This window comes from Myroides odoratimimus (assembly GCF_038039805.1).
Classification (GTDB): Bacteria; Bacteroidota; Bacteroidia; order Flavobacteriales; family Flavobacteriaceae; genus Flavobacterium; species Flavobacterium odoratimimum_B.
Genome location: NZ_JBBPHK010000017.1, coordinates 1 through 91,802, shown reverse-complemented (window position 1 = coordinate 91,802; position 91,802 = coordinate 1). Strand labels below are relative to the sequence as shown.

The window sequence follows — 91,802 nt, the reverse complement described above, 5'->3', positions numbered from 1 at the left end:
ACGGACTGTAAATCCGTTGGGAAACCTTCGCAGGTTCGAATCCTGCTCTCCCCACTAGTTAAAAAAGCGATCAATAGATCGCTTTTTTTGTTTCTATACCTTTTATATTTATTCTCTGTCTTATCTATTCCTTTTCTCTATACCTTGCTGATTCTTGCAGATTGCTTGCACTTTCCTTGGAGTTTACTAGCCTAGAAAGGTGTTTTGTCGAAGAAATGCTCTAGGATACCCCTAGCACTCCGCTAGCATCTCGCTTGTACACGCTTTAGTTAAACAAAAGATCCCTACTTCTCTTTAAATACTCACTAACCTATAGCCACAAAAAAAAAGATAATAGATCATATCCCTAATATCGCTTTTTTATACACTTTAATTCTCTACAAAGTAATCTTCTTTCCTTCTCTTACTACTTCTAACTTAGGTTGTCCCTTGTGCTGTTGAAGATACTTTCTATAATGACATAACTTCTCCATAGGAATACCATCTATAGAAAGTACTATATCTCCTAAGCGCACTGTTTTCTCTCGCTCATGAATAGCTGCCACCATATATTGTCCATCTATATACGCAATACCATACCCTATCTTCTCTAAATTAGAAACTACATTACTTTCCTTAACCTTTTTAAAATAAACTAGATTTAAAGAAGGCAAGTAATATAAGTGGAACTGCTTTATAAACTCCACTCCCATCTGATAGGTATTGTCATTCATATTAAATGTCACCTCTTCATTATGTAACATTATTTTCCCCATTTTGATCTTAGCTTCTTGCGTGATCACTGTGCGATTCACCATTTCATTCATACCGAAGGCTCCTATACTCCCTACACTTATGTACGAATTAAACTTTAGCGTTCTCAAGTAAGCAATCATTCCTCTATCTGCCGTCATTGTTAGATAACCATTATCTCCCGTATCTAATAAGAACAATCTTTTCACACTCCCTCCCACCTCTACTGGAACCATGATTCTACTTTTTTGCTCCGTAGGATAGGTATCAACAGGGGTAAAATTATTAGTCAATATAGTATTCACTAACTCTGGTGACAGATCGTGTAAGACAATTTCCTTCTTAATAGGATCTATTTCTAATATCTTATCCTTATAAATAACATTCCCAAGAATACCATCTATTTTATAACAACTAAAAATAGGATCATTAATCATCGGAAAGCTCTCAAAGTCTGTAAATGGCAAATGTCGAAAAGTATGATTTCCTACCTTTAGACTATCTACATATATAGTCTGAACTGCTTGTACAACATTATTAGCATCTACTGCAGCTATATGTTCTCCATGATAAAATTCTGAAAGCAAACTACTTCTAATAGACAATCCATCCCACCCTGTGTCAAATAAGAACTTCATCGGCTTATTATTAACCTGTAAGTCTACGAGCATCCAACCAGACTCATCGTCATAAGGCAAACGAATAGTCTGTGCATACCCCACTATAGACACAAAAAAGAAGAAGAAAATCAGTTTTAAAGCTTTCATATAATATAAATTGATTAATATCCTAAGTTAGATAATTTATCAATCGCTTTTCGATAATTATGACTAATATTCATGTTTTTTAACAAACAGAATTAAACAGAGATAACTATAAAACAAAAAAGTTTACTATGTATTAAAATCACAAGACACTCACTGATATTGACTTCTATAGTATCACAATTAGACCACCACTTTTAACTAACTACTATTAAACCACTTACAGCCAAAAAACAGCTTATATAAACTCATTATGAATAAGCATCCACTATACCTATCAAATGAAATTAAACTTATTTTTGCGGCATGAGTAGAAAAAGAACAGAAAGAATCGTATTCGAAAACGTAGAAGTCCTTGATGCAGGTGCAAAAGGCGTTTCGGTAGCTAAAGCTCCAGATGGGAAAGTTATCTTTATTCCTAACGTAGTTCCGGGAGATGTGGTAGATGTGCAGACTTTCAAAAAACGCAAAGCGTATTATGAAGGGAAAGCTGTGAAATTCCACAAATTTTCTGAACATAGAATAGAGCCAGTATGTGAACACTTCGGAGCTTGTGGTGGATGTAAATGGCAAAATATGAACTATGCACAACAGTTATTCTATAAGAACCAAGAGGTTTTTAATAACTTGAAGCGTATAGGTAAAATAGAATTACCTGAATTCGAACCAATCTTAGGATCTGAAGAAACATTATTTTACAGAAACAAGATGGAGTTCTCTTTCTCTAATGCTCGTTGGTTAACACCAGAAGAGGTAGCAAGTGGAGAAGAAATGGGTAAAGAAAATGCATTAGGATTCCACATCCCTAAAATGTGGGACAAGATCCTGGACATCAAAAAATGTCACTTACAACAAGATCCATCTAATGAAATCAGAAATGAAATTAGAAGGTTTGCCAATGAGAATAACCTATCTTTTTTCAATCCTCGTGAACAAGAAGGCCTATTGCGCACATTGATGATCAGAACAGCCTCTACAGGTGAAGTTATGGTAATGATCCAATTCTTCTATGACAACAAAGAAGAAAGAGAATTATTATTAGACTTCTTAGCAGAGCGTTTCCCTATGATTACATCATTGCAGTATGTAGTCAATGGTAAGGCTAATGATACTATCTATGATCAAGATGTAGTGCTTTATAAAGGACGTGATTATATCTTAGAAGAAATGGAAGGACTTAAATTTAGCATTAATGCTAAGTCGTTCTACCAAACTAATTCTGAGCAAGCATATGAACTATACAAAATCACAAGAGACTATGCAGGTCTTACAGGTAACGAATTAGTATATGACTTATACACAGGTACAGGTACTATCGCTCAGTTCGTTTCTAAAAAGGCAGGTAAAGTAGTTGGTGTTGAAGCTGTACCAGAGGCAATAGAAGATGCTAAACTTAATGCTGAACGCAATAATATTACGAACTGTGACTTCTTCGTAGGAGACATGAAGAATGTATTTAACGATGAGTTCATAGCTACACATGGACATCCAGACGTTATCATTACTGACCCTCCTCGTGATGGAATGCATAAAGATGTGGTAGAAATGCTATTAAAAGTAGGTGCAAAACGCATCGTGTATGTAAGCTGCAACTCTGCTACACAAGCACGTGACTTAGCTCTTATGGATCACAAATACAAAGTGATCAAAGTACGTCCAGTGGACATGTTCCCTCAGACGCATCACGTAGAAAACGTAGTTCTATTAGAACTGAGATAACAAATAATAAACTAACAACAAAAGGCAATCATCTTGGTTGCCTTTTATCTTATAAAACGATAACAATGAACCAAGATAATACTATTCCTGCTGAAGCTTTAAAAAATCTTGTAGGAGATATCGGCTTCTGTCTAGTGTCTGCTAAAATTATGATCGAAGGAGAGAAAGTAGATTATATGTACAGAGAAGAACCAAACTCTGATACAGATAGTGGATGGAGATTCTTAAGCAATACAGAAGATGAAGAATACTTAGATAATCCTGACAATACAGATATCTATAGTGTCAATGCTGTAGCTCATAATGACAAGGCTATTATCCCTTATCTAAACGCTCCTGTAGGAAGTGAACTGGGGCGCATAGAAGGAACAGATGAGTTCGAAGTGTTAGATTAATTAATTCGACAAATGATATATGAAGCTCTCTTTTGAAGAGCTTTTTATATTTTAATCAAAGATTATATCTTAATTCAATATTAGTCAATATTAAGAATAAAGATAAATTAATTAGATCGTATTAATCTTACAAGATTACTAATATACAATACTTACTACACCTTAAACACTAAACAAATACTCACTAAATTAAAAAACAGCAAGGCCAAAAGTTAACATCGTCAGAATTTGTCTTAATTTTATATTAATTATAAGTTACTTTTACTTCAATATAAAAACAATCAAAAGATGAAAAAAATTCTAACCCTACTTTTATTACCTATGCTAACCTTAATTTCTTGTAATAGTGATGATAATAAGCATCAACCTGGAAATGTTCTAACACTACACCTAGAAGCGCAAGAAACAGAAGGATTTGTAAACAAACCTATTCATTTTTCACTAAAAGATAATAGAGATAGGTATGGTATTACAGATGCAAACATATTTAACCTTACAAATAAAGAAACACTAGTTCGCAATACATTTGTACCAACTGTAGCAGGAACATATCAGTTTCAAGCAAAGGGTAATAATTCAGGTTTTTTATATCAAGAAAGTGAAATAGTCACTGTGACTGTAACTGAATCTACTAAAAAAGAAATCACTGTAAAGAACATTTCTTATCAAGCAGATAATGCAACATTAAAAATTAATAGAGTTAATGGTAATGATGTAAATGACAATACTATTACAACTGACAAATTAGTAAGAATTAATAATACATATTACAATGAATATACCTTACATGTAAATAACATGGGTCAATATTTTATAGATAATAGTATTGAGATAACGTTCTTAGTTGCTAATAAATCCGTTAAACATAATAATGGAGTGATTACAAGTTATGGGCAACGTGCTTATCCAACAGTACTTAGTCAAGTTATCCTTACAGAAGTTATTTCATATAGTAGCCCAAGTTTTCGTATAACAAATTTTGACCAGGTTAGAGAATCTGATTTATTAAGGTTTTACAGAATAGACACTCCTAAAGAAAATTCAACTTCACAAGTATTACCTAACAGTTACTTTGAATTCAACCTCAATGATATGGGTATAGACTATTCAGGAGATTTAGAATTTATAGAGCAATAAGACAAAAAAAAGAGAAGCTTTGCTTCTCTTTTTTTGTCTTTATCTTTTAACTTCCTAAATACACGATTACTCCTGCAATAAGGATATACAACAAGGCAAAACCAACTGCTTTTTTAAGGATAATCCCTTCTTTGCCTTGTTCTCCACAAGCTGTCGTAGCAACAGCAATACTTTGTGGAGAAATAATCTTTCCTCCTGTTGCACCCGTTGTATTAGCCGCTGCTAACCAACCTTTATCAGCCCCAACCTTATCAGCTACTGTAGCCTGCAACTTACCAAACAGAATGTTAGATGAAGTATCACTACCTGTAAGAAAGGTACCTAATGCTCCTATCGCTGGAGCAAAGAAAGGATAGAATGCTCCTGTCGCTGTAGCTAAAGCCAATCCTAAAACGGTAATCATACCAGAGAAATCCATTAACGTGGATAAAGCAATTAAACAACATACAGTAATAACAGTCTTTTTTAATTGTACCGCTGTTTTGCTTAGTAAAGCAAACAGACCTCCTAGTGATATTCCCTGAATCAGTCCTCCTATTAATGAACTTATAAAAATTAACACACCTGTATCTGTCAACCAATATATTCCTACTGTACGAATATCTCCTGCTATAGAGAAAGTAAAGTTCGTTTGGAATATTGTCCAATTAGACTTCATCATAGAAGCAAAAGGAAATAAAGGACTCGTTAATAACACCAGCAATAGTATCAATCCATATACACTCCAGGCTTGAAAGATTTGCTGAACACTAAATTTCAGTTGTTCTTGTTTATCTTGTTTTCGCGAAGTTAGCTTTCCAAATAAAATAATAGTCGTTATAGATGCTATACTGCCTAGTATAGCAGGTGTCTCTGCTCCAATATATACTGCTGCATAATACTGAACAGCCAAGGTCACACTTCCGACTAATAAACTCAACACAATATTCTTAGGTAGTGCTTTTACAGATCGATCCGTTAGCATGACTATTAGAAATGGAACTAAGTACATCAGCAGCGCTAGTTGCCATACTGTATAAGCACTAATAGTGGTAATCTGCTCGGCCATATCTACTTCTCTTGCTAAAACAATCACAGGGATACCCACAGCTCCAAAAGCAGTAGGAACACTATTAGCAATCAAACTCACTACAGCCGAAAACATAGGTTTAAAACCTAAGCTTATCAAAATAGCTGCCGGTATGGCTACTGCTGTTCCAAAACCAGCCATCCCTTCTAATAATCCTCCGAATCCCCACGTAAGAAGTAATACTTGTACTGGCTTATCCTTAGAAATAGCAGAGAATTGCTGTTTGATAATTTCTATTTTTTGAGATTCCACTTGTACATTATAACTATAGATAGCCATAAGAATGATTATCAAAATAGGAAATACAGCCTTAAGTATACCAAAAACTAGAGATAAACCCACATCTTCTGCACTTAAAGAAAACCCTAAATAAGCAATCATTATTGTAATTACAAGAGTGATTAAAGCACTTTTTTCTCCTGCTATCTTTAGAAAACCCAATAAGACAATTAATAACACTACTGGTGTTGCAGCTAATAGAATCTGCAAAATAGAAATTGATTCTAACATTTTATTCTTTTTTCTTTAATTTCTTTCCTAAAGATAAGAGGTATATTCTTTTTATCATACTTATTTTGGATATAATTCTTCTTTTATTCAACTATCTTATAAAAGTAAATATTCTATATTATACTCTTCTAGTAGATAACTTTTTTAAAGAGTTCTGAATTAGTTTTAGTATTTTTGACAACTTATATACAGAGATAAAAAATCTATATGAAAAAACTAATATTGGCAGCAGTATTTCTAAGCTTAGGGAGTTTTGTTTTCAGCGCTTGCGAGAAAGACGATATCTGTGGTGCAGACGAGCCTACTACACCTAACTTTCTAATTGAATTCTACAATTTTGAGGATCAAGGAATCGCTAAGAATGACTTAGTTGAAGCTTTTGTAGCAGGTAGAGAAAAAGATGTTATTAAAAGTAAAGCAAACAAATTATTGATTCCACTTCGACTAGATAATCAGGAGTCTGAATGGATCCTAAAATCAATAAGACGAACTCAGAATCAGACGGACACCCTTTATGATACATTGACATTTAAATATAAGATCAATACGAAGTATCTGAATAAAGCTTGTGGATATGTATCTACATTCTCCTTAAATCAAGATGGTACTTCTCCTATGCTAAATGGAGAATCTCAACAAACGAGTGGTAACTGGATTAAACATTATACAACAGAAACAAATGAAATTCAAGATAGCGAACAAGCACACTTCAAGATTTATTATTAATTGTGGTTTACTACTATTAGCTTTCTCTTCATTTGCACAAGAGAATGATTCTAAAGAAATAAAGAAACCCGCTCCGCTTACTGATGTTGTGGAAGAATCACCTCATTACTATCCACAGAGATACGGACTACGAGTAGGTGTTGATTTGTTTAGAATCACACGTTCATTCTATGACAATACATATCAAGGTTTTGAAGTAGTTGGGGATTATCGCCTTACCAAAAATTGGTATGCAGCAGCAGAAATAGGTCATGATAAAATGGATAGAAACGAAAGTAGTTATGGCTTTACAACCAATGGTAACTACATTCGTATAGGAGGTAATTATAACCTATACGAAAACTGGCTAGATAGAGAAGATATGATCTATGTCGGTTTTAGATATGGTTTTGCGACATTTTCTCAAACTCTTAATTGGTACCAATCTTATACTACAGATCCTTATTTTCCTAAAGAAAGAATAGAAGTAGATCGAAAACAGAGTGGCCTAAGCGCTCATTGGGTAGAGTTTGTAGCAGGTATTAAGACCCGTGTATTTAGTAACGTTTTTATGGGATTCACCATGAGACTAAACGGACTTGTATCACAGACACAACCTGACGATTTTGAAAACCTATATATTCCAGGATATAACAAAAAACACAGTGGTAGTATCGGTGTAGGATTTAATTATACCATCTCTTACTTATTTCCACTGTATAAATCTAAAAAGGATAAGTTTGTGATCCCTACTGAAGAAGAAGCTAAGTTTGACTTAGAGGGGAATGCAATAGAACAAGCTGAAGACTTAAAAATGATTGAAAATAATAAAAAGAAGAAGAAATAAGCTTCTTTTAAAAGGTATATAATAAAGCCCCGATCTTCGTCGGGGCTTTATTTTTTATAGTCTGTTAAATAATTTCGGATAATTAGTCACTAAGCCGTCCACATCTACTTCAATGGTAGATTCAAAATCACTCCACAAGTTTTTATAATGGTATGTGGTCTCAGACAATCTTTCGTAACGCTGCACTACTCTAGTAAAACGCTCCTCTATAGGATTGATATACAGCACTGCAATCTCCTTAGACTCTCCTATCGCTAAGTTAAGTCTATTAATAGGCAATGCATTAGTAAAAGGTGTCACAGAAATATCTATATCTAAACAATCGTGTAGCTCTGGATGCTCTTGTTCATCTATAATCCACTGATTATTTAACTTATACCCATGTATAGTATAGTGCTTATGCCCTACCTTACAAGTGATATCAAAGAATCTAGTCTCCCATCTCTGATCTACTACTACTTGATATTCGGCACCATATACCTGATTATTTTTGTTTCCTACTAATTCACCTTTACTGTGAATCGTTTCCCCTTTATCAATCAGGACACATTTTTCAATCGATAAATTATCGACACCTGTCCAGACTATATTTTTCTCCATACTATTGAAGTTTAATTGCTACTGTACCTATAAAAGTTGGTAAATAATGATCTACTACAAAGCGAGGATGTGGCTGAAATGCCTCTTCATATTCTTTAATTAAAAAACCCGCCTGTAGCTGTCCTCCTATTAAATCTTGAAGGCTATGTCCGAAGACGAAAGCCTCCTCTTTATTTCTTTTTCCTTCTATCTGAACTGGAGTCATATCTGTCAAGTCCGCATAAGGAATCTTATACATCGGCTTCACAATTCCTTCTGTTGCGTACTTAGGATCTCTATCGTGTATAAATATAACTGGATTATAAAAGCTACTGATTAGTCGTCCTCCATTGTCCAACACGCGATAACACTCTCTCCAAATCTTCGTCACATCACTTACATAATGATTAGAAATAGGATGAACAATAATATCAAAACTATTGTCTGCGAACATCTCTAGGTTTGTCATATCCCCTTCTACAGTAGTAAGGTCAAGACCGTCTCTCAGCGCCACTTGCTTATCTTTATTAAGTTGCTCAGTAGATAGGTCTAACACAGTCACTTTACCTCCTATAGCCGCTAAAATAGGTGCTTGCTGTCCTCCAGCTGATGCTAGACATAATACACGCTTCCCTTTTACCTCTCCTAACCATTGTTTATCTATTGGAGTAGGTAATACATATAGTTTCCACTCTCCCTCTTTAGCTTTTGCTACTGTCTCTGCACTTACAGGCATAGACCATTGCTGATTAGCTAAAGCCTGTTTATCCCAAGACTTCTTATTGTGTTCTAAATACTCTTTACTCTTCGTCATAATTTGCTATTATTAAATTAGACCTCCTTGCTTTAAATATTGATCAAACAATATTCCGCATACTTTAGCATCACTAAGAGCATCGTGGTGATTCAATGCAAGATTATACTTCTCAGCCAAAGAAGCTAACCCTTTTTTATACAATCGATAAGTACAATGCTTCTCGTACTCAGGCACAGCTAAGTTATAATACTCTAATGTCTTCTCTAAGACTGGAAAGTCAAAGCCAAAGCCATTATGCGCAACTACATCTTGGAATTGTATAAAGGGTAATATCTTATGCCAAACTTCTTCGAATGTGGGCGCATACTGTGTATCTTCTGGTGTGATACCGTGTACGTCAATAAATTTACTCCAATAAACATTCTGAGGAGGTTGTACAAGAATGTTTAAGGAATCTACTATTAGTCCGTTCTCAAATACAACTAAACCTACTTGGCAAATACTATTGCGCTGTGGTTGAGCAGTTTCGAAATCTATAGCTGTAAATTTATTCATCGAAGTATTGTAATCATAATAGCTAAGGTAGCATATTTTGATGATAAACCATTAATATACTTGCAAAAAACATCACTTTGCTAAGTTTTTTAGCTAACTTTTTAGGTTTGATCTATTAAATTATAATCCACATATAGACATAAAAAAACGACTATAGTGTATATAGTCGTTCTTTATCAAAATATTTATCGTATCTTACTATTATTAAACCATTTACTATGATGAATAAGCACCTTATTACCTATACAATTATATTTAGTATCATTGGTCTAAGTATTTTTTCTATTTACAAAAAGACTCAGAATCAAGCATTTATTAATCAATTTATTTCCACACATAGTGCATCTATAAAAGAGATTAATTATTTTGACTTAGGGCTATATACCTCTCTTAAACTAAGAGATCATCATGGCAACCAAGTAGACTTCTCTTGCTGTTTTGCTGATTTTGAAAAGCTTACACATGCAGCAACAGCACATTTACTTAAAGAATAACTTGAATTACTTTATCTTTTTCTGAATAACTTCTAACCACGTTTTTCTATCATTGACCACAAATACACATCGGTCTGTGGCAGTCTGTACTTCTATTCCATTATTAAGCAACCACATCACTCTACAAGGCTTAATCGTCTTAATATCTTCAAAAGGAATACGCACCGTACTCTTCTGTATATTAAACTTATGAGAGTGAAACACTAAGGTATCTTCTGTCAAACCTAACTTACCTCCTAAGGCCTCTTTCCCTAAGAACATATTAGCTACTCCGTATACTTCTAGCTCTTCTCCTTCTGCTAATGGTATCTGTAGCTTTAGCTCTACTCTCTTTGTCAAGGTCTTAATAGCGTAATACATCAATACAGAAAGTACAATACTATACACCAACCCTTTTAAAAGATAATTCTCCCAACTTTTAATAGCTCCATCGAATAACCAATCAAAAAGAAGCATTATCAACACATATACTGTAAAGAAGAAAGCTAGTATTGTTATCTTATCACTATTACTTATACCTATTGTATCACTTCCTATTTTCATAACTTACTTTTTTTCGAATACTAAAGGTAATGAATATATTAAAGCTTTAACATTAATACCTCAACTAATATCTATAGTAAATATACAATATAAACAAAATTTGTATCCCTACTAAGGCATAAAACATCCATAGACCAGGAAGTAACGCTAAAGGGTTAAAACGAAGTGTTGTCAATTGTTGTAACAAGGTAGAAGGCCCATTACCTAATTTAGCATTTGAAAGGACGTAGTTTGTCGTTTTTCGTTGTACCATACCCGCTACATGATTATCTTCATTAAGTGCTATTAGCTCTCTCTGTATTGCTTCTTTATCAGGTTGGCTTCCAAACAGTGTAGGCTTTTTCTGATGTAGATATTCCATCAACTGAGCCACGTAATTGGTAATAAATACACTTCCTTGCTTCTCCCATAATAAAGAGATTGCCTTCTGAATAGCATATTTATTAGCTACATAGAAATAGGCGATAATCATCACGACTTGTAGAAGAAAAATGATAATCACAGAATAGTTTATATCACTAAAAAAAGCTGTGAAGTTATCCCAAAAGCCTTGTGCTTCACTCCCTTTTCTCAACTGATAGATTTTACTCATCGAATAGAAGAATATCCACAGAGACAAAAATACGCCTACTGCCATCATGCCTATCCATCGAATCAAACATATAAACACGATTCTAAATGACTTAAGGCCTTGTTTTCCTACTGCTACTCCTTTATCTAATACCTTCTTCATTTTTTTATTTAAAAGTACTGAGTATTCCCTAAAAGACAAAAAATAATTAGTGTTGAAACTAAAAAAGGCTACCTGATTACTCAGATAGCCTTTATATGTGGTTATGTGTTCACTCTTAAGTAAGCATTCCACCATCTACATTAATCACTTGACCAGTGATATATGCAGACATATCAGAACCTAAGAATACACAAGTATTTGCGATATCTTCTGGAGTACCTCCACGTTTTAATGGAATAGCATCTCTCCATCCTTTTACTACATCTTCAGGAAGTTTACCAGTCATCTCTGTTTCGATAAATCCAGGAGCAACAACGTTACAACGGATATTACGAGAACCTAACTCTAATGCAATAGATTTAGAGAATCCGATAACTCCTGCTTTAGAAGCAGCATAGTTCGCTTGTCCAGCGTTTCCTTTTACTCCTACTACAGAACTCATATTGATAATAGATCCTTTTCTGTTTTTAAGCATTGTACGTTGTACAGCTTTCGTCATATTAAATACAGACTTCAAGTTCACTTCGATTACTGCATCAAAATCAGCTTCAGACATTCTCATTAATAAGTTGTCTTTAGTAATACCTGCGTTATTAACTAAAATATCAATGTTTCCGAATTCTTTTAAAATCTCTTCTACCAATTGTTCTGCTGCTGTATATTCAGCTGCATTTGATTGATATCCTTTTGCCTTAACACCTAAAGCTGTTAATTCTTGTTCTAATTCTACAGCTGCTTGAGCAGAAGAACTATATGTGAATGCAACACTTGCTCCTTGCTGAGCATATGCTAAAGCTACTCCTCTACCGATACCTCTTGTAGCACCAGTAATGATAGCGATTTTACCTTCTAATAATTTCATGTGTAAATCCAATTTTTGTATTTGAACCGAGGGCAAATATAAACATTTTGTATTTCCTTAAACCTCTTTTAATTGCGTTTGTGTGTTTTTTCTTCCAAAAACCATGTAAATCAGGGTAATAATTAACAAAGCAAAGAAATAATATGAATACTGCATAAGATCTAAGTAGTCTATCTTACCATTAGTGAAACTCAACAAGATTAATATCTGAGCTCCATAAGGTAAAATCCCCTGTACAATACAGGCAAAAATATCCAAGATAGAAGCTACACGTGGTTTGTCTAAGTTATACTCTGTCGTAATGTCTTTAGCTAAATTACCTGCTACTAATATAGACACTGTATTATTGGCTAGACAGACTGCTATAGCAGAGACTAATCCAGCTATACCATACTCAGCACTCTTAGGTGACTTCATGAACTTTTTCATCTTCGTTAATAACCACTGAATACCCCCTTGGTCTTCTACCATTCTCGCTAACCCACCTGTCAACATAGACAACAAGAAGATCTCATTCATTGACAAGAAACCTTCATACGTCAGATTAGCTAACCCTAAGATATCAAAATTGCTCTGAACCAGACCAATAATACCTGCCATTAGAATACTGATAAACAGGGCAACAAATACTTGTACCCCCACTAAAGCTAATACGATAATTAAAATATAAGGTAATACAACCCAGAAGTTACTCGTATCTCCTAATTCTAATGCTACATCAGCACTTGCACTCTTAGAAAAAAACAATATTAGTATCGTCAATAATGCTGCTGGTAGGGCTAGTTTAAAGTTAGCTCTAAACTTGTCTTTCATTTCACAACCTATAGTCTGTGTCGCTGTAATGGTAGTATCTGAGATAATAGATAAATTATCACCAAACATCGCCCCCCCTAATAGAGCTCCACATAACAGTCCCATAGATGTACCTGACTTCTCTGCCAGCCCCACTACGATAGGCCCTAAGGCTACCACTGTACCTACAGAGGTACCGATAGATAAAGATAAGAAACAAGCAATTATAAATATACCTATAGCGAGATAATCAATGGGTACAAGGCTAAGACCGATATTAACCATTGTATCTACTCCTCCTATTACCTTAGTGATGACTGCAAAGGCTCCTGCTAACAGATAAATAATACACATCGTGATGATTTTACTGTCTCCACATCCTTGAATAAGCGAAATCACCTTATCATTCATCGGTGTTTTATAGAATATAAGAAATGCGGATACAATACCCACGAATATAGCGATAGGTGACGGTATTTTATAGAAATCTCCTAATAGGATTCCAGCTCCTAAAAAGATGCCTATAAAAATAAAAAAGGGAATAAAAGTGTAAAACTTGTTCTCTGACATACTGTAAATTAAATAATTGAATGATTACAAATTACTTGCCAGACGTGGTAGAAATAAAACTTACTTGTGAAGTAAACAACATTTTTTCCATTTCTGGCTTATCGATTGCAGCACCTTGCTTGTTGTTGCAGGTTGCTATCCTTCAGAGTTTCTCTCTAAGGAATTCTTGATAATTGAAAAGCAAAGATAGTTTTTTTTAATTCTAAATACAAAAAACACCTTCTTTTTTATATGCTAATAGATTATTTCCTATCGTTTTTATTTCAACAGTAGTTTCTATCTGTTTGTATTTATTTGATTTTTTATAGTCTTTAAACTTCTAAATCTTTAACCTATTTTATTTCAAAATAGAAGATTACTATTTTTTCTTGTTTTTTTATACAAACTACATTATTTCAACCTATTATACAATAAACATTCAGTAAAAGTTATTTATACCCATTCTAAATAAACCTCTATATATTAACTTTACTATCTCAGAACACAATATCAAAAAGAAATATGAAAATTGTAAAAACTCCATTGCTATTACTATTAGCAGTATCTTATTCCTCTATTGCACAGGAAGTCAATATGATGCCAAAAGAACAAAAGAATGAACTGGATGAAATAGTAGTATCAACCACACGATTACCTGAGATCAAAAAAAATACGTCAAGCTCAGTGATCGTTATCACCCAAAAAGAAATAGAGAGCTATGCTCAACTCAACCCTGATATGTCTATTATACTAGGATTAGCAGTTCCATCAATTGGACTGAGCTCTAATACGACCAGTAATAGAAGTCAGACCCTAAGAGGTCGTCAGATATTAGTACTAATAGATGGTGTACCTCAGAGTACTCCTCTGCGTAATACTGATAGAGATTTACGTACCATTAGCCCTTATGGTATCGAACGCATTGAGGTGATAGAAGGTGCGACTTCTCTATATGGAAGTGATGGTGCTGGTGGAATCGTAAACTTCATCACAAAGAAAAGCACCCAAAACAAGATTTTTAGCGGTAGTACTTCTGTAGCCCTTACAGATGCCTTTATCTCTAAAGGTAAAAATACGAATGGTTATAAACTTAATCAACAGTTTAGTGGAAAGTATAAAAGTTTTGATTACTTAATCAATGGAGGACTCATTAAGTCGGGGCGCTCTGTTGATGGTGAAGGAGAGTTTATCTCGCCTCGTTACGGTTTAGGAGAAGTGACAACACAGAACTTATTAGCGAAAGTAGGTTTTGATCTTAATGAGAACAACCGTATTGAGGCAATGTACAACTTCTATAGCGCACTACAAGATACAGACTTAATTGCTAAAGGTGGTAAGTATTTAGATAGTCCTCAAATAGGTGTCATCGGTACAAAAGACCCTGCTGCTGAAAATGAAGGTACAAAGTACAATCACAATGCTTATCTGAAATTCACAAGTAAAGAGATATTGCCTAACACAGATTTAGAAGCTTCTGCTTTTGGTCAAAAGATATATACCTTATTTGATTACAGAACTCATAATCCGAAATCTCCTCGCTGGGAAGAAACAGGAGGTCAAGCAACAATCAAAGCTGAGAAATTAGGTGCCAGAGTGAGTATTCTTTCTAAAATAGACTTCTCTGATAATATCAGAACCAATTATATCGTAGGTGGTGATTTCTTATTTGACAAGACAAGTCAACCTTTAGTAGATGGAAGATTATGGGTTCCTGAGTTAAAAGCGTATAATAGCGCTGCCTATTTACAGACTCGTACAGTATTCTATAACAACTTAACTTTAAAGGCAGGGGTTAGATATGATGATATTAATGTAAAAGTACCTGATTATAAAACCATTCCTTTAAAGAAAGACCAAGAGTGGTTAGCCATCAAAGGGGGGAACTTAGACTATAATAAAGTTTCCTTTAACGCTGCTTTGTCTTATAACATTGTGAATGAATTTAATCCTTATGTATCTTTTTCACAAGGACTTTCTATCTATGACTTAGGCCGTATCCTAAGAGATGCAAAGAGTGATGTAGTTTCTAAGATAGCCACTGACCCAGTGGTGACGAATAACTACGAGGTAGGTTTTAGTAGTAAAATAGCGAACAATTGGAACTTCAGAGCTGCCTACTTCTGGTCTATCGCCAAATTAGGAAGTGATTTACAGGCTGGTGAAGGTGGTTTCTGGCAAGTAGTCCGAAGTCCACAGCGAATTAATGGTATAGAGCTTGCCTTTGATGGTAAACCTATTGACTGGGTTACTGTAGGTGGTAGTTATTCAAGCTATGAAGGAAAGATGAAATCTGATGGAAGTAATAGTTATGATACGTATATGAGCGGTCTTAATATAGCTGCTCCTAAGTTAAGTCTATTTACTACCGTTACTCCTATTAAGAACTTATGGATAAATCTATACTACACGCATACATCTAAACGCAATCGTTTTGAACCTCAACCCAACAAGGCTGGTGTCTTAGCATATAAAGAAGGCGAAGGTAAAGTCTCTCCTATTGATTTGTTTAATTTCCATACAAATTATCAGTATAACAAGAATATACAGTTATCACTTGGTATAGAGAATTTATTTAACAAGACATACTATACTAGTTCATCTATGCTTGTAGCGAGAGACGCAGAATATGCAAGAGGTAATGGAAGATACTACACTTTATCACTGACGTTTAACTATTAAATCTAAAAGATATAAAGTATTATTTCAAACTTTATACCTTTTAATAATTTCTTTTCCTATAACTTGTAAGGATAATGGTACCACTATCCTAATTGAGAATTCTTAGATCAATCATTAATCAATACTAACAAAAAACACTACGATAAATTGATCTTTAAAACTAAAGAAGATGAAATTAAAAGCTTATACTTTGATATCACTTCCTTCTTTGGAAAAGGTTTCTAATAAATCAAATATTACTAATAAAAGCTCCTAAAAGGAGCTTTTATTAGTAAATAACTATACCAACAGAAACAACAGAAATACTTAAAATTCTAAATATCGATTAATTATCATTACTTTTATATCAAAATTACTTATGAAATCATCTAAAAAGAAGCTTGTTTTTATTGTACTGATTGTTCTAATTCCCGTCATCACTTTTGGAATATGGGTAAATTATAGACTAAACTTGTATCAGAAAGACAATAATATGTCCGAAACGCTTTCACCTTTAATTAAAAGCACCTTAGACAGTGATAAAACTTTAAATGATTATCCCTATGAACAAGGAGCTCCTGATTGGCAAAACAACTATTTAGTATTGATGTGTAATAAAAATCTCTACAATATTGAATACAATAGCGTTCTGAATGAGCAACTCAATACTGATAATAATTATCCTGGTGATCAAGTCAAGGGAGTCATTATTCTTGAACCTTTTGAAATAGAACACGGAGAATATGTTCGTAAAAGCAATGTCAAAACTAAAAGAGCAATACAGCGAAACTACGTATTACACTACTTTGATTTTGAAACACAACAGACGATTGTGAGAGATACTTTATATGGTGATGAGCCGAGCTCTTCGATTAGCCAAACAGCTAGTGGAATGTTTGACTATCCTACTGATAAAGAAATCACCTCATCTATAAAAAACATAATTAATCAATAACAAAAACAGCACCTTGAAGGTGCTGTTTTATGTTTTACTTATATTAATACTTCAAGTTCCTCTGAATATCAGCATTCTTATTCAATGCATTTTTATACTCTGTCTTTAATTGACTAACAAGATCTTTAACGCTAAGTACTTTATCAATACCAGCCGTTCCATGCCCCGCAGACCAGATGTCTTTCCATGCTTTTGCATGTTCCCCTGTTAGTTTAGAAAAGTCCTCCTCTTTCTTCTCAGACAAATCAATACCCGCCTTTTCTATACTCGGCTTTAAGAAATTAGCATTCACTCCAGATACTCCATCTGTATACATAATGTCATCAATACCTGAATCCACGATCATCTGTTTATATTCGTCTACTGCTAAGCATTCATTAGTTGCTATAAAACGAGTTCCCATATAAGCCAAGTCTGCTCCCATAGTTTGAGCTGCTAATACATCACTTCCTGTATCTATACTTCCTGCTAACAGCACTGCTCCTTTAAAAAAGCTTTTTACCTCAGCTAATAAAGCAAAAGGACTTGCAGTACCTGCATGACCTCCAGCTCCTGCAGCTACACAGATTAATCCATCTACACCCGCTTCTGCTGCTTTCTCAGCATGTCTTTTCTTCACAATATCATGGAATACTAACCCTCCATAACTATGTACTGCATCTACAAGATCCTTCACCGCTCCAAGTGAAGTAATCACTAAAGGTACTTTATACTTCACACACAATTGTAAATCAGGCATCACACGTGGGTTGGTCTTATTCACGATTAAGTTCACCCCAAATGGAGCAGGCTTAATACCTGTCTCTTTCTCAAAGGCTGCTAATTCTGTTGTTACCTCAACTAACATCTTCTCAAAATCCTCTGAACTTCTTCCATTCAAAGCAGGGAATGTACCTACAATTCCATTTTTACAACACTCGATTACTAGTCTTGTTCCAGAAACGATAAACATCGGGGATACTACAATCGGTAATGTTAGGCTATTTTTAAATTCTTGTATAGTCATATAATAATATATTTAGTTAGATAATAGACACTATAAAGTACTAACGTAAGATAAGTCAAATAATTGATTGTAGAAAAGTAATTTTGCTCTCTCTCCGTAGAATAATATCAATTGTAAGACTTATCACATTTTTTTTAATATTTTACAAATTAGGGCTTAATCCTCTCATAATTCCACTACAATCTGTTAAGTCTACATTTTTTTATTTCTTTTTTAAAAACAACTAACTTATTCTTATTAAACATTTAAGCCTTCTGAGTAGCCGTATTTAATGCTATAACAAGGCACTCCTGCTTATTTAGTTTGAATTCACACACATTTTGTACTACTTTTGAAATGCAAAAAAACAAAACATTACAATGAAAAAATTATTGCTTTCAGCTGCTCTTGTTGTAGCGGTAGCTTTTACTGCTCAAGCACAAAAAGGACCAAAAAACGCATTAGGTTTGCGTTTTGGAGGAAACCACGGTTTAGGTACAGAGATCTCTTACCAAAGAGACTTATCTAAAAACAACCGTTTAGAATTAGATCTTGGTTGGAGAAACAACAACGACTTTGATGCTGTAAAACTTACAGGTATTTATCAATGGGTTTGGAATATTGAAGGAAACTTCGATTGGTATGCTGGTGTAGGAGCTGCAGTAGGTACATGGAACTCTAGCTACTACGAAGGAAAAAGAAAACACTCTGATAGTGGAGCATTCGGACTAATCACAGGTACTGTAGGGGTAGAATACACTTTCCCTGAGTTTCCAATACAAGTAGCCTTAGACTTACGTCCAGAGATCTACTTAAATGACAGTTACCGCGATGGTATCTATGCAGACTTCGGTATTGCAGTACGTTACAAATTCTAATTACTTTTTTTGCACCTGAAAACGATTTAAAATACAAAGCCACCCATGAGGTGGCTTTACTTTTTTTATTGAATAGCTTGGAGAGCTTTAATCATTTGCTCTAGCTTCACTATCTTTTTTGAATTCATCTTTTTATTCCAATACATATTCACTCCGGCCCAAATCCCTAATACAGCATAATATCCTGCTAATACAATATAATACCCTACCGATATTGCAGTATCTACCATGTCTATAAATGGATAAGAGTATATAGCTATCCCAACTATAAAAAGCAAAATATATACATTCATCCATACTTTAGACAATTGTAATTGTTGTTTCTTTTCTTTTGTCAACAATACAATATAATCACTTGTAGTCTGTGTTAATATAGAGCCTGGTATTAAACCATTTAAGCGATAATAACTCGTCATAAACATTGTCATTGCTAAAACACAAATTATACTCCCTAATACTACCCAAATAGATCCATAGAACACTGTTCCTTTTAATAGTACATTAATCCCGATAATCCATCCTATAGAAAACACACCTATTATAGCTAGAGCCCAATTCATCTTTACTTTCTTTAAACGATAGGTATCTATAGACTGATAAACTTCCTTAATATCGCTGTGTTCTACTCTCGGAATAGCCCAAAGCTGTTCTAAATTTACTTGATTACTTTCCATAGTTATTGAGTTTTTGATATAGTTCTTCTTTAATACGATGTACTCTAGTACGCACATTAGCATGTGTAAGTCCTGTCACATCAGCAATCTGTTTTTGATCCACCCCCTCCAGCGTTAAGGAAATAATGATTCTATTCATCTCACTTAATTCACTAATAGCTTGATAGAGTTTTTGAGTATTGGTTTCTTTGTACTCCTCCTCTACACTCTTACTCTGCCTTATCTTGTTTTCATCAGGCATGACTTTTTTACTTCGTTCTATCTGTCTTAAACAGATATTTACAGCGATCCGGTATATCCACGTACCATAGCCTGAATCAGCTCTAAACTTGGGCAACTGATTCCACACATTGACAAAGGTCTCTTGTGCTATATCTTTAGCCCAATCCGCATCATTAACATATCCTAATGCCAATCGATAAATTCGCTGCCAATATTGTTCATAGAGCGACTCAAATAATTCTTTATACTTACTCATGTGTTTTGATTGGCTTTGTAATTTAGATACACAGTATGGAGATATGTTACAAGAGAATGAAATATTAATCTTTCTATAATTGATTCTTTATCAAAAAACCTTCCCTAGTGTAAATTTAGTTCAGATATACAACGATAACAAAAAAAGTGTAAATTTATAATACGATATTAATTAACAACAAGTTAACCAACTATAAACTGGTAATATGGACAATAATAACAAATCAGAAAGGTTAAAGAGAGTTAACTATAAACTTGAGAATTTACTTAGAGAAGTTGACTTGTTTATTGATTATCTAACAGAAGAAGAATCATCTAACATTCCTCAATGGCAACAAAACATTGTACTTGATCGCATAGAGAACTCAACAGAATTCGTAGATGCCTTCGAAATGTTAGCTCAGTTAAAAAATGAATAAAAAAAGCATAGATTACTTATAACCTATGCTTAAAATATTTTAAATCTGATTTCTTCACTTCTAATGAATATACTTTCTCTCTAAGTATATTTAATTGTCTTAAATACTCTGATTCACTCGTTTGTTCTATATATCGAATCAAGTGATCAATTAGGGTTAACGCTTTACCTCTGTACTTTACCACTTCTCCTACAGGATGATATACCTGGCTCTTTAAATAAAGCTCTAGATTAAACTTGACCATTTCCTCCTTCGTGATATTAGGAAAGTCTTCTTCTGCTCTTACTAGTGTACTTAATATATCCTCTACTCTAAAGCGAATACCCCGCTCACATAATACCTTAAGCGCTAAAAACTCTTCTTGCTGTACAAAATATAAAGCTAGAGGTTCATTAAACTCCTCATAGCTATACCAGCCTCCATGAGCACAAGAGATAAGCTCCTTATATCGCTTAGCCTCTTTCCACTGCGCGATTATAATATCTCTTATTTCATCGTGTTTTCTTATTTTCTCCTCTTGTTCTTCTGGCGTAATCTCTAAAGCATTATAATGATATTGGAGACCAAGTTGTTTATAATGCTTCTCTATCTCTTTAGTTAATTTTGTGTAACTCATTATTTAATCAAATAGAATATCCTGTAATTCTATACACAAAAATAAGTTTTAGAATTTATAATTCTAATTTATAGTATATTTTATCTCTATAAAAACTACTCCTCACTTCTTAACTCTCCTATCTCTGTCACTAACTTCGGATAGTGTAACTGTAATTCTCTACCACTATAAGGTTCTCTACTCCAACTAACATCTGCCATGTCATAGTGAACTACATCAGGGTATAACTCGTCTACCGTATCTGTTACGAAACTAGAATCTTCCATTCCATACTTAGCATCATAAGCAGAGTCAGTCACATAGATCAACCCCTCTCCCCAAGTATCCCCAATATCAAATGTGTATTTACCACTTACAAATGCATTAATATCTGATAGTATATCATAGTAGAACTCTTTTCCTCTTAATATTAACCAACAGCGAAAATAGATAAACCCATCAGTAGAAATAGAATCGTCAAAATCGTATTCTCCATCTTCTACTTCAAAACTGTTTTCTAATATAATACTCAACTCTGCTATTTCTACTTTATTCAGTTCATTGATCTTTTTGCGCATAGTCAATTCAAAGAGAATCATCTCCTCTGGTTCTAACTCTGTCAATAAATCTATTAATTCATCGATATGTTCATCGATATCATAATCCTCCCAACTAGTGCTTGTGTCCGCTTTCGTTATCAATTCCCAAAAGAATTGTTCGTTTAAATCTATATTCATATCTACTTGTCCTTACTTCTACTAAGATACAAGTTTATTTGTCTTGTTTTTCTTGATATATCCTAAAAAAATCCCCCTTGACATCACACACTGTCAAGGGGGAAAAATAAATAATCCGACTTATTTAGATTTTATTCTACTCAGAGTTTCTTGAGATATATTTAAGTAAGAAGCAACTATCTTATTGGGTAGTCGCTGTACGATAAGGGGATTTAACTTGAGTAGTTCATTATATCGCTCTGCTGCATCCATGGTAACCATAGCGTGTAATCTATTGGTATTATTGATATAAGCGAATTCTAAATATTGCCTGTAGAACTTCTCCCATTTTGGTACTAATTCTAACAAATTGTAAAAATCAGCGTGGGTAATAGAATACACTTCACTTATCTCTAAAGCTTGTAAATATTCGGATGATGCAGAACTATTAATAAAACTCACTAAGGCTGTAGCAAATTGATTTTCAAAAGCAAAGAATCTCGTAGCATCTTGCCCTGCCTCATTAATATAAAATATACGCAAACACCCTTTACACACAAAGTAAAGCTTCTGAATACTCGCTCCAGCAGATGTAAGCTGCTCTCCCTTTTTAAATTTCTCATAGTGAAAAAAAGAGAGTATCACATCTAGCTCCTGATTATTTAATTCAACTCTATCTTGTATATAATCTATTAGTTGCTTCATTACTCATTATTTTTCTGTAACAAAAGTACGGTAATATACTAAGTCTGCTATACTTAACACCATCATTTTGTGTTCTTTTGCAAACTCTACTACCTCAGGTAATCTAGCCATTGTACCATCGTCATTCATTAATTCGCATAATACCGCTTGAGGAGGTAAACCTGCTAATTTCATTAAATCAATCGCTCCTTCTGTATGTCCATTGCGCTCTAGTACTCCTCCATTTTTTGCTCTTAAAGGAAAGATATGTCCTGGACGTGCTAGATCAGCTGGTTTAGCATTCTTATCACTTGCTGCTCTTACAGTAGTTAATCGGTCTGCAGCAGATAGTCCTGTAGTTACCCCTTCTGCAGCTTCTATAGTTACTGTAAAAGGTGTTTGGAATCTAGAGCTATTTTCTGTCACCATATAAGGAAGCTCTAATTCGTCTGCCTTATCATTAGTCAGACATAGACAGATAACTCCACTACAGTAGCGAATCATCATCGCCATATCCTGTTCTGACATCAGATGTGCTGAGAAGATGATATCTCCTTCATTCTCTCTATCTTGATCGTCTAATAGTAGAACACCTTTACCGCTCTTTAAAAAACTCAATGCTTGATTTACTCTTTCTTGACTGTCCCAACCAAATTGATTTAGGGCATTTTCTAATGTATTCATATATTATTCTTTTATTAATCGCTCTGCGTATTTACGTGCTCGAGGAATAATTAGAAAGGCTGACGCATATGCCACTGGCAACATTACACTCCATGCTTTTAAAAACATAAAAAACCATCCGTCTCCAAAACCATAATTTCTAATTAACCCTACAAAGGCCATTATAAGGGTCATCGGAATAACCACAAATAATGTGTTCACATACTTATAATACTTAGTTTTTATTCTTTTATTTTTTATTTATTGATGAGACAAAGTTCTTCTTCCTACCCTTAAAAAACATTGACGTAAGTCAAAAAATAAAACCAATTAAAAAATCCCAGTACACACTCAAAAAATAAAACCACTGCCTAAACAGTGGTTTTATTACACAACCTATACTTGTGAGAGTCTAAATCACATAATATGTATAATCTTATATCAGGTTGGCGGTATCTTTTTTGAACTATAATTATTAGCTTTTCCGACTTTATCTCTTGAGAGACACTAATAATATGATCTTTTGGTTCAGCAAATATCAACTGTCTACAATCCTAAAACATTGACATAAGTCAATAAAACGACTTTCAAAAAAATAAAGCCACCGCGTACGCAGTGGCTCTATTACACAACCTAATTTTATAAATGTTTTACGTTTAATCTTGATGCAAAGTCTGAGATATTTTTTCTAAATTTAAGCTATTAGCCATAGCAGAAAAGATATCGTAATACGTACTTTTATTCTCATACAAGTCCTCGTGTTTACCATTCTCTACCACTCTTCCCTTTTCCATAACCACGATATCATGCGCATCGATAATCTGAGAGATACTGTGTGAGACGATAATCACTGTTCTGTTTTCCTTAATCGCATCCAGACTTTTCTTGATTTGTTCTGTAGCAATCGCATCTAAACTGGCAGTAGGCTCGTCTAAAAATATAATAGCGGGATCTTTTAAAAACAAACGAGCGATAGCGATACGCTGTTGCTGTCCACCTGAGAGTAAGCGAGCATCAGACTCATACCCCTGAGGCAACTCAGTAATCTGCTCGTGGATATACGCTTTCTGAGCAGCTAATTCCACCTCTTCCATCGTAGCATGCGGATTTCCATAGCGGATATTCTCAGCAATACTCCCTTGAAAGATATGATTCTTTTGCAGTACCAGCCCTATGTGTTTACGCAATTCCTTAGTATCGTATTCTCTTAGATCTACACCATCTAAGAAGATTTGCCCTGATGTAGGTGCATAAAACTTATCCAGTAAGTTAATCACCGTACTCTTACCAGCCCCACTAAGCCCTACTAATGCAGTAGTCTTATTGGGTTCTATTACCATAGACACCTCTTTCAAAGCATTTGTCCCGTTTGGATAGTCAAAAGAGACATTCTTTATCTCTATCTTACCTTTTATTTCTGTAGGCACATAAGTACCTGTGGTTTCTACCTCGTGCTCAGCCTCAATGATTTCAAAGAAACTCTCTGAGTAAATCATGGCATCATTTACATCGTCATAAATACGGTGAAGTTGTCTGATAGGCGCTGTCACGTTATTGAATAACAGAACGTGAAACATAATCGCCCCCACAGTCATATCACCTTTTAATACGAAATAGGCTGTCATCAGAATAATCACCACAAGCCCAAACTGTTCAATGAACCCCTTTACAGCATCAAATACAAAACTCATACGTCTTGTTTGCAATTGATTCTCTGTCATATCATATTGAATTGCTTCATGCTTTTCGGCTTCTAAAGGTTCTCTGACGAACGACTTAATTACCGTAATAGAATTGATTAAAGAGATAATCCCATTGTTTTTATTTTCTCTAAAGCTACGCATTTTTCGTCTAAACCCTTTTAGCTTACTCGCCTGTAACTGACTGACATAAAAGTACAAAGGAATCATAGCAGTACTAACCAGTCCCACATAGACATTAGCAGTATAAATAAACACTAATGCCACAATAGCATTGGCAAAAAGTGGTAATATATCGATAAAGAAATTCTGTATCAGACGAGTAATACTCCCTATCCCTTGGTCAATACGAGTTTGCAATTTTCCACTGTCATTCTCATCAGAGGTATAAAACGCCATGCGATACGTCAATATCTTGGTCACAATCAATTGAGAAATATCTCTTGAGACATAAATACGCAATTTCTCTCCGAAAAACTTCTGCCCAAACTGTATAAAAGCATTGATTATTTCTTTTGCGATTAACACCACACTACTAAACAAAAGCATCTTATATCCCCAAGCCAAGTCTTGTACCCCAGTAACTACCTCATTTAAAGTATCCACCATATGGCGAATAATCAAAGCGTTTACCTGAACGGCAAAAGAGCCCACTGCCGTCAATACTAAAGTTCCTATTATTAACCTTTTATAAGGCATTACAAAAGGTTTTATCTGTTTAAGTATTTTTATCAAATTCATGCTGCAAAGATAGAATTGTTCTAAATAGAAAGTATTGATTTAGGTCAATAAATTCTTAAATTTCCTTAGTGAGATAAAATAGCAGTTCCGTAATTTAATATTTTCTCTATTAAGTTATACCGTAATATTCTAAAATATTTACTAATAAATAGTGATTTTATTTAAAATAATTAAACTAATTTTACCATAAATTTAAATATAATTTTATGAAAAAAATTACTTTATCACTTATTGCTGTATTAGCAATTAGTTTAACTGCAAACGCACAAAAACCAGATGTGAAAATCGGGGCTAAAACTGGTTTAAACGTTTCTAACCTTACTAACTCTGATGGACTATCATCACGTACAAGTATGCATGTAGGTGCAGTAGCAGAGATCTTCATCACAGAAAAATTTTCTGTTCAACCTGAGTTGTTATACTCTGCACAAGGAGCTAAGTCTGATTTCGCAATTGACGGAAATGGCAATTTTGACTTCGGAAAAACGACTTTAAAACTAGACTATATTACAATCCCTGTAATGGCAAAGTATTACATAGTTAAAGGGCTAAACATACAAGCTGGACCACAATTTGCATTTAACGTAAACGCAAAAGTTGATAGTGAGGATGTCAAAGACGAAATAAAAGGATTCGAATTTGGTGTAAACTTTGGTGCTGGTTATGAATTGCCAATGGGTATATTCTTTGATGCTCGCTATAATGTAGGAGTAACTGATTTTGCTAAAAAAATTGATGGTGTACAGCTTAAATCTAAAAATGGTGTATTCCAATTATCTGTAGGGTATAAATTCTAATCCTATTAAAACATAACGATAAAGGTTCTTATCACGTGATAAGAACCTTTATTTTTGTATCTTGTCGATATGTAATGTTCTTCAATATATATTTCTAGCTTTTCTACGTAATGTATTATCAATATTTGATTTATATCATTTTCACTTCCTTTACTTATTACAACTAGTCTTTTTTACTGTTCGCATAATGAACCTAAGTTTAAGACAAAAAACAAGTAAGAATACGCTCAACCCTAATAAAATCAAGGCTCCGAATGGTGTTGCTTTACTCCTCTTGAGGTATTGTTGCTGTATTCTTCCCAAAACAAGGCTTTTTGGAAACAAAACAGCACCAATTATGCTCTAACACTGCATGGACAAAGAGATAGGAAGAAAGTAACTTAAAGAAACGACTGGTATAAGTACGCGAATAGCGATTTTTAAAACACCTGAAGAAATGGTGTTTTTTATTATTAAAAACAAATTACATTTACTTTGTTTTATATCATTTTGACTGAGACAGACACCTCTTAGAGTGCTGATATAAAGAAGAATCTTATACGAAGATACAAAAAAATTAATAATAGTAATAAAGCACTTGCTTTACGCCTTATTTTTCTTTCCCTTTATGATCTGATTAGTAATAGTTGTCAACTGTAGTTAGAAGCTTTACTTTTGTAATACTGAATTAAGTAGATAAAAAATGTTGAATGTTGAACAAGTAAACCTCGCTGCTGATACCTCTTTCCGTATCGTCGATTTAGAAGAAGTGAATTTGACTTCTATCTTTCACTTACATCGACATGATTATTTTGAGGTTATTTGGTTTGAAAATATAGATAATAACACCTTTCACACAGTTGATTTTATCGATCTTAAGATCAATAAGAATGATATCCTTATTCTTACGCCTAACCAGATACACGCATTTAAAAATACAAAATTAAAAGGGTATGTCTTACAATTCTCTAAAGACTATTTTATTGACCTATTAGGAGCTTCACACCCCTACAGTTTCTCGATTCATCACTTTCACTTTAATGCCCAACAAGAAGTGATACTCCCCATTCGTTTATTAATCAAGCTTCTATTAACAGAGTATAACACTACTAATCGAAATGAGTTAATAACCTTATACCTTAAGGCACTGTTAAGGCACCTTAGCGAATTACAAAACAGAAAAACAGTATATGTAGATGAAGCAGAAAAAGAAATTGTAAATAAGGTGTTTAAACTAGTAGATACTAACTATAGACAAAAAAAAGAAATTACTATTCTACACAGATCAACTCAATATCAATCAGCGCTCGCTTAATGCCTTAGTAATGAAACACACAGGAGTGAGTCTGAAACAGTTTATCTATAATCGCACAGCCTTAGAGGCTAAACGAATGCTTTATACCAATAATTTATTAGTTAAAGAAATTGCTTATGAATTAGGGTTTAAAGACATCTCACATTTCAACAAGTTCTTTAGTAAGCAAGTAGGTCAAACACCTCTAGATTTTAGAAAATCTCACCAAAGCCAATTTAGACAATAACTAAGCCCTTTTTGACAATTTTATTGACTGTGCAATTCCTAGTTTTGGGCTCAAAATATTTGGATATAATGAGTTTAAAAAATTTACTTGCCTTATTGCTATTGTCTATTTGCGCCTTTATTACAGTCAGTACAGAGTTTACCCCATTAGGGATTATGTCTACTATGTCTAGCGATCTTCAAGCCCAAGAAAGTCAAATCGGATTCAGTGTTACGATATACGCCTGGGTCGGAACAGCTGTAGCACTTATCACCCCTCTCTTATTTGGTCGTATCAACAGAAAGATATTTCTCACTTTAATACTAATGCTCATCGGTTTTGCCAACTTCATTACAGCTATGAGTGAATCGATTATGACGTTATACATTGCGCGATTTATAGGGGGTTTTGCTAATGGCGCCTTCTTATCATTACTTGCAGTGACAGCATGCCTATTGGTTCAAAACAACATTAGAGCTAAAGCTACTGCCATTGTATTTTTAGGAGTTTCTTTTGCCAGTTCATTCTGTGTACCTATCGTTAATATCCTAAATAATTACTTCCATTGGAGAGAAATCTATACAGGATTAAGCATTGTGGCTATCTGTAGTGCAGCTGGGCTTCTCCTACTAATCCCTGCGATAAAAGAGCCTGTTTCTACAAAAAGCAAGCAACACCTTTTTCATTCCTTTCGCCAGCCTAATATACTGGCTTTGTTAATCATCGCTAGCTGTACTATCACAGCACACTTTACTATCTATTCATTTATACAACCTTGGCTAAGCAATACACTTCACTTAGGCGAAGCGAGTATTTCTATGCTTTTACTCTGTTTTGGACTAGCAGGATTTATTAGTAATATGTTACTTACGAAATATATCGATACATACTTGAGAAACATTATTATGTACGCCATACAGACTATAGCGACAGTCCTACTCCTGTTTATATTATACAACTTCATCTCTTTAGAACTAATACTTTATATTCTCTTTTTTGTTTGGGGAGCTAGTATCTCTAGTCTGATTGTTTGTTTTCAAGCATTCGTAATTCAGTTAGCAACTGATCACGTAGAGAATGCAGTGGCTATATATGTCTCTATTTTTAACACCTCGATAGGTCTAGGCGCGCTATTAGGCAGCTTTTTGATTCAGCACATCGGCATTTATCTTACGATGGGAATCTGCTGTGGTATATTATTTATTGCTTTTATAGCATTCAGAAAAAGATTTATAATGCTCTCTAAAATTTGATTAAAACAAAAAATAAGTACTAATAAATCATCCTTGTACTACCATAAAAAAAGCTAAAACAAGGTGTTTTAGCTTTTTTTATATCATTCCCAATACCTCATATACCATCAGTACCCCTGGTACCTGTATTGGTTCTTTCTTATATTCTTCTAAGCTGAAATACTTCACAGCCCCTATCTCATTGGTCGCTTCTATCCGCTCACCATTCAGCTCATACGCATAACAGTCTTGTTGCATCATGATATTAAGCTTCTCTCCATAAGCAGGAGCAGTGATATGATGAAAAAAAGTCAGTCTATCTACATCTAATATTAGATTTAACTCCTCTTCTATCTCTCGGATAAGAGCAGTCCTGCTTCCCTCTCCTTCATCAATTTTGCCTCCTGGTAGATACCAAGCCTTTTTATTGTTGCTATATGCCAGTAATAGCTTATTGTTGTCTACCACTACAAGCCCTGCTGTATCAAGGTTTACCCAACTTTCTTCTACGACAGGTAGGTGATACACTTTCATCATACGACCAGGTACACTGGTTAAAACCTGCTTTACACATACCCCTCCCATTTTCTCATAAAAGATATTTGCATTAGGCTCTGCATATACCTCTATATACTTATATCCCCTAGACTTAGCTATCGCTTTAATATGAGAGATGATCACTCGTCCATACCCTTTATTGATATGTACAGGCAATAACCAAAAATGGTCTATACGCAAGTAAGGTCCTTTATCTTCTAATTCGAAAAAGCCAATATATTCATCTGCACAAAAACATTTAAAAAGCTCTCCTTTTCTAAAATTAATATCTGTGATTGTTAGATCATCTGTCCACATCGACATATATTCTTCTCTATATCCCCAATATCTCTTTGAAGTTAATGCTGTCTCTGTTAGTAATTCACAATCTGCTACTGTAGCATTTTGGTATGAAATAGTCATTTTATAGTAATTGTTACAAGATAGTCAAATGTAATATTTATGACTTTAAAATCCCGTTTATTCTTTTTTATTTACAACAAAGCCCCCTATTAATCCAATGATATAACTTAACAGTCAAACTCTTATAAAAATATATAAAACAATTTTTCCTTTTAAAATGCAATATAAGGATAATCTTGTTTATCAAATCCTTACTTAAGATATTCAATGACAATACATTTGTAAAAAACAGTAAATCAATAGGTACAGTAAATATAGCATCAAATACATTTTCATAATATCAGCTATAAACTGAAAATTCTATTTCTATACAAAAACAACGCAACCGTTTATCATAAAAAAACAGCCCTTTGTGTATATATTATGTAAATCTGTCAATATCAATAAAGAAAATATTTCAAATAATTAACTTTTTATTTAATTTTGTCTTTCAATATAAAAAAAATGACAATGAAAAAAATCATGCAATTAATTACTTGTGCTCTTATGTTTGTAGGAGTTACTTCTTTTGCTCAAGGGATTTCTCCAATTCACGTAGGGATTAAAGCTGGAGCTAACTTCACTAACATTTCTACTGATCTAAAAGATTACAGTAGTAAAACAGCTACAGGTTATGGATTAGGTGCTATGGCTAGATTTGATATCAAAAAAACGTATATCCAAACTGAACTTTTCTTCTCTGAGAAAAACTCTAAGTTCGAAGGTGATCATGGTTCTTTTGACGTAAAAGCAAAACAAATTGAGATTCCAGTAGTAATTGGACATAAGTTTATAAACTTACCATTAGTTAGCGTAAGAGGGTTTGCAGGTGGAGTTTATACAAATACTTTTGACGATAAATTCTCAGGAAGCAAAATTAATGAGACTGTAAAATTTGACAACTTTGACAAAAACAATATCGGTTACCGCTTAGGTGTTGGTGTTGATGTATTTAAGTTCACTCTTGACGTTTCTTATGACGGAAGCTTCAGCAAAACAAATAAAGAAATTGGTTCTAAACCAAACACTTGGATGGTATCTTTAGGATTCTTCTTCATTTAATAGAACTCTATTTTATACAATATAAGGAGTTGTACTAGTGTACAACTCTTTTTTTGTGCAATAATATTAGATACACTTTAAAAAATTGTTATTTTTGTCCTATGCAAAAGACAATAAACATTTTAAACAAAAGGGCTAAGTTCGAATACGAAATACTAGATAAATATACTGCTGGTATTGTATTAACTGGAACTGAAATTAAGTCTATACGTTTAGGTAAAGCAAATATCGCTGAAAGCTTTTGTGAGTTTCAAGGACACGAATTATTCGTTATCAATAGTCAGATAGAAGAATACGCATATAGTAAACACTTTAATCACAAAGCTAAAACAGAGAGAAAACTTCTTTTAAACAAAAAAGAATTAAAATCTCTACTAAAAGATGTTCAGAATAAAGGTCTGACCATCATCCCGCTTAGACTATTCATAAACGATAAAGGTAGAGCAAAACTGGATATCGCTCTAGCTCGTGGTAAGAAGAACTATGACAAGAGAGAAACAATCAAAGACCGCGACAATAAACGCGACCTAGATAGACTTAAAAAATCGTATTAAATTAATTACTAATTACGATATACTGTATATAAACACCCATTTCGGGTGTTTTTTTGTTTTTTTAGTTTGGGAGTAAAGTATTACGCTCGTAGCATTACGGATATTGTTTGTGGACCAGGATTATGACCAGGAAATTCTAACTGATCAACCAGGAGTAAGAAGGGCTATTACGCCCGTACCACTGTCTATATAGATTATAGATGTAGTTTGTATATGCTCAACAAAATCACAAAAAAACAAACTAATTCTTATTCTCCAGCATGGGTACGAACTTAAAGTCTCCATGTTCGTATTTTTCAAACTGTTTTTCGTTGATTCTAATTAATTCTGTCATGATTTGCTTCTCCTCACCAATAGGAATAATCAGTCTTCCCCCTATTTTGATTTGCCCTAATAAAGCCTGTGGAATGAAAGGAGCACCGGCAGTTACAATAATAGCATCAAAAGGAGCATAATTAGGCAGTCCTTTATACCCATCTCCAAAAGTAGTTAATCTAGGTCTTATCCCTAACTTTGGCAATAATGCTGCCGTCTTCTTATACAGTTCATTCTGTCTCTCGATACTGTATACTCTAGCCCCCATGGCTACTAGTACAGCGGTCTGATACCCACTACCTGTACCGATCTCTAAGATCTTATCCTCTTTCTTTACTTGTAATAGTTGAGACTGAAAAGCTACAGTATAGGGGTGCGAAATAGTCTGACCAGCTCCTATAGGGAAAGCCTTATCTTGATATGCAAAATCCTCGAAACTAGAATCTAAAAATAGGTGACGCGGTACTCTCTTGATAGCATCTAAAACATTAGTATCAATAATTCCTTTTTGCTTAAGCACTTCAACCAACTGGTTTCTAAGACCTTGATGTTTTGCAGAATCTCTCACGTTTAAATTATTATTTCCCACAAAATAACTAATATTTTCTAACAAAAGCAATCCGTATAAGCCCTGAGAATACAATTGAACAAAACTTTAAGGAGGTTTATTGAAAGTTTAAACAAATAAATTATATTTTTGTTTTCAAAATATAGTTTTATGCTTAAAGTTGGAGTATTGGGAGCAGGCCACCTAGGTAAAATTCACCTACGCTTACTTAACCAATCTGAAAAATATGAACTAGTAGGATTTTACGATCCTTTTAAAGAGAATGCTGAAAAAGTAGCAGCAGAATTTGGCTATAGAAAATTTGATACTATAGAAGAATTAATTCAGGCAGTAGATGTAGTAGATATCGTTACTCCTACCCTTTCTCACTTTGACTGTGCTAAACAAGCTATTGAAGCTGGTAAGCATGTATTCTTAGAAAAACCGATCACGACAACTATCGAAGAAGCTGAGGCGATTATCGCATTAGCTACTAAATATAATGTGCTAGGACAAGTAGGTCACGTAGAGCGTTTTAATCCAGCATTTATCGCCGTGCGTCCAAAGATAGAAAATCCTATGTTTATCGAAACTCACCGTCTAGCTGAGTTTAACCCTAGAGGAACAGATGTACCTGTGGTACTAGATTTGATGATTCACGATTTAGATGCTATCTTAAGTGTAGTTAAATCTCCGGTGAAACACGTAAGTGCTAGTGGAGTGGCTGTACTGAGTGAATCACCAGATATCTCTAATGCTCGTGTAGAGTTTGAAAACGGATGTGTAGCAAATATCACTGCTAGTCGTATCTCAATGAAGAATATGCGTAAATCGCGCTTCTTCCAACGCGATGCTTATATCTCAGTAGATTACTTAGAGAAGACGTGTGAAGTAGTAAAAATGAAAGAAGCTCCCGAAGTACCAGGTGACTTTGATCTGATTCTTCAAAACGCAGAAGGAGTTAAAAAACAAATTTACTACGACAATCCAGAAGTATTAGCTAATAATGCTATCTTAGACGAGTTAGAGACATTCCATGACGCGATAGTAAATAAAACGACTCCTATCGTAACACTAGATGATGGTACTAAAGCCCTGCGCTTAGCTTATCAAATCATCGAAGCAATGGAGAAAAAATAAAATTAACATCAAAAAATATAAATTAACCATTATGAAAAAAATTGCTGTTATCGGAGCTGGAACAATGGGAAATGGTATTGCACATACATTTGCTCAAAAAGGTTTCACAGTTCTTTTAATTGATATATCAGAGGCTGCTATCGAAAGAGGAATGAATACGATTATTAAAAATCTAGATCGTATGATTGCAAAAGGAAGCATCACTGAAGCTGACAAAAAAGCAACTATCGAAAACATCATTACTTATACAGATATTAAAGATGGCGTAGCTAATGCTGACTTAGTAGTAGAAGCTGCTACTGAGAATGTAGAGTTAAAACTAAATATTTTTAGACAACTAAGTGAAGTATGTGACGAGAATGTAATATTAGCATCTAATACTTCTTCTATCTCTATTACAAAAATCGCTTCTGTGGTGAAGAATCCTGAACGCGTAATCGGTATGCACTTTATGAATCCTGTGCCTATCATGAAGTTAGTAGAAATCATCAGAGGATACAACACGAGTGATGAGGTGACTAAAGCAATTATGGATATGTCTAAAACATTAGACAAAGTTCCTACTGAGGTAAATGATTACCCTGGATTCGTAGCGAACCGTATCTTAATGCCGATGATCAATGAGGCTATCGAAACACTTTATAACGGTGTAGCTGGTGTAGAAGAAATCGATACTGTGATGAAGTTAGGTATGGCTCACCCTATGGGACCATTACAACTAGCTGACTTTATCGGATTAGATGTATGTCTTTCTATTCTTAACGTTATGTATGACGGATTTAAAAATCCTAAGTATGCTCCATGTCCACTATTAGTAAATATGGTAATGGCTGGTAAATTAGGAGTTAAATCAGGAGAAGGATTCTACGACTATAGCGAAAGCAAAAAGGCAGAAAAAGTAGCAAAGATGTTCGCTTAATCCTCCAGTGTTATTGTAAACTAGTAAATACTAATAAAAGACAACCAAACTAAACTTTGGTTGTCTTTGATATTTTTGAAACCATACTATAATGGCTAAAATAATTCCTTTTAAAGGCTTGCGCCCTACCCGAGATAAAGTAAGCTTAGTAAGCTGTAGATCATTTGAAGACTACAATGCTGTTGAGATTGCCTATCTTTTAGACTACAACCCTTTCTCTTTTTTGCACGTATTAAACCCTGCTTATGTAAATCCTTCTAAGGTTACTTATGACAAGCGTTATAAAATGGTCGCAGCGAAGTTAAACGACTTCAAAAAAGAAGGTATTCTGATTACAGAAGATAAACCTATTTATTATCTATATCAAATCAGTACAAAAAGTTGGAGTTTTACAGGTATTGTGGCAGGAACTTCTATAGATGACTACCAGAGTAATGTAATCAAAAAGCATGAGGACACCTTAGAGTTTCGTGTAAGACTATTTAAGGAGTATTTATATCACAGTAAATTCAATACTGAACCCGTACTGATGATGTATCCTGATCAAGAGCATATAGAACAGTGGATTATCAATAAAAAACACGAAAAACCATTGTATGACTTTAGTACTGTAACTAGAGAACGACATACAATCTGGAAAATAGATGAAGATAAAGATATTCAATGGTTAACTGAGCAGTTCGAAAATATTCAAGAGCTATATATCGCTGATGGACATCACCGTTTTGCTTCAGCAGAACTATTACAAGCAGAACACTCTAACGGAATACCTGCTCATAATAATACAGTGATGACATATTTAATCGCTGAAAACAATATTAAAATTTATGAGTTTAATCGCATTATACACGATTTAAACAATCATACCAAAGAAGAATTCTTAAAACTGTTACAAGAAAAGTTTCACGTGGTCAATAAAGAACAACAACTTTGGAAACCGACTAAGAAAATGGAGTTCGGGATGTACTTAGATGGAGACTTCTATTCCTTAACACTAAAAGATATCAAACAAACAGACTGCATCTTACAACAGCTAGATGCACAAATACTATACGATGAAGTGCTACACCCTATATTAGGACTAGACGACTTGAGAAATGATGCTCGTATAGACTATGTTCCTGGTAATGAATCAATCGTTACAATCAAAGAACTAGTAGATGATGGTGAATACGAAGTGGGATTTATGCTTTATCCTACAAATGTAAGTGAGATCAAACAGGTGGCAGATAACGATCTTATCATGCCTCCAAAAAGCACATATATAGAGCCTAAATTTATGAATGGTCTCTTTATATACGAAATTTAAAAAGATAAAAATTATGTCAATTACAGAGAATTTAAAACACGTTAAGAACACATTACCTGCTCATGTTACTCTTGTTGCCGTTTCTAAAACAAAACCTAATGAGGATATTGTAGAAGCTTATGAGGCAGGGCAACGTGTATTTGGTGAAAATAAGATTCAGGAAATGACTGACAAATATGAAGCTCTTCCTAAAGATATCCAATGGCACATGATCGGGCATGTACAGCGCAATAAAGTGAAATACATGGCTCCCTTTGTCTCTCTTATCCATGGAGTAGATAGCTTCAGACTATTACAAGAAATAGACAAACAAGCGAAGCGAAACAATCGCGTTATTGAATGTCTATTACAGATATACATCGCTGAGGAGGATACTAAGTTTGGTTTAGACGAGGCTGAATTATTAGAAATTCTTTCGAGTGAGGAATTTACTGGTCTTAAGAACATTAAAGTTGTTGGTTTAATGGGTATGGCTACTTTTACTGATAATCAAACACAAGTAAAGAAAGAATTTACACAACTAAGTAATATATTTGCAATGTGTAAAGAGAAATACGGCACAAAAGATAACCTGGATTTAAACATTGTCTCTATGGGGATGAGTAACGATTATCCGTTAGCAATAGAATGTGGAAGTACGATGGTTAGAATAGGTAGTAATATCTTCGGTAGTCGTAATTATTAATTTATTAAAAGGACAAGTTGTACGCAGTTTTAGATATAGAAACAACTGGTGGGCAGTTTAATGAAGAAGGAATCACCGAAATTGCTATATATCGATTTGATGGTAATCAGATTGTAGATCAGTTTATTAGTTTAGTTAATCCAGAAATGGAGATACAACCTTTCGTAGTAAAACTTACGGGAATCAATAATGCTATGCTACGGCTAGCTCCGAAGTTCTATGAAATAGCTAAACGCATTATAGAAATAACGGAAAACTGTGTGATCGTAGCTCATAATGCCGAATTTGATTACCGAGTACTGCGCAATGAGTTTAAAAGACTCGGCTATGAATACAGTCGTAATACATTGTGTACAGTAGAACTATCACAAAAGCTACTTCCGGATATGCCTTCTTATAGCTTAGGAAAATTAGTCCGATCACTTGGCATACCTATTGCGGATAGACATCGTGCTAATGGAGATGCTATGGCAACAGAAAAGTTATTTGAGTTACTTCTTACTAAGGATAAGGAAAAGACAATCTTAACCTCTATGATAAAGTCAGATATCAAGACGGGGATTAACCCCAAGTTTTTGGATATTGTCGATACTCTACCTTCTACTGTGGGGATCTATTATATCCTTGACAAAGAAGGTAATATAATTTTTATTGGCAAGAGCAAAAATATTAGAAAGAAAGTCTTACAACACTTTACAAGTAACTCGCCTACATTTAAAAAAATACAACAAGAAACTTATACTGTTACTTTTGAAAAAACAGGTACCGAACTCATCGCACTCCTAAAAGAAGCTGAAGAAATTAATACCAATAAACCAAAGTACAATAAAGTCAGTAAGAAGAGTGTATTCCCCTACTCTATTTATTTAAAGACTAACTTAGAGGGATATCTATATTTATCTATCGAAAAGACAGATGGTAGAAAACGAAATCTAATGGCGTTTACATCGCCTAATGAAGCTAGAAAATTCTTACATAAGATATTTCATGGTCAACAAGAGTTACCTTATGTAGAATTTATATATGAAAAAAAATCAACTAAAATAACAGCAGATAATTTCTTCACTAACTTTATCGCGACAAGAGAAGAGTTCAATGCCAATATACTTGAACTATTTAAACCTTATGATATTGATAAAGATCGTGTCCTTATAGTAGATAAAGGTCGTAAAGTAGATGAGAAGAGTGCTGTTGCTTTAGAAAAAGGGAAGCTTAATGGATATTGCTTCTATAACTTAAACCACCAAATCAACGCCCCAGAACGAATAGCAGCCAATTTAACGCCAATTTTATTTAATAGAAACAATAGAAATATCATTCTTAATTATCTAAATAAGAAGATCGGTTACAAATTAATTCACTACTAAAAACAGTTTTTGTGAGACGCAGATTAAAAAACAAATGGGATATCCTACAGCAGAAGATTTACATCATTATTTATGGTTCAAATACTTTTGCAGGTAAATTATTTGATATCGTACTACTAGCAGTTATTCTGATGAGTGTACTTCTAGTGATGCTTGAATCGATAGAGAGTTATGATATGAAACACCACACAGGTCTAGTGATCTGTGAGTGGATTATTACCGTATTTTTCACCTTAGAGTATATCCTTAGAATTCTTTGTAATAAGAAACCGCTTAAGTACATCTTTAGCTTTTATGGAATAGTAGATCTTATATCTATTTTACCGATGTATCTATCGTTCTTTATTCCTGGTTCTAGAGCACTTACTGTTGTAAGGGCACTGCGTTTACTTCGCTTATTTGGTATATTAAACCTTGTTCCATACATTGGACAACAATCACACTTAAAACTAGCTCTTAAGTCTAGTAGAACAAAAATTATAGTATTTGTGTACTTCGTTCTCGTGATGTCTATCTTATTAGGTGCGTTAATGTATGTGATCGAAAGTAAAGAAAGTGGCTTTACGAGTATACCTAGAAGTATCTACTGGTGTATCGTAACACTTACCACTGTGGGGTATGGAGATATCGCTCCACAGACTCCACTAGGTCAAATGATAGCCTCTTTCATTATGATTATGGGTTACGGTATTATCGCCGTTCCTACAGGTATTGTGACAGCAGAGTTCTCTAATATCAAACGCAATAGATTAGATGCCAAGAGAAGAAGAAACTGTTCTACATGTACTACTACCATCTATGATGATGATGCAAACTACTGCTATAATTGCGGTCAAAAATTAGGAGATGTCTACGAAAAATAACAATTATCTTATTGTTGTCATTGGCCCTACAGCGATTGGAAAAACAGCTTTAGGAATCAAACTTGCACAACATTTTAATACCAATATAATATCATGTGATAGCCGCCAATTCTACAAGGAAATGGCCATAGGGACAGCTGTACCTTCTAAAGATGAACTAGCTGCCGCTCCACATCACTTTATTCAGAATATCAGCATTCACGATACCTACTCTGTAGGAGATTTTGAAAGAGACGCATTAGTTAAATTAGATCAACTTTTTGTAGATAACTTTATACAGGTCATGGTAGGTGGATCAGGGCTATTTGTCAATGCGATCCTCAATGGGCTTGATGATTTCCCTGATGTAGATCCAAGTATCAGAGAACAATTAAATCAAGACTTAGAAGAGAAAGGGCTTCCTTATTTGCAAAATATGCTAAAGGAATTGGATCCTATTCACTATGAAAAAGTAGCGATAGACAACCCACAAAGAGTAACTAGAGCTTTAGAGATCTGTATCGGTACTGGTAAGTCTTATTCTAGTTTTTTAAATATAAAACAGCACTCTCGCAACTTTACGCCTATCATAGTAGGACTTGAAGCGGATCGCGAAAAAATGTATGAACGCATTAATAAGCGAGTAGATATTATGATTAATAATGGTCTTCTGGAAGAAGCTGAAGCTTTATATCCTCACCGTGCGAATAATGCATTACAAACAGTTGGCTATCGAGAATTATTTGCGTACTTTGACAACGAATTCACATTAGAGTTCGCTATTGAGGAAATTAAAAAGAATACACGTCGATTCGCTAAACGTCAGATTACTTGGTTCAAGCGTACTCCTGATGTAATGTGGTTTGATTATATGACTGCACCAGAACAAATCTTAAAAGCTGTAGAAGATAAAATACAGTTTTAGGGAAACTGAAAACAAGGAACAACGATTTCACAAATTCACAGTTTCACAAAAAACAACAGCACAAAAACAAAAAAACCATGCCTATATCACCCAACTTTACATCTATATATACACAGAGTTTTGACATTGATTATTTTGATTGTGATATTAATGCACAACTTAAAACAGTAGATCTATGTAAGATGATACAGATGGCTTCTTCTAATCATGCAGTATTAGGAGGAATTAGTTTTTGGGATTTGCAAGAAGCGAATCAGTCGTGGGTAGTCTATAAATTTAGAGTAGAAATAGATAGAATGCCTAAATGGCAAGAGCGAATTGATATTACCACTTGGATAGAAACACTAGATGGTATTCGATCTGTACGCAACTTCGAAGTACACTGTAACGGAGAGTTGATTGCAAGTGCTAGCTCGATGTGGGTAATCATGAATACAGTAAGACGTCGTCCTGAAGTGATGGCTATCACTCATGATCACTTTACTAAACATGAAGATAAAAAAAGTATTAAAGGAGAGTTTACCACATTTGACAAAAATCCTAAGGTTAACCACCTTGTAACAGATAGTGTGAAATACTCTGATTTAGACATGGTCAATCACGTAACTAATATCAAGTACCTTGAATGGGTTATTAATGCCTTGAAAGCTAAAGATACAGCTCCTACTGACATCTCTGTGATAGATATGCACTTTAATAAAGAGCTTAGATTTAATCAGCAATACAGCATAGCACAATCTGTTAATCAAAATAACCACTATTTAATCAATTCAGAAGAAGGCAACCTTAGCTTTCAGTGTGTAATTGAATAGGCACACTTTAGAGTACAGCGTTGTTCATACTAAAATATAAAAGGCTAATACATCTAGGCGTATTAGCCTTTGTTCTGATATTATCAAAGTATAATTATAGAATTTATCAATAGACAATTATATTATCTTTGTCGTATAAATAATTGAATACTTAATTAATCCAAAATGTCTAAACAAAAGATTGTAAAAGCTGAGCAATTTGACAAGGATATACCTATCGAGTTCTTTATGATAGAAGATAATATTGAGCTATTTAATCTTGATTATCACTATCAGTGCAACTTTTATCAGATCTATTGGTTTACTAAAGCTAATAATACTACACAGCAAGTTGACTTTAAATCTTATGAGATTACTAAGGATCAAATCTGGGTTATTTATCCTGGTCAGATGCATAATATCAACCCTACAGGAGTAGAAGGATACTTTCTATCTATTAATAAAGATTACTTTAATCGCATTATCACACAAGAATTTAAAGAACAATCTTTTAGGCTTAACCCTCCACTGTGGTTTGAGCTATCAACAGATAAGAAAGAGCTCTTTAAAGCGATAATGCTTTTATTTAGACAAGAGTGGAACACACAAAAACGCACTTTGGTATTAGAGAAATATCTAAGTATATACATCACCCATATCCAAGATCTAAAAGAACTTTCTAAAGAAAATCCACTAATAGACACTAGAGTACACAAACTCCTTGAACTCGTAGAGAAACATTATATCAATCATTACCCTATCTCATTTTATGCAGATAAAATAGCCCTATCGGTAAAGCGCATGAATGAATTAGTAGTAAAGTCCACTGAATCAACACCAAACCAACACATTCACAATAGATTACTCTTAGAGGCAAAAAGGCTAATAGGTTATTCGGAGTTAAATATCCAACAAATAGCAGAAGAATTAGGTTTTAGTGAGGTGAACTATTTCAATCGTTTCTTTAAGAAGAACAGTGGTCTTACTCCTCTAGAGTTTAGAAAACAAGTGAAAAAAGTCCAATAATACAATCCCTTTAGATAATGTTTTGATCAGATCAGCAAGCTACTTTTGCACTTGTCAAAACAAAAATATGAATAAGTTAACAAAAGCTCAGTTTATAGTTGTGATTATTTTATCATTACTATCTGCTATCGAACCTTTTAGTATAGATCTGTACTTACCTGGTTTCTTAAAGATTTCACAGACCTTTAATACAGATCTAAAAAATGTACAATTGTCCCTTTCTTTCTTTTTAGGAGGATTTGCAGCTGGACAATTATTTTGGGGGATTATCTCTGATCGTTATGGACGTAAACTACCGACCATAGCATCCCTAATTATTTTTATCCTTGCCTCAGTAGCTTGTATCTATGCTGAAACCATAGAACAATTCTGGACAGCTCGTTTTTTCCAAGCCTTTGCAGGATGTGCAGGAGTAGTGATTGCACGTGCTGTAGTGAATGAGTACTACTCTGCAGACCAGAGTATGAATGTATTCTCTCTCTTAGCCATTATCGCAGGAGTAGCACCTATAGTAGGCCCTATAGCTGGTAACTTCCTGATCAGTCACTTTGTTTGGCAATCTACCTTTGTAACTTTAGTAATCCTGGGGGTAATTTGTCTATTGGCAGTGATCTTCTTTTTACCAGAAACACGTCTTGTCACACAAAAAAAAGAAGTTAACTTAATGATTGACTTTAAAGAAATAGTAAGAAACAAAGTCTTTGTCAAATATACATTGATTGGAAGTTTAACCTATAGTATTCTAATGATTTATCTTGCTAATGCACCATACCTTATCATGGAGTATGGAGGCATGTCTTCAGATATGTTTAGTGGTATATTTGCTTTTAATGCAATTGGTTTAATCTTAGGAGCTTGGTTAGCAAACTCTGTATTATCACGTTGGTGGACAGTAGAGAAAATCGTAAAATACACTGTGTATTTTGGTATTGCTTGGACCTTAGCCTTCTTAATAATGTGCGTACTAAAAGAACCTATTGAAGCCTTATTAGTTCCGTTGTTCTTTATCGTACTAACTTTAGGAGTACTATTCCCTACAACCACTAAATTAGCATTAGCACCATTCACCACCAATAGTGGATCTGCCTCTGCTCTATTAGGAACATTACAACTGTTATTTACCTTTATCATATCAGCAGTGACTAATTTAATTCCTGCAGATATCATGACCTTGACAGCCTACTCATTACTTGCATGTCATCTGTTGTATTTAGGATGTTATCTAATTAAAGAGAAAAATACTGCTAACTAATAGCTAAATATACAAATAATAAAAGCGACTTAATATGTATGTATTAAGTCGCTTTTGTGTAATCTGATTTTATTGTTCTGATTCTAGTTGTTTTCTAAATAAAATAATCAATAGGATAAAGAAAATTAGATATGACAGATTAAAACCTGCTGATATCAGATACCTTCTAATATCTGACTGTGGTAACATGATGCGAATAGGCAATTGGAACAGGGTTAAGAACACTAGTGATAATAATCCTAGCCATCTCGGCAACTTCGTCTTACTCCTAAAATACTAGGATAGAAAACAACAGCCATCCACCTAATAAAACGATAATCGCTGTCCCCCAAGCGATATATAACACTTACTCAAATCCTCTAGCTGTCTCTAGTAAATAAGGGTGTGCTATATAAATCGCCTTAAACAGTTCGCCACTGTAGTAGAAGTCTGAGTACCTAATAGCATTAATACCAATGAGATATCAAGAAAGATGTAATGGAAAGAAAGCGCTTTCCAACTTTGTAAGGTTTATCTAAAACTTGCTTTCTTTAAGAAGGTCTTTCCACAAGATAATCATCTATTTGATACCTTCAGAAAAACCATTGACAAGAGGCATTCTAGTTTAATAACCCCTACTCATTAACGTATTACACAAGAAATGTATCAGATCATCCAACAAATCATCACTTGTCAACGCAAAAGTACTTTTAAGAAGAAGTACAGGGTATCTCCTAGTCAATGAGTGAAGTAAAATCTCAATGTCAAGTTACGGTTATGGTTACTCCTCAGTCTTTATTCTCCATAAAAAGTTTACTATATTTGTTTTTAAACTAGAGAAGAAATGGACAATTACCTAATTGGTATAGGCAAGAAATTAAAAGAAATTAGAAAGGCAAATAAGTACACTATTAACCAAGTTGCTTCTAAAGCAGAAGTTAGTAATGGGTTAATTTCAAAAATTGAGAATGGAAGAACCATTCCTTCACTACCTGTATTATTAACTATAATACAAGCTTTAGACGTAGAGATAGGGGAATTTTTTAAGACTATTCCTGTCTCAGGTAAAAGCAATTATATCCTGTGTAAAAAAGAAGACTATAACACTATAGAAAAAGAAGAGCAAGCTATTGGTTTTGAATACCGTTCTATCTTCTCAAAACAATTAAATTCTTGTGGATTCGAGACTGTGCTACTAGAGGTTAAACCTAATTCTAAGAGAGAAAAAGTAGAGACTGACGCCTTTGAATTTAAGTACATGATCTCTGGAGAGTGTACCTATATCATCGGAGAAGACGAAGTCTTAGTACAGAGTGGCGATTCCATACTCTTTGATGGTAGAATACCACACGTACCTATTAATAAAGGGTCTGAAACTTGTTTTATGTTAGTAGTTTACTTATTCTATGATAAAAACGATTAAGAAATATGATCTATGAAAAAGGGATAATACAGCTGTATTATCCCTTTCTTATTCACACACTTACTATTAGATCCACTCCTTAATATCTGTTAGTTTATCAACGATATGAGTGGGATTAGCCGTTTTTAATAATTCTTTATTTTGAGCTCCTGTAAGCACACCTACTACATAACCACAGTTAGCATTATGCCCTTCTTCTATATCAATAATCGAATCACCTGCTTTTAATACATATTTAGCATCTATTATATCAAACTGTTTCATTGCCTTATTGATCATTTCTGGCGATGGACGTCCTATTTCTACATCATCTGCCGTAATTAAAGCATCTATTGTATGCCCAACCTTCCAATCAAGTTTATTCAGCAATTTATTAGCCGTTTTACTATCATATCCTGTATTTAATACAACCTTAATACCTTTAGATTTTAATAAGTCAAAAAGAGACTGCATCCCTTCATACGTTTGTATAGGGTAAATGTTATAGGCATCCTCTAAATGTTTTTTGAAGTTCTTAAATATTAAATTTGCTTGTTGATCTATATTCTGCTCTGAGGTGCATGTCATTAAAATATCTTTGATAGCTTGTCGTTTTTCTTTTCCTGCTCCATACTGTAAAGTTTGTTCCAATGTTACTTCATAGCCCATCTCATTAATAGAGTTACAAACTGTTTTATACACTAAATTATCTTCATTCACTGTAGTTCCTGCCATATCAAAAACTACCATTTGTATTTCTTTCATAATCAATTAAAATATACTATTAATAATTTGCTTTGAATAACCCGCACTACCCGTCATTCCCTTTCCTCCGATTCCAGTAATAATATGAATGTTCTGACCTATTGTAGTATTAAATATATCCGTATTTTTACATTGAGAGTAAACTCCTGCCCATGAATCCCTAATCTGATAAGTTGGTAACTCAACTATCTTTTTAGCCTCCTGAATCATAAAATCATTTATCTCTTGTTTTATATCAAACCCTAATTTATCTATATCTTGAACATCTGCATATTCATGTGAATCGCCTATAATCACAGAGCCGTCTGTCGCTTGTTTAAACAAGATATGTACTCCCCATTTTTTTTGCAAAGAGTCTATAGGTTCACTTGTCTTAATTTTAGCAAAAGAAGGACACTCATAAAAAGCCTCATACCTTCTGATAGACCATCCTGTTAGAATAGATCCCTTTAATTCATAATTAGGTTGAGCCACTGTTTGCATCATCTGTAGCTTAGTCACCTCCATATCACTCTGCGCAAACACTATAGGAAATAAGGTCTTAAACTCTGATCCACAACATATAATTACTTTAGTTGCGATTATTTTAACTCCAGAAGCAGTTATTACTGACACTCCATTATTGTCCTCTTCACAATTTATCACTGGAGTTAAATATGAAAATTCTACTTCTAGTGCCTCTTGCATATACTGGTGTAAGCGATAAATCATAGTACGCGGCTCTACTGTCACTTCCTCTGGAAAGAATAACCCACCTATAACATAAGATTCCTTCACCCCTGGGTAACGAGATAAACATTCTTGTTTAGTTAGAAGCATAGACTCGTAACTATTTGATTGATTAATCTTGTTTAATTCTTCTAACAAGGTTAACTCTTCTTCATTAGATGCTAGATAGATAGAACCATTATTTCGCACCGAAATATCAAAGACACTTTGAATCTCTTTATAAATCTGTAAACTCTCTCTTCCATAATTTTGCCATTTTGTATCCATCCCTGAAGGCACTACTTGACCAAAGTTTCGTACAGTAGCACTCACTGGTTGTTTATCCTTTTCTACTACTAATACCTTCAACCCTTTCTGAGCAGCGTGAAAAGCATGAAAGGCTCCCAATACTCCCCCTCCTACTACGATTAAATCATATTTCATTTTTATTTTATTTTTATACAGTTACATTACTCAATTTTGTCTTTCGAATAACTTGCTTCTCGAAAAACCATATCGACACTAAGGACAGAATCAATATTGCTATCGCAGATTCTATATTTAAATTAATAAAGAATGTACTCCAATTTTGTCTAAAACCAACGAACTCTTTTATTAATAACACAGTGACACTACCTAAATATCCTAGTGAATCGGCTAAATAGAACAGAAACCCTACATTGCCATTAAATTTTAATAATGCTACTAGTCTCTCGAATACTAAACAGTGAAACAAGATGTATGGCAAATAAACCCCAATACCTGATACTACCATCCATGTTATCGCTGACACATGGCGCTCTCTAAATAGAATTGTTGTTATTAACATCATTATCGCACCGAATATCGTCAGATACATCCCTAAGTTAAAGGCCTTTCTATTATTCCTAATCAGCACACTACTCGCTGCTATAATTAATACTACGATAGCTACTGGAACTTCCGTTAGTGTAATTAATTTTGGCGCTTCTGATGTCCCTTGTTCTTCCCAAAACTCTACTACGAAATTATCTCTAAAGTCACGTACAATGGTCAATACGATGTAAATCAACACAAGGCTTAAATACCCTAAACCATTCTGTTTTAAAAACGCCATTCGTTCCTTTTTATACATTGGTTTGCGTTCAGCACGCGCCTCTACATCACTGCTAGAGGGACCTTTACACTTATTCATAATGAATGCACAACTCAAAAATATAGGGAAGAATAGCAATCCTGTCAGAAATGGCATATCATACTCACTCACATGAAAATTCTCCATTAAGATTAACCCCACACTCTTTACAAATCCAGTAGAGAAGATAAACGTCGCACTTAATGCTGCGGCTAATAATTCTGTATTTTTTCGCCCCTCTATATATGAGAAGACTATCCCGAAAATCATCCCTAGTGGAAGTCCGTTTAAAAATAGAGCTATAAACTTTAAATGCGATGGTAGAATAGCAAATAGTCCTAACATAGCTAATCCAAAAGTAGTTGCTCCAATTAACCAATACATTCTAGTACTCTTAGTCATCTCTGAGATAATTTTAATCCCAATAACTTTTGAAATCATATATCCAAAAACCTGACTAATCACTAAAATGGTTTTAGGATCTACATTACTCATCACCTCCATATCATCATACTGTCCAGCCAAAAATGATTTACGCACAGCATACATTCCTGTATAACATAAAAAGACAGAAAACAACAACAAACAAGTTTCTACTTTTTTACTATTCTTAAACTTATACAACTCCATCGTATTGTAATTTTATTATTTGTAAACAAAATTAACGGAAACAAAGTAGTCATATATTAACCAAAAGTAAACTTTTAGTTAAGTTTAAAACATCACAACATCACTAAAAACAAAGAACATATATTTGTAATAGCTTTAAAAACAATTAATACAAGTTTTTTAAATTCTTTTAAAGCAGAATCAAAGTTAGCAATATAACAACACAAATATTTACAAATAGTAAAATTATGAAACAAAAAATAGCCACCGCAATGGTCTTTGACAACCAAACTAGAAATTTTAAATCTAGAGAAGTACAGATATGCCCTTCTAACCAAGAGGAAATAATTGTTCAGGTTGCTTACACCACTATCTGTAGTAGTGACCTACACACTTACTGCGGTAGGAGATCTCTAGATGCACCTACTATATTAGGACACGAAATTATAGGCTACATCACACACCTTCCCTCGATGATTACTACCGATTATACAGGAGTCCCTGTTAAAGAGGGTGATTTAATCACATGGTGTATATATGCCTATGATTCTGAAGATGTCATGGCATTAGAAGGATACCCTCAGAAATCAGCTTCGTTATATAAATATGGTCACCATCCATTTTCTAATACAGAATTAAATGGTGGATTCGCTACACATTGTATTCTTAAGAAAGGAACAGCTATATTTAAACTCCCTAGACACCTAACATTATATGAAGCTACCCCTCTTAATTGCAGTCATGCAACTATAGCTGGGGCTATGCGATTAGCTGGTGATATAAAAGACAAGACGGTACTGGTATACGGTGCTGGTATGCTAGGATTATCTGCTATTGCTATGTCTAAAGCACAGGGGGCTAAACATATTATCGTCTGTGATGTAAATGAAAAGCGTTTATCTACAGCTACTTTATTTGGAGCGACACATACCTTTCAGAGTACTCATGACACCGAGAGCATAAAACACCAAATCTCTCATCTAAAGATTAACACAGTACTAGATACAACAGGTATTCCTACTGTTATGGAACAAGGAATAGAACTATCAGCTATCGGTGCTACTAACGTCTGGATAGGTGCTGTTTTTAATCAATCAGCTACACAAATCAATGCTGAAACCATAGTCCGCAAGCTAATAACTATAAAGGGGTTACACAATTACACCCCTGATGATTTAAAAAATGCAGTAGCTTTTTTGAGTCAGTACCACAACACTTTTCCTTTTAAAGATTTAGCTAAAAATGAATTTGCTCTCGAACAATTAGAAGAGGCTTTTGACTGCGCTAGTAAAACGCAGCAGTACAGAGTAGGAATAAAAGCTACTGTTTAAATCTATACAGCTATAGTACTATAATTCGTAACCAACACCTGTATCAATAAAAAGCCTGATTTACGTACTGTAAATCAGGCTTTTTTATAAGCGTATATAGCGTTAGATTACAACTCCCATTTTATTCCTAACATTCCTTTTACCCCATAGTACTCTACCTGTAATGGACGGTTAGAATCTCCATAGTAATACTCTAGTTTAGAATTTAATAAATTATTAGCTTCCATAAAAACCGTAAAATGCTTATTTATTTTATACGTGATATTCGCATCTAAAGAAGCATAGTCACCATAATACACATCATCTTTAGCTAATCCACTTGCACCGTGTTCTGTGATATACCTTCCTTTAAAGTTATATGCTGCACGAATATTAAAACCTCCTTTTTCATAATATAACTGAGCATTAAAGAGATGTTTAGCTTGTCGAGGCAATGTTGTGACACCATCACGTGAAGGTATTTTCATTTCTGACTTAGTAAATGTGTAATTCGCCTGTACCCCAAAACCACTTAAGAATCCTGGTAAGAAATCAAACTTCTTATTACCACTTATTTCTGCTCCTAATAACCATGCATTATCTCCATTTCGAGGCTGTGCCATCTCCACTCCCTCTATACCATTATAAGTACCTTGTTTAGTACTAACAAAAATAGGGTCTGTAATCACTTTATAAAATACCCCTCCTGATATTACATCTAAATCGCCAAAGTAGTGCTCTCCCATTAAATCAAAGTTATATGCATAAGTAGGATTCACATCTGGATTACCTCCTACGAACTGATTATCTGCCGCTAAATAGGTTCCACCTGGAGCTAAATAACCAAAATCTGGTCTAGTAAACGTTCTAGTAAAGGCAAATCTCAAATTAGTATTATCTGTCATTGTATACTTAAGATGTAACATTGGCAATAACGATAGATAACTTTTCGTGTCGCTTACTTTCTTAAGTTCTCCTTTTGTTGTTCCTTCTTCTTTCTCAAAAGCGTATCCATCTATTTTTGTATTTGTATGCGTTGCTCTAAGTCCCCCTAAGAAAGTAAGTTGACTAGTTAGATCATAAGTAACCATTCCATATACTGAAGAATGTTGCTCTCTAACCTTAAAGTTACGACCTAGTCCTCTACCCTCTTCTAATATTTCTGAGTCATTTCTCAGCAGAGATAAATCTCCATTAAAGAAGTGGTTGTTATAAAAGTTTTTCATGCCTTCTTTAGACAGTACTGGTCCAAAACTATTTCCTATACTTGTATTCATCGCTTTTAGATAATCAGAACCTCCAGGTTGAGATACCAAATATCCTTTTTCATTTTCTAACACAGGTGTACTTCCTGAACCTGACCATCCGTAAAACTCATCTGCAAATACAGCCGAACGTTCTTTATCCACGAACTTAGCTCCGAATTTCCACTTTAAGCCTGCTGTACTTTCTACTTGGTAATTTGCAGAAGCCACAATATTATCTCTTTCCTTAACCCCTACTTTATACAACTGTAGATTCGTAAACTTCATATTCTTAGGATTATCTACGAAGGTAGGATCAGCTAAGTAATCAAATACATTTCCTGTATTTAACGCTCCTCCATCTACATCCCAATACGCGCGCATTCCATTACCTCTATTCTCAAAAAGATCAGGATTAAATGCCACATTATCCTGCGTGTACATCATAGATAGGTAACTATGATTTTTCTTATCTGGGATATTTCCATAGTAAAACTCCGTTCTATAATGTCCTAAACTCCAATCAAATGCCCCTTTATTTAAGAAATGTTTTCCTCCTAATTCTGCTCCGTAAAAATCAAAGTTCAAATCATTAACGATATTCTGTAATTCTATACGTCCATTTTGCGTTTGTGCATTATACTTATCGAAGCGAATACGCCTCTTATAATGCAATTCTTTATCTAATAACTTACCATAATTAAGACGTACGAATAACTTAGAGTTTTCACTTGCATTATACTCAAATCCTGTATTAACTCCTGTAGTCTGACGTTCTCCTGTATAATCTCTTAGTTCTAAACGGTACACTCCTTCATCTCCTGACCTCCTTGCTTCATAGTTATCTGTAGCCCAATTTCTATTCCATTGAGAAAGGTTTAATATATAGCCCCACTTATCATTTTTAGAGCGATCTCCCACAGTTAGACTTCCACTATACACTCCTTTATTAGACAACTGGTTATATCCCATACCTAAAGAGGCATTTAACGTAAAATCAGCTGGTGCAGTTTTAGTAATAAAATTCACACTTCCTCCTAAGGCATCACCATCTATATCTGGTGTCAGTGCTTTAAACACCTCTACATAGCCAATAATATCAGTAGGAAAAAAGTCAAAGGCCGTTGCTCTACTCGCTCCTTCATCTGCAGCAGTAGGTAACCTATGACCATTCATTGTAGTAGAGTTCCACTCTGCTGGCAATCCTCTTACAGCCACATATCTTCCCTCTCCTTGATCTCTTTCTATAGACACCCCTGGGATACGCTGTACTGTTTCTGCAGCATTTCTATCCGGTAGTTTACCGATACCGTCAGAAGCGATTACATTCACTAAGCTAACAGAGTTCTTCTGCATATTAATAGCTTTTGCTTCACTTAGTCGTTTTGTAGAAATCACTACAATTTCGTCCAAATTCCCTCCAGAAGTTGCCATTTCAAAACTATACAGCGATTTTGGCTCCACCGAAGTCAAATCTATTGTTTCATACTTATCGCTATATCCAAAATAACGCATAACAATTTCATATTGCTTCTCTGGCAAATCTGTAAATGTGAAATATCCATCTAAATCAGTAGCTGTTGCCTTGCTCTCTCCGACAACTTCAACAACAACTCCTGGCAATGCTTCATTGCCATCTAATACTCGTCCTTTTAGCGTTCGATTTTGTGCCGTTAAAGAAAGACTGCTTAAAGCTAAAAATAGACTTAAGGTAAACTTGTAGTTCATAAAGTAGTTTATTATTGATTAAATACTTTACAAAATTGAAACATTATTTTACAAATATTAAAAATACAAGTTTAACAAAACATTACCTCCGTGAAAAAAAACAGTACAAAAACAACCTAAAAACCTAAAAAAAAGTCAAAATAAAGCTCATACATTAAATAATAGTTAACATTGTCAATAAATAAATTACTTGAATTAAAAAACAAATAGTTACTAATAGTAAAAAATATCACATTATATACTTATTATTTATCAAGTAAATTACTTAAAAAATAAAAACGTCATATCAACAAAATCTCTGACCTAATCGGATATAAAAACCCGCGTCACTTCTCCTCTGCTTTTAAAAAGAAATATGGCGTATCCCCTAGTCAATGGATGAAGTGATTATTTGGGTAATAGATTTTTAAATCTTAATTTACTTTGAATTATTAATCACACAACTTATACTATGAGAAATGTTCTAGCTATTCTATCTCTATTTTTAGGAATTAGTGTTAATGCTCAAAGCACAAAAGCACCTCTTGAAAAAAACGAGAAGTGGGCAAACTACACTACCCTTATATAGAGAACACCTTATGAGAAAAAGGCTTATTGGAAAAAAGAATACACGCTAAAAGAAGGCAAAGTAACGTCTTATAAAACCTTTTATAACGAAGATCTTAGAGCTAGTACTCAACTTGTTTATGATAAGAATGATAATATTGAGTCTAACTTCAGTTCGATTAAAAAGACTTTATGCATAATTGTAGAATGATGTTATATTAAAGTGATATAAATATATACACTTCGCTTGCACTTCTTTGAGGGTTGCTAGGAGTTTCCTTGGGCTTTCCTTGCCCAGAAGGCGTCTTTGTCGAAGAAAAGTGCAAGAAACCCTCAAGCAATCCCCTAGCAGGTCAGAACGAAATTACCTTTAGTTTAAAATACAACAACAAAAACTTACAAGTAGAGGATACTTTCTCTAAATATACTTACAATGAAAATAACTTAGTAGAAACTAATTATTCTTAAAAGTGGGAAACTTCTAACCAAAAAGAAGGTTGCTTTATAAGTATGAGTACGATGCATTAGGAAACATCATATGTAAAGAGAAAACAAGCGTTATAAAGGGAGAAACTTCAACTAGATGTAGAAGAACTAACTTATGACCAATACGGCAATATCTTAACCATCAGTAGAAGCTCTTCTCCTGAAAGAAAATATCCTATCACTATGATAGGAGGTCGTAGTCTACCTCAATTTGAAACTTTTGAATACGAATATAATGACGATCACTTATGGACTGCTAAATATTTAATAGGAAAAGACAAGAAGAGAATACTATTAGTAGAACGAGAGATAAAGTATAAAATTTATAGCAAAATCCTTGTAACTTAAAGTTACAAGGATTTTCATTTTATTCTATCAATCATTTTTATTTACTCCCTCTCTTCTATATTTTTGTATGTTCTTATAAGAAGAACGATAATATGAAAAACGATATATTTATTTGTCATAACTGCCCTATGACACGCACTATGGCAACCATAGGCACAAAATGGAAACCTATTATTATTTATGCTATAGGCTTAAAGACATTGCGTTTCGGAGAAGTATTCGCTCGTGTGGAGATAATCTCTAAAAAGGTACTTACACAGCAATTAAAAGAGCTAGTAGAAGATAAAATCGTTATGCGCCAAGAATTTGATGAAGTACCTCTACGAGTAGAATATACTTTAACTGAAAAAGGAATCGAACTCTTAAAGATATTAAATCAGCTTACGCTGTGGAATCAGAAGTATAATATCCCTGATTATCCACATGAGTAAGCATTTTATTATTTAGTTCTACCTGTAACGCTGTATGGGACAGGTATCCACTGATAGCGCTTCCCTACTTTTCGCATTCTACCAAAACCAGGAAAAGACTGATGTGCTCCTCCAATAAGGTATTCACCCTCCACCATCTTATCATAAAATGCACTGCGAACTCTTTTAGCTAGTTCTATATCTTCATCAAAATGATTAATCATAAAGGGTTCTTCGAATTGTACACTTGCCACATGTACTAAATCTCCCCAAAAGTACATAGAATGCCCATTACTACTCAATACAAATACAGTATGTCCTGGTGTGTGTCCTACTGTAGGTAAAACCTCTATAAGTGACAGTAGTTCCCCGTTATTATTTTTAAATGTTTGTATTTGTTTACTATTTGCATAGACTGTTACAACCTTCTGAACATTCTCTACTATTTTTTGTTGTTCTTTCGCTAAACCACTTCTAGCTGTATCGCTATTCATGGTTTTCATCCAATAATTATATTCTACTTCATTCACGTGAATCATAGCATTTGGATATACTATTTGATTATCCACTACTAACCCTCCTATATGGTCAACATGGATATGCGTAATCAAGATGTCTGTTATCTCTTCAGGTTTTAAACCATATTGTTTTAAAGTATTTACTAACTTACCTGCATGATCTCCAAATATCTGACCTGCACCAGTATCTATCAAGATATTCTTATTGGCATATTGTACTAAATAAGCATTTATACTAACCTCTACGGGGTTAACTAGATAGGCATTCTTAATTAAATCACTAGCTTTAACACCTTCTTTTGAATCAAAGAGTTGATCTACATCGATATCTACGCTACCATCACTTAGTGAGGTGACCTTTACATCTCCAACATTAACGCTATAGAAAGAACTCTGTGCTATTGATTTAGTTGATAATAACATCATTCCTATACCCATAAATAACATCCCTAATCGTGTGTAATTTTTCATTGTTTTACTATTAAATATTTGTTTGGACAAAACTATTATTTAATAGTTTCAAAAAGAGACTATAAATAGAATAGTGGTTACCTAGACATCACCACTTATTTTACTATCCTATTTACTTTTTCCCTACCTTGCACCTATAAAACCATCCTTATGCTTCAAGGAAATATAGAGACAGCCAATTCTTCATTTATACATGTACAGATATACGATCAACAAAACATCTTTGATCAAGCCAACTTTGGGCATCCCTATAGACCCACTCGTTCTTCCTTTCTATTTGTCAAAAAAGGAAAACTAAGAATAAGAGAACAGATTAATGAATTCGAAATCATAGAGGACTCTATCTTCCTTATTGATGTCAAATACGTATACGAAATCTTAGAGATAAGCCCAGATGCAGAACTGAGACTACTTAGCTATGATCGAAATTTCTTAGAAACTGCTTCTTTTAAGCTTCACCGATTAAAAGTATATAGAGATTTAAAAACACAGTTACAACGCAATTTTCACATCAGCAAACAAGAACTAGAGATGTTCTGGACTAATGTAGAGTCACTGGGTTATTACCTGGAGCACTTCAAGGAGATTGAGTATGGTCAATACATTATAGAGAATTACTTTAATATCATCCTCTACCACCTAGTAAGTGTAGCTACACCTAGAAGTCAAGACTCCATTAATCAGATGACTTCACAGCAAAAGATCACGTATAAATTCGTGATGCTAGTCTCTGATTATTACCTAGAGACCAAGTCTGTTCAGTTTTATGCTGATAAGCTGCAGCTATCCATTAGACATTTAAGCTCTGTCGTAAAAGAAACTTCTGGCAAGACACCTATAGAGATTATCAATGAGTTTATATTTAACGAAGCCAAAGCACAGTTATCCACTACCACTTTACCTATCAAACAATTAGCCACTAAACTTCAATTTAGTGACCAATACGCTTTTGCTCACTTCTTTAAAAAACATCAAGGCATTAGCCCAACCCAGTACAGAAAGATGTTTAAGTTATAAAATAATACTTTTAAACATCTTTTTTGATATTCTCAATCATTTTATACCGTACACTACTGAGGTAACTTTGTCGGCATAAAGTACAAATAAAATGAAAAGAAATATTCACAAATACTTTTGTGGATTAGGCTTACTACTACTCTCATATACTTCAATATATAGCCAAGTAAGCGACCAAACACTTAGTATAGAACAAGCAGTGAACTTAGCGATGGAAAATCATCAACAACTTAAAGTCTCTGCATTAAACAAAAACATTAGCGAACAACAAACTCAATTACTTAAACAACAACGCTTACCTAATCTTGCCTTCACTGCCAATGCTTCTTATATAGGAGATGCGCTTATATTAGACCGCGATTTCAGTAAAGTCATGACTAAAGACATGCCTCACTTCGGTAACAGCTATGCGGTACAGGCATCTGAACTACTATTTAAAGGAGGAGCGATTAATAAGAATATAGAACTCGCTGAAATAGGTGAACAGCTTGCCTCTCTAGACCTTGTACAAGATCAACAAGCCATTAAGTTCTTAGTGATCTCTAACTACCTAGATGTATATAAGCTTATTCATCAAGAGCAAGTTTATCAAAACAATAAAAGATTAGCCCAAATCCGCCTTGAGAATGTCAATAGATATTATAAAGAAGGGATGATGACACGTAATGAAGTAATCAGAGGTGAATTAGTCCTTCAGAATATGGACCAAGCCCTGTTAAGTGTAGATAATACTCTATCGATTCTAAACTATAATTTGGCGATTGCACTAGGGCTGTCTACCTCAACTAAAATAACACCTAATGAAGCTCTTGTACACAGACCACTAGAAGGGAATTATAACTATTATCTAGATCTAGCCTATGCGCAACATCCGATGATACAAAGAGTAGAAAAAGGAGTCGAAGCAGCACAAAAAAAGATAGAGATTGCCAATACTGATAAGTATCCTACTCTAGCTGCCGTAGGTGGGTATAATATGACTAGACCTATCACCTCATCTAACCCTGTGATGGATATGTATTCTAACGCTTGGCAAGTAGGAGTATCACTAACTTATAATATTGACAACTTATACAAGACGCCCAAAAAAGTCAAACTAGAAAAGCTTCAAAAAGACAAAGCTGAAGAAACATTCACCCTTGTACAACAACAATTAGAGATGGGAGTCAATGCAGCTTATACTAAATATGATGAGGCTATACAAAACGCTAATCTATTAAAGAAAAGTCAACAACTCGCACAAGAGAATTACAAGATCATCGAAGCGAAATACTTAAACCAATTAGCTATTCAAGCAGAGATGACTGATGCGACTAATGCTAAACTTGAAGCCGAACTTCAATACGCTAATGCCGAAATAAACGTATTATACCAATACTATAACTTACTGAAGTCAACAGGGACACTTTAACTTAATTAAGAATTAAAAATTAGGAATTAAGAATGGGTGCCTACGGCTGTAAGGGAACAGAAAACGGGGAACAGAAAACAGGAAACGGGAAACGGGGAACAGGGAACGGGAAACGGGGAACGGGGAACAGGAAAACGATTTCACACCTTCACAGAAAAACACCTTCACAGAAAAACAAAACAAGCAATGGAAAATAAAGAAAATACAACTACTGAACAATCAGTTCAAGCTCCAGTAGAACAGGTTGTAGAGGATAAAGCTAAAAAAGAAAAAAAGAAGAAAACAAAGATACTCTTAGTCAACACCCTAACATTTGCGGTAATAGGAATCGCTTTCTTCTGGTTATTGACTAAATACTTTCACATCAACGATAGAGATTATACAGAGTCAGCACAGGTAGAAGAGTTCATTAACCCTATCAATACCCGTGTATCTGCCTATATCAAAAATATCAAGTTCATAGAACATCAGCAAGTTAAAAAAGGCGATACACTTGTTATCCTAGATAATAGAGAAATCTTAACGCAAGTAGAACAAGCTGAAGCAGCTTATCTAAGTGCCTTAGCTGCTAAAAAAGTAACTAACTCCTCTATTCATACAGCATCAAATAATATCGGGGTATTTAGCTCTAATATTGAAGGTGCAAAAGCAAGATTGTGGAACGCAGAACAAAACAACAAAAGATACGAGAATTTACTACAAGCTGAGGCTGTTACCCAACAACAATATGATCAAGTAAAAACAGAGTACCAAGCTGCTAAATCTGCTTATGAAAGTTTAATAAAACAACAAAACACAACCAAACTTTCAGTATCAGAGATAGAAACACGTCTTGCCCTAAATGAAGCGGATATCAAACGCACAAAAGCGATGCTAGATATGGCTAAACTAAACCTGTCATATACTGTGATTACAGCTCCTTATGACGGAGTGATGGGACGAAGACTAATCAGTGAAGGACAACTACTATCGCCTAGCCAGCAAATTACAACTATCGTAAAAGATAATGAGAAATGGGTAACAGCTAATTTTTTAGAATCTCAAATGAACAATATTCAGATAGGTAGTATTATCGATATGACAGCTGATGCTGTAAAAGGAATACGCTTTCAAGGAAAAGTAACGGCTATCTCTGCAGCTACAGGTTCTAGATATTCTAGTATGCCAACGGATAACTCTACGGGTAACTTTGTTAAAGTACAACAACGTATCCCTGTGCGTATCGAGTTTACAGATACGAATGATATAGAAAACATCGCTAGCCTTAAAGCAGGGATGAATATGAATATACAGCTGGCTAATTAAGAGTTAACGGTGGACAGTTGACAGTTAACGGTTTTCAGTTTACAGTTTTCACTAAACCTTAATAGTGAAATTGCCTTTCAAACAACAACTTCACGATTTCACAAAAAAACAAACATGTATAACAAAGGATTATTTCACTCTTGGGTACCAAAACCAGTCATGCTATTACTCATTGTAATCATAGCAGCTGTGTTCTGTAGTATTAGTGGAATATATACCACTAATATCACCAATATCGTGGGTAGTACAGGCTCGATGACAGAGTACTACCTATGGGCTAACTATGCCTATGCCATAGGTCTAGGTACAGTCATGCCTCTTATTGTTAGAATCAAAGCGCGATTCAGAACAAAAGAACTTCTTGTAACCTCACTCACCATGTGTGGTTTATTATATTTGGTACAATCTACCACACATCAACCCTATATCATTATAGCCTGTTCTTATCTAATAGGAGTATTTAAAATGATGGGAATGATGGAAGTAGTATTACCCCTTATGATGCTTTTAAGTGTAGGAGGCAACAGGGGGATATTTTACAGTATCTACTACTCTGCCCTATTAGTTATCACCCAATTATCAGGTTACTTTGTAGCTAAAGTAAGCTTTATATTCAGCTGGCAGATTAGCTATATGAACCTAGCAATTATGTGCTTTGGAGCAGCATTGATTTGTATTGTATTTCAGCACAATCAACGCTTTATGCGCAAGGTCCCTTTTATTTACATTGACTGGATTAGCATCCTTTTATTCAATGTGACATTCATGACCTTAGCCTATATCCTAGCTTTTGGAAAACAACAAGCTTGGTTTGACTCAGAGATCATAAGATATGCCTCATTATTATTTGGTATTCTCTTATTTATTTTTGTCATTCGCCAACAGTTGATTAGAAGACCATTCTTACCCCTAAATGCCTTTAAGAAGAATAATGTAAGACACGGAACCATCATGCTACTGTGTTTAGGAATGTACCTTGCCACCGCTACGATACAGAATATCTTTGCTGTAGGTATATTAGGATATAATCCGATGACCAATGCCTCCCTAAATCTCTTACTGATTCCCGGGCTTATTACTGCAGCAGTTGTCTGTTATTATTGGTATAAAAACGAGATACCTATACGCATGCTCGTCTTCTCAGGATTCTCTGCATTTCTAATGTACAGTGTGATGATGTACCTCGCTATGGCTACAGAATTCAGCTATTCGATGTGGTATCTACCGATGTTCTTTAAAGGATATGGAATGGGAGTTATCTTTGTCACCACTTGGTATTACACCTTAGATAAGTTAGACTTAGCTAGTATGTTAGGACTGATCGGATTTGCTATTCTATGGCGTACATTCATCGCTGTAGGGATGTTTAGTGCCCTATACAGCTGGACACAATATCAATTCCAAATACAAAGTCTAAACAACTTAGCCGTATACCTAGACGATGCCATGTTATTAAGATCAGGGGCTGGTATTAATCTATCCCTTGTCCAACTAAACGGGGTACTCGCTGCCACCAAGACAGTATATGGGTATATTAATATCGCTGGTATAGGTGTATTATCATATGTATTATTCCACCACTACGGTAGAATACGCACACTGAAAACCCGTGTGTATATCAATAAACTAGGTAATCTTATAATGAGTAAGAAAGATAAAGAGAGTATCGAAAATCAACTCCCTAATAATATATAGATTTGTACTTTTGACCCCCTAGGTATTTCATTTTACTGTTTAACCTAGGTAATCCTAAGGTCTGTGTTACTACTGGTAGCATAAGACCTAAGGATTTTTTTATAATTCTTTAAATCAATATCTAAAGAAGACTCCTCTTTAAATACTCTTATATTCCTCAATACCTACGCACAGTAATAGGGATTACATTAACATTTCTCACAGGTTGATTATTGATTAAAGCAGGACTCCACTTAGGCAATTCCTTAATAATACGAATAACCTCATCTTTAGTATTGTACCCCGTATTTCGAAGTACTTCTATATTAGTAAGTGTACCATCTTTCTCAATAATAACTTGGACAATTACACTTGTTTTTTTTCCTTTCTCTATTTCATTAGGTACTTTAAATTTAAGAAGAAAGTCAGTAGCAAACTTTTTGACACCTCCTAAGTAAGTAGCTCTCTGTTCTACATCCCTTGAATGATAAACCTTGTCTAAAGAAGGCAAAGTATCTGTTACTGTAGTGACAGTATTGTTATTTTCTATAGGTAATGTACATCGCCACTCAGGTAACTGATCATATAAGGGTAATTCTATAAACTCAACTTTCTTAGGCTTCTGTGCATAGACACTTAACAATAACGAAAAAAATATAATGACAGAGGTTATTTTCTTAAACATCTTATTCCAATTACATTAAAACTATTATTCAACTAATTCAATACCTAAAGCCACTATTTCTCCCATTCACCTTTTTGGAAATCATACTTTGCATACTCACCATTATCTGTAAACTCTGATGCTGTCATACCTACCTCAAAAATAGAATCTCCACTCCAACTTGCAGTAAAGTAAAGCGCATTATTACATAACAATGCTGCCCCATAATCTTCATTAGAATGTCCGAAACGCATACCTAAATCATCTTCTTTAATCAATACATATTCATACGCCAAGAGTCTCTCTTTAAGTCCTTCTATCTGTTCTGAAGTAAATTCTATCAAATTTTCTTCATTCTCAAAGAAATCTTCTTCATTACATTGATCCTTTTCTCTTGTCTCTATTCTATAAACAGCAATATCGTAACTCATATTTACTTTTTTTATTATTTCCCTATTACTAAGGTACTGAAAAAGAGAGTAACCATATACACTTATTTCATCTACTTAAATATAATCTACCTTGTTTTAAATGCCTTTAACTCCTACCATTGCGTAACAAATGGGTCTAATATCTCTAACTTAATTCCATAGCATATCTTTCCTAATTTAGCATGACAATACCCTACACTATATATCCCAAAAAAACAATATAGAAAGACTTCTTATCTACGAACAAACTTGGCAATATAAATTACTCATCAAACAATTTTGGCCTAATATTTGAAAAGTATCTTTTCTGTACACTAATATGGAGTCATAATTAGATATATAATAAATTAAAGTTTAAAACTTGAGACATTTTACATACATTTACGTTAAACTATTAATAAAAAAAACATTGTAAATACAGTAACTATTTTAATAAATATAATTTATATAAAAATGAGACACCTATACTTTTTCTTTCTTATTATCTTATTATCTAACTGCACTAGTGATGATAAAGAAGAGGTATTGGTTAATTCTATCCCTGTTCAATTTAGCGCATATACAATTTCAAAAGATAGCGCATCCTTATGGGGGAAAAGTGATGCTATTGGTATCTTTATGATTGAAAATGGACAAATTTTATCACAAGAGTCTATTGTAGATGATGCGGATAACAAAAAATATCTAGCAAAAGTAATTGCTAACAAAGGAAATTTCCAACCAGCTAGTAAACAAGATATTATTTATTATCCAAAGCACCAGAAAGTTGATTTTATAGGGTATTATCCTTATGATATAGCGATAACAGATTTTGTTTACTCTATAAATGTGAGTAATCAAGAGAATCCTCGTGAGATTGATTTATTGTATAGTAATAACGCTAAAGCAATAGAGAAAAGCCAAACACCTGTGAATATGACCTTTGAGCATATGCTAAGTAAACTAAACTTTACATTAAAAGCAGGTGTTGGTCAGCCAGATCTTTCAAAAGCGATTATTAAAATAGAAGGATTAAACACGAAAGCTGACTTTAATTTAGCCAATGGAATATTGTCTAATAAAAATACCCTTAATGCGATTACTGCATTTAATAATGCTGCTATAATCATTCCGCAGGAAGTTGCTCAAATGAAAGTTACTGTCCAAATTGACAATAACAAATTTGAAACAACTCTATCTGATAGAACGTTCTCTGCGGGTAAGATTTATTCTTATATCGTAACAGTTAACCAAACTGGTATTACTGTAACAGTAGATGGTATTTCAGATTGGATTGGCAAAGACGACGAACCTATAGAAGGAGGTGCTGAGGCTTCACAATATGCTGTAGGAGACTATTATCCAGATCCCAAAGCAGTATATAAAAATGGAGAACTGATCTCTGGTAACCCAGCTATTGGAGTGGTTTATTGGATAGAGCCCCATAGCGCTTCTAAACACGGAAAAATAGTAAGTATAGATCAAGCCTCTTTAGTATGGTCTGTTGACTTGAAAAAAACAGATGCTGAGCATAGCTCTTATGGGATATATAATATGAGAATCATAGCAGATTATAAAGATTGGGTTAGCTTCCCTTCTTTTAATTGGATACATCAAAAAAATAAAGATACTACGATTGATTATTCTAATATGTATGCGACAGGTATATGGTACTTCCCTGCCATAGATGAACTACATGCTATCTATTTAGCATACAAAAAATCTGATACACTAAACAAAAACATTCAGGATATCGGAGGAGCTTCATTTATGCCCGAAAAATACTACTCTTCTACTGCATATTCACAATTCAATGCTGATGGTGTAAATTTCAAAACAGGAGAAGTTGGCCTACAAGGAAAAGCAACAAAAGCGTATGTACGCGCTATTTTAGCATTCTAAAAACAGTCATTAACGAAGAAAAGATATGAAAACAAAGATATTATATTCTGTTTTATTAGTATTGCTCTTTTGGAGTTGTGACAATAAAGAAGATAGAGATATACTAGAACAAGGCAATCAACCTATTGAATTTAAACTAGGCTTTACTACAGAAGAAAAAGCACTTAGTAGAATGGAAACAGCTTTAGACTTCACTAGCTCATGGCAAGTAGGTGATAAAGTGGGTGCATATATCGTTAAGGGAAATAAAAAACTACAACCTAAGGATAACTATGTCGATAATCTAAAATTAGAGTATGATGGGCTTAAGTGGATTCCTAGCAAACCTATTTACTATCCTAATGATGGTGAAAGTCTTCACTTCTATGCATACTATCCTTATACAGATAAAGCTGATGTTGATCCAACATCTCTACTTTTTTCAGTAAAAGAAGATCAACAAGGACATGGCTATAACGAAAGTGATCTTCTAACAGCTTCTAAAAAAGATGTACAAAAAAGTTCCTCTTTAGCTGTAGAATTACTTTTTTCTCATGCTATGGCTCTTGTTCAAATAGAAGTTGAAAAAGAAGAATTTGTTCCTGATTTTACAGATGACTTTGTGGTAAGAATGATTTTTAATCAAACTGATACAGAGTTAAATTTAGAAACAGGCGAACTGATTAATACACCCAATAGGTATAAAGATATTATTATGCATAAGGTAGATAATCAGTCACAAATATATCGTGCGTTAGTTCCTGCTCAAAGACTCACACTGTATTCTAAGATTAAACTTACACAAAGCACAGAAGGAGCTATAATAGACATGGATTATTTAGGACTTATCAACAAAACACTTTATAAAGGTTCTGTCACAAAAATAAAATTAACTCTTGGTCGTGAGGATGGTTTTGAACTATTACAGCAGTATAAAGTAGGTGATTATTATCCAGATCCTAATGTAGTATATGAAAATAAAGTAGCCATTTCGGGCATACCTGCTAAAGGTATAGTTTTTTGGGTCAGACCCAATACTAAAGGTACCCATGGATTGGTTGTAAGTTTAGATGAGGATAGGAAGATATGGAACAAAGTCAATACTAATACTCTAGCTACTGATATATATAATGGAATGGAAAACATGTACATTATACAGCAGCATATCGCAGACAACCAACTAACTTGGAGTGACTTTCCTGTCTTTGAATGGATCCATACTGAAAAAAATGGAGGTACTGCTAGATATGACAAAGATTTACTAAATGTATGGTATTTACCAGCCCAATTAGAACTTAAAAAACTTTATGCTGGGTTTAGCGGTAAAACCTATGAAGACATAACAGGTTGGGGATCAAACACTAGAATGCCAGGTTATAATGATAAAACAGTTATAACCTCACAAAATAATTTCAATAATAAACTAATAGAAGCTAACGGTAAAAAGCTAACAATCGATGGGCTTTACTATAGATATTCATCTTCTTCTGAATTTTCTATTGAAACTATTTGGAATGTGTTTTTTTCAAATGGCAATACCGCTAACAGTGGTTCTAAAACATCACTAATATATACCACTCGTCCAATTTTAGCATTCTAGTTAAACACCTGGTAATAAATACAGTATATGTAAATAAAAAATAACTTAAACAAAATCATTATGAAAATTAAATTTTTAAGTACAATCACTTTCTCAGTTCTATTACTTGCATCTTGCCATAAGAGTGATGACAATAATATAGATACAAGTGATAACACAGTAAAATTCTCCTCAGGAATCTACCAAACTAAAAATCGTTTAGTAGGTGGTGAATCATGGGAAGGCACTGAGCAAATAGGAATCTATATGCTAAAAAAGGGACAGTCTGAGACTACTGAAGATCCAAAAAACGCACATTACAAAGCAGATAAAGCAGGTATTGCTACCTCTTTTAGCCCTGTTAGTAAAGAAAATACCATGTACTATCCTGGAGATCAGAATCAAAAAGTAAATTTTATAGCCTATTATCCCTTTACGGACATTAAAGACTACATATATCCTGTAAAAACCGCAGACCAAAGTTCTCAATCTAGTATTGATTTAATCAGAGCTTTTGCAGATAATGGCGCAAAAGGATATGACAAAACAAGTAAAATGGTAAACCTTGAGTTTCACCACAAATTGACAAATATTGTTCTTAATATTAAAAATGGAGATGGTATTGAGCTGGAGGATCTAAAAAATCTTGAGATTACATTTAAAGGTTTAGATACAGAAGCAACATATCATATTACTAAAAACACATTAACTCTTGGACAAAAAGTAGCAGATATAAAAGCATATAGTTCAAATAAAGGAAAGAACTATGAACTAATAGTAATTCCTCAGACAGGAAGTGACACTGCTCTTATAGAGTTTAAACTTAATAATAAGCGCAACGATATATTTACTTACTCTATCTCTAAAAAAGAGTTTCTTGAAGGAAAAAAATACACTTATAACGCAACTATTAAACGTAATGAGGTAGTGATTCAAGGAACGATAAAGCCGTGGGATCAAGAAGGGGAAGAAGAAATCATCGTAGACTAAAAGATACGCTAGAATACATTTAGAAGTAGGTACACTAAACAGATTTAGTGTACCTTTTTTTATTATATCTATATCATTAGGGTATTGAGATAACGTGATATACATAGTGATTACTATACGGTGAATACATACCAATTACAATTCCTTCGGGACTCCTTCGGAAAACCCCATGGTTTGTTCGGAAAAGAGGCCTTTTTTCCGAACAAAATCAAAATAAGGGTAAACCAATCCCCGAACAATTAATAAACGTGTGTATTTTGTGAAATCATTTTTTTGTTTAGTCTATGCTATCCAGTAGAGACACAATATTTTGTCTGTCACAGTGTACTTGTCCTATCATACCTATCTAGAGGGTAATGCGTAGCGTGGTATACGAGATGCTATACTGTAAGGATGTATGTAATACGCCCCTACCATTGTGTGCCGAATGGACATGATGTATGTAATACGCCCCTACCATTGTGTGCCGAATGGACATGATATACGTACCTACTGCCATAGGCAAAACATTCTTAATTCTTAATTCTTAATTAGAGCATAGCGATTGTGTGCCGAATGGACATGATATACGTACCTACTGCCGTAGGCAAAACATTCGTAATTCCTAATTTTTAATTCTTAATTCCCCGAAGGGTAAACATTCTTAATTCTTAATTAAAGGGAGCGCCTCCCTATTAAAAAAATCTTCTAAATGATGTTCTCCATAACAGGGAGCAATATTGTCCTCTGCCATAGCTGTCAAGAAAAACTCATAAGACCCATAGGTTTTAGAACACGTAAATAGACGTAATAGTTTAATAATACATAATCGTACAAAATCAGGAATATAGGTGATTTTTTCTTCCTTATTCCATGCGTTTAAAGCCAGTAAGGCTAATTCTTTATGACTTATTATATCAGGTCCACCTACACTACACTCTCTCTCTGTACCTTCCATTTTGTCAATGCATACCTTCGCTAAGTCACCTCCATCAATAGGATTGAGCTTCTTATCCCCTTTGCCAAATAAGTAAACTCTACCTGACTTAGCCATCTCTAAGAAATCGCGCATATCTGAGAAGAATCCGTTAGGCCGAATTACTCTATAGTCTAGACCTGATTCTTTTAGTTTATCTACAAAACCTTCCTTAGCCTGAAATATCTTTAAATGGCGTAGTTTATCTCCATTGATAGCAGACACATATAAGAAGCGTTCTACATCAGTGATACACGCCTCGTGTAATAGATTTAAATTTCCTTGAAAATCAACATCCATATAGGTCATTCCCTCTTTCTGACGAGTGATTCCTATGGTAGAAAACACATAGTCTATCGTATGTGTAATCCCCCTTATACTTTGAGGTGTTGTTATCTCTCCGATGAATACCTCATCTGCTAGGTAGACTTTATTGCGTTGTGAATAGTTGCGAATTAAAGCTCTTACCCAATATCCTCTTGCTTTTAGTTCCTTCACTAATTCACCGCCTAAATATCCTGTTGCTCCTGCTACTAAAACTCTTTTACTCATCTTATTACTTTGCTATTTTTATTTCTCTACACAAAGTTCCTTAACTAACCCCAAAAGAGCTCTTGACTATCGTCAAGAAAAGATACTACTTTAAAGCTCTGGCTTTGATTCTACTCAATGTCTCTGGTGATACTCCTAAGAAGGTAGCGATATACTGCTGAGGTACACGTAAAAAAAGTTCTCCCTGATGAGCTAATAAATCTTTATAGCGCTCTTCAGCAGATTGGGTGACAAAAGAACGAATGATACGCTGTGCACTCAGTAGTTCATTCTCTACAGCTATACGAGCGATAATCTCAAATACAGGAGATCTCTTCAGTAGAGATTCTATATTCTCTCTCGTTAATACACATAATTCTGTGTCTTCTAATACTTGATAATTCTCCTTTGCTTCTACTCCATAGGTAAAACTCTCCCCTGCACAGATAAACTGTCCTTCAGTGTAGAAGAACCCCGTCTTATCTATTTCATTAACGTTATAATACAGCCTAACACAGCCTTTAGTGACAAAATAAATTTCGTTAGAAACATTCCCTTCCTGAAATAAGATCTCTTGTTTGGCATAGCTTCTATAAACAGTATGGGATATCAGATGTTGCTCTTCTTGAAAAGTAAGTGGTGTATAGGTCTTGATATAATCTATAAACTTGTTTTGCATCTCTATGTTATTGAAAAGTACAAGCAAGGTACATAACCTAATTTTATTTTTAGAAGAGAAGCCCATTTAAAACATAAAATCAAGAACAATTTATCCTTCTGATAATTGAATCAACACTGTACTATACACCGATATATCAGAAGTGACTCTCCCTTATTAAAACAAAAACATGGTTAAAACCTCACTTCTAAACCTAAATAAAAAAGCTATCCTAAAGATTAGGATAGCTTTTTACTAATATCGACGACTTGGTTAGGGTTGCGCCTCTATAAGTTGAAAAGAAAAAAATTTTGAGTGCTAGAACTACGTTTTACTCATTGGCTAAAAAAGAATAAAGCACATATATTTTCTATACAACCTGAGCTGTTGTTCTACTTTTTAAATGTACTACCATTTAACAAAAAAACAGATGATTTATTTACATCTACCTCTTATTATTAAAAAATAAATACAAATTAGTTTCATTACAACATTTTTAACATCTCACAGAAGCAATTTACTAACAATTAAACAACAAAAAACAAATATAGTTAACAGTAATTCCTATTGTTTTTGTCATTTAATAGCACTTTTTACAATTAAAACATCATATCCACCCCTTTACAAACCATATTAAAACTTAAATATTAAAAAATTAAGGAATACAAACCAAAATCTAACTATAACTTTTCATTCATATTTACAATTAGCATTATACACTCCCATAACACTAAAAATCAAATTAGCATTTAAACAAAAAGCTTCGTGTATCTACTCATACACGAAGCTCTTTATTTATATAACTACTAATTATACCTTATTGTTTGTCTTCTAAAAGATACTTATAGATTGCACCTCCTACGATAGCTCCTAATATAGGTGCTGTGATGAATAACCAAAGTTGAGGGATATACTCCCCTCCTGCAAAAATAGCTTGCGAAATAGAACGAGCAGGATTCACAGAAGTATTAGTGATTGGAATAGAAATTAAATGAATTAACGTCAATGCTAAACCAATAGCAATTCCTGCGAATTTACTATTCGCTTTCTTATCTGTAGCTCCTAGAATAATTAGAATAAAGAAAGCTGTTAATACAAACTCTGTAACAAAAGCAGATAGTAGATTAAAACCACTAGGTGATAAATGCCCATATCCGTTGGCTGCAAATGCTCCTGGTAATGTATTATCAATACAGCAAACTGAACTTCCCATATAGATCAGGTATAATACAACTGCGGCACTTATTGCACCTGCTAGCTGAGAACCGATATAAGGCAAGATCTCTTTAGCAGAGAATCGTCCTCCTATATACATCCCTATAGAGACTGCAGGATTAAAATGACCTCCCGAAATAGGTCCTACAGCATATGCCATAGTCAAAACCGTCAGACCAAAAGCCAAAGATACACCTACAAATCCGATTCCTACATCAGGTACTCCTGCTGCAAATAAAGCACTACCACACCCTCCTAATACTAACCAAAAAGTTCCGAAGAACTCAGCAAAATAATTTTTCATAGCAATTTAATTATGTTTACTATTAGGACTGTCTAAATAGCAATAGTCACATAGTGCGAATATAGTTTAACACTATAAATAAGAATAAATCAAACACATTAACACCCCGTTAAAAACAGGTAGAATAAGAGTAAAAAGCTTCAATATAATAATCTAACTAAGTCTAGCATCAAAAACTCATTATTGAATTTGTAAAACTTTAACCGTATTAAGGACACTATTCACAAGTGCCTAAAAGAAGTAAAACCAATAATAGACAAGAATTATACAACAAATAACAACAATTGTATAAGTGTAAAAATAAAAGTGCTTTTACATCCATAAAAAAGGCTTAAAGTAGGTGCCCATGTTTAAAAAACAAGTATCTTTGTCACATTGTTTTGAACAATTCAGACATTAAATGAAGAAATATCTATCCATATTATTCCTATTCTTATCCTTCCTAGTGACGGCTAGCCCTATTATAGAGTGGTCTTGCACAGAGGAAGTGATGACTTGTGGTATGGAGATGAGTACTGAAGGTGGTATGTCTTGTTGTGGTGGCGATATGGAGCAAGGTTCTCGCGGTATGGATATGAATATGCCATGTTGTACAGTTGCTTCACGTGTATTGGTTACCTCTACAGAATTAAAAGTACAAACACCTAAAGTTGTTCAAGATACAAAGGCTAAAACAGCTAATATTAAATCGCAATGGTTTAACTCTAACTACTTAGAGGACTTAAAATCTATTGATTTAGTATCTGTTTCTCCCCTTTCTGTTTCTCCTTCTGGATTTAAGTATAAAGATATAGACCTCCTGTCTTATATCTGTATTTATCGTATATGATATTCTAAAAAAAGTAACTAGTTCACACCTATACCTTTAGGTCACTTTTATATTAGTTACTTCATCCACACCATTTCACTCTATTACTAGATAAGAAAGTATTATTTAAAGTACTTACCTTACTATGTACACATAGTAAGTATATAGCAACGTAAATACTTAAATATCCCTTCTTAAGAAGTAATAGTACCTACTTGTGGATCAAATGATAATTACCTTTTTAGTTATCATCGCTAATTTATTTTTATCGGATTTTAGGTTTATAAATAATGTCTAAGCATATGGCATACCTATTGTTGCATAAAATAAAGGATTAGCAGATGTCATTTATTAATACAGTATAATATATATCTTATGCTTAATAAAATCATTAAGTACTTCTTACACAATAGAGTAATTACTCTATTACTACTGGTAGTAGTTATTGTATGGGGACTAATAACAGCTCCATTTAACTGGCACCAAAATATGTTGCCAAGTGATCCTGTGCCAGTAGATGCTATACCTGACATTGGTGAAAACCAACAGATTGTAGCAACCGAGTGGATGGGGCGCTCTCCTAAAGATATTCAGGAGCAAATCACTTATCCGCTAACGACTTCTCTACTGGGAATCCCTGGTGTAAAAACAGTGCGTAGTAGCTCTATGTTTGGGATGTCGTTTATCTATATCATTTTTGAAGAAGATGTAGAATTTTACTGGAGCCGCTCGCGTATCTTAGAGAAACTAAACTCTCTACCTGCTGGTACATTACCAGAAGGAGTTATACCTTCATTAGGTCCAGATGCTACTGCTCTTGGACAAGTATATTGGTACACACTTGAAGGGCGTAATCCTGAGACAGGAGAACCTACAGGTGGATGGGATCCAGACGAGCTGCGCACAGTACAAGATTTCTACACTAAATATAACTTATCTGCTGCAGAAGGAGTTTCTGAGGTAGCCTCTATCGGAGGATATGTAAAAGAGTATCAGGTAGAAGTGAATCCTGATGCGATGCGCGCTTATAACGTATCTGTAATGGATGTGATGTCTGCGATTCAGAAAAGTAATCTGGATATCGGAGCAGAGACCATCGAAATTAATAAAGCAGAGTACTTAGTACGCGGTCTAGGATACATTAAAAATGTCAAGGATCTAGAAGACGCTGTAGTGACAGTACGAAACAATGTTCCTGTAAAAATTAAGGACGTAGCCTTCGTTAACTTAGGGCCAGCTACACGTCGTGGTGGTCTAGATAAAGAGGGCATTGAAGCTGTAGGAGGTGTTGTAGTAGCTCGTTATGGAGCTAACCCTATGCATGTGATCAATAACGTAAAAGCTAAAATAAAAGAGATGGAAGCTGGGCTTCCTCAAAAGACACTGGCTGATGGTACCATATCTAAAGTAACCGTAGTTCCTTTCTATGACCGATCAGGATTAATACAAGAAACAATAGGTACACTAGAAACAGCCTTAGCACACGAGATATTAATCTGTATCATCGTAGTAATCGTATTGGTTATAAACTTGCGCGCGTCAGTGATTATCTCTAGTATTCTACCCATAGGAGTACTAGCGACTTTCATCATTATGAAGTATATGGGGATAGAAGCCAATATCGTTGCCCTATCGGGTATTGCTATTGCTATTGGAGTTATGGTGGATGTTGGCGTCGTCTTTGTCGAGAGTATCATCAGGTACATGGAAGAAGAACGAGCCCAAGGAATACAAAGTAAGGGAATGGCTTTTGTCAACCTTATTACAAAAGCGGTATCAGAAGTATCAGGTGCATTGTCAACAGCTATGCTAACCACGATTATCAGTTTCTTACCGGTATTCGCAATGGAAGCGCAAGAAGGAAAGCTATTTAAACCCTTAGCTTATACCAAGACCTTCGCTCTATTATCAGCATTTATCTTAGGGATCATCGTACTTCCTACGATAGCATACTATGTATACTCTATTAAAATAGACAAACAAAAAGTACGCAAAATAGCCAATTATATCTTAGCTGTAGCAGGTATAGGACTGTGGATATACACAGGTGAGTTTATCGCTGTGACACTAACATTAGTGGCTATTAATAATCTGTTTACAACAGGCTGGAAAGGAGATACAATAGCGAATTATATCAATGTAGCCCTTACCCTATTTGTGGCTTTATACTACCTTACAGTAGAATGGCTACCACTAGGGACGCAACAGAGTACAGGACTAAACTTTGTCTTTGTATTCTTAGCTATCGGATCTATATTAGGTGTATTGTGGTTATTAGTAATCTACTATGAACAAATCTTACGATGGGCACTTACCCACCGTTGGAAGTTCATGAGTATTCCTATTCTAACATTAGTATTCGGAATGCTAGTATGGTTAGGTGCAGACAAAAGCTTTGGTTTTGTAGCTAAAGGCTTTGAGACTGTGGGATGGAAATCATTTAGAGAAACTGCTTTTTGGCAAAAATCAACAGAGACCTTCCCAGGTATTGGACAGGAGTTTATGCCTAGTCTTAACGAAGGATCATTCTTACTGATGCCTACAAGTATGCCTCATACAGGTATTGAACAGAACCTTCAGTTTATCGGGACACTAGACAGACGTATTCAGAATATTCCTGAAGTAGAATTAACAGTAGGTAAATGGGGACGTGTAAACTCTGCTCTAGACCCTGCTCCTACTCAGATGTTTGAGAATACGATCAACTATAGATCAGAGTACATCCTAGATGACAATGGACATAGACAGCGATTTAAAGTTAATAAACAAGGAGAGTTTGAACTCATCAATGGAACTACCTATAATGTAGAAGATGGTTTTAGACTTATCCCTAGAGATAGTTTAATTATAGACAAAGACGGTAAGTTCTTCCGTCAATGGCGTCCTGAGATCAAAAAGGCGGATGATATCTGGCAAGAGATTGTCAATGTATCTCACTTGCCTGGACTGACCTCTGCTCCTAAACTTCAGCCTATCGAGGCAAGATTAGTGATGCTATCAACAGGTATGCGTGCGCCAATGGGATTAAAAGTATCAGGACCAGATTTAGAATCTATAGAAATAGGTGGAAAAGCATTAGAAGCGGCGCTTAAAGACATCCCTTCTATTATGCCTTCTACTGTGTTCTATGATCGTGCAGTAGGTGCCCCTTATGTAGAGATTCACCTAAACAGACATAATATGGCTAGATACGGAATTACGGTATCTGACCTGCAAGATGTAATCGGTGCTGCTATCGGAGGAATGGCCTTGACCACTACTGTAGAAGGTCGTGAGCGATTCCCAGTAAGATTGCGTTATCCTAGAGAATTAAGAGATAACCCAGAAGAACTAGCAAAAATGCTAATCCCTACTGCTACAGGAGCTCAAATTCCTTTAAGCGAGGTAGCAGATATAGAGTACGCTAAAGGTTCACAGATGATTCAGAGTGAGAATACCTTCTTACTTGGTTATGTCATCTTTGATAAAATAGAAGGAAAAGCAGAAGTAGATGTAGTACACGAGGCAGATAAGCTATTACAAGCTAAGCTAGCCTCTGGCGAGCTTACCCTGCCAAAAGGAGTAACCTATAAGTTTGCTGGTAATTATGAACAACAAGAAAGAGCTTCTCAGCGATTACTATACATTGTACCACTGAGTTTATTAGCGATTCTTTTGATTCTGTACTTCCAGTTTAAAACGATTGCAGCATCGCTTATCCACTTCTCAGGAGTGTTTGTAGCCTTTGCAGGAGGTTTTATCTTATTGTGGTTATACGGACAGCCTTGGTTTATGAACTTCTCTGTCGGAGATATGAATATGAGAGACTTGTTCCAAATGCACAATATCAATCTGAGTATAGCAGTCTGGGTAGGTTTTATCGCCTTATTCGGATTAGCTACCAATGATGGAGTACTGATGGGAACTTATATACATGACACCTTCGAGGCAAGAGATCCTAAGACTAAAGAAGAAATTCGAGAAGCGGTAGTATACGCAGGGCTAAAACGTGTAAGACCAGCAGCGATGACTACTGCTACTGCTCTAATTGCACTTCTTCCTGTGATGACCTCTACGGGTAAAGGAGCAGAAATTATGGTACCCATGGCTATTCCTACATTCGGAGGAATGCTAATACAGTCCATGACCATGTTTGTAGTACCCGTATTCCAATGTTGGTGGAGAGAATGGGCAATTAAGCGTTCCGCTTAATTAATTACGAATTAGGAATTAAGAATGGTTGCCCTACGGGCATTATATACACACTGTCGGCACACAATACACTAAGGTAGAGACGCATTATTATGCGTGTCACATTCAGGACATAACTCGCTGCGCAAAGTCTTCCGACTTTGAGCAACTTAAACGAAGTATGATTATGTGGATTTGCAATCTGTGACTATACTCGCTGCGCAAAGTCTCCCGACTTTGGGCAACTTAAACGAAGTATGATGGTGTGGATTTCCAATCCGTGACGACATAAACTGTGAACTGTAAACCGTAAACCGTAAACTAAAAAAAACAATGAACAAAAATAAAACGTATATATATTTAGCTTCGGCCTTCTTAGCAGTGACTAGCTTCACTGCTACGGCTGTAGCGCAGCAGCAACCTAAAGACTCTCTATCAAGCTATCTCAATGTAGCTATAGAGAATAACCCAGGGATTAAAGCACAGAAATTTGCTCATGAAGCCTTTTTACAAAAGATTCCACAAGCAGGTGCTTTTCAGGATCCAGAACTATCTATGGACTTCTATACAGAGCCTATGGATATTGTCGGTGGACGCTCTATTGGTAATGTAAGTATCATGCAAATGCTTCCTTGGTTTGGTACCCGTAAGACTGCCCGTATAGAAGCTGGTCACATGGCTAATATGCAAAATGAGCAGTACAAAGAAGTGGTTGATAATATTACTTTACAAGTACATACCCAGTGGTATGCCATGCAGAAGCTAAACGAACAATTAAGAAATAATGAAGAGAACAAAAAACTCTTACAACAATTAGAACAATTAGCTCTTAGAAAGTTCTCTGCTCCTTCAAATACAGCAAAACCAAGTGCAACTCCACAAGTAAGCACTAAGACTGCCTCTACTCCATCCGCTTCTACATCAGCAGGTATGGGGGGAATGAGTATGGGTGGTGGCGCTACTGCTAGTAGCGCACCAGCAATGTCTTCTTCTATGGGATCTGGTGTAGGTATGAGCGAAATGGGTAGCAGTAGCGCCTCAGGAATGTCCGATGTATTGCGTATCGGATTAGAGCTTATAGAGATAGAGAATAATATTGAAAGCTTACACTCTCAATTAAAAGCAGAGAAAGCAAAATTCAATGCTCTTTTAAACAGAGAAGCAAACCATGAAGTAGTATTAGGTGAAATAGAGAAAACTTCCTTTATCTATGGAGAGCAAGATGCTCTTCTTGCCATAGAGGCTAATAATCCTATGCTTTCAATGATCACAGAAGAAGGTCTTGCCTATAAAGCAAAAGCAGAAATGGACAAGAAAATGAGCTACCCTATGATAGGGCTTGGATTGCAGTATATGGTTATCGGAAAGACTAATGATAAAATGCTGGCTATGGGAGATATGAATGGGAAAGATATGATTATGCCGATGGTAACTGTTAGCCTTCCTATCTTCCGCAAAAAGTATAAAGCTCAACAAGAAGAAGGTAAACTATGGTGGAAGTCTAGTGATCAGAAGTTCGAAGACACTTACAATACTTTAAAAAGTGAGTATTATGGATACAAAAGTCAATTAGATGATGCCGAACGAATTGTCACCTTGTATGAAAAGCAAACTACATTAGCTGAGACGACTTACAACCTTATTATCAAAGAATTTGTAACAGGTAAGAGTGATTTAACCAATGTAATACAAGTACAACGTCAATTATTAGATTACCAATTAAAAAAAGCAGAAGCAATTGCTAACTACAATACCATGGTAGCTTCTATCAAGAAATTATTAGCAGTACGTGACAACACACAAAATATTTAGGCAATGGACAAAATAAGAAATATATTCAAAAACAATATTGTACGTTATAGTGCAATATTACTTGTAGGGTTATTATTAGGATGGATGGTCTTTGGTGGTGCAGGATCGCATCAGCACAATGGAGAACCAGCTACTACAGAAGAGGGAAATACAGTATGGACTTGTTCTATGCACCCTCAAATCAAAATGGATAAACCAGGGAAATGTCCTTTATGTGCTATGGACTTAATTCCGCTTAAATCTTCTGATGGTGGTGATGATGCAATAGACGATGAAGCAATCCAGATGTCTAAAGAAGCAGTAGCACTTGCTAATATACAGACTACTATGGTAGGACATCAAGATGCTGTAAAAGACATTCAACTCTATGGAACCATACAAGTAGATGAGCGATTACAACAATCTCAAACTTCTCATGTCAATGGTCGTATTGAGAAATTGTATGTTAACTTTACAGGAGAAGCTGTAAAACAAGGACAACTAATCGCTACTATCTATTCTCCTGATCTACTAACCGCTCAACAAGAGTTATTAGAAGCAGCTAAGTTAAAAGACTTACAGCCCTTATTATTAGACGCAGCTAAAGAGAAATTGCGCATTTGGAAGATGTCTGAAGCTCAAATAAGCAAAGTCTTGAGCACAGGGAATGTTTCTCCTTATGTATCTGTACACGCAAATACAAGTGGTATTGTCGTGGCAAAAAATGTTAACCAAGGTGATTATATCAGTCAAGGAACTGTGCTGTATAATATTTCTAATTTATCTAAACTGTGGGCTGTATTTGATGCCTATGAGAATGACCTTCCATTTATCAAAGAAGGAGATGTATTAGAATATACATTACAGAGTTTGCCAGGAGAAGTATTTAAAGGAAAAATTGCTTTTATCAACCCTATTATAGACGCTACTTCTAGAACAGCTAAAGTAAGAGTAGAAACAGATAATAGAAATAATAACCTTAAACCTGAGATGTACGCGAGTGCAAAAATATCAGCTCCTTTAAAACAGTACAATAAAGAAATGGTCATTCCTAAATCTTCTGTACTATGGACTGGTAAACGCTCTGTAATCTATGTAAAACAACCGAATACTGCTACTCCTGCCTTCAAGCTAAGAGAAATCGTATTAGGTCCTTCCCTAGGAGAAAACTACGTAGTGATGTCAGGATTAGAAAACGGAGAAGAAATCGTAACTAATGGAGTATTTACCGTTGATGCTAGTGCGCAGTTAGAAGGAAAACGCAGTATGATGAACAATGATAATGCTCCTGCTGCTACAGGACATGAAGGTCATGCTAATCATGGTAATGATCACAGCACTACAGCAAGTGCTAATCTAGAACATGCTATGCTTAAAGTAAAAGGAAACTGTGACCTGTGTAAAGAGAGAATAGAAACAGCTGCTAAAAAAGTAAAAGGGGTATCTACTGCTTCTTGGGATGTAAAGGAAAAGGTACTACACCTTAACTTTGATAAAAAACTAACTTCTAAAGCAGCTATATCTAAAGCTGTAGCCAAGGTAGGACATGATACAGAACTAGACAAAGCTACAGATGCAGATTATAAAGCCTTACACAGCTGTTGCCAATTCGAAAGATAGTAAGTCGCTTCGCTCAAATTAAGAGTTAAGAATTAGGAATGGGTGCCTTTTAAGGTATTAGATACTTAGATAATGTGATGTGGTTTGTCCAAAATGTATATACATGTCTATAACAACATACAAAAAACAGAAAAAAGAATGTAGACCTACTCTACCTTCTTTTTTCTAACTTTACTTGACAAAAAAGATGTTGTCGCAGATTTATAATCTGTGACTTGAAATAAAAAGAACAAATATCAAATAACAATCAAATGAAAAAAGTAATCTTAAGTTTTGCAGTATTAGCTTTCACACTTACTGCATGTAATGACAAAAAACAAGAAACAACAGCTCCTACGACAGAAGAGCACACAGGACATGATCACGATGATCACACTACAGCTAGCGCTGCTGAAAAAGTAACAACAGTAAACGAATCTAATGTATTACAATCTACTCTTGATGCTTATTTCTTAGTTAAAAAAGCACTTCAAGAAGACAATCAAGCAGAAGCTGCTACGGCTAGTAAAACATTAGTAACTAATCTTAATGCAGTAGTAACAGAAGATGCTAAGGCAAAAGAACTAGTGAAAGAATTAGTAGAAACAGCTACTAAGATTGACGTAGCAGACATCAAAGTACAAAGAGAAGAATTCGAAGACCTAACAGAAGATTTAGTAAAACTAATCAATACGGTAGGAACAGACAGAGTAGTATTTGAACAATACTGCCCAATGTACAACAACGGTGAAGGTGGTCAATGGCTAAGTGATGTAGAAGACCTTTCTAACCCATTATACGGTTCTTCAATGCTTAAATGTGGTGCTAATCAAAACAAAATCACATTTGAAACTAAATAGTTTTATAACTAAAAAATAGAAAGGCTGTCCGATTGGACAGCCTTTCTGTTTTTATTGGAATATTATTCATAAGACTTTAAATAAGGTACCTTTTACATTTCCCATTGTATATCTAACCTCACTATTACTTTTTTCAGTAAATATAAATTCTGTTGTAGTATTATTAAGGTAAATAGCTAGACGATAATACCCTTCTCTATACCCTTGTTGTAATCCTTCTCTATATTCTTGTTCTACTTTGACTACATCAGGATTCACTTGATAAGCCTGATTAATCATCTCTTGAAAACATTCTGTTGTTAGAGAAATGAAACATAACTCATTTAAAGAAATACTAAAACCAGGAACAAATGGTGAAGTCCCCCCCACTTATCCTCCAATTTCCTTGAAGCCATTTTGGTGTTTGAATCTTAGTTGAGGTAGAAATTCCATCAACTATTTCACTCTCATTTACCTCATTATTATCAGAAGAGCAAGCTAGTGCCATAGATGCCATCATTAGTAATAGAACAATTCTTTTCATTTCATATTTTTTTTATTATTAATACTACTTCCTTTGTTTCCTTAGGAACGACAAAGGTATATCCTATAAATGACTCGTCCTTACAGTTTTACATATCTATAGAAAAAAGTGACTGATAGCAAGATACTTATAAAAATCTAATTATTGTTATACGCACTAAAACTGAAAATATAAACTCATATAAACTTGATGAGCTCTAACTTTATAAGCCTGGTCATTTAGTATTAACTCACTTTTATCTGCCCATAGTTTACCTAAAGTAAATCTAGCTCCTATCTGCTGTCTCTCTTTTAGACTGTAAATATAATCTAGCTCTAGCGTCAAATAATTTTTATCCATCGTTCGATATCTAAAAGCAGGAAGGTAAATCTCTTGATACAAACTTTGAAAAGTAGTGTCTTCTTGTGTAAAAGCTTTTTGTGATTTCTGAGCTTCAAAACTCACTCCTACTCCTACTTGATATTTTTGTTTTTGATAAAGTACCTTAGCTTCAGCCTTTGGAGTTTTTTTATCAAGTTGAGATTTAAAAAGTGTCTACTTATAATACTCATCATAGCTGTCTTTTTGGTAACTCCCCCCTAAACTGTATAACCAAAACTGACTATGTCTATAAGTAATACTCACCTCAATTCTATATTGATTCTCATCTAGTACATAGGGTTTTTATCTCTCCTTTTTTAACATAATCATAAACACCAGAAAAATCATCGTTTACCCTATTATAACTATATCTATTTTCTTTTTCTTTTAAAGTAGTCAATTAAGCAGAGAGCTGTAATTGAGCTTGCCATTTTCTAGACAATACATAATTAAACTTTACTTCTGGCAAATAGTTATAACTTGTTAATTCATAAAGGTTAATCGTTTTTTATTCTTTTGTTTTTAGGTTGCGTATCTCTGTTTGAAATAGTATGTCAACAGAGAAAGGACTCTTTTTCCATAGACCAGCAGAAGCACTTATAGAAGTAGTGCGTTGTTTGTACCAATACTATTTTTGACCTCTTTCTAATCAAGAATGAAAAAATAGAATCTTTGACTTAAACTTATCAGAGGAAAAAACATATAAATAGAAGCTTATTCTTTAAGAACTTTCCAACTAAAAACACTTTCTATTTAACTCATAAAATAACACCTATCAGGTATAAAAAAATAAATTAAGTACAAACTATACCCGAAGAGGTATTATATAATATTTTTATGTATACCTTATACCTGAAAAGGTATAGATATGGATTCAATACAATTATTTGTAAAGCAAAAACGAAAAGAATTAAAGCTAACACAAGAGGATTTAGCATTAAATGCTGGTGTAGGACTGCGTTTTGTACGTGATTTAGAACAAGGTAAAAAACACTTCGTTTAGACAAAGTAAACGATGTACTAGCTCTATTTGGTAAAGAAGTAGGTGTAATTGATAAAACTAGATAATAATGGTAAGACAAGCGAAAATATATTTTCAAGATCAATTAGCTGGTTATCTTCTTGAAACAGATAATGGTTACTCGTTTTACTATGAAAAGGATTATCTAAAAACAACTAATCCTAAGCCAATTAGTTTACCCTTATCTGAAGAAACTTATCATAGTAATGTACTTTTTCCTTTTTTCGATGGGTTAATTCCTGAAGGTTGGTTACTAGACATCGGAGAAAAACATTGGAAGCTTAATCCACGTGACCGATCTGAATTATTAATCAACTTATGTAGAGACACTATTGGAGCTGTCTCAGTTTATCCGATGGAGGCGGAAAATCATGAATAATTGTACATTATAAATCTCTATCTATTTTCAACTTCTTTTCTATAAAAAACACTTCAAAAGACAAAGAAAAATCTCCTATAAAAAAAGAGCTACCTTCTTTTTATAAGAAGGTAGCTCTACTACATATTATTTTATAATGACTACATATTATAACTCCATGATAATAAACTCGCTACGTCTGTTTTGTTGATGTTCTTTTTCTAAACAAGGAACATTATTCTGACAATGATTAATAATATTAGTCTCACCATAGCCTTTAGCGCTTAACCTAGAAGGATTAATACCTTGATAGATTAACCAATCAACTGTTGTTTGAGCTCGGCGTTCTGATAATCCCATATTATAAGCATCAGACCCTTTGCTATCTGTATGTGAACGAACCTGTATTTTCATAGTTGGATTATTTTTCATCATCATAACTACTTTAGCAAGCTCAAACTGAGCATCAGTTCTAATTATAGCGCTATCATGATCAAAATAAATTGGTGCAAGTGCTAAACGTTTACCTAAATCTTCTCCTTTTTGTATCTCTTTATAGGATTGTGCTTCACCAGAATTGTTATGGTAATCAATATCCAGAGTTGTATCTTTTAAAAGCTGAAAATTCACAACCTTCACATCTGTTAATGTAACATCTTCTACTGATTTTTCTTCCGATACATAGCCAGTTGCTTTTACCGACACATAGTAATCTCTGTTTATTTTTACGTCTTTAAAAACATATTCACCACGCTTGTCAACCTCTATTTGCTCTATCATTCTATGTTTACTGTCATATAAAAACACAAAAGCATCTAGAATTGGTTGCTTAGTTTTTTGATCAATGATCTTTCCTGTGATATCTTGAGAGATATTAAGCTCAGTTCCTAATTTCATTCTCACATAATACAAGTCATCTTTACCACTTCCATTGGGCCTGTTAGAGGTAATAAACCCAAACTTAGCATCAGGATCTAAATACATAGCAAAATCATCATAAGGGCTATTAATTGAGTTCCCTAAATTAACTACCTCTCCAAAGCTTCCATCCTGATAAATCTGTACTCCATAAAGATCAAGCCCTCCTAATCCAGGATGACCATCCGAGGCGAAGTATAATACATTATCAGAACTCACAAAAGGAAAACTCTCTCTAGCTTCTGTATTTATTTTATCTCCTAAATTCTCTGGAGTTCCAATAGATCCATCTCTAAATACTTTAGCCCTATATAAATCTGACTGACCGTATCCTCCGGGTCTATCTGATGAGAAATAAATCCAATCTTGATCAGGTGATAAAGCAGGAGAAGCTGTATTGGCATGTTCTACATTAATACTTAATTTCTCTACATCTCCCCATTTTCCTGGTCCAAAGCTATAGGCTCTATATAGATTAACTAGTAAAGCTTTATCTGAGTATCTCACGTTTTTATCTGTTCGATTATTACTAGAAAAATACATGGTTCTACTATCGGCTGAGAAAATAGCATTAGCCTCATTATAATTCCCTTCTAGTTTTCTAGCAAAAGGTTTCGCCTTGCCAATATACCCATCAATTCTTACCGAAGCAGAATAAAGCTTAGTATAAGGATCATTGGTCCAAGAGTGAATACCTTTTTGTTTACCTTTTTTAGCCGATGAAGCATAAACAATTTCTCCTTTATATAATGCAGAGCCATACTCAGATCCTGGGGTGTTTACGCTATTTAGTTGCTTTACCCTATACCCATCTCTATTGGTATTAACCTGTTCTAAGTAGTTAGGATTACTCAAATACTTTTTTACTCTAGAATCTCCAGGGGCCTTCTCGGCAAATAGCTCCATCTTTGAGTTTGCTAAAAAATAATCACCTGTTGTTCTAATTGTTTGAATGTATCTATAGTAAGCCTCTATATCTTTTATATCACTAGCCTGACTTACGTTTTCAAACAATTTTTTATACCAGTGATTTGCCTGCAAGTACATACCATTCTCATAATAAGCCTTGGCTAAATTAAAAAGTATATCATCTGCTTGCTTACCTTTTGCTATTGCTTTTTCATAAGTAGTAATTGCCTCGGCATAAGCCATTTTCTGTATTTGCTTATTTGCCTTTTTAACATAACTGTTTTGGGCAAAATTGGTCAAAGAAAACAAGCTTAAACACATTATAAACCCTGTTTTGTAAATCTTTTTCATTCTTTTTCTTATATTATATTTATAGCTTTTTTAGAAGAAACGAGCTGTGGTTACTCTATTGTATTTATTGAAAATATCAAATCTTAGAAACACCTCATGTGATCCAGAATTGTATCTAGCTAATTTAGTAGTATCAGCATCATAAGAATATCCTATAAACAATCCTTCATTTATTTGGAATCCAGCCAGAGCGCTTACAGAAGCATCCCAACGATAAGATGCCCCTAGTGTGAATTTATCAATAATCAAGAAGTTTGCTGTTAAATCAACCTGCATAGGAGCGCCAGAAACAGATTTAGCCAAGAAAGCAGGTTTGAATTTTAAACTTGGATTAAGTTCAAAAACATATCCTCCCATAAGATAAAAGTTCATTTTTTGACGCATTAATTTTTGCCCCTCATTCTCTGTTCTATCTGTAGTCATAAAATTAGGCACAGACACCCCCAGATAAGACTTCTCTGAATATAGGTACAATCCTGCTCCAATGTTTGGACTAAATTTATTATTAACATCAACAAAAGAAACATCACTTGGATCATATATATCAAGCTTGTCTTTATCAAAATTTAAAAGATTTGCTGTTGCTTTTAAACCAAATGATAATTTGTACTGGTCATTTAAATCTACCGCATAGGCTAGGTTTACAGAAAAGTTATTCTCTGACATAGCTCCAATTCTATCATTAGTATAGTTAATACCTCCTGAGAGTCCATTTTTCCCAATTGGAGTATCTATGGATATATTTGCTGTTTGAGGAGATCCATCAAGCCCTACCCATTGTGCTCTATACATACCAAAAACATTAAGTACTCCACGAGTACCTGAGTACCCAGGGTTGATGTTTGAGGTATTATACATATATTGTGTAAATTGAGGGTCTTGTTGAGCTTGCATAGTTGTAAAACATCCTAAAGTCAGTAAACTCACTCCTATCTTTTTAATATCTACCTTTATTTTCATAACCTTTTTTGTTATTTATTACTAGTAAATAGGCTTTAACAAAGAACATACCCAATCCATATTTTTAAATGTTAAAAAACAAAATGGATTACTATTATTCTCATTAATTACCAATTCTATTTCTTAAAACAAAATAACAAAAAGCCTGTAAAACAAACAATTAACCAATCATTATTGAATAAAACCCTATTAAATACCGAAAAAAAAGAAAAACTAAAAAAAAATTACAACAATCTTAAAACAATCCCTAGTTGCAGATTTTTTCAATTAATCACCAAAAATCACATATACAAAAACACTTAATCACACAAGACAATATCCATATAAAAATCACCTGCTTAAAAAAACGAATATCACAATTTGCATAAATTAACCTTATGTACAACTTTTTAAAGTATTCTTATCCAGTTTTTAATAAATATTCTAAGCTTCTTGTCAATACAAGAGGTTTTTCGTCGTATTACAACTTTTTACATAAGATTTTATAGGTAAAAAAAAAGCCGTAAACTTGGAATCTTTTAACAAAAAAAGATCACCTCTAATCCAGGTAATCCTACACTATGGCCTTATTTAGCCAAAATAATCCTGATTGTATTTGTGATACTTCTTATGGTACTTTCCTTTGTGTTTATTTTACTTTCTCTGGTGATAATTAGCTTTATACTTAAAATAATTACCCTTAGAATCAAAGGGAGAATTATTTGATTTCTTAGCTTAAAACATAGTAGATATATCACAAGTATATACACGATTTTTCTTCATTTAATTTATTAAATACTATCCCCCCTAATTAGTCAATAAAAATAAAGTTTTAACTAACCTAAGACTCATTAATTTTGCTTTACCTGATTCTTATTTAAATTTTATAAACCCAAAAAAAAGAGGTAAAATAAGAACACATTAATTCCTATTTTACCTCATTTATCTAAGAAGCGCTATTTTTAGCTTTCTTTTCTTTTTTTACTCATTTGGTCTATCTCTTTGAATCTGATCAATTGCATAGGCCAAGAAGTTCATTGTAAAGTGACTATTATAAGTTGGAAGACTACCATTTCCTGCAGATCCTCTACCTGTTGTTACAGTTGCTTTAGTAGAATTACCACTAACTCCATAAACATTACCTGGTTGCATAAACCCACTATCTCCTGTATAAACAAAATTATACTTATTGTGTCTTATAACCCAACGTTTGTTTGGATCTGCATCGTAGGTAATATAAGAAGACGGTAAATTATTAACTGTTCTACCTGCTACATCCTCCCCAAGGGTTAAGCCTCTTAAGTCTCCAAATGGCCCCACAAGAAGCGGATCATTAATACTTACTAAAGTATGGAATGTACTTTGTCCTGAAATAGTTGCACTTCCTCCACCTGCTAATAAATTTATAAATGCTGCTGCATATGACTCATTTACTTCATTATTAATCATTGCTGCTCCTTTTTGATTAACTAAGAAATCATAAAGAACATTATTTTTAGTATTATCAAATCCAAAGTTTAGTGTTCCTATAACTATATCTACTTTACTATTTGTTAAAGCAGTTGAAAAAGCTGAAGCTGATGTATGACTTCCTGAAACAACAATTAAGCTTTCTATTTTAACAAGTCCATTAGGACCAAAATAATCCTTATTGTTTAACAATCCACCTTTTATTCCTGCATCTACACGATATCCTGAAGTATTTCCAGAGGATAATAAAACCATTGGTCTATACAAAATAGGTACCGTAACAGGTCCTACTTGAGGATTATTTCCAATACTGTTTCCTTTTAAAGTAAATACAGATTGATCGGCCTTCTCTGGTCTACCAGTGGCTTGTAATCGAATAGTTGTTACACCTCCATTTGTATTAATATCATTATCTGTTAATACTTTTGTTCCTTTATAACTTACTCCATTTACCTGAACATCAGACTCTATAACAGCTTCACCTGGGAAGATAACCTTCACTGGTACATCTATATAATTAGCATTAGTTGCCACTGAGTAAGGTCTGAGTTTGCCTCCTATTTGAATATTATTCCATAGTATTTCATACTGCACTGGAGCTCCTGTTACAGGCACATTATACTCACATCCCACAATATCTCTATCATTATTCTCTATTGGGTAAGTAGTATCATACTCATGAGCTCCTTTTGATAGCATCTTAAATTTAAAGGTTATATCTTTATTAGATACAGTTGGCTTACCAGTTCCATTAACAGGAGTTAGCACTACATTTTGTACATCATCCCTTAGAGAATTAAACTCAAAATCAACCACCTCTGAACTAAACTCAATCTTTTGGGTTTGTTGTCCAAAACCGCTACCTGTAACATCTACTGTAGCTACAAGTTTACCTCTTCCAGGGGCTAATACCTTAACTGGTACATTCAATTTATGATCATTTGTCAAAGGCTCATTATACTCAAACTCTCCCTGATGACTAATTTTGTATTGACCTGTATTATCACAAAGCACATCAAAGTTTAATCTTTCTATATCTACATTTGTCACTTTTACCTTAGGTGACTCCCCTAGTTCTAACCTAACATAAGAATTACTAATAAAGTCCATAGGGGTTGTACGAGGCAATAAAGGGATTCCTTCACCTGAGAGCCTAATTATAGCCTGTTTAGAAGCTACCTCCGCGCTGGTTAAAGTGCGTTTTCCTATAAAGCGAATACCATTAATCTCTGGAGTATGAATCTCTACGATTCCTCCCATTGTAATTTGATTAATATGTACATCTAAAAAACCACTACGCTTGTCTTTTAAACTCACACCTGTGTAAAACTCCCCAGATGGTACAACTCTATCTATCTGATATTGTAAAGATTCTTTCTCTACAAAAATATTTGTTTGACAATCTATATCTTTACCATTGAATTTAAACTTAATTATATCTCCTACACTTGTAGGTTTACCTGTATTATCTCTTGAATAACCTTTTTTAGGAGTTCCTGTTGCTCTTAAAACAATATTGTATGTTCCTGGTGAAGGAAAAATACCGCTTGAGGAAAAAGCATAACCATTTTTTTCTGTTCCATTATATGCCTCTGCCTCTATTTGATAAGTTCCAGGAGTAGAAACATTTACTTCCATAACAATTAAGTTAGCACGTGATTGTAAAAACACTCCTTCGTTATAGTTTCCTTCAATTCGAATCTTACCACAACTTGCATCTGTAATTACAAACTCGGCTGGTTCTCCATCTCCACAAAGTCCTAGCCACTGCTTTCTTGTTGCGCTAAAAAACTCCATACAATCCCTTGTTGTATTATAAATCATCAGTCCTGGTTGTAAATTCTTCACAGGTATTGCCTGACGTTGTTCCATTGTCATACGAGGCAGAAGAAAACCACGTTCTACAGAACTTAAATCCAGTATACTAAATGATAATGGATCTAGAGTATTCTGTAAAACAGAACTATCTGAAATTTGAGCTCCTTTTCTTTGTCCTTGTACATTTATAGATGTAAATACACTTAAAATAACTAAACAAAAAAACAGGATTATATCTTTAAATTTTCTATTTTTTCTCATAAGCATTTTTTTAAAAATAAGCTAGAGCACAAATGCTCTAGCCTAATTCTTAATTACTTCACTGATTTATTTTCTTTTACATATTCTATCGCCCATGCCATTAGATTTGCATAAAGAACACTGTTATACACTGTTGACCCTTTATCGTAAGGCTTACCAATAGGTGTTCCATCTGCTGTGTATCTAGATGGCCAAACATTTGTACTAGTATTTGTCATAGTACCAACTACCCATCCTCCATCTCCGAAGAAAGCAAAACCTAAAGTTTTATGTTTTAATCCCCATGTATCACCTGATCCATCATTTCTAACAATAAGTGGGGTAAGTTGAGTATTTGATCTAACTCCATCAAAATACCATCCATTAGACGCGTCATTACCAATGTACTTATCTTTTAAACTACCAAAAGGTCCTTTTACAATAGCTTCATCTTGAGCTGAGTCTAAAACAGGATTAATCATTGTAAATCTACCACTTGCATTACCAATACTCTGTCCTGTTAGAGATTCCATAAACTGTTTACTAGAGGTATGAGCAGTGTTTTCATCACTAATAATCAGTACTCCTTTTTCAGTTTTCACAAACCAATCAAAAACATTTAAAGTAGCTTGATTAGCATTATAACCAATCACATTATGGATAATATCTACTTTATTATTGATAATATAACTACGTAGAGATTCTCCTTGAAGACCAGTGGTTAACACTCTTATATTATTTACCTTAACAATCCCGTTTGGTCCGAAGTTTTTAATACTCTTTAAAATAGCACTTCCCGCATAGGTGTTTCCTGATGGACTAGCTCCATAGTTTACGTTTCCTAAGGTTAATATAACTATATCTCTATCTATTACATTAACAGTTGTTGAACATACTGTGCTTCCAGATTGACTATCTGTTGTAATCATATAGGTTAAACGTCCTGATTGTTTATAATTTCCTGAAGGCTTTAACTCTACCACATACTGTCCTGGTTTATCAAAAGTTCCACTTGCCGAGAAACTCACATCGTTTAATTGGTTTGTTACAATGGAATAATCCCCTGGATAATCAACACTTATTTTTAATGAAATACTATTTTTGCTGATATCTGTATCAACTAAATAATTTCCATTAACAACAACACTACTACACTCCACACTATAGCGAACCACTTGTTCTTTTACCTTTATCTCAGGGAAAGTAGTACAAATACTACTATTTAAAGCTGAATCAAAAGTTATTGTACTAACCCCTCTAGGTACTAATACTTCTTCTGGATATAAAGTTACGTATTGAATATCGTTACGAGATTTATTAAAACTAAGATATACGTCTTTAGCTGTGTATTTAACCTGCGTATTTCCACTACTTGCGTGCATTGTTCCAATAAGCTCAATAGTGGTAGTTCCAGGAGCTAAAACTGTAACAGGCAATAAAATAGCGTTATTTCTTCCAAGCTTAACATCTTGTTTGTACTCACCTCTAAACTCTACTTTATTATTTGGGTCATCACATAGATAATTATAAGATACTGGTTTTACATTAACTCTAGCCTTAACATTTGTAGGTGCGTTATTAGCACTTGAATTTGTAGTAAAATTAAATATACTTGGATTGCTTATTGGTGTTGATTTTAAAGGAATTCCTTGCCCTACAACAGAGATTGTTTGGCTTCCTGTACTGGTAAACTCTCCTGTTCCATTAAAGGACATTCCATTTTCACTATTACTTGTAATTCTCCAAAAGCCCAAAGCAGTTACATTAACTGTAAGATCAATTCTATTATCATTTGCATTTAACGGCACACCTATATAAGCATCCCAATTAGCTTGTACATCTTGAGGCTCTAGTGTAAAACTAAGGGCTGAAGACTTCACTTTAATACTAAACATACAATTTGTTGGAGCTGGTTTACCATTAAAACTAAATGATATTAAATCACCACTTTGTTCATTAGCCTGTAAAGGAGTTCCTAGACCATCTAAAGCAATAGTATACACACCTGTTGTATCAAAGGTTCCTGATTTAGAAAAAGAATAACCATTGTTACTTACCGCGCTGATATTAAAAGATCCTGGTTCTTCTACCTTAACAGTTATATATAATACATCTGTTTCTCTTAAGTATTTACCTTGAGTTAACATATCACTTCCAGAAGCGCTTAATTTTATAGCATTACAATTAGATATATCCATAATTGCAGGAGGTAATGATCCACATAGACTCAACCATCTATTTCCTGTTTTACTCCAATAGTTAACACAATCTGTATCAATATTATAGATCGTAAGTCCGTTTCCTCTTTCTTTATCTGCAATTGAAATTGCATTACGCTGCGAGGTGGTTAAACGTGGTAATAAAAAACCTTTACTAACACTCTCAAGTTCTAGCACCGTATTCTCACTAGCGGCAGCACTGCTATTGGCCACACTACCATCTTTTATCTTTGTTGTATATAAATCATTTTGAGCAAATGATGTAGCTATGCTAAAAAACATAGCTACAATCAATAAGATAAATGAATTAATAGATACTTTATTTATTTTTATACTATTCATCAATATAATATTTGATTAATATTTAATTATTTCAATAATGCCTCTAAAGCCTCTAAGCGTTTAGTTAGATCATTAACATCCTTTTTAAGGTCCTTAATCTCACTATCTTTTGCATTTAGTTCTTTTTGTTGATCAATTACGTGTAGGAATAACTCCTCTGTTTTTTCTAGCAGTTGAATTGATAACTCAGAAACATTAAATGAGTATCCTGTCTCAGTTTTTTCTAAATCACTAATTGGTGTAATACCAGGTAAGTGTCTATTAGATTTAATATAACTATCAACCGTGTTTAGGTCATTAAACTTATAATCATATTTTAAACTAGAATATCCATCAAAGTAGCTTTCAAATACATAATCCGCATAGTAACTATTAGTAGCAGTAATACTACCATTAACACGTAGCTTCTCATTTGGAGCACCTGATTTTTCCTTATAACCAATTCCTACCCATCCCATAGTATAGATATCTTGATCATTTTTAGTTGCTTGTTGATCCTGACCTGTATACCAAGGCTCTTGAACTAAAACATCATATGATATAAAGTGTTTATTTTTCTGCTCATCAATATAAATTAATTCTCTTGTATCGGCTTTTGCCTCTAAAGAAGTTAATGTTTCTGATGATTGGAACATTTGATCTATGAAAATTGGAGAAATATTCTTTTCTTCATCTTTATAAATAAGAGCTGGTCGTCCGGCTTGTCCTGCATTTAAATCTTCCCCATACTTCGCATCAAAAGACAAAGATGTAAGAGTCTCTAGGCTACCTGATCCGCTTCCAGTTGCGCCAAAAAGTTCGCTACCTTTTATCTCTTTTTCTATTCCTAACTCATTTGTATAAACATATTTAGTGGCTTGGTATTCTCTTAAGGCTGTTTCTCCTTCTCGTTTAACATCAGTATGCTCCTCTAGATACTCTCCATTAACCTCTACCATGTAAACATACATATCATACTTAACAGCCTCTAGGGTAGTTTTAGTCTCCTTATCTTTAATCTCGTTAGTTAAGTTTACCTCTACTTTAGATTTATTATCCTTAATAACAATATCATCTCCAACCTTAACCACTGATACATCACCTGAGACATTAGAAATGAACTCATTTAAGGTATTTTTCACCTTATCAAACTTAACAAGCTTATCAAACTCATCTATGATTGTTTCAGAGACTTTAATAATAACATCATCTCTATTTCTTGTCTCATCGATAAAGTAATACTCTTTTAGATCAATATCTTCTCCATTTACATTATGTGTTCTATAACCTTTTTCTAATTCAGTTAAAGTTTCTGCAAAAACAACATCAGCTGCATTATTAGCTCCGCTATTAAAAACAAAACCAGCTTTAACTTTATTGGTGTTTCCAGTATCTTTTAACACTAAACTAGCCACTGTAGAGTTTTCTTTAATAAGCTCAACAAGGCCTTTTGTTTGCTCTGTACCAGAGGTATCTTTCCAAGTAAAGATAAAATCACCATCTTTCTCAACAACTGTTACCGTACCTGGAGCTGCCTCTTTCTCGATTTGGTTGATGATCTCTTTTATAACCGAGTTATCCTCAAAGATAGTTTTGCTATTATCAATAACTGACTGTACTACATCTATCTGAGTAACTACGTTTTTCTCGTTAGTATAGGTATACTTTCCTGTTAACTTATCACTAGCGTCTTTCTCTGCTATAAGAGTTGTTTCTGTTTCTGATAACTTAACAATTTCTTCAATGTTGATCTGTTCTGTTTTGTAAGTATCTCCATCTTTTACAGTCACATAGAATTTACCTCCTT

At 34.2% G+C, this 91,802-nt stretch carries 82 protein-coding genes, 1 pseudogene and 1 riboswitch; of the genes and pseudogenes, 45 read left to right on the top strand and 38 right to left on the bottom strand.

Annotated features, from left to right (window positions below; genetic code table 11):
- Window positions 1-377: 377 nt before the first annotated feature.
- A complete protein-coding gene (locus tag AABL85_RS12990) occupies window positions 378-1,499 on the bottom strand; it encodes an aspartyl protease family protein (protein ID WP_341310402.1) in 1,122 nt (373 codons plus the stop codon).
- A gap of 303 nt (window positions 1,500-1,802) precedes the next feature.
- Between AABL85_RS12990 and rlmD the strand changes: the two genes are divergently transcribed.
- The 3 genes from rlmD to AABL85_RS12975 all read left to right on the top strand — a co-directional run bounded on the left by rlmD (window position 1,803) and on the right by AABL85_RS12975 (window position 4,747).
- Complete coding sequence (gene rlmD / locus AABL85_RS12985; protein WP_341310401.1) at window positions 1,803-3,215, top strand: 23S rRNA (uracil(1939)-C(5))-methyltransferase RlmD; 1,413 nt, start codon at window positions 1,803-1,805, stop codon at window positions 3,213-3,215.
- Between the two features lie 65 nt (window positions 3,216-3,280).
- Window positions 3,281-3,610: a DUF2185 domain-containing protein gene (locus AABL85_RS12980; protein WP_341310400.1), complete on the top strand. Its 330-nt coding sequence runs from the start codon at window positions 3,281-3,283 to the stop codon at window positions 3,608-3,610.
- 288 nt (window positions 3,611-3,898) lie between these two features.
- Window positions 3,899-4,747 carry a hypothetical protein gene (locus AABL85_RS12975; protein WP_341310399.1) on the top strand — a complete coding sequence of 283 codons (849 nt, stop codon included), beginning with the start codon at window positions 3,899-3,901 and terminating at the stop codon, window positions 4,745-4,747.
- 46 nt (window positions 4,748-4,793) lie between these two features.
- Here AABL85_RS12975 and AABL85_RS12970 read toward each other — a convergent pair whose 3' ends face one another.
- On the bottom strand, window positions 4,794-6,326 hold the full coding sequence (locus AABL85_RS12970) for an L-lactate permease (protein ID WP_341310398.1): 1,533 nt from the start codon (window positions 6,324-6,326) through the stop codon (window positions 4,794-4,796).
- Between the two features lie 207 nt (window positions 6,327-6,533).
- Between AABL85_RS12970 and AABL85_RS12965 the strand changes: the two genes are divergently transcribed.
- Together AABL85_RS12965 and AABL85_RS12960 are read left to right on the top strand one after the other, a co-directional pair.
- Window positions 6,534-7,052 (top strand): DUF6452 family protein, encoded by a 519-nt coding sequence (locus AABL85_RS12965; protein ID WP_341310397.1) that lies wholly within the window; start codon window positions 6,534-6,536, stop codon window positions 7,050-7,052.
- Window positions 7,006-7,878: a DUF6048 family protein gene (locus AABL85_RS12960; protein WP_341310396.1), complete on the top strand. Its 873-nt coding sequence runs from the start codon at window positions 7,006-7,008 to the stop codon at window positions 7,876-7,878. Before AABL85_RS12965 ends, AABL85_RS12960 begins: the two co-directional genes overlap by 47 nt.
- A gap of 54 nt (window positions 7,879-7,932) precedes the next feature.
- Here the strand turns inward: AABL85_RS12960 and AABL85_RS12955 are convergent, their stop codons facing one another.
- From AABL85_RS12955 to AABL85_RS12945, 3 genes are read right to left on the bottom strand one after another with little or no spacing between them, the layout of a single operon-like run.
- Window positions 7,933-8,478 carry a putative glycolipid-binding domain-containing protein gene (locus tag AABL85_RS12955; protein ID WP_341310395.1) on the bottom strand — a complete coding sequence of 182 codons (546 nt, stop codon included), beginning with the start codon at window positions 8,476-8,478 and terminating at the stop codon, window positions 7,933-7,935.
- Window position 8,479: 1 nt separating this feature from the next.
- Complete coding sequence (locus AABL85_RS12950; RefSeq protein WP_341310394.1) at window positions 8,480-9,271, bottom strand: class I SAM-dependent methyltransferase; 792 nt, start codon at window positions 9,269-9,271, stop codon at window positions 8,480-8,482.
- Window positions 9,272-9,283: 12 nt separating this feature from the next.
- Window positions 9,284-9,769 carry a 3'-5' exonuclease gene (locus AABL85_RS12945; protein WP_341310393.1) on the bottom strand — a complete coding sequence of 162 codons (486 nt, stop codon included), beginning with the start codon at window positions 9,767-9,769 and terminating at the stop codon, window positions 9,284-9,286.
- Window positions 9,770-9,987: 218 nt separating this feature from the next.
- Here AABL85_RS12945 and AABL85_RS12940 point away from each other — a divergent pair, with 218 nt between their 5' ends.
- The gene (locus AABL85_RS12940) at window positions 9,988-10,263 is read left to right on the top strand and encodes a hypothetical protein (protein WP_230486161.1); all 276 of its coding nucleotides are present in this window, start codon (window positions 9,988-9,990) and stop codon (window positions 10,261-10,263) included.
- A 6-nt stretch (window positions 10,264-10,269) separates the two neighbouring features.
- Here the strand turns inward: AABL85_RS12940 and AABL85_RS12935 are convergent, their stop codons facing one another.
- The 4 genes from AABL85_RS12935 to AABL85_RS12920 form a co-directional block, all read right to left on the bottom strand.
- A complete protein-coding gene (locus tag AABL85_RS12935; protein ID WP_341310392.1) occupies window positions 10,270-10,806 on the bottom strand; it encodes a GRAM domain-containing protein in 537 nt (178 codons plus the stop codon).
- 64 nt (window positions 10,807-10,870) lie between these two features.
- Window positions 10,871-11,539, bottom strand: a complete 669-nt coding sequence (locus AABL85_RS12930; protein WP_341310391.1) for a hypothetical protein — start codon at window positions 11,537-11,539, stop codon at window positions 10,871-10,873.
- A gap of 115 nt (window positions 11,540-11,654) precedes the next feature.
- Window positions 11,655-12,401: a 3-oxoacyl-[acyl-carrier-protein] reductase gene (gene fabG, locus AABL85_RS12925; protein WP_006260004.1), complete on the bottom strand. Its 747-nt coding sequence runs from the start codon at window positions 12,399-12,401 to the stop codon at window positions 11,655-11,657.
- Between the two features lie 57 nt (window positions 12,402-12,458).
- On the bottom strand, window positions 12,459-13,772 hold the full coding sequence (locus tag AABL85_RS12920) for a Na+/H+ antiporter NhaC family protein (RefSeq protein ID WP_341310406.1): 1,314 nt from the start codon (window positions 13,770-13,772) through the stop codon (window positions 12,459-12,461).
- 62 nt (window positions 13,773-13,834) lie between these two features.
- Window positions 13,835-13,941, bottom strand: a riboswitch (SAM-I-IV-variant riboswitch).
- A 323-nt stretch (window positions 13,942-14,264) separates the two neighbouring features.
- Here AABL85_RS12920 and AABL85_RS12915 point away from each other — a divergent pair.
- Together AABL85_RS12915 and AABL85_RS12910 are read left to right on the top strand one after the other, a co-directional pair.
- Window positions 14,265-16,421, top strand: a complete 2,157-nt coding sequence (locus AABL85_RS12915) for a TonB-dependent receptor (RefSeq protein WP_341310390.1) — start codon at window positions 14,265-14,267, stop codon at window positions 16,419-16,421.
- A 358-nt stretch (window positions 16,422-16,779) separates the two neighbouring features.
- Complete coding sequence (locus AABL85_RS12910; protein WP_341310389.1) at window positions 16,780-17,355, top strand: hypothetical protein; 576 nt, start codon at window positions 16,780-16,782, stop codon at window positions 17,353-17,355.
- A 43-nt stretch (window positions 17,356-17,398) separates the two neighbouring features.
- Here AABL85_RS12910 and AABL85_RS12905 read toward each other — a convergent pair whose 3' ends face one another.
- Complete coding sequence (locus tag AABL85_RS12905) at window positions 17,399-18,361, bottom strand: nitronate monooxygenase family protein (RefSeq protein WP_341310388.1); 963 nt, start codon at window positions 18,359-18,361, stop codon at window positions 17,399-17,401.
- Window positions 18,362-18,720: 359 nt separating this feature from the next.
- Here AABL85_RS12905 and AABL85_RS12900 point away from each other — a divergent pair, with 359 nt between their 5' ends.
- Complete coding sequence (locus AABL85_RS12900; protein WP_006263740.1) at window positions 18,721-19,218, top strand: hypothetical protein; 498 nt, start codon at window positions 18,721-18,723, stop codon at window positions 19,216-19,218.
- Between the two features lie 65 nt (window positions 19,219-19,283).
- On the opposite strand, the gene AABL85_RS12895 is transcribed toward AABL85_RS12900, so the two are convergent.
- Together AABL85_RS12895 and AABL85_RS12890 are read right to left on the bottom strand one after the other, a co-directional pair.
- Window positions 19,284-19,892: a hypothetical protein gene (locus tag AABL85_RS12895; protein ID WP_341310387.1), complete on the bottom strand. Its 609-nt coding sequence runs from the start codon at window positions 19,890-19,892 to the stop codon at window positions 19,284-19,286.
- The gene (locus AABL85_RS12890) at window positions 19,882-20,370 is read right to left on the bottom strand and encodes a sigma-70 family RNA polymerase sigma factor (RefSeq protein ID WP_341310386.1); all 489 of its coding nucleotides are present in this window, start codon (window positions 20,368-20,370) and stop codon (window positions 19,882-19,884) included. The genes AABL85_RS12895 and AABL85_RS12890 overlap by 11 nt, the downstream gene beginning before the upstream one ends.
- 205 nt (window positions 20,371-20,575) lie before the next feature.
- Between AABL85_RS12890 and AABL85_RS12885 the strand changes: the two genes are divergently transcribed.
- Window positions 20,576-20,788, top strand: a complete 213-nt coding sequence (locus tag AABL85_RS12885) for a hypothetical protein (RefSeq protein WP_341310385.1) — start codon at window positions 20,576-20,578, stop codon at window positions 20,786-20,788.
- Between the two features lie 16 nt (window positions 20,789-20,804).
- On the opposite strand, the gene AABL85_RS12880 is transcribed toward AABL85_RS12885, so the two are convergent.
- From AABL85_RS12880 to AABL85_RS12855, 6 genes are all read right to left on the bottom strand, one after another.
- The gene (locus tag AABL85_RS12880; RefSeq protein ID WP_341310384.1) at window positions 20,805-21,404 is read right to left on the bottom strand and encodes a hypothetical protein; all 600 of its coding nucleotides are present in this window, start codon (window positions 21,402-21,404) and stop codon (window positions 20,805-20,807) included.
- Between the two features lie 95 nt (window positions 21,405-21,499).
- A complete protein-coding gene (locus AABL85_RS12875) occupies window positions 21,500-22,120 on the bottom strand; it encodes a DUF4240 domain-containing protein (RefSeq protein ID WP_341310383.1) in 621 nt (206 codons plus the stop codon).
- A 120-nt stretch (window positions 22,121-22,240) separates the two neighbouring features.
- Complete coding sequence (locus AABL85_RS12870; protein ID WP_341310382.1) at window positions 22,241-22,804, bottom strand: Crp/Fnr family transcriptional regulator; 564 nt, start codon at window positions 22,802-22,804, stop codon at window positions 22,241-22,243.
- 6 nt (window positions 22,805-22,810) lie between these two features.
- Window positions 22,811-23,467 (bottom strand): 3,4-dihydroxy-2-butanone-4-phosphate synthase, encoded by a 657-nt coding sequence (ribB, locus tag AABL85_RS12865; RefSeq protein WP_286386082.1) that lies wholly within the window; start codon window positions 23,465-23,467, stop codon window positions 22,811-22,813.
- Between the two features lie 3 nt (window positions 23,468-23,470).
- Entirely contained in the window at window positions 23,471-23,692 is a 222-nt protein-coding gene (locus AABL85_RS12860) for a DUF2798 domain-containing protein (RefSeq protein ID WP_006259990.1), read from the bottom strand.
- Between the two features lie 410 nt (window positions 23,693-24,102).
- Window positions 24,103-25,887, bottom strand: a complete 1,785-nt coding sequence (locus tag AABL85_RS12855) for an ABC transporter ATP-binding protein (RefSeq protein ID WP_341310381.1) — start codon at window positions 25,885-25,887, stop codon at window positions 24,103-24,105.
- Between the two features lie 206 nt (window positions 25,888-26,093).
- Here AABL85_RS12855 and AABL85_RS12850 point away from each other — a divergent pair, with 206 nt between their 5' ends.
- The 4 genes from AABL85_RS12850 to AABL85_RS12835 all read left to right on the top strand — a co-directional run bounded on the left by AABL85_RS12850 (window position 26,094) and on the right by AABL85_RS12835 (window position 29,436).
- Window positions 26,094-26,684 (top strand): porin family protein, encoded by a 591-nt coding sequence (locus AABL85_RS12850; protein WP_341310380.1) that lies wholly within the window; start codon window positions 26,094-26,096, stop codon window positions 26,682-26,684.
- 682 nt (window positions 26,685-27,366) lie between these two features.
- Window positions 27,367-27,978, top strand: coding sequence for a hypothetical protein (locus tag AABL85_RS12845; protein WP_341310379.1), 612 nt, complete (start codon window positions 27,367-27,369; stop codon window positions 27,976-27,978).
- A 10-nt stretch (window positions 27,979-27,988) separates the two neighbouring features.
- Window positions 27,989-28,204, top strand: a complete 216-nt coding sequence (locus AABL85_RS12840) for a helix-turn-helix domain-containing protein (protein ID WP_341310378.1) — start codon at window positions 27,989-27,991, stop codon at window positions 28,202-28,204.
- A 68-nt stretch (window positions 28,205-28,272) separates the two neighbouring features.
- Window positions 28,273-29,436: an MFS transporter gene (locus AABL85_RS12835; protein ID WP_341310377.1), complete on the top strand. Its 1,164-nt coding sequence runs from the start codon at window positions 28,273-28,275 to the stop codon at window positions 29,434-29,436.
- Window positions 29,437-29,514: 78 nt separating this feature from the next.
- On the opposite strand, the gene AABL85_RS12830 is transcribed toward AABL85_RS12835, so the two are convergent.
- Window positions 29,515-30,375 carry a bifunctional GNAT family N-acetyltransferase/NUDIX hydrolase gene (locus tag AABL85_RS12830; protein WP_341310376.1) on the bottom strand — a complete coding sequence of 287 codons (861 nt, stop codon included), beginning with the start codon at window positions 30,373-30,375 and terminating at the stop codon, window positions 29,515-29,517.
- Between the two features lie 450 nt (window positions 30,376-30,825).
- Between AABL85_RS12830 and AABL85_RS12825 the strand changes: the two genes are divergently transcribed.
- The gene (locus AABL85_RS12825) at window positions 30,826-31,416 is read left to right on the top strand and encodes an outer membrane beta-barrel protein (protein WP_341310375.1); all 591 of its coding nucleotides are present in this window, start codon (window positions 30,826-30,828) and stop codon (window positions 31,414-31,416) included.
- Between the two features lie 101 nt (window positions 31,417-31,517).
- A complete protein-coding gene (gene smpB / locus AABL85_RS12820; protein ID WP_341310374.1) occupies window positions 31,518-31,970 on the top strand; it encodes an SsrA-binding protein SmpB in 453 nt (150 codons plus the stop codon).
- Between the two features lie 241 nt (window positions 31,971-32,211).
- On the opposite strand, the gene AABL85_RS12815 is transcribed toward smpB, so the two are convergent.
- Entirely contained in the window at window positions 32,212-32,853 is a 642-nt protein-coding gene (locus AABL85_RS12815; protein WP_341310405.1) for a protein-L-isoaspartate(D-aspartate) O-methyltransferase, read from the bottom strand.
- Between the two features lie 150 nt (window positions 32,854-33,003).
- Between AABL85_RS12815 and AABL85_RS12810 the strand changes: the two genes are divergently transcribed.
- The 11 genes from AABL85_RS12810 (at window position 33,004) to AABL85_RS12760 (ending at window position 44,490) form a co-directional block, all read left to right on the top strand.
- The gene (locus AABL85_RS12810; RefSeq protein WP_341310373.1) at window positions 33,004-33,972 is read left to right on the top strand and encodes a Gfo/Idh/MocA family oxidoreductase; all 969 of its coding nucleotides are present in this window, start codon (window positions 33,004-33,006) and stop codon (window positions 33,970-33,972) included.
- Window positions 33,973-34,003: 31 nt separating this feature from the next.
- Window positions 34,004-34,891, top strand: a complete 888-nt coding sequence (locus tag AABL85_RS12805; protein ID WP_341310372.1) for a 3-hydroxybutyryl-CoA dehydrogenase — start codon at window positions 34,004-34,006, stop codon at window positions 34,889-34,891.
- Window positions 34,892-34,982: 91 nt separating this feature from the next.
- Entirely contained in the window at window positions 34,983-36,200 is a 1,218-nt protein-coding gene (locus AABL85_RS12800) for a DUF1015 domain-containing protein (RefSeq protein WP_341310371.1), read from the top strand.
- 13 nt (window positions 36,201-36,213) lie between these two features.
- On the top strand, window positions 36,214-36,885 hold the full coding sequence (locus tag AABL85_RS12795; protein ID WP_341310370.1) for a YggS family pyridoxal phosphate-dependent enzyme: 672 nt from the start codon (window positions 36,214-36,216) through the stop codon (window positions 36,883-36,885).
- Window positions 36,886-36,902: 17 nt separating this feature from the next.
- Window positions 36,903-38,252 carry an exonuclease domain-containing protein gene (locus AABL85_RS12790; protein WP_341310369.1) on the top strand — a complete coding sequence of 450 codons (1,350 nt, stop codon included), beginning with the start codon at window positions 36,903-36,905 and terminating at the stop codon, window positions 38,250-38,252.
- 11 nt (window positions 38,253-38,263) lie between these two features.
- Window positions 38,264-39,115: an ion transporter gene (locus AABL85_RS12785; protein WP_341310368.1), complete on the top strand. Its 852-nt coding sequence runs from the start codon at window positions 38,264-38,266 to the stop codon at window positions 39,113-39,115.
- The gene (gene miaA / locus AABL85_RS12780) at window positions 39,099-40,019 is read left to right on the top strand and encodes a tRNA (adenosine(37)-N6)-dimethylallyltransferase MiaA (RefSeq protein WP_341310367.1); all 921 of its coding nucleotides are present in this window, start codon (window positions 39,099-39,101) and stop codon (window positions 40,017-40,019) included. The genes AABL85_RS12785 and miaA overlap by 17 nt, the downstream gene beginning before the upstream one ends.
- A gap of 77 nt (window positions 40,020-40,096) precedes the next feature.
- A complete protein-coding gene (locus AABL85_RS12775; protein WP_341310366.1) occupies window positions 40,097-40,831 on the top strand; it encodes an acyl-[acyl-carrier-protein] thioesterase in 735 nt (244 codons plus the stop codon).
- A 165-nt stretch (window positions 40,832-40,996) separates the two neighbouring features.
- Window positions 40,997-41,836, top strand: a complete 840-nt coding sequence (locus AABL85_RS12770) for a helix-turn-helix domain-containing protein (RefSeq protein WP_341310365.1) — start codon at window positions 40,997-40,999, stop codon at window positions 41,834-41,836.
- Window positions 41,837-41,903: 67 nt separating this feature from the next.
- Window positions 41,904-43,088 carry a multidrug effflux MFS transporter gene (locus tag AABL85_RS12765; protein ID WP_341310364.1) on the top strand — a complete coding sequence of 395 codons (1,185 nt, stop codon included), beginning with the start codon at window positions 41,904-41,906 and terminating at the stop codon, window positions 43,086-43,088.
- An 823-nt stretch (window positions 43,089-43,911) separates the two neighbouring features.
- The gene (locus tag AABL85_RS12760) at window positions 43,912-44,490 is read left to right on the top strand and encodes an XRE family transcriptional regulator (RefSeq protein ID WP_341310363.1); all 579 of its coding nucleotides are present in this window, start codon (window positions 43,912-43,914) and stop codon (window positions 44,488-44,490) included.
- A 66-nt stretch (window positions 44,491-44,556) separates the two neighbouring features.
- On the opposite strand, the gene AABL85_RS12755 is transcribed toward AABL85_RS12760, so the two are convergent.
- From AABL85_RS12755 to AABL85_RS12745, 3 genes are read right to left on the bottom strand one after another with little or no spacing between them, the layout of a single operon-like run.
- On the bottom strand, window positions 44,557-45,234 hold the full coding sequence (locus AABL85_RS12755) for a phosphonatase-like hydrolase (RefSeq protein ID WP_341310362.1): 678 nt from the start codon (window positions 45,232-45,234) through the stop codon (window positions 44,557-44,559).
- A 6-nt stretch (window positions 45,235-45,240) separates the two neighbouring features.
- A complete protein-coding gene (locus AABL85_RS12750) occupies window positions 45,241-46,392 on the bottom strand; it encodes a TIGR03364 family FAD-dependent oxidoreductase (RefSeq protein ID WP_341310404.1) in 1,152 nt (383 codons plus the stop codon).
- A 7-nt stretch (window positions 46,393-46,399) separates the two neighbouring features.
- Window positions 46,400-47,686 carry a DUF5690 family protein gene (locus tag AABL85_RS12745; protein ID WP_341310361.1) on the bottom strand — a complete coding sequence of 429 codons (1,287 nt, stop codon included), beginning with the start codon at window positions 47,684-47,686 and terminating at the stop codon, window positions 46,400-46,402.
- Between the two features lie 227 nt (window positions 47,687-47,913).
- On the opposite strand from AABL85_RS12745, the gene AABL85_RS12740 reads away from it, so the two are divergent.
- On the top strand, window positions 47,914-48,996 hold the full coding sequence (locus AABL85_RS12740; protein ID WP_341310360.1) for a zinc-binding dehydrogenase: 1,083 nt from the start codon (window positions 47,914-47,916) through the stop codon (window positions 48,994-48,996).
- Between the two features lie 107 nt (window positions 48,997-49,103).
- Here the strand turns inward: AABL85_RS12740 and AABL85_RS12735 are convergent, their stop codons facing one another.
- Window positions 49,104-51,947, bottom strand: a complete 2,844-nt coding sequence (locus tag AABL85_RS12735) for a TonB-dependent receptor (protein ID WP_341310359.1) — start codon at window positions 51,945-51,947, stop codon at window positions 49,104-49,106.
- 285 nt (window positions 51,948-52,232) lie between these two features.
- On the opposite strand from AABL85_RS12735, the gene AABL85_RS12730 reads away from it, so the two are divergent.
- The 3 genes from AABL85_RS12730 to AABL85_RS12720 all read left to right on the top strand — a co-directional run bounded on the left by AABL85_RS12730 (window position 52,233) and on the right by AABL85_RS12720 (window position 53,758).
- On the top strand, window positions 52,233-52,334 hold the full coding sequence (locus AABL85_RS12730; protein WP_341310403.1) for a helix-turn-helix domain-containing protein: 102 nt from the start codon (window positions 52,233-52,235) through the stop codon (window positions 52,332-52,334).
- An 828-nt stretch (window positions 52,335-53,162) separates the two neighbouring features.
- The gene (locus tag AABL85_RS12725; RefSeq protein WP_341310358.1) at window positions 53,163-53,327 is read left to right on the top strand and encodes a hypothetical protein; all 165 of its coding nucleotides are present in this window, start codon (window positions 53,163-53,165) and stop codon (window positions 53,325-53,327) included.
- Window positions 53,328-53,419: 92 nt separating this feature from the next.
- Window positions 53,420-53,758 carry a helix-turn-helix domain-containing protein gene (locus tag AABL85_RS12720; protein WP_341310357.1) on the top strand — a complete coding sequence of 113 codons (339 nt, stop codon included), beginning with the start codon at window positions 53,420-53,422 and terminating at the stop codon, window positions 53,756-53,758.
- 8 nt (window positions 53,759-53,766) lie between these two features.
- On the opposite strand, the gene AABL85_RS12715 is transcribed toward AABL85_RS12720, so the two are convergent.
- Window positions 53,767-54,726, bottom strand: a complete 960-nt coding sequence (locus AABL85_RS12715) for an MBL fold metallo-hydrolase (protein WP_341310356.1) — start codon at window positions 54,724-54,726, stop codon at window positions 53,767-53,769.
- Between the two features lie 150 nt (window positions 54,727-54,876).
- Here AABL85_RS12715 and AABL85_RS12710 point away from each other — a divergent pair, with 150 nt between their 5' ends.
- The 4 genes from AABL85_RS12710 (at window position 54,877) to AABL85_RS12695 (ending at window position 60,154) form a co-directional block, all read left to right on the top strand.
- Entirely contained in the window at window positions 54,877-55,743 is an 867-nt protein-coding gene (locus tag AABL85_RS12710; RefSeq protein WP_341310355.1) for a helix-turn-helix domain-containing protein, read from the top strand.
- Between the two features lie 91 nt (window positions 55,744-55,834).
- Entirely contained in the window at window positions 55,835-57,154 is a 1,320-nt protein-coding gene (locus AABL85_RS12705) for a TolC family protein (protein WP_341310354.1), read from the top strand.
- A gap of 186 nt (window positions 57,155-57,340) precedes the next feature.
- Window positions 57,341-58,459 carry an HlyD family secretion protein gene (locus AABL85_RS12700; protein WP_341310353.1) on the top strand — a complete coding sequence of 373 codons (1,119 nt, stop codon included), beginning with the start codon at window positions 57,341-57,343 and terminating at the stop codon, window positions 58,457-58,459.
- A gap of 114 nt (window positions 58,460-58,573) precedes the next feature.
- Window positions 58,574-60,154, top strand: coding sequence for an MFS transporter (locus AABL85_RS12695; RefSeq protein WP_341310352.1), 1,581 nt, complete (start codon window positions 58,574-58,576; stop codon window positions 60,152-60,154).
- A gap of 157 nt (window positions 60,155-60,311) precedes the next feature.
- On the opposite strand, the gene AABL85_RS12690 is transcribed toward AABL85_RS12695, so the two are convergent.
- Together AABL85_RS12690 and AABL85_RS12685 are read right to left on the bottom strand one after the other, a co-directional pair.
- Entirely contained in the window at window positions 60,312-60,818 is a 507-nt protein-coding gene (locus tag AABL85_RS12690) for an energy transducer TonB (RefSeq protein WP_341310351.1), read from the bottom strand.
- A 53-nt stretch (window positions 60,819-60,871) separates the two neighbouring features.
- Complete coding sequence (locus AABL85_RS12685) at window positions 60,872-61,228, bottom strand: hypothetical protein (RefSeq protein ID WP_341310350.1); 357 nt, start codon at window positions 61,226-61,228, stop codon at window positions 60,872-60,874.
- A gap of 453 nt (window positions 61,229-61,681) precedes the next feature.
- Between AABL85_RS12685 and AABL85_RS12680 the strand changes: the two genes are divergently transcribed.
- The 3 genes from AABL85_RS12680 to AABL85_RS12670 are packed head-to-tail and all read left to right on the top strand — an operon-like array spanning window position 61,682 to window position 65,657.
- On the top strand, window positions 61,682-63,109 hold the full coding sequence (locus tag AABL85_RS12680) for a fimbrillin family protein (protein WP_341310349.1): 1,428 nt from the start codon (window positions 61,682-61,684) through the stop codon (window positions 63,107-63,109).
- A 25-nt stretch (window positions 63,110-63,134) separates the two neighbouring features.
- Entirely contained in the window at window positions 63,135-64,688 is a 1,554-nt protein-coding gene (locus AABL85_RS12675) for a fimbrillin family protein (RefSeq protein WP_341310348.1), read from the top strand.
- Window positions 64,689-64,748: 60 nt separating this feature from the next.
- Complete coding sequence (locus AABL85_RS12670) at window positions 64,749-65,657, top strand: fimbrillin family protein (protein ID WP_341310347.1); 909 nt, start codon at window positions 64,749-64,751, stop codon at window positions 65,655-65,657.
- Between the two features lie 643 nt (window positions 65,658-66,300).
- Here AABL85_RS12670 and AABL85_RS12665 read toward each other — a convergent pair.
- The 3 genes from AABL85_RS12665 to aqpZ all read right to left on the bottom strand — a co-directional run bounded on the left by AABL85_RS12665 (window position 66,301) and on the right by aqpZ (window position 69,320).
- Entirely contained in the window at window positions 66,301-67,164 is an 864-nt protein-coding gene (locus AABL85_RS12665; RefSeq protein WP_341310346.1) for an SDR family oxidoreductase, read from the bottom strand.
- A gap of 85 nt (window positions 67,165-67,249) precedes the next feature.
- Window positions 67,250-67,822 (bottom strand): Crp/Fnr family transcriptional regulator, encoded by a 573-nt coding sequence (locus AABL85_RS12660; protein WP_341310345.1) that lies wholly within the window; start codon window positions 67,820-67,822, stop codon window positions 67,250-67,252.
- 796 nt (window positions 67,823-68,618) lie between these two features.
- Window positions 68,619-69,320 carry an aquaporin Z gene (gene aqpZ / locus AABL85_RS12655; RefSeq protein WP_341310344.1) on the bottom strand — a complete coding sequence of 234 codons (702 nt, stop codon included), beginning with the start codon at window positions 69,318-69,320 and terminating at the stop codon, window positions 68,619-68,621.
- A gap of 400 nt (window positions 69,321-69,720) precedes the next feature.
- Here aqpZ and AABL85_RS12650 point away from each other — a divergent pair, with 400 nt between their 5' ends.
- The 5 genes from AABL85_RS12650 to AABL85_RS12630 all read left to right on the top strand — a co-directional run bounded on the left by AABL85_RS12650 (window position 69,721) and on the right by AABL85_RS12630 (window position 78,548).
- Window positions 69,721-70,149 (top strand): hypothetical protein, encoded by a 429-nt coding sequence (locus tag AABL85_RS12650; protein WP_341310343.1) that lies wholly within the window; start codon window positions 69,721-69,723, stop codon window positions 70,147-70,149.
- Window positions 70,150-70,503: 354 nt separating this feature from the next.
- Window positions 70,504-74,319, top strand: a complete 3,816-nt coding sequence (locus AABL85_RS12645) for an efflux RND transporter permease subunit (RefSeq protein WP_341310342.1) — start codon at window positions 70,504-70,506, stop codon at window positions 74,317-74,319.
- Between the two features lie 312 nt (window positions 74,320-74,631).
- Window positions 74,632-76,110, top strand: a complete 1,479-nt coding sequence (locus tag AABL85_RS12640; protein ID WP_341310341.1) for a TolC family protein — start codon at window positions 74,632-74,634, stop codon at window positions 76,108-76,110.
- A 3-nt stretch (window positions 76,111-76,113) separates the two neighbouring features.
- Complete coding sequence (locus AABL85_RS12635) at window positions 76,114-77,709, top strand: efflux RND transporter periplasmic adaptor subunit (RefSeq protein ID WP_341310340.1); 1,596 nt, start codon at window positions 76,114-76,116, stop codon at window positions 77,707-77,709.
- A 251-nt stretch (window positions 77,710-77,960) separates the two neighbouring features.
- Window positions 77,961-78,548 carry a DUF3347 domain-containing protein gene (locus tag AABL85_RS12630; protein ID WP_341310339.1) on the top strand — a complete coding sequence of 196 codons (588 nt, stop codon included), beginning with the start codon at window positions 77,961-77,963 and terminating at the stop codon, window positions 78,546-78,548.
- 66 nt (window positions 78,549-78,614) lie between these two features.
- Here AABL85_RS12630 and AABL85_RS12625 read toward each other — a convergent pair whose 3' ends face one another.
- The 3 genes from AABL85_RS12625 to AABL85_RS12615 all read right to left on the bottom strand — a co-directional run bounded on the left by AABL85_RS12625 (window position 78,615) and on the right by AABL85_RS12615 (window position 79,515).
- Complete coding sequence (locus AABL85_RS12625; protein WP_341310338.1) at window positions 78,615-78,827, bottom strand: hypothetical protein; 213 nt, start codon at window positions 78,825-78,827, stop codon at window positions 78,615-78,617.
- 55 nt (window positions 78,828-78,882) lie between these two features.
- Entirely contained in the window at window positions 78,883-79,071 is a 189-nt protein-coding gene (locus tag AABL85_RS12620) for a hypothetical protein (RefSeq protein WP_006259947.1), read from the bottom strand.
- A 156-nt stretch (window positions 79,072-79,227) separates the two neighbouring features.
- Window positions 79,228-79,515 carry a hypothetical protein gene (locus AABL85_RS12615; protein WP_341310337.1) on the bottom strand — a complete coding sequence of 96 codons (288 nt, stop codon included), beginning with the start codon at window positions 79,513-79,515 and terminating at the stop codon, window positions 79,228-79,230.
- 784 nt (window positions 79,516-80,299) lie between these two features.
- Between AABL85_RS12615 and AABL85_RS12610 the strand changes: the two are divergent.
- Window positions 80,300-80,499: pseudogene (locus AABL85_RS12610) on the top strand (type II toxin-antitoxin system Y4mF family antitoxin).
- A 2-nt stretch (window positions 80,500-80,501) separates the two neighbouring features.
- A complete protein-coding gene (locus tag AABL85_RS12605) occupies window positions 80,502-80,831 on the top strand; it encodes a HipA N-terminal domain-containing protein (protein WP_326380063.1) in 330 nt (109 codons plus the stop codon).
- Between the two features lie 147 nt (window positions 80,832-80,978).
- Here the strand turns inward: AABL85_RS12605 and AABL85_RS12600 are convergent, their stop codons facing one another.
- The 5 genes from AABL85_RS12600 to AABL85_RS12580 all read right to left on the bottom strand — a co-directional run bounded on the left by AABL85_RS12600 (window position 80,979) and on the right by AABL85_RS12580 (window position 91,398).
- The gene (locus tag AABL85_RS12600; protein ID WP_341310336.1) at window positions 80,979-82,988 is read right to left on the bottom strand and encodes an OmpA family protein; all 2,010 of its coding nucleotides are present in this window, start codon (window positions 82,986-82,988) and stop codon (window positions 80,979-80,981) included.
- Window positions 82,989-83,018: 30 nt separating this feature from the next.
- Window positions 83,019-83,948, bottom strand: a complete 930-nt coding sequence (locus AABL85_RS12595; protein WP_341310335.1) for a type IX secretion system membrane protein PorP/SprF — start codon at window positions 83,946-83,948, stop codon at window positions 83,019-83,021.
- A 960-nt stretch (window positions 83,949-84,908) separates the two neighbouring features.
- On the bottom strand, window positions 84,909-87,476 hold the full coding sequence (locus AABL85_RS12590) for a hypothetical protein (RefSeq protein WP_341310334.1): 2,568 nt from the start codon (window positions 87,474-87,476) through the stop codon (window positions 84,909-84,911).
- A gap of 53 nt (window positions 87,477-87,529) precedes the next feature.
- Complete coding sequence (locus tag AABL85_RS12585; RefSeq protein ID WP_341310333.1) at window positions 87,530-90,016, bottom strand: hypothetical protein; 2,487 nt, start codon at window positions 90,014-90,016, stop codon at window positions 87,530-87,532.
- A 26-nt stretch (window positions 90,017-90,042) separates the two neighbouring features.
- On the bottom strand, window positions 90,043-91,398 hold the full coding sequence (locus AABL85_RS12580; RefSeq protein WP_425355295.1) for a hypothetical protein: 1,356 nt from the start codon (window positions 91,396-91,398) through the stop codon (window positions 90,043-90,045).
- Window positions 91,399-91,802 lie beyond the last annotated feature (404 nt).

Bases quoted from the DNA above. Each gene is read 5' to 3' on its own strand.
- AABL85_RS12990 (WP_341310402.1), bottom strand. From the start codon at position 1,499: ATGAAAGCTTTAAAACTGATTTTCTTCTTCTTTTTTGTGTCTATAGTG.
- rlmD (WP_341310401.1), top strand. From the start codon at position 1,803: ATGAGTAGAAAAAGAACAGAAAGAATCGTATTCGAAAACGTAGAAGTC.
- AABL85_RS12980 (WP_341310400.1), top strand. From the start codon at position 3,281: ATGAACCAAGATAATACTATTCCTGCTGAAGCTTTAAAAAATCTTGTA.
- AABL85_RS12975 (WP_341310399.1), top strand. From the start codon at position 3,899: ATGAAAAAAATTCTAACCCTACTTTTATTACCTATGCTAACCTTAATT.
- AABL85_RS12970 (WP_341310398.1), bottom strand. From the start codon at position 6,326: ATGTTAGAATCAATTTCTATTTTGCAGATTCTATTAGCTGCAACACCA.
- AABL85_RS12965 (WP_341310397.1), top strand. From the start codon at position 6,534: ATGAAAAAACTAATATTGGCAGCAGTATTTCTAAGCTTAGGGAGTTTT.
- AABL85_RS12960 (WP_341310396.1), top strand. From the start codon at position 7,006: ATGAAATTCAAGATAGCGAACAAGCACACTTCAAGATTTATTATTAAT.
- AABL85_RS12955 (WP_341310395.1), bottom strand. From the start codon at position 8,478: ATGGAGAAAAATATAGTCTGGACAGGTGTCGATAATTTATCGATTGAA.
- AABL85_RS12950 (WP_341310394.1), bottom strand. From the start codon at position 9,271: ATGACGAAGAGTAAAGAGTATTTAGAACACAATAAGAAGTCTTGGGAT.
- AABL85_RS12945 (WP_341310393.1), bottom strand. From the start codon at position 9,769: ATGAATAAATTTACAGCTATAGATTTCGAAACTGCTCAACCACAGCGC.
- AABL85_RS12940 (WP_230486161.1), top strand. From the start codon at position 9,988: ATGATGAATAAGCACCTTATTACCTATACAATTATATTTAGTATCATT.
- AABL85_RS12935 (WP_341310392.1), bottom strand. From the start codon at position 10,806: ATGAAAATAGGAAGTGATACAATAGGTATAAGTAATAGTGATAAGATA.
- AABL85_RS12930 (WP_341310391.1), bottom strand. From the start codon at position 11,539: ATGAAGAAGGTATTAGATAAAGGAGTAGCAGTAGGAAAACAAGGCCTT.
- fabG (WP_006260004.1), bottom strand. From the start codon at position 12,401: ATGAAATTATTAGAAGGTAAAATCGCTATCATTACTGGTGCTACAAGA.
- AABL85_RS12915 (WP_341310390.1), top strand. From the start codon at position 14,265: ATGAAAATTGTAAAAACTCCATTGCTATTACTATTAGCAGTATCTTAT.
- AABL85_RS12910 (WP_341310389.1), top strand. From the start codon at position 16,780: ATGAAATCATCTAAAAAGAAGCTTGTTTTTATTGTACTGATTGTTCTA.
- AABL85_RS12905 (WP_341310388.1), bottom strand. From the start codon at position 18,361: ATGACTATACAAGAATTTAAAAATAGCCTAACATTACCGATTGTAGTA.
- AABL85_RS12900 (WP_006263740.1), top strand. From the start codon at position 18,721: ATGAAAAAATTATTGCTTTCAGCTGCTCTTGTTGTAGCGGTAGCTTTT.
- AABL85_RS12895 (WP_341310387.1), bottom strand. From the start codon at position 19,892: ATGGAAAGTAATCAAGTAAATTTAGAACAGCTTTGGGCTATTCCGAGA.
- AABL85_RS12890 (WP_341310386.1), bottom strand. From the start codon at position 20,370: ATGAGTAAGTATAAAGAATTATTTGAGTCGCTCTATGAACAATATTGG.
- AABL85_RS12885 (WP_341310385.1), top strand. From the start codon at position 20,576: ATGGACAATAATAACAAATCAGAAAGGTTAAAGAGAGTTAACTATAAA.
- AABL85_RS12880 (WP_341310384.1), bottom strand. From the start codon at position 21,404: ATGAGTTACACAAAATTAACTAAAGAGATAGAGAAGCATTATAAACAA.
- AABL85_RS12875 (WP_341310383.1), bottom strand. From the start codon at position 22,120: ATGAATATAGATTTAAACGAACAATTCTTTTGGGAATTGATAACGAAA.
- AABL85_RS12870 (WP_341310382.1), bottom strand. From the start codon at position 22,804: ATGAAGCAACTAATAGATTATATACAAGATAGAGTTGAATTAAATAAT.
- ribB (WP_286386082.1), bottom strand. From the start codon at position 23,467: ATGAATACATTAGAAAATGCCCTAAATCAATTTGGTTGGGACAGTCAA.
- AABL85_RS12855 (WP_341310381.1), bottom strand. From the start codon at position 25,887: ATGAATTTGATAAAAATACTTAAACAGATAAAACCTTTTGTAATGCCT.
- AABL85_RS12850 (WP_341310380.1), top strand. From the start codon at position 26,094: ATGAAAAAAATTACTTTATCACTTATTGCTGTATTAGCAATTAGTTTA.
- AABL85_RS12845 (WP_341310379.1), top strand. From the start codon at position 27,367: ATGTTGAATGTTGAACAAGTAAACCTCGCTGCTGATACCTCTTTCCGT.
- AABL85_RS12840 (WP_341310378.1), top strand. From the start codon at position 27,989: ATGAAACACACAGGAGTGAGTCTGAAACAGTTTATCTATAATCGCACA.
- AABL85_RS12835 (WP_341310377.1), top strand. From the start codon at position 28,273: ATGAGTTTAAAAAATTTACTTGCCTTATTGCTATTGTCTATTTGCGCC.
- AABL85_RS12830 (WP_341310376.1), bottom strand. From the start codon at position 30,375: ATGACTATTTCATACCAAAATGCTACAGTAGCAGATTGTGAATTACTA.
- AABL85_RS12825 (WP_341310375.1), top strand. From the start codon at position 30,826: ATGAAAAAAATCATGCAATTAATTACTTGTGCTCTTATGTTTGTAGGA.
- smpB (WP_341310374.1), top strand. From the start codon at position 31,518: ATGCAAAAGACAATAAACATTTTAAACAAAAGGGCTAAGTTCGAATAC.
- AABL85_RS12810 (WP_341310373.1), top strand. From the start codon at position 33,004: ATGCTTAAAGTTGGAGTATTGGGAGCAGGCCACCTAGGTAAAATTCAC.
- AABL85_RS12805 (WP_341310372.1), top strand. From the start codon at position 34,004: ATGAAAAAAATTGCTGTTATCGGAGCTGGAACAATGGGAAATGGTATT.
- AABL85_RS12800 (WP_341310371.1), top strand. From the start codon at position 34,983: ATGGCTAAAATAATTCCTTTTAAAGGCTTGCGCCCTACCCGAGATAAA.
- AABL85_RS12795 (WP_341310370.1), top strand. From the start codon at position 36,214: ATGTCAATTACAGAGAATTTAAAACACGTTAAGAACACATTACCTGCT.
- miaA (WP_341310367.1), top strand. From the start codon at position 39,099: ATGTCTACGAAAAATAACAATTATCTTATTGTTGTCATTGGCCCTACA.
- AABL85_RS12775 (WP_341310366.1), top strand. From the start codon at position 40,097: ATGCCTATATCACCCAACTTTACATCTATATATACACAGAGTTTTGAC.
- AABL85_RS12770 (WP_341310365.1), top strand. From the start codon at position 40,997: ATGTCTAAACAAAAGATTGTAAAAGCTGAGCAATTTGACAAGGATATA.
- AABL85_RS12765 (WP_341310364.1), top strand. From the start codon at position 41,904: ATGAATAAGTTAACAAAAGCTCAGTTTATAGTTGTGATTATTTTATCA.
- AABL85_RS12760 (WP_341310363.1), top strand. From the start codon at position 43,912: ATGGACAATTACCTAATTGGTATAGGCAAGAAATTAAAAGAAATTAGA.
- AABL85_RS12755 (WP_341310362.1), bottom strand. From the start codon at position 45,234: ATGAAAGAAATACAAATGGTAGTTTTTGATATGGCAGGAACTACAGTG.
- AABL85_RS12745 (WP_341310361.1), bottom strand. From the start codon at position 47,686: ATGGAGTTGTATAAGTTTAAGAATAGTAAAAAAGTAGAAACTTGTTTG.
- AABL85_RS12740 (WP_341310360.1), top strand. From the start codon at position 47,914: ATGAAACAAAAAATAGCCACCGCAATGGTCTTTGACAACCAAACTAGA.
- AABL85_RS12735 (WP_341310359.1), bottom strand. From the start codon at position 51,947: ATGAACTACAAGTTTACCTTAAGTCTATTTTTAGCTTTAAGCAGTCTT.
- AABL85_RS12725 (WP_341310358.1), top strand. From the start codon at position 53,163: ATGATAGGAGGTCGTAGTCTACCTCAATTTGAAACTTTTGAATACGAA.
- AABL85_RS12720 (WP_341310357.1), top strand. From the start codon at position 53,420: ATGAAAAACGATATATTTATTTGTCATAACTGCCCTATGACACGCACT.
- AABL85_RS12715 (WP_341310356.1), bottom strand. From the start codon at position 54,726: ATGAAAAATTACACACGATTAGGGATGTTATTTATGGGTATAGGAATG.
- AABL85_RS12710 (WP_341310355.1), top strand. From the start codon at position 54,877: ATGCTTCAAGGAAATATAGAGACAGCCAATTCTTCATTTATACATGTA.
- AABL85_RS12705 (WP_341310354.1), top strand. From the start codon at position 55,835: ATGAAAAGAAATATTCACAAATACTTTTGTGGATTAGGCTTACTACTA.
- AABL85_RS12700 (WP_341310353.1), top strand. From the start codon at position 57,341: ATGGAAAATAAAGAAAATACAACTACTGAACAATCAGTTCAAGCTCCA.
- AABL85_RS12695 (WP_341310352.1), top strand. From the start codon at position 58,574: ATGTATAACAAAGGATTATTTCACTCTTGGGTACCAAAACCAGTCATG.
- AABL85_RS12690 (WP_341310351.1), bottom strand. From the start codon at position 60,818: ATGTTTAAGAAAATAACCTCTGTCATTATATTTTTTTCGTTATTGTTA.
- AABL85_RS12685 (WP_341310350.1), bottom strand. From the start codon at position 61,228: ATGAGTTACGATATTGCTGTTTATAGAATAGAGACAAGAGAAAAGGAT.
- AABL85_RS12680 (WP_341310349.1), top strand. From the start codon at position 61,682: ATGAGACACCTATACTTTTTCTTTCTTATTATCTTATTATCTAACTGC.
- AABL85_RS12675 (WP_341310348.1), top strand. From the start codon at position 63,135: ATGAAAACAAAGATATTATATTCTGTTTTATTAGTATTGCTCTTTTGG.
- AABL85_RS12670 (WP_341310347.1), top strand. From the start codon at position 64,749: ATGAAAATTAAATTTTTAAGTACAATCACTTTCTCAGTTCTATTACTT.
- AABL85_RS12665 (WP_341310346.1), bottom strand. From the start codon at position 67,164: ATGAGTAAAAGAGTTTTAGTAGCAGGAGCAACAGGATATTTAGGCGGT.
- AABL85_RS12660 (WP_341310345.1), bottom strand. From the start codon at position 67,822: ATGCAAAACAAGTTTATAGATTATATCAAGACCTATACACCACTTACT.
- aqpZ (WP_341310344.1), bottom strand. From the start codon at position 69,320: ATGAAAAATTATTTTGCTGAGTTCTTCGGAACTTTTTGGTTAGTATTA.
- AABL85_RS12650 (WP_341310343.1), top strand. From the start codon at position 69,721: ATGAAGAAATATCTATCCATATTATTCCTATTCTTATCCTTCCTAGTG.
- AABL85_RS12645 (WP_341310342.1), top strand. From the start codon at position 70,504: ATGCTTAATAAAATCATTAAGTACTTCTTACACAATAGAGTAATTACT.
- AABL85_RS12640 (WP_341310341.1), top strand. From the start codon at position 74,632: ATGAACAAAAATAAAACGTATATATATTTAGCTTCGGCCTTCTTAGCA.
- AABL85_RS12635 (WP_341310340.1), top strand. From the start codon at position 76,114: ATGGACAAAATAAGAAATATATTCAAAAACAATATTGTACGTTATAGT.
- AABL85_RS12630 (WP_341310339.1), top strand. From the start codon at position 77,961: ATGAAAAAAGTAATCTTAAGTTTTGCAGTATTAGCTTTCACACTTACT.
- AABL85_RS12625 (WP_341310338.1), bottom strand. From the start codon at position 78,827: ATGATTAATCAGGCTTATCAAGTGAATCCTGATGTAGTCAAAGTAGAA.
- AABL85_RS12620 (WP_006259947.1), bottom strand. From the start codon at position 79,071: ATGAAAAGAATTGTTCTATTACTAATGATGGCATCTATGGCACTAGCT.
- AABL85_RS12605 (WP_326380063.1), top strand. From the start codon at position 80,502: ATGGTAAGACAAGCGAAAATATATTTTCAAGATCAATTAGCTGGTTAT.
- AABL85_RS12600 (WP_341310336.1), bottom strand. From the start codon at position 82,988: ATGAAAAAGATTTACAAAACAGGGTTTATAATGTGTTTAAGCTTGTTT.
- AABL85_RS12595 (WP_341310335.1), bottom strand. From the start codon at position 83,948: ATGAAAATAAAGGTAGATATTAAAAAGATAGGAGTGAGTTTACTGACT.
- AABL85_RS12590 (WP_341310334.1), bottom strand. From the start codon at position 87,476: ATGAGAAAAAATAGAAAATTTAAAGATATAATCCTGTTTTTTTGTTTA.
- AABL85_RS12585 (WP_341310333.1), bottom strand. From the start codon at position 90,016: ATGAATAGTATAAAAATAAATAAAGTATCTATTAATTCATTTATCTTA.